Origin of the sequence: Kitasatospora sp. NPDC001547, assembly GCF_042894165.1 — a bacterium.
Lineage (GTDB): Bacteria > Actinomycetota > Actinomycetes > Streptomycetales > Streptomycetaceae > Kitasatospora.
Genome location: NZ_JBIAVL010000024.1, coordinates 1 through 101,736, shown reverse-complemented (window position 1 = coordinate 101,736; position 101,736 = coordinate 1). Strand labels below are relative to the sequence as shown.

Annotated in this window: 81 protein-coding genes; 23 read left to right on the top strand and 58 right to left on the bottom strand. The window is 73.8% G+C overall.

Going from position 1 to position 101,736, the window contains the following annotated elements; all coding sequences use genetic code 11:
• Positions 1–295 precede the first annotated feature (295 nt).
• The 3 genes from ACFY0X_RS31105 to ACFY0X_RS31095 all read right to left on the bottom strand — a co-directional run bounded on the left by ACFY0X_RS31105 (position 296) and on the right by ACFY0X_RS31095 (position 4,549).
• Positions 296–1,489, bottom strand: coding sequence for an RtcB family protein (locus ACFY0X_RS31105; RefSeq protein WP_387759561.1), 1,194 nt, complete (start codon positions 1,487–1,489; stop codon positions 296–298).
• A 316-nt stretch (positions 1,490–1,805) separates the two neighbouring features.
• Complete coding sequence (locus tag ACFY0X_RS31100) at positions 1,806–3,170, bottom strand: M16 family metallopeptidase (RefSeq protein ID WP_387759575.1); 1,365 nt, start codon at positions 3,168–3,170, stop codon at positions 1,806–1,808.
• A 20-nt stretch (positions 3,171–3,190) separates the two neighbouring features.
• Positions 3,191–4,549: a M16 family metallopeptidase gene (locus tag ACFY0X_RS31095; RefSeq protein WP_387759560.1), complete on the bottom strand. Its 1,359-nt coding sequence runs from the start codon at positions 4,547–4,549 to the stop codon at positions 3,191–3,193.
• A gap of 307 nt (positions 4,550–4,856) precedes the next feature.
• Here ACFY0X_RS31095 and ACFY0X_RS31090 point away from each other — a divergent pair, with 307 nt between their 5' ends.
• From ACFY0X_RS31090 to ACFY0X_RS31065, 6 genes are all read left to right on the top strand, one after another.
• Positions 4,857–7,307 (top strand): DNA topoisomerase (ATP-hydrolyzing) subunit A, encoded by a 2,451-nt coding sequence (locus ACFY0X_RS31090; RefSeq protein WP_387759558.1) that lies wholly within the window; start codon positions 4,857–4,859, stop codon positions 7,305–7,307.
• A gap of 187 nt (positions 7,308–7,494) precedes the next feature.
• The gene (locus ACFY0X_RS31085) at positions 7,495–7,788 is read left to right on the top strand and encodes a hypothetical protein (protein ID WP_387759556.1); all 294 of its coding nucleotides are present in this window, start codon (positions 7,495–7,497) and stop codon (positions 7,786–7,788) included.
• Positions 7,789–7,821: 33 nt separating this feature from the next.
• On the top strand, positions 7,822–9,090 hold the full coding sequence (locus ACFY0X_RS31080; RefSeq protein WP_387759554.1) for a hypothetical protein: 1,269 nt from the start codon (positions 7,822–7,824) through the stop codon (positions 9,088–9,090).
• A 13-nt stretch (positions 9,091–9,103) separates the two neighbouring features.
• Complete coding sequence (locus ACFY0X_RS31075) at positions 9,104–10,144, top strand: hypothetical protein (protein WP_387759553.1); 1,041 nt, start codon at positions 9,104–9,106, stop codon at positions 10,142–10,144.
• A gap of 17 nt (positions 10,145–10,161) precedes the next feature.
• The gene (locus tag ACFY0X_RS31070) at positions 10,162–10,884 is read left to right on the top strand and encodes a hypothetical protein (protein WP_387759551.1); all 723 of its coding nucleotides are present in this window, start codon (positions 10,162–10,164) and stop codon (positions 10,882–10,884) included.
• Between the two features lie 38 nt (positions 10,885–10,922).
• Positions 10,923–11,825: a sucrase ferredoxin gene (locus tag ACFY0X_RS31065; RefSeq protein WP_387759549.1), complete on the top strand. Its 903-nt coding sequence runs from the start codon at positions 10,923–10,925 to the stop codon at positions 11,823–11,825.
• Between the two features lie 65 nt (positions 11,826–11,890).
• Here the strand turns inward: ACFY0X_RS31065 and ACFY0X_RS31060 are convergent, their stop codons facing one another.
• The 3 genes from ACFY0X_RS31060 to ACFY0X_RS31050 form a co-directional block, all read right to left on the bottom strand.
• Positions 11,891–12,967, bottom strand: a complete 1,077-nt coding sequence (locus ACFY0X_RS31060) for an ABC transporter substrate-binding protein (RefSeq protein WP_387759548.1) — start codon at positions 12,965–12,967, stop codon at positions 11,891–11,893.
• A gap of 121 nt (positions 12,968–13,088) precedes the next feature.
• On the bottom strand, positions 13,089–13,994 hold the full coding sequence (locus tag ACFY0X_RS31055; protein ID WP_387759546.1) for an ABC transporter permease: 906 nt from the start codon (positions 13,992–13,994) through the stop codon (positions 13,089–13,091).
• Complete coding sequence (locus tag ACFY0X_RS31050) at positions 13,984–14,793, bottom strand: ABC transporter ATP-binding protein (protein WP_387759544.1); 810 nt, start codon at positions 14,791–14,793, stop codon at positions 13,984–13,986. Before ACFY0X_RS31050 ends, ACFY0X_RS31055 begins: the two co-directional genes overlap by 11 nt.
• A gap of 337 nt (positions 14,794–15,130) precedes the next feature.
• Here ACFY0X_RS31050 and ACFY0X_RS31045 point away from each other — a divergent pair, with 337 nt between their 5' ends.
• On the top strand, positions 15,131–16,726 hold the full coding sequence (locus ACFY0X_RS31045; protein WP_387759543.1) for an ATP-binding protein: 1,596 nt from the start codon (positions 15,131–15,133) through the stop codon (positions 16,724–16,726).
• Entirely contained in the window at positions 16,726–17,412 is a 687-nt protein-coding gene (locus ACFY0X_RS31040; protein WP_359912604.1) for a response regulator, read from the top strand. Before ACFY0X_RS31045 ends, ACFY0X_RS31040 begins: the two co-directional genes overlap by 1 nt.
• Before the next feature lie 100 nt (positions 17,413–17,512).
• Here the strand turns inward: ACFY0X_RS31040 and ACFY0X_RS31035 are convergent, their stop codons facing one another.
• The 6 genes from ACFY0X_RS31035 to ACFY0X_RS31010 form a co-directional block, all read right to left on the bottom strand.
• Positions 17,513–19,294, bottom strand: a complete 1,782-nt coding sequence (locus ACFY0X_RS31035; protein WP_387759542.1) for a cation acetate symporter — start codon at positions 19,292–19,294, stop codon at positions 17,513–17,515.
• A complete protein-coding gene (locus tag ACFY0X_RS31030) occupies positions 19,291–19,917 on the bottom strand; it encodes a DUF485 domain-containing protein (RefSeq protein ID WP_387759541.1) in 627 nt (208 codons plus the stop codon). The genes ACFY0X_RS31035 and ACFY0X_RS31030 overlap by 4 nt, the downstream gene beginning before the upstream one ends.
• 125 nt (positions 19,918–20,042) lie before the next feature.
• Positions 20,043–20,669, bottom strand: coding sequence for a response regulator (locus ACFY0X_RS31025; RefSeq protein ID WP_387759573.1), 627 nt, complete (start codon positions 20,667–20,669; stop codon positions 20,043–20,045).
• 142 nt (positions 20,670–20,811) lie between these two features.
• A complete protein-coding gene (locus tag ACFY0X_RS31020) occupies positions 20,812–21,945 on the bottom strand; it encodes a sensor histidine kinase (protein ID WP_387759571.1) in 1,134 nt (377 codons plus the stop codon).
• A gap of 180 nt (positions 21,946–22,125) precedes the next feature.
• Positions 22,126–22,611: a DUF1453 domain-containing protein gene (locus tag ACFY0X_RS31015; RefSeq protein ID WP_387759539.1), complete on the bottom strand. Its 486-nt coding sequence runs from the start codon at positions 22,609–22,611 to the stop codon at positions 22,126–22,128.
• Between the two features lie 156 nt (positions 22,612–22,767).
• The gene (locus tag ACFY0X_RS31010; protein ID WP_387759537.1) at positions 22,768–24,879 is read right to left on the bottom strand and encodes a type IIA DNA topoisomerase subunit B; all 2,112 of its coding nucleotides are present in this window, start codon (positions 24,877–24,879) and stop codon (positions 22,768–22,770) included.
• Between the two features lie 538 nt (positions 24,880–25,417).
• On the opposite strand from ACFY0X_RS31010, the gene ACFY0X_RS31005 reads away from it, so the two are divergent.
• The gene (locus ACFY0X_RS31005; protein ID WP_387759535.1) at positions 25,418–25,651 is read left to right on the top strand and encodes a hypothetical protein; all 234 of its coding nucleotides are present in this window, start codon (positions 25,418–25,420) and stop codon (positions 25,649–25,651) included.
• A 249-nt stretch (positions 25,652–25,900) separates the two neighbouring features.
• Here the strand turns inward: ACFY0X_RS31005 and ACFY0X_RS31000 are convergent, their stop codons facing one another.
• The 8 genes from ACFY0X_RS31000 to ACFY0X_RS30965 all read right to left on the bottom strand — a co-directional run bounded on the left by ACFY0X_RS31000 (position 25,901) and on the right by ACFY0X_RS30965 (position 37,068).
• On the bottom strand, positions 25,901–26,701 hold the full coding sequence (locus ACFY0X_RS31000; RefSeq protein WP_387759569.1) for a S1 family peptidase: 801 nt from the start codon (positions 26,699–26,701) through the stop codon (positions 25,901–25,903).
• A 355-nt stretch (positions 26,702–27,056) separates the two neighbouring features.
• Positions 27,057–28,703 (bottom strand): RNA polymerase sigma factor, encoded by a 1,647-nt coding sequence (locus ACFY0X_RS30995; protein ID WP_387759533.1) that lies wholly within the window; start codon positions 28,701–28,703, stop codon positions 27,057–27,059.
• Positions 28,704–29,332: 629 nt separating this feature from the next.
• Entirely contained in the window at positions 29,333–30,265 is a 933-nt protein-coding gene (locus ACFY0X_RS30990; RefSeq protein WP_387759532.1) for a FadR/GntR family transcriptional regulator, read from the bottom strand.
• 186 nt (positions 30,266–30,451) lie between these two features.
• Entirely contained in the window at positions 30,452–31,360 is a 909-nt protein-coding gene (locus tag ACFY0X_RS30985) for a hypothetical protein (protein WP_387759530.1), read from the bottom strand.
• 3 nt (positions 31,361–31,363) lie between these two features.
• A complete protein-coding gene (locus ACFY0X_RS30980; protein ID WP_387759528.1) occupies positions 31,364–33,103 on the bottom strand; it encodes an ATP-binding cassette domain-containing protein in 1,740 nt (579 codons plus the stop codon).
• A gap of 396 nt (positions 33,104–33,499) precedes the next feature.
• On the bottom strand, positions 33,500–33,778 hold the full coding sequence (locus tag ACFY0X_RS30975) for a hypothetical protein (protein WP_387759526.1): 279 nt from the start codon (positions 33,776–33,778) through the stop codon (positions 33,500–33,502).
• A gap of 171 nt (positions 33,779–33,949) precedes the next feature.
• Positions 33,950–34,708, bottom strand: coding sequence for an NUDIX domain-containing protein (locus tag ACFY0X_RS30970; protein WP_387759525.1), 759 nt, complete (start codon positions 34,706–34,708; stop codon positions 33,950–33,952).
• Between the two features lie 233 nt (positions 34,709–34,941).
• The gene (locus ACFY0X_RS30965; protein WP_387759568.1) at positions 34,942–37,068 is read right to left on the bottom strand and encodes a glycogen debranching N-terminal domain-containing protein; all 2,127 of its coding nucleotides are present in this window, start codon (positions 37,066–37,068) and stop codon (positions 34,942–34,944) included.
• A 760-nt stretch (positions 37,069–37,828) separates the two neighbouring features.
• On the opposite strand from ACFY0X_RS30965, the gene ACFY0X_RS30960 reads away from it, so the two are divergent.
• Positions 37,829–39,142, top strand: a complete 1,314-nt coding sequence (locus ACFY0X_RS30960) for an alpha/beta fold hydrolase (protein WP_387759523.1) — start codon at positions 37,829–37,831, stop codon at positions 39,140–39,142.
• Positions 39,143–39,176: 34 nt separating this feature from the next.
• Here the strand turns inward: ACFY0X_RS30960 and ACFY0X_RS30955 are convergent, their stop codons facing one another.
• The gene (locus ACFY0X_RS30955) at positions 39,177–40,742 is read right to left on the bottom strand and encodes a DUF4192 domain-containing protein (protein WP_387759522.1); all 1,566 of its coding nucleotides are present in this window, start codon (positions 40,740–40,742) and stop codon (positions 39,177–39,179) included.
• A gap of 229 nt (positions 40,743–40,971) precedes the next feature.
• Between ACFY0X_RS30955 and ACFY0X_RS30950 the strand changes: the two genes are divergently transcribed.
• Together ACFY0X_RS30950 and ACFY0X_RS30945 are read left to right on the top strand one after the other, a co-directional pair.
• Positions 40,972–43,170: a RecQ family ATP-dependent DNA helicase gene (locus ACFY0X_RS30950; RefSeq protein WP_387759521.1), complete on the top strand. Its 2,199-nt coding sequence runs from the start codon at positions 40,972–40,974 to the stop codon at positions 43,168–43,170.
• Positions 43,171–43,595: 425 nt separating this feature from the next.
• Positions 43,596–44,252: a hypothetical protein gene (locus ACFY0X_RS30945; RefSeq protein ID WP_387759566.1), complete on the top strand. Its 657-nt coding sequence runs from the start codon at positions 43,596–43,598 to the stop codon at positions 44,250–44,252.
• A 203-nt stretch (positions 44,253–44,455) separates the two neighbouring features.
• Here the strand turns inward: ACFY0X_RS30945 and ACFY0X_RS30940 are convergent, their stop codons facing one another.
• The 3 genes from ACFY0X_RS30940 to ACFY0X_RS30930 form a co-directional block, all read right to left on the bottom strand.
• Complete coding sequence (locus ACFY0X_RS30940) at positions 44,456–45,109, bottom strand: hypothetical protein (protein ID WP_387759519.1); 654 nt, start codon at positions 45,107–45,109, stop codon at positions 44,456–44,458.
• A gap of 101 nt (positions 45,110–45,210) precedes the next feature.
• Complete coding sequence (locus tag ACFY0X_RS30935) at positions 45,211–45,909, bottom strand: ribonuclease HII (RefSeq protein WP_387759518.1); 699 nt, start codon at positions 45,907–45,909, stop codon at positions 45,211–45,213.
• Between the two features lie 203 nt (positions 45,910–46,112).
• Positions 46,113–46,664 (bottom strand): TetR/AcrR family transcriptional regulator, encoded by a 552-nt coding sequence (locus ACFY0X_RS30930; protein ID WP_387759516.1) that lies wholly within the window; start codon positions 46,662–46,664, stop codon positions 46,113–46,115.
• A 417-nt stretch (positions 46,665–47,081) separates the two neighbouring features.
• Between ACFY0X_RS30930 and ACFY0X_RS30925 the strand changes: the two genes are divergently transcribed.
• Complete coding sequence (locus ACFY0X_RS30925; protein WP_387759514.1) at positions 47,082–48,629, top strand: MFS transporter; 1,548 nt, start codon at positions 47,082–47,084, stop codon at positions 48,627–48,629.
• Between the two features lie 180 nt (positions 48,630–48,809).
• Here the strand turns inward: ACFY0X_RS30925 and ACFY0X_RS30920 are convergent, their stop codons facing one another.
• The 15 genes from ACFY0X_RS30920 to nrdR form a co-directional block, all read right to left on the bottom strand.
• Positions 48,810–50,552 (bottom strand): DUF4153 domain-containing protein, encoded by a 1,743-nt coding sequence (locus ACFY0X_RS30920; protein WP_387759512.1) that lies wholly within the window; start codon positions 50,550–50,552, stop codon positions 48,810–48,812.
• Positions 50,553–50,810: 258 nt separating this feature from the next.
• Positions 50,811–51,713, bottom strand: a complete 903-nt coding sequence (locus ACFY0X_RS30915) for a carbohydrate ABC transporter permease (RefSeq protein ID WP_387759510.1) — start codon at positions 51,711–51,713, stop codon at positions 50,811–50,813.
• A 104-nt stretch (positions 51,714–51,817) separates the two neighbouring features.
• Entirely contained in the window at positions 51,818–52,915 is a 1,098-nt protein-coding gene (locus ACFY0X_RS30910) for a carbohydrate ABC transporter permease (RefSeq protein ID WP_387759508.1), read from the bottom strand.
• Positions 52,916–53,153: 238 nt separating this feature from the next.
• A complete protein-coding gene (locus tag ACFY0X_RS30905; RefSeq protein WP_387759507.1) occupies positions 53,154–54,539 on the bottom strand; it encodes an ABC transporter substrate-binding protein in 1,386 nt (461 codons plus the stop codon).
• Positions 54,540–54,825: 286 nt separating this feature from the next.
• Positions 54,826–56,040 carry a cytochrome P450 gene (locus ACFY0X_RS30900; protein WP_387759505.1) on the bottom strand — a complete coding sequence of 405 codons (1,215 nt, stop codon included), beginning with the start codon at positions 56,038–56,040 and terminating at the stop codon, positions 54,826–54,828.
• A gap of 75 nt (positions 56,041–56,115) precedes the next feature.
• Positions 56,116–57,360 (bottom strand): cytochrome P450, encoded by a 1,245-nt coding sequence (locus tag ACFY0X_RS30895; protein ID WP_387759503.1) that lies wholly within the window; start codon positions 57,358–57,360, stop codon positions 56,116–56,118.
• On the bottom strand, positions 57,357–58,094 hold the full coding sequence (locus ACFY0X_RS30890) for an ATP/GTP-binding protein (protein WP_387759501.1): 738 nt from the start codon (positions 58,092–58,094) through the stop codon (positions 57,357–57,359). Before ACFY0X_RS30890 ends, ACFY0X_RS30895 begins: the two co-directional genes overlap by 4 nt.
• Complete coding sequence (locus tag ACFY0X_RS30885; protein WP_387759499.1) at positions 58,075–58,443, bottom strand: DUF742 domain-containing protein; 369 nt, start codon at positions 58,441–58,443, stop codon at positions 58,075–58,077. Before ACFY0X_RS30885 ends, ACFY0X_RS30890 begins: the two co-directional genes overlap by 20 nt.
• Entirely contained in the window at positions 58,440–58,874 is a 435-nt protein-coding gene (locus ACFY0X_RS30880) for a roadblock/LC7 domain-containing protein (protein ID WP_387759497.1), read from the bottom strand. Before ACFY0X_RS30880 ends, ACFY0X_RS30885 begins: the two co-directional genes overlap by 4 nt.
• The gene (locus ACFY0X_RS30875) at positions 58,874–60,703 is read right to left on the bottom strand and encodes an ATP-binding protein (RefSeq protein WP_387759495.1); all 1,830 of its coding nucleotides are present in this window, start codon (positions 60,701–60,703) and stop codon (positions 58,874–58,876) included. The genes ACFY0X_RS30880 and ACFY0X_RS30875 overlap by 1 nt, the downstream gene beginning before the upstream one ends.
• Before the next feature lie 274 nt (positions 60,704–60,977).
• Positions 60,978–61,544, bottom strand: a complete 567-nt coding sequence (locus ACFY0X_RS30870) for a Clp protease N-terminal domain-containing protein (protein ID WP_387759492.1) — start codon at positions 61,542–61,544, stop codon at positions 60,978–60,980.
• A 2-nt stretch (positions 61,545–61,546) separates the two neighbouring features.
• On the bottom strand, positions 61,547–61,783 hold the full coding sequence (locus ACFY0X_RS30865) for an RNA polymerase subunit sigma-70 (RefSeq protein ID WP_387759491.1): 237 nt from the start codon (positions 61,781–61,783) through the stop codon (positions 61,547–61,549).
• A gap of 58 nt (positions 61,784–61,841) precedes the next feature.
• Positions 61,842–62,600, bottom strand: coding sequence for an SDR family oxidoreductase (locus ACFY0X_RS30860; RefSeq protein ID WP_387759565.1), 759 nt, complete (start codon positions 62,598–62,600; stop codon positions 61,842–61,844).
• A gap of 170 nt (positions 62,601–62,770) precedes the next feature.
• Entirely contained in the window at positions 62,771–65,662 is a 2,892-nt protein-coding gene (locus ACFY0X_RS30855) for a vitamin B12-dependent ribonucleotide reductase (protein ID WP_387759489.1), read from the bottom strand.
• Positions 65,663–65,868: 206 nt separating this feature from the next.
• Positions 65,869–66,369 (bottom strand): transcriptional regulator NrdR, encoded by a 501-nt coding sequence (nrdR, locus tag ACFY0X_RS30850; protein ID WP_387759488.1) that lies wholly within the window; start codon positions 66,367–66,369, stop codon positions 65,869–65,871.
• 343 nt (positions 66,370–66,712) lie between these two features.
• Here nrdR and lexA point away from each other — a divergent pair, with 343 nt between their 5' ends.
• A complete protein-coding gene (lexA, locus tag ACFY0X_RS30845; protein WP_387759486.1) occupies positions 66,713–67,594 on the top strand; it encodes a transcriptional repressor LexA in 882 nt (293 codons plus the stop codon).
• An 85-nt stretch (positions 67,595–67,679) separates the two neighbouring features.
• Here lexA and ACFY0X_RS30840 read toward each other — a convergent pair whose 3' ends face one another.
• Genes ACFY0X_RS30840 through ACFY0X_RS30820 form a run of 5 tightly spaced genes read right to left on the bottom strand, consistent with a single transcriptional unit; the run spans position 67,680 to position 75,596 of the window.
• Complete coding sequence (locus ACFY0X_RS30840; RefSeq protein WP_387759485.1) at positions 67,680–69,803, bottom strand: ATP-dependent DNA helicase; 2,124 nt, start codon at positions 69,801–69,803, stop codon at positions 67,680–67,682.
• 12 nt (positions 69,804–69,815) lie between these two features.
• On the bottom strand, positions 69,816–71,639 hold the full coding sequence (locus ACFY0X_RS30835) for an IucA/IucC family protein (RefSeq protein WP_387759483.1): 1,824 nt from the start codon (positions 71,637–71,639) through the stop codon (positions 69,816–69,818).
• The gene (locus tag ACFY0X_RS30830) at positions 71,617–73,050 is read right to left on the bottom strand and encodes a lysine N(6)-hydroxylase/L-ornithine N(5)-oxygenase family protein (RefSeq protein WP_387759481.1); all 1,434 of its coding nucleotides are present in this window, start codon (positions 73,048–73,050) and stop codon (positions 71,617–71,619) included. The genes ACFY0X_RS30835 and ACFY0X_RS30830 overlap by 23 nt, the downstream gene beginning before the upstream one ends.
• A gap of 9 nt (positions 73,051–73,059) precedes the next feature.
• Positions 73,060–73,647 (bottom strand): GNAT family N-acetyltransferase, encoded by a 588-nt coding sequence (locus ACFY0X_RS30825; RefSeq protein WP_387759563.1) that lies wholly within the window; start codon positions 73,645–73,647, stop codon positions 73,060–73,062.
• A 35-nt stretch (positions 73,648–73,682) separates the two neighbouring features.
• Complete coding sequence (locus ACFY0X_RS30820; protein ID WP_387759479.1) at positions 73,683–75,596, bottom strand: IucA/IucC family protein; 1,914 nt, start codon at positions 75,594–75,596, stop codon at positions 73,683–73,685.
• A 371-nt stretch (positions 75,597–75,967) separates the two neighbouring features.
• Here ACFY0X_RS30820 and ACFY0X_RS30815 point away from each other — a divergent pair, with 371 nt between their 5' ends.
• Both ACFY0X_RS30815 and ACFY0X_RS30810 read left to right on the top strand, forming a co-directional pair.
• Positions 75,968–77,182 carry a trypsin-like serine peptidase gene (locus ACFY0X_RS30815; protein WP_387759477.1) on the top strand — a complete coding sequence of 405 codons (1,215 nt, stop codon included), beginning with the start codon at positions 75,968–75,970 and terminating at the stop codon, positions 77,180–77,182.
• A 94-nt stretch (positions 77,183–77,276) separates the two neighbouring features.
• Positions 77,277–78,395 (top strand): trypsin-like serine peptidase, encoded by a 1,119-nt coding sequence (locus ACFY0X_RS30810; RefSeq protein WP_387759476.1) that lies wholly within the window; start codon positions 77,277–77,279, stop codon positions 78,393–78,395.
• A gap of 70 nt (positions 78,396–78,465) precedes the next feature.
• Here the strand turns inward: ACFY0X_RS30810 and hflX are convergent, their stop codons facing one another.
• The 5 genes from hflX to miaA all read right to left on the bottom strand — a co-directional run bounded on the left by hflX (position 78,466) and on the right by miaA (position 85,305).
• On the bottom strand, positions 78,466–79,968 hold the full coding sequence (gene hflX / locus ACFY0X_RS30805) for a GTPase HflX (RefSeq protein WP_387759474.1): 1,503 nt from the start codon (positions 79,966–79,968) through the stop codon (positions 78,466–78,468).
• Positions 79,969–80,177: 209 nt separating this feature from the next.
• On the bottom strand, positions 80,178–82,409 hold the full coding sequence (locus tag ACFY0X_RS30800; protein WP_387759472.1) for a RelA/SpoT family protein: 2,232 nt from the start codon (positions 82,407–82,409) through the stop codon (positions 80,178–80,180).
• A 211-nt stretch (positions 82,410–82,620) separates the two neighbouring features.
• A complete protein-coding gene (dapF, locus tag ACFY0X_RS30795) occupies positions 82,621–83,526 on the bottom strand; it encodes a diaminopimelate epimerase (RefSeq protein ID WP_387759470.1) in 906 nt (301 codons plus the stop codon).
• 78 nt (positions 83,527–83,604) lie between these two features.
• Entirely contained in the window at positions 83,605–84,117 is a 513-nt protein-coding gene (locus ACFY0X_RS30790; RefSeq protein WP_387759469.1) for a hypothetical protein, read from the bottom strand.
• A 228-nt stretch (positions 84,118–84,345) separates the two neighbouring features.
• Positions 84,346–85,305, bottom strand: coding sequence for a tRNA (adenosine(37)-N6)-dimethylallyltransferase MiaA (miaA, locus tag ACFY0X_RS30785; protein WP_387759467.1), 960 nt, complete (start codon positions 85,303–85,305; stop codon positions 84,346–84,348).
• Between the two features lie 178 nt (positions 85,306–85,483).
• Between miaA and ACFY0X_RS30780 the strand changes: the two genes are divergently transcribed.
• Positions 85,484–85,747: an antitoxin gene (locus ACFY0X_RS30780; RefSeq protein WP_387759465.1), complete on the top strand. Its 264-nt coding sequence runs from the start codon at positions 85,484–85,486 to the stop codon at positions 85,745–85,747.
• Between the two features lie 4 nt (positions 85,748–85,751).
• On the opposite strand, the gene ACFY0X_RS30775 is transcribed toward ACFY0X_RS30780, so the two are convergent.
• Complete coding sequence (locus tag ACFY0X_RS30775; RefSeq protein WP_387759463.1) at positions 85,752–86,450, bottom strand: class III extradiol dioxygenase subunit B-like domain-containing protein; 699 nt, start codon at positions 86,448–86,450, stop codon at positions 85,752–85,754.
• 108 nt (positions 86,451–86,558) lie between these two features.
• Positions 86,559–88,061: a tRNA (N6-isopentenyl adenosine(37)-C2)-methylthiotransferase MiaB gene (gene miaB, locus ACFY0X_RS30770; RefSeq protein ID WP_387759462.1), complete on the bottom strand. Its 1,503-nt coding sequence runs from the start codon at positions 88,059–88,061 to the stop codon at positions 86,559–86,561.
• A 96-nt stretch (positions 88,062–88,157) separates the two neighbouring features.
• On the opposite strand from miaB, the gene ACFY0X_RS30765 reads away from it, so the two are divergent.
• Positions 88,158–89,177 (top strand): TAXI family TRAP transporter solute-binding subunit, encoded by a 1,020-nt coding sequence (locus ACFY0X_RS30765; RefSeq protein ID WP_387759460.1) that lies wholly within the window; start codon positions 88,158–88,160, stop codon positions 89,175–89,177.
• An 82-nt stretch (positions 89,178–89,259) separates the two neighbouring features.
• Here the strand turns inward: ACFY0X_RS30765 and ACFY0X_RS30760 are convergent, their stop codons facing one another.
• Complete coding sequence (locus ACFY0X_RS30760) at positions 89,260–90,684, bottom strand: sensor histidine kinase (RefSeq protein ID WP_387759458.1); 1,425 nt, start codon at positions 90,682–90,684, stop codon at positions 89,260–89,262.
• Positions 90,685–90,690: 6 nt separating this feature from the next.
• On the bottom strand, positions 90,691–91,449 hold the full coding sequence (locus ACFY0X_RS30755; RefSeq protein ID WP_387759456.1) for a response regulator transcription factor: 759 nt from the start codon (positions 91,447–91,449) through the stop codon (positions 90,691–90,693).
• A gap of 392 nt (positions 91,450–91,841) precedes the next feature.
• Here ACFY0X_RS30755 and ACFY0X_RS30750 point away from each other — a divergent pair, with 392 nt between their 5' ends.
• The 5 genes from ACFY0X_RS30750 (at position 91,842) to ACFY0X_RS30730 (ending at position 97,035) form a co-directional block, all read left to right on the top strand.
• Positions 91,842–92,615, top strand: a complete 774-nt coding sequence (locus ACFY0X_RS30750) for an amino acid ABC transporter ATP-binding protein (RefSeq protein ID WP_387759454.1) — start codon at positions 91,842–91,844, stop codon at positions 92,613–92,615.
• A 115-nt stretch (positions 92,616–92,730) separates the two neighbouring features.
• Positions 92,731–93,636 (top strand): glutamate ABC transporter substrate-binding protein, encoded by a 906-nt coding sequence (locus tag ACFY0X_RS30745; RefSeq protein ID WP_387759452.1) that lies wholly within the window; start codon positions 92,731–92,733, stop codon positions 93,634–93,636.
• A 53-nt stretch (positions 93,637–93,689) separates the two neighbouring features.
• Positions 93,690–94,340: an amino acid ABC transporter permease gene (locus tag ACFY0X_RS30740; RefSeq protein ID WP_387759450.1), complete on the top strand. Its 651-nt coding sequence runs from the start codon at positions 93,690–93,692 to the stop codon at positions 94,338–94,340.
• Entirely contained in the window at positions 94,337–95,185 is an 849-nt protein-coding gene (locus ACFY0X_RS30735; RefSeq protein WP_387759448.1) for an amino acid ABC transporter permease, read from the top strand. Before ACFY0X_RS30740 ends, ACFY0X_RS30735 begins: the two co-directional genes overlap by 4 nt.
• Before the next feature lie 122 nt (positions 95,186–95,307).
• Positions 95,308–97,035, top strand: coding sequence for an FAD-dependent monooxygenase (locus ACFY0X_RS30730; RefSeq protein WP_387759446.1), 1,728 nt, complete (start codon positions 95,308–95,310; stop codon positions 97,033–97,035).
• Between the two features lie 57 nt (positions 97,036–97,092).
• Here the strand turns inward: ACFY0X_RS30730 and ACFY0X_RS30725 are convergent, their stop codons facing one another.
• The 5 genes from ACFY0X_RS30725 to ACFY0X_RS30705 all read right to left on the bottom strand — a co-directional run bounded on the left by ACFY0X_RS30725 (position 97,093) and on the right by ACFY0X_RS30705 (position 101,469).
• A complete protein-coding gene (locus tag ACFY0X_RS30725; RefSeq protein ID WP_387759445.1) occupies positions 97,093–98,103 on the bottom strand; it encodes a regulatory protein RecX in 1,011 nt (336 codons plus the stop codon).
• Between the two features lie 4 nt (positions 98,104–98,107).
• Positions 98,108–99,232, bottom strand: a complete 1,125-nt coding sequence (gene recA / locus ACFY0X_RS30720) for a recombinase RecA (RefSeq protein WP_387759444.1) — start codon at positions 99,230–99,232, stop codon at positions 98,108–98,110.
• Positions 99,233–99,427: 195 nt separating this feature from the next.
• Positions 99,428–100,657 (bottom strand): AI-2E family transporter, encoded by a 1,230-nt coding sequence (locus ACFY0X_RS30715; protein WP_387759442.1) that lies wholly within the window; start codon positions 100,655–100,657, stop codon positions 99,428–99,430.
• A 36-nt stretch (positions 100,658–100,693) separates the two neighbouring features.
• Positions 100,694–100,888: a DUF3046 domain-containing protein gene (locus ACFY0X_RS30710; protein WP_387759440.1), complete on the bottom strand. Its 195-nt coding sequence runs from the start codon at positions 100,886–100,888 to the stop codon at positions 100,694–100,696.
• Positions 100,885–101,469 (bottom strand): GNAT family N-acetyltransferase, encoded by a 585-nt coding sequence (locus ACFY0X_RS30705; protein ID WP_387759438.1) that lies wholly within the window; start codon positions 101,467–101,469, stop codon positions 100,885–100,887. The genes ACFY0X_RS30710 and ACFY0X_RS30705 overlap by 4 nt, the downstream gene beginning before the upstream one ends.
• Positions 101,470–101,736: the final 267 nt, after the last annotated feature.

Genomic DNA, 101,736 nt, shown 5'->3' with positions numbered 1-101,736 from the left:
CCGGCGCCGCCCGCCGCCAAGCCCCCCCCCCCCCCCCCCCCCCCCCCCCCCCCCCCGGCCCCCCCCCCCCCCCGCCCCCCCCCCCCCCCCGGCCCCCCCCCCCCCCCCCCCCCGGGGCAAACCCCCCCCCCCCCCCCCCCCCAACCCCCGCCCCCCCCCCCCCCCCCCCGCCCCCCCGCGCCCCCCCCCCCCCCCCCCGGGGGGGGCGCCCCCCCCCCCCCCCCGGCCGGGGGGGCCGCCGCCCCCCCCCCCCCACCCCGATCGGCCTTTCCGACCGCTTCCGCGGCCGGCCTGGTCAGCCCTTGACGCAGACGACCTGCTTGAGGTGCGCGACCACCTCGACCAGGTCCTTCTGCTGGGCGATGACCTTCTCGATGTTCTTGTAGGCGCCCGGGATCTCGTCCACCACGCCGCCGTCCTTGCGGCACTCCACGCCCTCGGTCTGCTCGACCAGGTCCTGGGCGGTGAATCGCTTCTTCGCGGCGTTGCGGCTCATCTTGCGGCCGGCGCCGTGCGAGGCGGAGTTGAACGACGCCGCGTTGCCCAGACCGCGGACGATGTAGGAGCCCGTCCCCATCGAACCGGGGATGATCCCGAGGTCGCCGGAGCCCGCCCGGATCGCCCCCTTGCGGGTCACCAGCAGGTCGACGCCGTGGTACCGCTCCTCCGCCACGTAGTTGTGATGGCAGCTGATGACCTCGTCGAAGGTGACCTCCGCCTTGGTGAACTCGCGGCGGACAACCTCCTGGAAGAGCGCCATCATGACCGCGCGGTTGTGCTTCGCATACTCCTGTGCCCAGAAGAGGTCCTGGCGGTAGGCCGCCATCTCCGGGGTCTTCGCGAGGAAGACGGCCAAGTCCCGGTCGATCAGGCCCTGGTTGTGCGGCAGCGAGCGGGCGACGCCCATGTGGTGTTCGGCCAGTTCCTTGCCGATGTTCCGGGAGCCGGAGTGCAGCATCAGCCAGACAGAACCGGAGGTATCGACACAAACCTCGCAGAAGTGGTTGCCGGCTCCGAGCGTCCCCATCTGCTGCATCGCCCGCTCACGGCGCCACTTCACGTCCTCCGCGATGCCGTCGAAGCGCTGCCAGAAGTCGTCCCAGCCCGCCGTGCGGAAGCCGTGCAGCTTGGCCGGGTCGACCGGCTCGGAGTGCAGGCCGCGGCCGACCGGGATGGCCCGCTCGATCTCGCGGCGCAGGCCGGCGAGGTCGTCCGGGAGGTCCTTCGCGGTGAGCGAGGTCTTCACCGCGCTCATCCCGCAGCCGATGTCCACGCCTACCGCCGCCGGGCAGACCGCGCCGTCCATGGCGATGACGGAGCCGACGGTGGCGCCCTTGCCCAGGTGGACGTCGGGCATCACGGCGAGGCCGTGCAGCCACGGCAGGGAGCTGATGTTGCGCAGCTGCTGCATCGCCTGGCCCTCGACGGTGGCCGGGTCGGTCCACATCCGGATCGGGACCCGGACGCCGGGGACTTCGGTGTACGACATGGGTGAACGACCTCCAGGGGTCGGGTGGTTCGGGAAGAGGATTGCCGCGCGACAGCGATCCCGGCGCGGCTCGGGGAAGTTCAGGGGGGCTCAGACGCCCGGGGCGACGGGACAGGGGGAATACGGCCTCGGGGAGCGTCGTATCGCTTGCTCGACCCGCATGGTGACCGCCTCCCTTCCTTCGTCGCGTTCGCACGTGCTGTGCGCCGGGGAACATCTATCCACGGAACGGACCTGGCCCGCAACGGATTTACAAACGCGTCCGGCCCGGCGGAGCGGGTGCTCCACCGGGCCGGACGGTGATCCGACGATCGGGTCAGCTGATGACGGTGACCTCGCCGATGCCGAGCGCCCGCACGTCGTCGGCGATCACCGAGGCGTCGCCGACCAGGACGGTCACCAGGCGGTCCGGCGGGAAGGCCGCGACGACCGCCTCGGTGGCGGCGGCGGTGGGCAGTTCGGCGAGCTGCCGGTAGACCTCGGCCTGGTAGTCGTCCGGCAGGTACTGCTCGACCTGGTCGGCCAGGGTGCCGGCGACCGAGCCCGCGGTCTCGTACTTCAGCGGGGCGACGCCGACCAGGAACTGCACGGCCTCGTCGCGCTCGGCGTCGGTGAGGCCCTCGGCGGCGAGGGTGCGCAGGATCGTCCAGGTGTCGGCCAGCGCGGGGGCGGTGGAGGCGGTGTCCACCGAGCCGCTGATGGCGAGCATCGCGCGTCCGCTGCCGTCGGCGGCCGAGCGCAGCGGCTGGGCGAAGGCCCGCACGCCGTAGGTGTAGCCCTTCTCCTCGCGCAGGACGCGGTCGAGGCGGGAGGTGAGGGTGCCGCCGAGGCAGTAGGTGCCGAGGGTCTGGGCGGCCCAGACCGGGTCGTGGCGGTCGGGCCCGATCCGGCCGATGAGCAGCTGGGTCTGGACGGAACCCGGGCGGTCCACGATGACGACGCGACCGCGGTCGTCGCCGGTGACCGGGGCGTGGGTGGACGGCTCGGCGGGCGTGCCGGTCCAGGTGCCGAGGGTGTTCTCCAGCAGCGCGGGCAGCTCGACGCCGGTGAGGTCGCCGACCACCACGACGGTGCTGGTCGCGGGGCGGACGTGGGCGTCGTAGAAGGCCTTGACGGCCGCGCGGTCGATCGACTTGACGGTGTCGGCGGTGCCGGCGCGGGGCCGGGAGAGCCGGTCGGCGCCGTCGAACAGCTCGGCGTACAGGGCCTTGGCGGCGCGCCGGGCCGGGTTGGCCTGCTCGTGGACGATCTCGTCCAGCCGGTTGGCGACCAGTCGCTCGATCTCCTCCTCGGGCAGCGCGGGGGCGCGCAGCGCGTCGGCGAGCAGGGACAGGCCGCGCTGGAGCCGGGAGGCGGGGACCTCCAGGGAGATCCGGATGCACGGGTGGTCGGCGTGCGCGTCGAGGGTGGCGCCGGCGCGCTCCAGCTCGGCGGCGAACTCCTCGGCGCTGAGGGTGTCGGTGCCCTCACTGAAGGCGCGCGCGAGGATGCCGGCGATGCCGTCGAGGCCCTCGGGCTCGGCGGCGAGCGGGGCGTCGAGCAGGACCTCGACGGCGACCAGCTGCTGGCCGGGCCGGTGGCAGTGCAGCACGGTGATGCCGTTGCCGAGGGCGGCCCGCTCGGGGGCGGGGAAGTCCCAGGGGCTGGGCGTGCCCGGCTGGGGCTGCGGGTGGAAGGTCATGGCGGGGACGTAGTCGGTGCTCATACGGCGGCACCCTCCTCTTCGGAAGCGGCGTCGGAGTCGGCGTCGGTCTCGGCGGCGGTCTCGGCGGCGGTCGGCTCGTAGGCGAGGACGGCCCGGTTGTCGGGGTGGAGCCGGGCCTTGGCGATGGCCTGGACCTCCTCGGCGGTGACGTCGAGGACCTTGGGGAGGGCGTCGTTGAGCAGCTTGGGGTCGCCGAACAGGACGGCGTAGCGGCACAGTTCGTCGGCGCGGCCGGCGACGGTGGTGAGCCGGTCGAGCCACTCGCGCTCGATCTGGGCCTGGGCGCGCTCCAGTTCCTCGGCCGTGGGGCCCTCGGCGGCGAAGCGGGCGAGCTCCTCGTCGACGGCGGTGCCGATCTGCTCGATGGTGGCGTCGCCGGAGGTCTTGACGTCGAGCCAGCCGAGGCTGGGGGCGCCGGCCAGCCGCAGCAGGCCGAAGCCGGCGGCGACGGCGGTGCGGTCGCGGCGGACCAGCCGGTTGTAGAGGCGGCTGGACTCGCCGCTGCCGAGGATGGTGAGGGCGAGGTCGGCGGCGTCGGCCTCGCGGGTGCCGTCGTGCGGGAGGCGGTAGGCGGCCATCAGCGCGCGGGAGGGGACGTCCTCGTGGATCTCCTCGCGGATCTCCCGGCCGATGGTCTCGGGGAGTTCGCCGGAGCGCGGGGGCTGCTTGCCGTCGTGCGCCGGGATGGAGCCGAAGTACTTCTCGACCCAGGCGACGGTCTGCTCGGGGTCGATGTCGCCGACGATGGACAGGACGGCGTTGTTGGGCGCGTAGTACGTCCGGAAGAACGTGCGGGCGTCCTCCAGGGTGGCCGCGTCGAGGTCGGCCATGGAGCCGATCGGGGTGTGGTGGTACGGGTGGCCGTCGGGGAAGGAGAGCGCGGTGAGCTTCTCGAAGGCGGTGCCGTACGGGACGTTGTCGTAGCGCTGGCGGCGCTCGTTCTTGACGACGTCGCGCTGGTTCTCCATGGACGTCTCGTCGAGCGCGGCGAGCAGCGAGCCCATCCGGTCGGCCTCCAGCCAGAGGGCGAGCTCCAGCTGGTGGGCGGGCATGGTCTCGAAGTAGTTGGTGCGCTCGAAGCTGGTGGTGCCGTTGAGCGAGCCGCCGGCTCCCTGGACGAGCTCGAAGTGCCCGTTGTTGGAGACGTTGGCCGAGCCCTGGAACATCAGGTGCTCGAAGAGGTGGGCGAGGCCGGTGCGGCCCTCGACCTCGTGGCGGGAGCCCACGTCGTACCAGAGGCAGACGGCGGCGACCGGGGTGAGGTGGTCCTCGGAGAGGACGACGCGCAGGCCGTTGGCCAGGCGGTGCTCGGTGATGGCGATGCCTCGGCTGGAGGCGGGGGCCGGGTTGGCCATGCGCTCGGGTCCTTCCCGTCGTCGATGTCGGGGTTCGTGTGGCGTCCCCCATTGTGGTGCAACGCGCGGGAGCCGCGTTCGTGTCCGCGCGGACGGGGGCGTTCGCCAGGGGCGGAAGAGGGCCGCTGACCGGGAGTGTCGGCGGGAGGGTCCACAATGGGGGCGCCGCGCCCTGTCGACGGCGCCCGGTTGACGGGTCCGACGGCAGGACGGTGCCGGAGACGGCCGACGACCGCCCCCGGCGTTCGGCGGCCGACCGAAGAACCACCGAGACACAGCCAGCGACACGTAAGGGAGCCCCGCCGCGATGGCCCGCCGCAGTTCGCAGACCCCGCCGCCCGGAGACTTCGAGGAGCGGATCCTCGACGTCGACGTCGTGGACGAGATGCAGGGCTCCTTCCTGGAGTACGCCTACTCGGTGATCTACTCGCGTGCGCTGCCCGACGCGCGGGACGGTCTGAAGCCGGTGCACCGCCGGATCCTGTACCAGGCCAACGAGATGGGCCTGCGCCCGGAGCGCGCGCACGTGAAGTGCGCCCGCGTGGTGGGCGAGGTGATGGGCCGGCTGCACCCGCACGGCGACGCGTCGATCTACGACTCCGTGGTCCGCATGGCGCAGCCGTTCTCGATGCGGCTGCCGCTCATCGACGGGCACGGCAACTTCGGTTCGCTGGGCAACGACGACCCGCCGGCAGCGATGCGCTACACCGAGTCGCGGCTGACGGCCGCCTCGATGGCGATGGTGGAGTCGATCCACGAGGACACCGTCGACTTCGGCCCGAACTACGACGGCAGCGAGCAGGAGCCGCTGGCGCTGCCGGCCGCGTTCCCGAACCTGCTGGTGAACGGCGCGACGGGCATCGCGGTCGGCATGGCGACGAACATGCCGCCGCACAACCTGTCCGAGGTGGTGGCCGCGGCCCGGCACCTGATCAAGCACCCGAACGCGGACCTGGACACGCTGATGCGGTTCGTGCCCGGTCCGGACCTGCCGACCGGCGGGCGGATCGTCGGCCTGTCGGGCATCCGGGACGCGTACGAGTCGGGCCGCGGCACGTTCAAGATCCGGGCGACGACGACGGTGGAGGCGGTGACGGCCCGCCGCAAGGGCATCGTGGTCACCGAACTGCCGTACAACGTCGGCCCGGAGAAGGTCATCTCGAAGATCAAGGACCTGGTCAACGCGAAGAAGCTCCAGGGCATCGCGGACGTCAAGGACCTGACCGACCGCGAGCACGGGCTGCGGCTGGTCATCGAGGTGAAGAACGGCTTCGTGCCGGAGGCGCTGCTGGAGCAGCTGTACAAGCTGACGCCGATGGAGGAGACCTTCGGCATCAACAACGTGGCGCTGGTGGACGGGCAGCCGCTGACGCTGGGCCTGAAGGAGCTGCTGGAGGTCTACGTCGACCACCGCTTCACCGTGGTGCGCCGGCGCAGCGACTTCCGCCGCCGCAAGCGCGAGGAGCGGCTGCACCTGGTCGAGGGCCTGTTGGTGGCGCTGCTCGACATCGACGAGGTCATCGCGATCATCCGGTCGAGCGACAACGCCCAGCAGGCCAAGGAGCGCCTGATGGAGCGCTTCTCGCTGTCGGAGACGCAGACGGCGTACATCCTGGACACCCCGCTGCGGCGGCTGACCCGCTTCGACCGGGTGGAGCTGGAGCAGGAGAAGGCGAAGCTGACCTCGGAGATCGCGGACCTGACCGAGATCCTGGAGTCGGACACCAAGCTGCGCAGCGTGGTGTCGTCCGAACTGGGCGCGGTGGCGAAGCAGTTCGGCACCGAGCGGCGCACCGTGCTGCTGGAGGCGGGGGCGGTGCCGTCGGCGGCGCTGGCGGTGCCGCTGGAGGTCGCGGACGACCCGTGCCGGGTGCTGCTGTCGTCGACGGGCCTGCTGGCGCGGACGGCGGACGGCGAGCCGTTCGAGGTGTCGGAGAAGCGGGCGAAGCACGACGTGATCGTGTCCGCGGTACACGCGACGGCGCGGGCGGACGTGGGCGTGGTGACGTCCGCGGGCCGGGTGCTGCGGCTGCCGGTGATCGACCTGCCAGCGCTGCCGCCGACGCCCTCGCCGACGCTGGCGGGCGGGGCCGCGGTGGGCGAGTTCCTGCGGCTGGAGGCCGGGGAGCGGGTGCTGGCGCTGACCACGCTGGACGAGTCCTCGCCGGGCCTGGCGCTGGGCACGGCGCAGGGCGTGGTGAAGCGGGTGGTGCCGGAGTGGCCGGCGAACAAGGACGAGTTCGAGGTGATCGCCCTCAAGGAGGGTGACGAGCTGGTGGGCGCGGTCGAACTGCGCACCGGCGAGGAGGACCTGGTCTTCATCACCTCGGACGCCCAGCTGCTGCGCTACCCGGCGGGCCAGGTGCGTCCGCAGGGCCGCCCGGCGGGCGGCATGGCGGGCATCAAGCTGTCGGACGGCGCGCGGGTGCTGTCCTTCACGGCGGTGGACCCGGCGGCGGACGCGGTGGTGGTCTCGGTGGCCACGGCCACGGGCACGCTGGCCGGCGGCGAGCAGACGAGCTGGAAGGTCACCCCGTTCGAGCAGTACCCGCGCAAGGGCCGCGCCACCGGCGGCGTGCGCTGCCAGCGCTTCCTGCGCGGCGAGGACGCCCTGGCCTTCGCCTGGGCCGGTGCCGCCCCGGCCCGCGCCGCCACCGCCAAGGGCGCCCCGGTCGACCTGCCGGAGCGCGACCCGCGCCGCGACGGCTCCGGCACCCCGGTCACCACCCCGATCGCGGTGGTCGCCGGCCCGGCGTAACGGCCTCGCACGAGCGGAAGGGCACCGGAACCGTCCGGTGCCCTTCCGCTTTTTCGTGCCCGTCCGACCGGGAATCCGGAACGGCGGTCCCCAATTCCCGTCCATGGCCGGATCTTTGCCCATCCATGGGTTAGGTTCACCGAACAGGTGCTCCATTGAGCGTCACAAAACTTGGGGGGACGGGGAGTTGGCCGAGGAATTCAAGATCGACATGGGCACGATGAGAACGGTGTCCAAACAACTCGGCGAATGCGGCAACCGCATGGGGGCGGTCGCCAAGAGCCTGGAGAACCTCGGGAAGGGCAAGCAGTTGGGCACCGAGCGGCTCGACTCGGCCTGCAGGGGGTTCGAGGACCACTGGCACGGCGGCATCGGCCGGATGGCCAAGCTCGCCCAGGGCCTGCGCGAGGGCCTGGACGCCTCGCTCAAGAACTACGGGGACAACGAACAGGGCACCGCCAAGGGCCTCGGCGCGACCTGAGCCAACCAGCCAGTAGGGGACTGACTTTCCACCATGAGCGACAAGAACTGGCCGGGCCTCGGATTCTGCCCGGCCCCGGGGGACCTACCGGCCATCGCCAAGATGTACACGGACGTCGACGCGGTAGCCCGCGAACTGGAGGAACTGCGGCACGCGCTCGCGGACCTCGGCTCCGACGGCAGCGCCTGGCAGGGCGAGGCGGCCCGCAACTTCGCCGGCAGGCTCGGCGAACTGCCCAAGTACCTCACCCAGGGCCACGAGTCGATGGCCGCCTGCTCGCGGGCCCTCAAGACCTGGCACACCCAGCTCACCGCCCTGCTCGCCTCCGGGAAGACCCTGGAGGGCCAGGCCGTCGAACTGCGGTCCAGGGTGGGCGACATGAACGTCCAGTGCAGTGCTGCGGGGAAGGCCCTGGATGCCTCCACGCAGTCCACCGACGCGGCGGCCCAGGCGAGGGCCAAGGCCGACTTCGAGGCCAAGCTCCAGGCCCAGCAGCAGCTCGTGCACCAGCTCGACGAGCTGATCGCGAGCGGCCACAAGCAGCTGGCGGACCACAAGCTCAAGGCTGAGGCGGCCGCCAGGGCGATCATGGAGGCGTCCCGGCACCATCCGCCGGACCCGAACCTGCTCAAGCGGATGCTGGACAAGGTGGAGCACGCCTGGCAGAAGTCGCTGGACTTCCTGGCCGACCACGCGGACCTCCTTTCCCAGATTTCCGCCGGGCTGGCGATCGCGGCGCTGGCGATCCCCGTCGCGGGCCCGATCCTGGGTGCCGCGGCCGTGCTGACCAGCGCGGCCGCGATGGCCGGGCACGGCATCGCCAAGTCCCGTGGCCAGGACGTTTCCTGGTTGAAGATCGGGCTGGACGGGCTCGGGGTGATCCCCGGCTTCGGCGCTGTCAAGGGCTTCGCCACCGCCGGAAAGACGGCCAAGGCGGCAAAGGTCCCGGGCGTCGTCAACAAGGTCAAGGCCCAGATCGGCGGCCTCAGGGAGTCGATGCAGCTCGCGAAGGGATCCGGCGTCGCCGCGCGGACCCGTGGCGCCGGCGCATCCCTGTACGAGATGACTCGCAACCCGCTGTCGACCAAGGCCATCGTCGGCGGGCTCAAGAAGGCGGGTGTCGAGGCGGATCCCCGCATGATCACGATCTCGAACAAGGCGACTGGGCTCTCCCACAGCTTCTACCAGAACTACGAGAAGGACCAGGAACGGAAGGAGAGGGAGTCGCACGTCGTCGCCCCCGGAGCACCGAAGCCCGCCTATCGCCTGCCGTCCGCACCGTTCCTGAACGCCGTCGGCTGAGAGGAGAGACCCCATGGCCGAGTACCTCCATGCGACGCTCCCCGTCGAAGGCGGGCGGATCGCCGCGGTACCCGAGGTGGTCGAGGCCGCGCGACGGGCCGAAACCCTCTACGGGATCAACCTGTTGCATGACCACGAGGCACGCGCGGTGGTCACCAAGCACCTGAGACTGCGGAACCGGGTGGGCTCCTACGCCGAGGCGGCGTGGCTGCTCATCATCATGGCGGTCGTGGCCACCTCGGTCACTGGCAACTGGGCAGCAGTGATCCTGGGAGTTCCGGCGGGAATCGCGCTCTGGGCGTGGGGTGCGCACCGCGCGTCGGAGAAGGACACCGCCTCGGTGCACTTCACCGCGTACATCGGTCTGCTGAACCAGGCCAGGCGCGCGGGGATGATGTTCCAACTTCCCTCCGAGTGGGGAGCCGATGCCGATCGGGCCTCGTGGGAGGAAAGCCCTGCGGCCGATCCACTGCCCCAGCCGCAGGCGTCTCCGGCTGCCAACCCCGCCGCCGCCGCCCTGCCCGCCGCCGCCGCCCTGCCCGCTGTCGCCGCACAGCCCGGCTCCTGGTGGCCGACTGAAGCCGTGATCGACCCGAAGTTCCCGGTGCTGCCGGTCGCCGCGGTCGCACAGCACTCGGCGCTGGCCGGCCGGGCCCGTGAGATCGGCGCTCCGCACGGCCTCGACTTCCTGGACGAACAGGCCGTCCGGGGACTGCTCACCGCTGTGAAGCGATCCCGCCGGTGGATCAGCACATGGGGAAGGATCTTCATCCTCACGGTGGTCGCCGGCATGATCATCGCCCCCCTGGGCATGGACCCCGCCGGTGCCGAGCACCGCCGACAGCTCACGTCCCTCGGCATGGGGCTGATCGCCATCGGCGTGATCACCGCTGTCCCCGCTCTGAAGGAACTCTGGACGTGGCGCCGCTCCGGGCTGCGCGACCACAGCGACGCCTACCTCGACCTGCTCGTCGAGGCCCGCGCGTACGGCGTCCCGGTCCCCGTCCCACCGGCCTGGCTGGACGTCCGCAACCGGATCCGCAAGCCCTCATGACCTCCGTGGAAGGCCCGATGCCCAGCACCCCGATGGACCACGCAGCCGCCCGGCTCCAGATCCGCTTCGTCGTCCCGCCCGCCTTCCACGAGATCCCGGTGTTGGGCACCGACGACCAGGTGGCCGAGGAGCTCTGGGAGCTGGTCTGCGAGGTGCTGGCCTCCCATCCCGACGAGCTGCGGGTGCGCTGGGCCGTGGCGCTGGCCGAGCTGATCCCGTCGATGGCCGAGGCCGGGGTGATCCACGCCGGGATGTGCCTGGTGGACGTGGACGGCCGTCCGAGCACGGCCACCATCACGGCCTCGGTGTGCCCCCTGGTCGGCACCGACTACCCGAACGCCGTGGACTTCCTGCTGACCCGCCTCGCCCGGGCCCGTCCGGAGGCGGAGGTGACGGCGATAGAGCTGCCGGCCGGGCGCGCGGCGGCGGTGATCGACGCCGTGGCGACCCGGGTCGACGCCGGGGCGGCGGCGCTGGACGCCCTGGCGGTCCCGCTGGTCGACGGGGTGCTGACCACCTCGGTGGTCCAGGTGCACCTGCCGCTGCCGAACGAGTCCCAGCTGCTCTCCCTGGAACTGAGCACCCCGTGCCCCGAGGACTGGGAGCTCTACTCGGAGCTGTTCGCGGACGTCGTCCGCAGCATCCACCTGGAGTTCGCCGACCTGCCGACCGTCTCCGAGCCGCTGTACGACACGGTGGACGAGGAGGTGGCGGAGCGGGTGAAGGCCGCGTTCGGGTGACCGCGTGAGGATGATCAGGTGAGGGTAGCCTTGCCGACGTGAGCACCTGTGCGACCGTGTCGCGTGAACTTTCGGAGCCGCTGGCCGCGACCGCGGCGGTGGCGACCACCTGGCTGCTGGTGGAGCAGGCCGGGCCGTGGGGCGCGAAGGCGCTGGGCGAGAGCCATCTGGACGCGGCGGTCGGGCGGGCGCTGGAGGCGGCCGCGGCCGGGACGGGCGTGCGGGTGGCGCTGATCCGGCGGCCCGGTCGGCACGCCGACTGCCTGCCGACCGCACGCCACGAGGTGTTCGTCGCGCACACGGTGCCGGGCCGCGGCTGGGTTCGCCGGGCGCAGGTGGCGGATCCGGCGGAGCTGCTGGGGCTGGACTTCGCGGCGCTGGGCGCCGGCGACCACACCGGTTTCGGGGCGGACCACGTCGGCGGCCCGGTGGCGCTGGTGTGCACCAACGGGCGGCGGGACCGCTGCTGCGCGCTGCTGGGCCGTCCGCTCGCGGCGGAGCTGGCGGCGGCCGGGCACAGCGAGGTGTGGGAGGTCACCCATCTGGGCGGGCACCGCTTCTCCCCCACCATGCTGGTGCTGCCGTACGGCTACGCGTACGGGCGGCTGACGCCGGAGAGCGCCAAGGAGGTGCTGGCGGCGACGGCGGCCGGGCACATGGTGCCGGAGTGGTCGCGCGGCTGCTCGGGCTGGGAGCGTCCGGGCCAGGCGGCCGAGCACGCGGTGCGGCTGGCCACCGGCGAGACCCGGGCGGACGTGCTGACGCTCACCCAGCGGCCGGACGGCGAGAGCCGCTGGCTGGTGACGGTGCTGCACCGGGACGGCCGGTCCTGGGAGGTGGACGTGGTCGAGGCGGTCAGCGAGCCGGCGCGTCCGGAGAGCTGCGGCAAGGCGGCGGGAACGCCCTCGCGGATGGACGTGCTGTCGGTCCGGGGCGCGTGAGAGCGGCCCCGCGCCCGTGGGGGTGAGCGCGGGACCGCCACCTGTGGGGCCGCTGCCGTCCGGGCTCAGCCGCCGGCCTTGGCGACGAACTCCGTGGTGTACGTCCTCGCCAGGTCGATCGACCCCTCCTTGCCCTTGACGTCCGGGTGGAACGCGGCGAGCACCGAGAGCACCGTCTTCGGCCCGTCGGCCGGCATCACGCCGTCCGTGGTGAACATCGGCAGCGTCGCCTTGATCGCCGCCGCGTACTGCTCGGCGCCGCCCTGCGCGTAGTCGGCGGGCATCTTCGCGGCGATCTCCTCGGGGCTGTGGGTGGACATCCACTTGAGGGTCTTCACGAAGGCGTTGGCGAGCTTCTGGGTGGTGTCCTTGTTCTTCTCCACCCAGTCGGTGTTCATGTACAGCGACGAGGACGGGTACAGCCCGCCGAGCGCCTCGCGCGAGCCCTCGGGGGTGCGCATGTCGTACAGCACCTTGCCGAGGCCCTTGTCCAGGATGTTGGCGACGGTCGGGTCGGTGGTCATTCCGGCGTCGATGCTGCCCTGCTGGAGCGCGGCGATGAAGGTCTGGCCGGCGCCGACCGCGATCGGGCTGAACTCGCTGACGGCGGTGCCGTTCTTGACCGCGAGGTACTTGGTGAGGAAGTCGGTGGAGGAGCCGATGCTGGTGACTCCCAGCTTCCTCCCCTTGAAGTCGGCGCCGGACCTGATGGCGTCGGCCTGCCGGGTGGAGACCACCTCGACCTCGCCGGGCGCCTGGGCGAACTGCACCACGGACTCGACCTTCTTGCCCTTGGCCTGGAGGTCGATGGTGTGGTCGTAGAAGCCGACGGCGCCCTGGACGTCCCCGGCGAGCAGCGCGGTGGTGGCGTTGACGCCGGCCGGCTCGGTCATCAGCTCGACGTTGACGCCGGCCTCGGCGAAGTGGCCGAGCCGCTGGGTGAGCATCGCGGGCAGGTAGATGACCTTGTCCAGGCCGCCGACCATGATCTTGACCTTGGGTCCGTCGACCTGCTGGCCGGCGGGGGCGGCGACCGCGCCGTGGCCGGCGGTCGCGGCGTCGTTGGCGCAGGCGGAGAGCGGGAGGAGCAGGGCGGCGGCGAGGGCGGCGGCAGCCGCTCTGCCGGTCGGAACGGGGCGCATGGGTGGGGCCTCTCTCGGGGGGACTGGCAGGGGAGTCAGCGGCTCCGGCCGCAGCGGGGGTTCAGCGGCCGTCGCCCGTGGCGGCGGGGGTTCGGCGCCCGTCACCCGCGTCGGCGCGAGTTCAGCGCCCGTCGCCCGCGTCGGCGGGCTTCCAGCGGAACAGCTTCTTCTCGGCGAAGGTCAGCAGCCCCTCGGTGAGCAGCGCGACGACGGCGAGGATGGTCATGGCCGCGTACACGCCGGCCGCGTTGAAGGTGCCCTGGGCGGCCGCGACGAGCAGGCCGAGGCCCTTGGTGGCGCCGATGTACTCGCCGACGATGGCGCCGATCAGCGCGAAGCCGAAGCTGACGTGCAGGCTGGTGAAGATCCAGGTGGTGGCCGCGGGGATGACCACCTGGAGGGTGACCCTGCGGTTGTCGGCGCCCAGGATGCGGGCGTTGGCGACGAGGTTGCGGTCCACCTCGCGGGCGCCCTGGAAGGCGTTGAAGAACACCGGGAAGAACACCAGCACCACCGCGGAGGCGACCTTGGAGGCCGGGCCAAGGCCGAACCAGATCAGGAAGATCGGCGCGAGCACGATCCTCGGGATGGCGTTCAGCACCTTGATGTACGGCCCGAACACGTCGGCCAGGAAGCGGATCCGGCCGAGCGCGATGCCCAGCAGCACGCCGCCGATGACGCCGATCACCCAGCCGGTGAGCGCCTCGTAGAGGGTGTAGCCGATCTGCTCGCCGAGCGATCCCTGCGCGGTTCCGTGGGTGGTCCACTGCCAGATCTGGTCCCAGATCCTCGACGGCTGGGAGAAGTTGAACGGGTCGATGACGTCGGTGCGGGCGCACACCTCCCACAGCCCGAGGAAGGCCAGCAGCACCGCGACCCGGGCCGCGTAGACGCCCAGCCTCCGGTTGCGGGCGGCCCGTTCGCGGGCCTCGGTCCTCGTCGTGGCGGCCGGGGGCTTCCCGCCGGCGGCCGGCCCGGACGCGGGCGCGGACTCGGGTACGGACTCGGACGCGGTCTCAAGCGGCACGACCCGCTCCTCTCTCCCGGGTGATGCGCACCTCTTCGCCGAGCGAGGCCCAGATCTCGCGGTACAGCTCGACAAACCTCGGCTCCAGCCGGACGGCCTCCACGGTGCGCGGGCGCGGCAGGTCGACGGTGAAGACCTCCTTGACGGTGGCCGGTCCGGCCGTCATGACGACGACCCGGTCGGCGAGCGCGATGGCCTCGTCCAGGTCGTGGGTGACGAAGACGACCGAGGAGCCCGTACCGGCCCACAGCTCCAGCAGCTGGTCCGACATCAGCGCCCTGGTCTGCACGTCCAGCGCCGAGAACGGCTCGTCCATCAGCAGGATCGCCGGGTCGTTGACGAAGGTCTGGGCGAGCGCGACGCGCTTGCGCATGCCACCGGACAGCTGGTGCGGGTAGCGGTCCTCGAAGGCGGCCAGGCCGACCCGGCCGAGCCAGTCCCGGGCCCGGTCCCGGGCCTCGGCGGCGGGCACGCCGCGGAAGCGCGGGCCGGCCATCACGTTGGACAGGACGGTGCGCCAGGGGAAGACGGCGTCCTGCTGGAAGACGAACCCGACCTTGGGGTCGATCCCGCGCACGGGCTCGCCGTACACCAGAACCTCGCCCTCGGTGGGCTCCTCCAGGCCGCTGACCAGGGTCAGCGTGGTGGACTTGCCGCAGCCGGTGGGGCCGACGACGGCGACGAACTCGCCCTGCGCGACGGTCAGATCGAGGTCGCGGACGGCGGTGTGCAGCGCCCCGGAGGGGGTGCGGAACCGTTTGGTCGCGCCGGTCAGCTCGATCGCCGGGGTTGTGCTCATTCGATCCTCCCGGGTCTGTGCTTGCCCCGGAAAGGTAGGAGCGGGGCCGGCCCCGGCGGGAGCCTTCTCCGCGTAGTGCGACTTCTCCGCATAGAGGGGTGTTCTGCTCGTTTTGCTTGCGCTACAACTGCGGGGACGCGGCTGACAGAAACACGCCCGAAACGTAGGGTGTCCCGACCCCGTCCCGCCGGTCCCCCACCCACCGGCCCGTCCCCCGCCGGCCGCCGGCCCTCCCCCGACCGGCCCCGTCCCGTTCCGCCCCGTCCCGCTGAGTCCCGCCCCGTCCCCGCCCGCCCACCTGCGCAGAACCGCCCGAAGCCGCCGAGAGGAGGCCCGGATGAAGCTCCCCCGCGGACCCCGTCGGGTCTTCGCCCAGCTGCTGCTGAGCCAGACCGTCGTCACCGTCGGTGTCACCGCCGTGACCGCCGGACTGTTCCTGGCCCCGGTCAGCAGCGAGCTGGACCACGACGCGATGCAGCGGGCGCTGTCGATCGCCCAGGCCACCGCCACCGACGAGAGCATCGCGCGGGCCGCCGCCGGCCGCGACGTGGTGGCCGCGCAGCGCAACGCCGAGCAGATCCGGCTGGCCACCGGCGCCAGCTTCGTGGTGGTCACCGACCTGGACGGCATCCGGCTCTCGCACACCGACCCGGGCCGGATCGGCCAGCGGGTCAGCACCGACCCGGAGCCCGCCCTCAGCGGCCGCAGTGTCACCGCCATCCAGCAGGGCACCCTGGGCCGCACCGCCCGCGGCAAGGTGCCGCTGCGGACGGCGGACGGCCGGATCGTCGGCGAGGTCTCGGTCGGCATCAGCGACGACTCGATCCGCCGCCGGCTGCTGAAGATGCTCACCGGCATCCTGCTGTGCGCGGGCGCCGGCCTGGCCGCCGGGACGCTCGCCACCCTCCTGCTGGCCCGCCGCCTCAAGCGCCGCACCCACAACATCGCGGTGGCCGACATCTCCGCCCTGCTGGTGGAGCGGGAGGCGATGCTGCACGGGATCCGCGAGGGCATGGTGGCACTGGACGAGCGCGGCCGGATCCGGCTGGCCAACGACGAGGCCGTCCGGCTGCTCGGCCTGCCGGAGGACTGCACCGGCCGCCCGATCGGCGCGGTGCTGCCACCGGGCCGGCTGGCGGACGTCCTCGCCGGGCGGATCGCCGGCGCCGACCTGCCGGCCGTACGGGACGACCGGGTACTGGTGGTGAACCGGACGGCCACGCCCGAGGGCGGCGCCGTGGTGACCCTGCGCGACCGCACCGAGCTGGAGTCGCTGGTCCGCGAGCTGGACACCACCCGCAGCCTGACCGAGGCGCTGCGGGCCCAGGACCACGAGCACGCCAACCGGATGCACACCCTGCTGGGCCTGCTGGAGCTGGGCCGTCACGAGCAGGCGGTGGCGTTCATCTCGGAGCAGTCCGGCTCGCACGCCGTGGTCGCCGCGCGGATCGCCGAGCAGGTGCGGGACCCGCACGTGGCGGCGCTGCTGGCGGGCAAGACCTCGGTGGCGGCCGAGCGCGGGGTGCGGCTGACGCTGGCCCCGGCGGCGCACCTGCCGGACACCGTGGTGGACGCCCGGGCGCTGGTGACGGTGCTCGGCAACCTGGTCGACAACGCGGTGGACGCGCTGGCCGCGGGCGGCGGGGGCCGGGTGGAGGTGAGCCTGGCCGCGGCCGGCCCGACCCTGCTGCTGCAGGTCGCGGACAGCGGCCCGGGGGTGCCGGAGGCGCTGCGCGAGCAGGTCTTCGAGGAGGGGTGGACCAGCAAGGACGCGCCCGCGCACCGTCCGCGCGGGCTGGGGCTGGCGATGGTGCGGCGGCTGGTCGAGCGGACCGGCGGCCGGATCGTGCTCGACACCGGGCCGCTCGGCGGCGCCCGGTTCACCGTCGAGCTGCCCGAGGCCCTGCTCACCACTCAGCTCGCGGAGGCGTGATGATCGACGTACTCGTGGTGGACGACGACTTCCGGGTCGCGGACGTGCACGCCGCCTACGTGGCCAAGGTCCCGGGCTTCCGGGTCACCGGCACCGCGCACTCGGCCGGGGAGGCGCTGGCCGCCCTGGAACGCCGCCCGGTGGACCTGCTGCTGCTCGACCACCACCTGCCCGACGAGACCGGCCTGGCCCTGGTGCGCCGGCTGCGGGAACGCCAGGTGGCCTGCGACGTGATGATGGTGACGGCCGCCCGGGACGTGTCGACGGTGCACGCCGCGATGCAGCACGGTGCGCTCCAGTACCTGGTCAAGCCGTTCACCTTCGCCGGGCTACGGGAGAAGCTGGTGGCGTACGCGCAGCTGCGGCACGCGCTCGCCGCCCCGGCCCGGGAGGCCGGCCAGGACGAGGTGGACCGGCTGTTCGCGACCCTGCGCAGCGCCGCCGCCCCGGCCGGGACGCTCCCCAAGGGCCACTCGGCGCCCACCACCGACCTGGTAATGGGCGTACTGCGCCGGGCCGGCCGGCCGCTGTCCGCCCAGGAGGTCGCCGACGCCACCGGGCTGAGCCGCTCCACCGCGCAGCGCTACCTCAAGCAGCTGGAGCGGGACAGCCGGCTGCGGCTGACCCTGCGGTACGGCGACACCGGCCGCCCGGAGCACCGCTACGGGCTGGCGGCCCGGGCCTGAGCCCCACCGCCCCAGCCCCGGCCGCGCCGCCGGCCCGGGGGCGGACAGGGAGGAACCCCGGCGGCCCCAGGCCCGCCGGGGTTCCCCGGGGCGCGACGGCTCAGGCCGCGCCCGCACCGGTGAGGGCACGGACCTCCAGCTCGGCGAACCGGTCCGGGTCGGCGGGCTCGGACGAGGTGACCGTCCCGATCCAGCCGGCCAGGAAGCCGAGCGGGATGGAGACGATGCCCGGGTTCTCCAGCGGGAACCAGTGGAAGTCGAGACCGGGGAAGAGCGCCTCGGCGGAACCGGACACCACCGGCGAGAAGCACACCAGCACGATCGCCGGGACCAGCCCGCCGTACACCGCCCAGACCGCGCCCCGGGCGGTGAACCGCGACCAGAACAGGCTGAACAGCAGCACCGGCAGGTTGGAGGAGGCGGCGACGGCGAAGGCCAGGCCGACCAGGAAGGCGACGTTCAGGTGCTGGGCGAACAGGCTGATCACGATCGCCGTCGCCCCGATCCCGGCGGCGGCGATCCGGGCGACCACCACCTCCTGCTGCTCGCTGACCTGGGAGGTCGACTCCTTCCCCGACCGGGAGGCCGGGACGCTCTCGCCCCGACGGCGCCGACCGCGGCTGCCCTTCACCTGCTCGCGCGCCGGCCGGGCGCGCCAGGCGCCGGCCCAGATGTCGTGGGCGAAGGCCGCCGAGGAGGCCAGGGTCAGCCCGGCGACCACGGCGAGGATGGTGGCGAAGGCGATCGCCGAGATCAGGGCGAACAGCACCACCCCGCCGGTGCTCCCGTTGCCGCCGCCGAGCGACAGGGCGAGCAGCGGGACGGCGGTGTTGCCGGCCGAGTTGGCGTGCCGCACCTCGGCCGAGCCGATCAGCGCGGTGGCGCCGAGGCCGAGCACGATGGCCATCAGGTAGAAGCTGCCGACCAGGCCGATCGCCCACATCGTGGAGCGGCGGGCGGCCCGTGCGGTGGGCACGGTGTAGAAGCGGGACAGGATGTGCGGGAGGCCGGCGGTGCCGAGCACCAGGCCCAGGCCGAGGCTGACGAAGTCCAGTCGGCTGGTGATGCTGCCGCCGTACTTGAGCCCGGGCTCCAGGTAGTGGTGCCCGGCGCCGCTGTGCTGGGCGGCCTGGCGCATCAGCTCGCCGAGGTCCCCGTGGAAGCGGACCACCAGCAGCACGGTGAGCAGCACCGAACCGCCGGTCAGCAGGAAGGCCTTGATGATCTGGATCCAGGTGGTGGCCCGCATCCCGCCGATGGTGACGTAGACGATCATCAGGGCGCCGACCGCGATGATGGTCCAGGTGCGGGCGTGCGGGCTGCCGGTGCCGAGCAGCAGGGCCACCAGTGAGCCGGCGCCGACCATCTGGGCCACCAGGTAGAGCAGGGTGACCACGACGCTGGCGCCGCCGGCCGCGGCGCGCACCTTGCGGCGGCGCAGCCGCAGCGCGAGCACGTCGGCGAGGGTGTACCGGCCGGCGTTGCGGACGAGTTCGGCGACCAGCATCAGCACGACCAGCCAGGCGACCAGGAAGCCGACGCTGTAGAGCACGCCGTCGTAGCCGTACAGCGCGATCAGCCCGGCGACGCCCAGGAAGGAGGCGGCGGAGAGGTAGTCCCCGGAGAGCGCGAAGCCGTTCTGCAGCGGCGTGAAGTCGCGGCCGCCGGCGAAGAAGTCCTCGGCGGCGTTGCCCTGGCGGCCGACCCAGAGGGTGACGCCCAGGGTGACCAGGACGACCACGGCGAACAGCGCGATGGCGAGCGAGTGGTGGTCGCCGGTGGGGGCGACAGGCGGCGGGGTGGCGGTCGACACGGTCTGGACCGCGGTCTGTACGGCGGCCTTGGCCGCGTCGGTGGGCACGGTGAGCATTCCGGTCGTCATCGCAGTTGGTCCTGGGTGTCCCAGCGCAGGCCCAGGGCGGCGCGGTCGCGCTTGGTCCGGGAGTTGCGGGCGTAGAGCCAGGTGAGCAGGAAGGTCGTGGCGAACTGCAGCAGCCCCAGCAGCCAGGCCACGTTGAGCGGGCCGGCCACCGTCCTGCGCATCAGGTCGGGGGCGCCGGCCTGGGCGGCGACGAACAGCAGGTACCAGGCGAGGAAGGCACCGGTGATCGGGAAGACGAACGTCCGGTAGCTGCGGCGGATCTCCCGGAAGGCGGTGCTGGCCTGGACCGCCCGGTAGACCTCGGTGCGGTCGGCGACCGGCTCCTCGGCGAGCGGCTCGCCCGGGCGGGCCGGGTCCTCGGGATCGGCGGGAGTGGTCTGGGCGAACGGCTCGACGGCGGCCCCGTGGACGGGCGCGCCCACGGCCGCCGGCCCGGCGACGGCCTCTGCCGACTGGGCCGTGCGGGCGTGGTCCGTACGGGCGGGGCCGGACTGCGCCGGTACCGCCGTTCGGAGGTGCGCAGCCGATGGCTCGGCGGACTCAACGGGGATGCCGGCGGCCGGAGCGGCCCACCAGTCGAATTGCTGTCCCGGGCCGGGACTGCTCGTCTGCTGCTGTGGCACTGCTGCTCCTGGACGGCCGGATGTTCTGACCCGAACCATGATGGCGGCCCTTGGAGAGCGCCCCTGACCATCGCAGATACGTTCACTCGATGAGGTGATCGATCATCCGACAGACGCTCATCCGACTACTGCTGCGTCCTGGTGATTCCGTGTCGGAACGCGTACGCGACCGCCTGCGCCCGGTCCCGTACCGCGGTCTTGGCGAACAGATTGTTGATGTGGGTCTTCACGGTGGCCTGGCTGACGAACAGCCGTTGGGCGATCTCGGCGTTGGACAGCCCCTCGGCGATCAGCGCCAGCACCTCGGCCTCCCGGGCGGTCAGCCCGTCGGGCAGCTCCTCCGGCCGGGCGCCGGGCCGCTCGGCGCCCGGTCCGGCGCCGCCGCGCTGCTCCGAAAGCCTTTCCAGCAGCCGGAGTTGGACCTGCGGGGAGAGCCCCGCCGCGCCCGAGCGGACGTCCGCGACGGCCCGGGCGATCTCCTCGGCGCCGGCGTCCTTGGTGAGGTAGCCGCGCGCCCCGGCCTGGAGCGCCGGGAACAGCGAGTCGTCGTCGGCGTAGGTGGTCAGCACCACGACCTCGGTCCCCGGGTGCGCCGCGCGGATCCGCCGGGTCGCCTCGACGCCGTCGCAGCGCGGCATCCGCAGATCCATCAGCACCACGTCCGGGTGATGACGCTCCACCAGGGCGACGGCCTCCTCCCCGTCCCCCGCGGCCCCGACCACCTCGATGCCGGGCAGCAGCCCCAGCAGCATCACGATTCCCTCGCGCACCACCGTCTGGTCGTCCGCGACCAGCACCCTGGTCACCTCCGGCTCGCTCACGCGCCCACCCCGCCGCGCCCGGCGGTCGCTCCGCGGAACGCGCGCCCTCCGACGACGGCCTCGCCGCTCCCACTCACTCCGGCACCCGCAGCAGCACGCGCCACCCTCCGTCCTCCGGGCCGGCCACCAGCGAGCCGCCGAGCAGTTCCGCGCGTTCGCGCATTCCGAGCAGACCGTACCCGCTGCCGCTGGCGGCCAGCTCCGCCGGCTCCCCCTCGCCGTCGGACCGGCCGCGCGGCGGCCGGGTGTTGCGCACCTCCAGCTCCACCGCGCCGTCCAGGTAGCGCAGTTCGACGGAGCAGCGGGCGCCGGCCGCGTGCTTGCGGACGTTGGTCACCGCCTCCTGCGCGGTGCGCCGCACGGCGAGGGAGGCCTCGGCGGCGAGCGGCCGGGGCGTGCCGGACACGACGAGGGCGGCCCGCTCCCGTCCGGTCAGCTCGACCAGGAACTCCCCGACCGGGGTGAGTTCCCCGCGCAGCGCGGACAGCGCCTGCCGGGTCTCGACCAGCCCGTCCTGCGCCATCCGCCGGGCGGCGACGACCCGTTCGCGGATCTGTTCGCGGTCCGTCCCGGCGTCCAGCATCAGCCGGGCCGCCTCCAGGTGGACGAGCTGCGCGGAGAGGCTGTGGGCGAGCACGTCGTGGATCTCCCGGGCGATCCTGGCCCGTTCGGCGAGCGCCGCGCTCTCCGCCTCGGCGGCCCGGGCGGCCCGCTCCTGGGCGAGCAGCCGGCGGGAGGTGCCGCGGGCCTCGACGTCCAGCCGCAGCAGGTAGCCGAGCAGGGTGATCCCGCCGACGGTGGCCGCGACGCTGAGCCAGCTCGCCGTGGTGACCGCCGCGTACGAGGCCAGCGAGGCCGCCGACGTGACCAGGCCCGGCACGGGCGGCATCCGGACCAGGGACATCACCGCCAGGCCGTACCAGAGCACGTCGGCGAGCAGGGTCGCCCGGCCGCTGTCGGCCAGCCAGGCGGCGCCGAGCACCGCGCCGGCCAGCAGGTACGCGGGCAGCGGGCGCTGTTCCCGGGTGGCCCGCAGGAAGGCCGCGCAGAGCCCGACGGCGGCGGCCAGTCCGGCCGCCGCGGCCACCGCCGCCCAGCCGGCGAACCCGCCGTCGGCGAAGGTCCCCCAGACGACGGTGACCAGCAGCACGCCCCGGCCGAGCACGGTGAGCACCCGCCGCGGCCGGCTCTCGGCCTCGCGGTCCATCCCCTCGCGGGAGGGCCAGCGGGTCCAGTACCACCCGGCCACGGGTGCCTCCTCGGTGTTCACGGCGGTGGGTCGGGTCAGCGGGCGGGGGGTGCGGATCGGGGCCGCGGGCCAGGGTTCGGGTCAGCGGCTCGGGTCAGCGGCTCGGGTCGGGTCCGTACGGCCGCGGAGCCACCCGGTTCAGTGCACGGCGGCGACGGGCGGCGCGGGCTCCAGCGCCCGGGCCCTCCAGTTGACCACGAACGAGCGGACCAGCAGCAGGACCGCCATGCCGAGCATCAGGGAGCTGCCGGACTGGTGGACGTGCAACGCGGCGCCGATCCCGTACAGGCCGATCCGGACCACGACCATCCCGATCCAGGCGGCCACCGTGGCCCTGGTGCCCTTGGCCATGACCGAGCCGTCCTCGGTCCTCCAGAGCCGAACCGTCCAGCCCCAGGCCGTTCCCGTCCCGAGCACCGCGACCAGCCCGGCGGCCAGCAGGACCGCCGACAGCGCGGCGTGCCGGTGGTCGACGATCTGCGGGTCCCGCAGCGCGAGCGCGCCCAGGACGAGCGGCAGCACCCAGAAGCGGCGCTCGGTGTCCAGGCGCTGGGCGCGCATCTGGCGCCGGACCACCAGGACCGCCACGACGGCGATCACGAGCAGGTTGGCGAGGGTGGTCATCGGACTTCTCCGTCCGGGAGAGGGCTGGTCACTGACCTCTCCGACGCTACGGACGCGCCGGTTCCCGCTGATCGGAGCCGGGGTGGACCCCGGGTGGAACGCGTCCGCGCGGGGCCTCCACCCGTGGGTGGAGGCCCCGCGCGGACGGAGTGCGCGTCAGGCGTCGATGCGCGAGCGGTCCAGGGTGGCCGCGGAGTCCACGATGAACTCCTTGCGCGGGGCGACGTCGTTGCCCATCAGCAGGTCGAAGATCTTCTCCGCCTGCTCCAGGTCGCCCAGGTTGATCCGGCGCAGCGTGCGGTGGCGCGGGTCCATGGTGGTCTCGGCCAGCTGGTCGGCGTCCATCTCGCCCAGACCCTTGTAGCGCTGCACCGGTTCCTTCCAGCGCAGGTTCTTGCGCTGGAACTCCAGCAGAGTGGAGCGCAGTTCGGCGTCGGAGTAGGTGTAGTGGTACTTCTCCTGGCCGCGCTTGGGGTTGGTGAGCTCGATCCGGTGCAGCGGCGGCACGGCGGCGAAGACCCGGCCCTGCTCGACCATCGGCCGCATGTAGCGGTGGAAGAGGGTCAGCAGCAGGGTGCGGATGTGCGAGCCGTCGACGTCGGCGTCGGCCATGAAGATGACCCGGCCGTAGCGGGCCTGGTCGATGTCGAAGGTGCGGCCGGAGCCGGCCCCTATCACCTGGATGATCGCGGCGCACTCGGCGTTCTTGAGCATGTCGCTCACCGAGGCCTTCTGCACGTTCAGGATCTTGCCGCGGATCGGCAGCAGCGCCTGGAACTCGGAGTTGCGGGCGAGCTTGGCGGTGCCGAGCGCGGAGTCCCCCTCGACGATGAACAGTTCGCTGCGGTCGACGTCGTCGCTGCGGCAGTCGGCCAGCTTGGCCGGCAGCGAGCTGGTCTCCAGCGCCGTCTTCCGGCGCTGGGCCTCCTTGTGCTGCCGGGCGGCGACCCGGGTGCGGGCGGCCGCGACCACCTTCTCCAGCACGGCCCGGGCCTGGAGCTTCTCGTCCTTCTTGGCCGAGGTGAGGAAGGCCTTGAGCTCCTTGGCGACGACGGCGGCGACGATCCGGTTGGCCGCCGACGTGCCGAGCACCTCCTTGGTCTGGCCCTCGAACTGCGGCTCGGCGAGCCGGACGGTGACCACCGCGGTCAGGCCCTCGGTGGCGTCGTCCTTGGTGATGTCGTCCTCGGCGACGCGCAGCAGCTTGGCCGCGCGCAGCGCCTCGTTGACCGTCTTGGCCAGCGAGCGCTCGAAGCCGGTCACGTGGGTGCCGCCCTTGGGGGTGGCGATGATGTTGACGAAGGAGCGCAGCGTGGTGTCGTAGCCGGCGCCCCAGCGCAGCGCGATGTCCACCCCGAGGTGGCGGGTGACCTCGGTGGGGGTCATGTGGCCGAGGTCGTCCAGGACCGGCACGGTCTCCTTGAAGGTGCCCTCGCCGCGCAGCCGCAGCACGTCGCAGACCGGCTTGTCGGGGGCCAGGAACTCGCAGAACTCGGCGATGCCGCCGTCGTAGCGGAAGACCGACTCCTCGATCTGCTCGCTCTCGGTGAGCCGCTCGTCACGCACCACGATGGTCAGGCCGGGGACCAGGAAGGCGGTCTGCCGGGCGCGGCTGTGCAGCGTCTCCAGGGAGAGCCGGGCGTCCTTGAGGAAGATCTGCCGGTCGGCCCAGTAGCGGATCCGGGTGCCGGTGCGGGTCTTCGGCACCTTGCGGGCCTTGGTCAGGCCGTTGCCGGGCTCGAAGGGCGCGTCCGGGCTGGTCTCGGTGAAGATGCCGGGGGTGCCGCGGCGGAAGCTGATCGCGTGGGTGTGCCCGCCGCGGTCGACCTCGACGTCGAGGCGGGCGGAGAGCGCGTTGACCACCGAGGCGCCGACGCCGTGCAGACCGCCGGAGGCCGCGTAGGAGCCGCCGCCGAACTTGCCGCCGGCGTGCAGCTTGGTCATCACGACCTCGACGCCGGACAGCCCGGTCTTGGGCTCGACGTCGACCGGGATGCCGCGCCCGTTGTCCCGGACCTCGACCGAGGAGTCGGGGTGCAGCACCACGTCGATGCGGTCGCAGTAGCCGCCCAGCGCCTCGTCGACGGAGTTGTCGATGATCTCCCAGAGGCAGTGCATCAGACCGCGGCTGTCGGTCGAGCCGATGTACATGCCGGGGCGCTTGCGGACCGCCTCCAGCCCCTCCAGGACGAGCAGGTGCCGCGCGGTGTAGTTGGAACCGTCGTCGCCGGCCAGCAGCGCGGACGGCACGGTCGTTTCGGCACTCACGCGGCACTCTCCTCGGTGAAGTTCTGTCTCATCGGTCACATCCGGACGGATCCGGACCAAACGCCAGTGCAGCACGCGACACCGACATCCGTCGCCCTGCGTGCCCGACCCCCTGCTCCGGGTGCGCAGCACGACGGGTCGGCCCCGCGCAGCTTGTACGCGCTGCGCGAACAAGCACCGCACCCGGGTGCGGACCCCGGGGGCGCCATCTCCTCCCGGTACCACCGGTCCTGGCGGATCGTGGGGCCCGGCGCAGGCTCCGGAACTGCCGTTATGCAGGCTACCGGGGCCCGGGACGGGGCTTATGCTCCAACCCGGCAGAGGATTATGCTACGCGGACCTCGTACCCGATCCCGATCGGGCGTTCGAGCGAGGGGCGGATCCCGGGATTCGGCACGCATGAACCACCGGCGCCCGGGGCACGTCCTCATCAACACAGCAGAATCCTCAGAGAAGAAAAGCCACGAGCGGGAACGTTTTCGGCCTGGTTGGATGTTGACCCTGGTACGACAGCTCGTCGAGCTAGAGAAGAGGCGACGTGACTACTGTTCTGACCCCTGCGAGCCCGCTCACCGCGGCTGACCGCTGCGACCGCTGCGGCGCCCAGGCCTACCTGCGCGTCGTACTCGCCAGCGGCGGAGAGCTGCTCTTCTGCGCCCACCACGGCCGGAAGTTCGAGCCCGAGCTCAAGAAGATCGCCGTGGAGATACAGGACGAGAGCGGCCGTCTCACCACGACGGACGCGGCCACGGCCGCGGACGAAGAGCGCTGATACCGGGCGCCAAAACCAGCAGCCGGCGTCGAGCTGTGTCCGGTCGCGCACCGCGCGCGACCGGTGGGCCGGGCGGCTGACCCCTTCGGGGGCCGGCCGCCCGGCTCTGCTGTACCCGGCACGCGCTCCCGGCCCCCGAGGGCCCGGGCCCTTGCGGCCGACGCTCCGTCAGAACCCGGCATCAGCACGTGACCGACCGCTCACCCACCGCGATCCGGGCGGCACCGGGCACAGCGCGTGGGCAGGCGTTCACAGGACCGAGCGCACCGCGTCCGCGACCGACGAGACCCTGGTGTAGACACCCGGGTGGCCCGCCTCGGCGCAGCCCGTCCCCCAGGACACCAGGCCGACCAGCCGGCCGTCGACGACCATCGGGCCGCCGCTGTCACCCTGGCAGGCGTCCTTGCCGCCCCGCTCCTCGCCCGCGCAGACCATGCCCCGGGCGTCGAACTTCCCGTCCTGCCCGCCCGGGTACGCCTGCGCGCAGGCGTGGTCCGGCACGATCGGCACGGCCACCCCGCGCAGGGTGGGCGAGTAGTCGCCCCGCCCGGTGGTGTCCCCCCAGCCGTACACCTGCGCCGTCGTCCCGGCCGCGTACGGCGCGGTCTCGCCCTGGCCGACCACCTCGACCACCGGCCGGGCGCCCTGTGACTCGGCGAGGGTGAGCACCGCGACGTCGTTCATGTTGGCGGCGAAGGAGTAGTCGGGGTGGACCCACACCGACCGCACCGCCACCTCCCGCCCGGCCGTCCCGCGCATGTCGTCCCGGCCGACGATCACCTTGAGGCCCGGCCGATCCACCCGGCCCTTGGACTCGTCGTAGAAGCAGTGCGCGGCCGTGACCACCTTGGTCGGAGTGACCAGCGCGCCCCCGCAGAACTGGCCGGACCGGCCGCTGCCGAACTGCTGGCGGCTGGACAGCGCCACGATCCACGGGTGGTCCGCGGTGCTCGCCGCGGTGCCGCCGACCACCCGGCGCTGCGCCTCGGCCGGCGCCGCGGTGCCGAGGGCGACCAGCGGAACGGGCACGGCGGCGAGCAGCGCCAGCACGGCGGCCCTGCGGCGCCGGCCCGCCCGGACCTCGGCCGGATCGGCCGGGTCGGCGGGGCCCGCCGGGAACGGGGTGGACGTCGGCAGGTCAGTGCGGTCCGGCTCGGTCGGCACCGTGACTCCAGGGGCTCGGTAGCAGGCAACCGGCACAGCGTAGGTGACCGGCTACACGGTGCGACCGCTTACCGCCGCGCCGCCACCCGGACGAGGGACAACCACCACCCGGACGCTGACGGGCCGGACGCCAGCGCGTCCGGGCCCGGGCAGGCCGGGAGAACGACGGGCCGGGCCCGGACAGCCGCGAAGGCCCGGAGCCGTGCGGCCCCGGGCCTTCGCGTGGAACGACTGCCGTCGATCAGTCCAGGTAGTCGCGCAGCACCTGGGAGCGCGACGGGTGGCGCAGCTTCGACATGGTCTTCGACTCGATCTGGCGGATGCGCTCACGGGTGACCCCGTAGACCTTGCCGATCTCGTCCAGCGTCTTCGGCTGGCCGTCGGTCAGGCCGAAGCGCATCGAGACCACGCCCGCCTCGCGCTCGGACAGGGTGTCCAGCACCGAGTGCAGCTGCTCCTGGAGCAGGGTGAAGGAGACCGCGTCGGCCGGGACGACCGCCTCGGAGTCCTCGATCAGGTCACCGAACTCGCTGTCGCCGTCCTCGCCCAGCGGGGTGTGCAGCGAGATCGGCTCACGGCCGTACTTCTGGACCTCGATGACCTTCTCGGGGGTCATGTCGAGTTCCTTGGCCAGCTCCTCCGGGGTGGGCTCGCGGCCCAGGTCCTGGAGCATCTGGCGCTGGACGCGGGCCAGCTTGTTGATGACCTCGACCATGTGCACCGGGATGCGGATGGTGCGGGCCTGGTCGGCCATGGCGCGGGTGATCGCCTGGCGGATCCACCAGGTGGCGTAGGTCGAGAACTTGTAGCCCTTGGTGTAGTCGAACTTCTCGACCGCACGGATCAGACCGAGGTTGCCCTCCTGGATCAGGTCCAGGAACAGCATGCCGCGACCGGTGTAGCGCTTGGCCAGCGAGACCACCAGGCGGAGGTTGGCCTCCAGCAGGTGGTTCTTGGCCCGGCGGCCGTCCTCGGCGATGATCTCCAGCTCGCGCTTGAGCTTCGGGGCGAGCTTGTCGGCGGCCGAGAGCTTGTCCTCGGCGAACAGACCGGCCTCGATGCGCTTGGCGAGCTCGACCTCCTGCTCGGCGTTGAGCAGCGGGACCTTGCCGATCTGCTTCAGGTAGTCCTTGACCGGGTCGGCGGTGGCGCCGGCGACGGCGACCTGCTGGGCCGGCGCGTCGTCCTCGTCGTCGTCGGAGAGGACGAAGCCCTCCGACTCCTCCTCCGGACCGGTGCCCTCGGCCTCGGCCTTGTCACCGGGCAGCGCGACGTCCTCGAGCAGCTCCTCCTCGCCGAGCAGCTCCTCGTCGCCCTTGGCGGCCTTGCCGGCGGCGGTCTTCTTGGCGGCGGCCTTCTTGGCCGGCGCGGCGGTCTTCTTGGCCGCGGCCTTCTTGGCCGGGGCGGCCTTCTTCGCGGGAGCCGCCTTCACCTCGGTGACGAGGCCGGTCGCCTCCTCGACGGTGATGTCGGCGGAGACGGTGGGAGCCGGGGCCGCGGCGGCGGCGACGGCCGGAGCCGCGACGGGAGCGCCGGGGGCGATCCGCACGGGCGGCTTGGTCGGGGCCGACGGGGCGGCCGGGGTCCGGGTGGTGACAGCCTTGGTGGCGGTGCGCTTGGTGGGGCTCTTGGCAGCAACGCTCTTGCGCTTGGCGCCGGCCGGTTCGGCCGCGCTGACCATGAGGTCCACCCCCTCCTCAATCAGCACCTGGTTGAGGCTGCGCATGACGTTCTTCCACTTGGTGACCGGGATCTGGTCCGCCTCGAACGCCTGGCGCACGTCGTCACCGGCGATCTGCCCCTGGGCCTTGCCCCGCTCGATGAGCGCCAGCAGAGCTGCGGACTCCGCGATCTCGGGGGGAAGCGAACGGGATGTGCTGGCCGACACGAACAACCTCTCGGACGATGAGTGGACTCGAACCCGTACCGGCCGCCCGAGCGGGCGGGGAAGGAGATCGCGCGCCGGGCGCGCGGTGTCGATTCCGACCGACTCGGGCTTGAGGACTGGGTTTGCAGGACGGCAGCAGCGCCGCGGACCAACACAGCATTCTGACATGTTGGAGTATTCCGGAGCTGCTTCCGCTCAGGACACATCGCTGCTACTCGTCAAGTGTTACGCATGGCCTTCGTGTCGCGGGTCACACCACCCGGCGTCCGCAACCGGGGCCGCTTCCATCATCGCGCACTCGCGCGGCAAACCATTGTCATGAACAAGCCCTCGAATGGGGCCCGGCTTTCCGCGGCCCGATTTCCGGGCCGGTGTTTCACCGGCTCGCCCCCCGGGCCCGCGGCCTCCGCCAGCCCGCGGCTCCCGGCCTTCGGTCTCCCCCGGCTCGCGGTCTCCCCACGGCCCGGCCGCCCGCAGCTCGAGACCTTCCCGGGGTCGGCCCCGCGCCGACGGCATGCGAAGGCCCTCCGGCTGCGCCGCGCGGTGCGGCCGGAGGGCCCGGCGGAGCGGACCGCCGCCGTCCGGCGCCTCCGCTCGTGGACAGCCCGTTCAGTGCTCCCTGGGCCCGTTCAGTGCTCCCTGGGCGCGGGAACGGACGGCTCGATCTCGGGGTGGACGGTGAGCAGCGCCCGCATCGCGGCCTCGCCCGCGGTGCCGTCGCCGGCGCCCAGCGCGTCCACCAGCCGGGCGTGCAGGCCGACCGAGGACTCGGAGGGCCGCTCACAGGAGATCGCCGGGCCGCCCGACACCTGCAGCGCGCAGGCGACGATCCCGGACAGGTGCTCCAGCATCCGGTTGCCGGCCATCTGCAGGATCAGGCCGTGCAGCTCGGCGTCGGCCCGGGTGTAGGTGGACAGGTCGGCCTGGGAGGCGGCGTGGCCCATGATCTCGACCAGCTCGACCAGGCGCTGCTGGACGTCCTCCCGGCCGTGGCCGGCGGCGAGCCGGGCGGCCAGCGGCTCGATCGCCCAGCGGAGCTCGAACAGCTCCCGGCGCTGCTCGTCGCGCTGCGGGCCGAAGGCGCGCCACTCGATGATGTCCGGGTCCAGCAGGTTCCAGTCGCTCACCGGGCGGACCCGGGTGCCGACGTTCGGCCGGGCGCTGACCAGGCCCTTGGCCTCCAGGACGCGCAGCGACTCGCGGACGACGGTGCGGGAGACCTCGAACCGCTGGCCGATCTCCTCGGGCACCAGCGGGCGGTCGGCACCGAGGTCGCCGGAGACGATCATCTGGCCGAGCTGCTGGACCAGCTGGCCGTGCAGGCCGCGGCCGCGGCTGCTGGTGGTCTTGCGGCCGACCCTGGCGATGTCGGACTCGGCGCCCTCCCAGCGGGGCGCCGGCGGGGTCGGCCGGTCGGCGTACGAGAAGCGGTCCAGGTCGCCGGGACCGTGGATGGACCCATCGGCGGAACGGGCGGGGGTCATGGTGGGGTGCGCAAGGGTACTCACGCCTCCTTTGTCGGCGATCCGCAGGCGTGGCTTGAGAATTCTCGTGAAAAGCACACGAAAGGGTGATCGGCCGTGACTGGATAATTGACTTCTTATCAGGACGAAACGCGCAATACGGTCACTGCTGGTCGATCTTGGAATTCCCGGACAGGACCGCACCGGAGGGGCAGCGCTCGGGATGGCGGAACGCGGCCCGGCCGGGGCGCGGCTTCCGCGTGGGCAGGTCCCGCGCGGGGCGGCCTACAGGGCGCGGCGGCGGGCCTGGACCAGCAGGGCGGCGAGCAGCAGGAGCGCCGCGGGGGCGGCGACCGCGGCGAACAGGGCCGGATCGCTCAATACCGCGCCGTCGACCGTCTCCTCGTACGAACCACCGCCGTACACCCTGCCGTAGGCCCACTCGATCCCTGACTGGAACGGCAACAGGTCGGTCAGCCGGGTCGGCCACGGCCTGCCGGTCTGGCGCAGCAGCAGAGCGGCGCCAGACTCCAGCAGCGGCGGCAGCGCGCACAGCAGCAGCACCCCGGCGGCGGCGCCGCGGGTCAGCGAGGCGGTCAGCACCCCGGTCCAGCCCGCCGCCACGGTGAGCAGGACGAAGGCCAGCAGCGCGGCGGGCACTCCGTGGCCGGCCGCCAGCCCCAGCGGGGCGAACGCACCCGGCAGGTCGGACAGCCCGGACACCCCGACACCGGTCAGCACCCCGGACACCCCGTCCGACAGCGCGTCCGGATCCGTCCAGGCCTCGACGGTGACGCCGTCCGGCAGCGCGAGGTGCACGGCCACCGCGTCGAGCAGCAGGGTCGCCAGCGCCAGCGCGGCCGCCAGCGGGCCGATCACCAGCAGCTTGGCCAGCAGCAGCCGCACCCGGCGCGGGTACGACACCTGCGAGGCCGGCAGCCCCGGGTAGCGCACCTCGTGCCCGTACGACAGCGCGCCCAGCACCGCGGCGCCGAGCGCCGCGAAGGGCAGCGGGACCAGTGGGACGGCGGCGGTCAGCAGCCGCACCCCGACGGGGGCCACCAGCGGGCCGTCCGTGGTCTGGCTCGCCAGGACGGCGGCCACGGCGGCGTCGCCGAGCAGCACGGCGGCGAGCAGCAGCCAGGTGGAACGCAGGCCGCGCAGGCGGCGCAGTTCGTAGGCCAGGACACGCACGGTTCACTCGCTCCGGTGGTCGTCGGGGGTGGCGGGAGCTGCGGGGATCGCGGGGGTGGTGGGGCTGGTGATGTCGGGGGCGCTGGGCGTGGGAGTCCGAGTGGCGGAGGCCCGGACGGCGGTCGCGCCCGAGGCCGGGAGGCGGAGGCGGACGGTGTCGTCGGTGAGCAGGTCGTCGGCGCCCATCCGACGGCCGAGGCGCCGGAACCAGGCGGGTGTCAGGGCCGATGCCGAGGTCGCGCTCGGGGTCGGGGCAGGCGCGGGGGCGGGGGCGGGCACCGGGGCCGGGTCGTCACGGAAGAGCTGCTCGACGACGACGGTCGGGGCGGGTTCGGCGGCGGCGTCGGGGGTGCCGTACGGGTGGGTGGTGTCGTTCCCGGTCTCTGCGGTCGGCTGGGGGCGGCGGCCGGCCGAGCCGAGGACGGGGAGCGCGGCGGCGGGGAGGGCGGCGGCCACGGACACGGCGGGGAGGGCGCGGGCGGGCAGGGAGCCGTCCTGCCGCGGGCGGCGGAGGAGGCCGCGCTTGGGGGCGGCGGCGGCCTCGGTGGCGGCTTCGGCGACGGAGCCGGCTTCAGTGGCGGAGGCGGTGATGGCGATGGCCGGTCCGGGCAGGGCCCGGGCCGTCGCGGGCTCGGCCGGGGGTGCCACGGCTTCGACCGGGGCGGACTCGGCGGCCGGTTCAACGGCCGGTTCAGCGGCCGGTTCAGCGGCCGGTTCAGCGGCCGGTTCAGCGGCCGGCTCGGGGACCTGATGGAGGGCCGGCGTCGGACTCGGCTTCCGGGCCGGCTCCGGGCGCGGGTCGCTCCCGGCTTCCGGATGGAGGCGGAGGTGGCCGGAGCGGCCCGAGCCGACCGGCAGGACGACCCTGGGCGCCGGTTGCTCGACCACCCGGTCGGCCAGCTCGTGCAGCAGGATCCCGTGGCGGTAGGCGAGTTCACCGATCTCGGTGCGGTCGATGCCGGCCACCGCGAGGCCCACGCTGCTCTCCCGCCGCACGTCCGCGCCCTGACTGGTCAGCAGGTCCGCCAGCCGCGCCATCTGCGGCCCCCGGACGGCCACTTCGGGGCTGAGCCTGGTCCGCCGGAACTCCTCGACCGGCTGGTCGGCCACCAACTGGCCGCGATCCAGGGTGACCACCCGGTCCGCGAGCTGCGAGGCCTCCTGCAGGCTGCGGGTGGTCACCAGGACCGTTCCACCGGCGGCGCCGAAGGAGCGCAGGAAGGAGTGGAACCACTCGACGTTGCGCGGCGACAGGCCGTCGGCGGGCCCGTCCAGCAGCAGCGCGCCGGGGTCGCCGAGCAGGGCGGCGGCCAGCGCCAGCCGACGGTGCATGCCGGGCGAGAAGGTCCGCAGCCGCTGACCGGCGACAGCGGCCAGCCGGGTCTGCTCCAGCAGTTCGTCGGCCCGCCGGGCGGGAACGCCGACGGCCGCGGCGAGCATCCGCAGATGACCGCGCGCCCTGCGGCCCGGGTGCCCGGCCACCGCGGCCTCCCCGGTGCCGGGCAGCAGCACCCCGACCTCGCGCTCGGGGTGGCGCAACCGGCGGTAGGGACGGCCCCCGAAGAGCGTGACGCCCTGGCCGCGTTCGAGTTCGAGCATCAGCCGCAGCGCGGTGGACTTGCCCGCACCCTCGGCTCCGAGCAGCGCGGTCACCGTGCCGGGCTTGGCGTCGAAGGTCAGATCGAGCACCGCGGGTGGAGCGCCCCTGCGATAGACCTTGGTCAGTCCGGTGATCTGGATCATCGCTGGCTGCTCCCATGCCCTCGGCCGACCTGCTCGACACGGAGCACCCGTGACGGGCGGGCATGCACCCGCGCGGCTCCGCGCCAGCACATTAGGGGGCGGCGACGGCCATTCCGGGCATTACGGGAACGGCGCGGGCCAGCCGACTGCCCACCTCACCCGATCAGGGGACAATCCGATCCTGCGATTCACGGGCGGTCGGTCCGTTCCGGGGCGTCGGCGCCTTCGGTGGCATCGGTGTCGTCGGCGGCTTCGGCCACTTCTGCGGGCGCTGCGCGCTCGGCGGGATCGGAGGATTCGGGGGCTCTGCGCGATCGGAGGATTCGGGGGCTCTGCGCGATCGGGGGCTTCGGCCGGGCGGAGCACGGTGCCCGGCGCAGGGTGCGGGCGCGGCTGCTACCGGGAGGACCAGGGCGGCGGCGGGAGCTGCTCACCGGCGCACACCGCGTGGAACCCGTCGACCGCGGCGCGGCCCTCGACCGTGATCTCGCCCAGCCGCTCCCGCTCGGCGGCCAGCCGTTCCTGCACGGCGGCGATCGACTCGGGCGCCGCGTGCTCCGCCTGCAACGCGGCCAGCTCCCGCTCCGTGGCGGTGGTGGTCGCGTCCAGGCTCCGGTAGTCCGCCGCCAGCCCCTCGATGAGGGTTCGCCGGTTGGCGCAGTCGTTGGTGGCCATCGCGGGGCTCCCTGTGCCGGAAGGCCTCCGGCCCGGCGGCCGGAGCGTCCATCGACACTCTGCGCCGCCGCCCCCGGAACCGCAGCCAGGCCAGGCCATTCGGTCGTTCGGGGCCGCGTCGTGGCGGGACGGCACCCGGCCCGGGCGGGCCGGGCATGGGCGCGGCGGGGCTCAGGACTCCGGGCGGAGCATGGGCGGGTTGAGGACGGTCGCGCCGCCGGCGGTGAACAGCTGGGCGGGGCGGCCGCCCTGACGGGTCGTGGTGCCGCCCGAGGGCAGCAGGAAGCCGGGGGTGCCGGTGACCTTGCGGTGGAAGTTCCGAGGGTCCAGCACCACGCCCCAGACCGCCTCGTAGACCCGGCGGAGCTCGCCGACGGTGAACTCGGTCGGACAGAAGGCGGTGGCGAGGGAGGAGTACTCGATCTTGGAGCGGGCTCGTTCCACGCCGTCGGCGAGGATCAGACCGTGGTCGAAGGCGAGCGGGACACCGTCGGCCGGGTTACCGCCGAGGAGTTCGCCGACCGGGGCCCAGCGGGCGCCGCTGGCGTCGCCGCCGGCCCGGGGCGTGGGCAGGTCGGGGGCGAGCACCAGGTAGGCGACGCTGACCACGCGCATCCGGGGGTCGCGCTGCGGGTGGCCGTAGGTGGCGAGCTGCTCCAGGTGGGCGCCGGCCGCGCCGGGGCCGACCGCGTCGTGGCCGGGGGCGGTGTGGGCGCGCAGGCCGGTCTCCTCGGCCAGCTCGCGGGAGGCGGCCTCGGCCAGGCCCTCGTCCGGGCGGACGAAGCCGCCGGGCAGCGCCCAGTACCCCTGGAACGGCGGCTCGCCCCGTCTGACCAGTAGGGCGCAGAGCGAGTGGTCGCGCACCGTCAGCACCACCAGGTCAACCGTGACAGCGAACGGGGGGAAGGCCGACGGATCGTAACGCGACATGGGCACGATCATAGTCGTCTCTCTGACGATAAGCACAGGCCGTGCGTGGACTGCGCAGGGCCCGTGCCGCCCGCCGGGCCCCGGTCTGCCCCGCGCACGGCCCGGGGGGCCGCAGCGGGCAGGCGCGGTGTCGGTGACCCGGAGTCACCGACACCGGGTCACCGGTGCCGGACGGACGTCGGAGCACGGACGCCCGCTCACGGACGCCGGAGCCCCGACGCGCGGCGCCGGGCTCAGTGGGCGACGAGTTGCAGGTCCGTGGACGCCTCCTCCACCATCGCCACGCCGATCCGGCTCACCCGGACGGAGAAGGGCTCGCCCGCCACCCGCAGGCCGGTCAGCTCCAGCTCGCCGAGGGGTGCGGTGCTGGCCGGGCGGACCAGCACCCGGCCGCCCGGGACGTCGGGCCGGACCCCGGCGAGGGCGAACACCGCGTGCGCGGCGCCGGCCGCGGAGACCGCCGCCGGGCGGCAGGCCGCCGGGTGCGGCACCGGCGGGCAGCCGGGGATGCGCTGCTCCCCCGCGTACATCTCCGGAAGCCGCCCCTCGAAGTGGGCGCTCGCGGCGAGCAGGCCCTCCAGCAGGGTGCCCGCCTCGTTCTCGTGACCGGCCTCGGCCAGGCCGGCGATCGCCAGCGCCGTCTCGTGGACCCGCACCGCGCCGCCCCGGTGGCCCAGCGGGTTGAAGCGGGGGGACTTGGCGCTCAGGGTGCGCAGGCCCCAGCCGCTGTCCAGCTCGGGCGCGACCAGGCGCTGGGCGAGCAGCCGGGTCTGCTCGCGGTCCAGCAGGCTCTCGTGCCGACCGCCGTCGACGGCGAGCCCGGTGTCCAGCAGGTGCACCAGGGAGGAGGTGACGGCGGGCAGCGGCTGGCCGCCCGGGGCCAGCCCGGCCGCGGGGCGGCCGCCGGACAGGTCGTCGATCCAGAACCGCTCGCGGAAGCGCCCGCGCAGCGCGGCGGCCCAGCCGCGCCAGTCCTCGGCGCCCGGTCGGCCGAAGGCCTCCAGCAGCTCGGCCCCGTGCAGGGCGGCGCGGTGGGCCTGCGCCTGGACCTCGGCGCGGGCGGCGACCGGGTGGGCGGAGCGCTCCTCGGCGGGGCGGCTCAGATCGGTGACGAAGCCGTCGGCCAGGCCCTCGCGCAGGGCGGCCAGGGCCCGCTCGGCGGCCGGGAGCAGCTCGGCGACCTCCGCCGGGGGCAGGCCCCAGCGCCAGGCCTCCGCCAGCACGGTGACGAACAGCAGGGTGGCCTCGGTGGCGGTGCAGGTGGGCGGCAGCTCGGGACCGCCGTGGCGCAGGGCGCCCGGCAGCAGGCCCTCGGTGCGGCCCGGGGCGGGGACGAGCTGCTGACGGCGGGCCAGCGCCCGGAGGGTGCCGGCCGCCAGCCGGGTGCCGAGCGGAAGGGTCAGCCGGGCGGCCCAGAGCGCGTCGGCCGGCGCGAGGCCGAAGCGCCAGGGCGCTCCGGAGGCCGGGTAGAGGTCGGTCGGGCGGTCCGGGTCGGCGAACAGCAGCCCGCCGAGGGCGTCCAGCGAGCGGGAGACCAGCGGGGCGGCCCGGGTGTCGTCGCTGCGGACCTCCGGCTCGGACCAGGGCAGCGGGACGCCGGTGCCGCGGCCGCCCGGCGGGCGCGGGCCGCCGGCGGCGCTCTCCAGCTCGGTGTGCAGCTCGACGGACCAACGGGCGCCGGGCTGGACCTCCAGGTCCCAGCGGAGCACGCCGGCGCCGGCCAGGACGGCGTGCGGGGAGGGCTGGGCGCTGACCACGGCGTTGTGCACCGGGCCCGTCCAGCGCAGCCCGGCGGACTGCACCTGGCCCGGCAGGTCGGGCTGGCGGTGCCCGGCGGCGATCTCGGCGACCGGGCCGAGGTCGGTGCCGAGGGCTATCTCCAGCGGCAGCCGGGCGGGCCGCGGACCGGTGTTGCGCACGACCACGGTCTCCACGCCGTCCGCGTGGCGCAGCCGCTCGACGGTGAGCGCCGGGTCCGGGTCGAGGTCGCCGGGGAGGCGGACGACACCGAGGAAGCGGGCCTGGGCGATGCTGGTCAGGTTGCCCTGGAGCGGCAGCGGCTCCATCCCGCCGAGCCGCAGCTCCATCCGGGCGAGCACCCGGACGCCGTTGCGGTAGAAGCCGTGCAGGCCGTGGCCGCGCAGCTGGCCGTCGGGGCCGGAGGCGGCCATCGCCGGGGCGTTGACGCAGATCACCGCGTGGTGGACGGCGGGCGGCTGCGGTCGCGGTGGGGCTGCGGGGCGGCCCGGGCCGACCGGTACGCCCGCGGGCCCGGCCCCGGGGGCCTGGTCGGGGCGGCCCACCGGCCTGGGCGGGGCGCCGACCACGCTCTCGGCCGGCATGGCCTGTGGTGGCCTCATGGCGGTCACCGGACTCTCCTCCCCTCGGCGGTCCGGTGGCCGGTCAGGCCGGTGGGCCGCGAGCATGCTCGATCGCGTGCTGATGGTGCCGGGCCGGCGGGGCCGTCCCGTCGGCGGTGTGCCGTGTCTGGCCGTACCCGGTGGCGGGTCGTGCCATGCGGTGCTCGGTACCGGGCCGGTACCGGCGCTCCGCGCCTTCGTTCCGGGGCCCTTCACCGCGCCCGGCACGGCGTCAGGTCCGGCGCCCCGACCTGTCGGTGACGCCCTTCCCCCCGCGGCCCGCGCCCGCCCGGCCGTGCGACCCCGCGGTGGCGGCCGGTCGCGGTGCCGCACGCGGCCGCGACCGCTGCCGGCACCCGGGCGGCCGGGTCCGCACCGCGCGGCGATCGGCCCGTCCGAATCGGGCGCAGGCCCCCGGAGTCAACGCCGCGCACCGCCGCCAGGTCACGCACCTCCGCTGCGCCGCTGGTCGGGCGGCCCCGCTCGGTGGTCGTACCGCGCCCACCGGAACGTCATCGGGGGCCTCGCCGCCGGCGCCTCGCCGTCCGCGGTCCTGGGGCGGCGCTCCGCTTCTCGGGCCGCCGTCGGACCCGCTCGGACCGGGCGGCGGCCGGGGTCGGCCGTCCGGTCGGGCGGACGGGGGCGGTCGAACCGGTGCTCGACCGCCGCCAGGATACGGTGCGGGGGTCGCGGCCCCCGCACCCGGTGACCCCGTGAACCGCGACGCCACCGCTGTGACCAGCAGAGACCGAGGAGTTGCATGTCCACCATCAGCCGGCTGCCCGGGATTGTCACGACCGACCACGTGTTCCAGCTGCCGCTCGACCACGCCGCCCCGCAGGGCGAGCAGATCGAGGTGTACGCCCGCGAGGTGGTGGCCGCACGCCGCGAGCGGGACGACCTGCCCTGGCTGGTCTTCCTCCAGGGCGGGCCCGGCGGCAAGGCCGCCCGCCCGCTCGGCCGGGACTCCTGGCTGGACCGCGCCCTGGACGACTACCGGGTGCTCCTGCTCGACCAGCGCGGCACCGGGCGGTCCACCCCCGCGACCCGGCAGACCCTCGCCCGGCGCGGCGGACCGCAGGAGCAGGCGGACTACCTGGCCCACTTCCGCGCGGACTCGATCGTCCGGGACGCCGAGCTGATCCGTGCGCGGCTGCTCGGCGCCGACCGGCGCTGGAGCGTGCTCGGCCAGAGCTTCGGCGGCTTCTGCACCCTCACCTACCTCTCCATCGCCCCCGAGGGCTTGACCGAGGCCTTCATCACCGGTGGTCTCGCCGGCCTCGGCAGCTCGGCCGACGACGTCTACCGCGCCGCCTACCCGCGGGTGGTCCGCAAGAACGAGGACCACTACGCCCGGTTCCCCCAGGACGTCCAGGCGGTGCGCCGGATCGCGGCCCACCTCGCCGACTCCCCCGCGACCCTGCCGGACGGCGGGCGGCTCACCGTCGAGGCGTTCCAGATGCTCGGCCTGCTGCTCGGCGGCGGCAACGGCTCCGGCACGCTCCACTACCTGCTGGAGGAGGCCTGGGTGGAGGGCCCGGCCGGGCCCGAGCTCTCCGACACCTTCCTGGCCGGCGCCCAGGCCCAGCTCTCCTTCGCGGGCGGCCCGCTGTACGCGGTGCTGCACGAGTCGATCTACGGCCAGCGGTCCGTGGACCAGGGCGGCACCGCCTGGGCGGCCGAGCGGGTCCGCAAGGAGTTCCCGCAGTTCGACGCCCGGGCCGCGCTGGAGTCCGACGCCCCGGTGCTGTTCACCGGGGAGATGATCTACCCCTGGCTGTTCGACACCGATCCGGCGCTGCGCCCGCTGAAGGAGACCGCGGACCTGCTCGCCGCGCGGACCGACTGGCCCGACCTGTACGACCGGGCGCGGCTGGCCGCCAACACCGTGCCGGTCGTGGCGGCGGTGTACCACGACGACATGTACGTGGACACCGCCGACTCGCTCGAGACCGCCCGCGCGGTGCGTGGCCTGCGGACCTGGGTCACCGACGAGTGGGAGCACGACGGCCTCCGGCTGAGCGGTGGCAAGGTGCTGGACCGCCTGATCAAGATGGCCCGCGGCGAGGCGTAGCGGCCAGCGGCCCGGCCCGCCCGCGCGGACCGGCTCAGCGCGCACGGTGACCTCCTCTCGTCGCTCGCCGCACGCCGCGGCAGCGGTGGAGGCCGGTGCGGGCCGCGGCAGACGTGCACGCCGCGGCCCGGCCGAACCGCAGGCCCCGGACGGACCGCTCCCCGGCCGCCCGGGTGTGCCCCGGTGTCGCGGCCCGTCCGGGAGCCGCCAGCAGGGCGACCGCCCCGGCGCCGCCGCCGTCCGGCTCCGGGCGGCCTTCGCAGCCGTCCACGGCTCCCGGAGCCGGATCGGCCGGTGCCGGCGCCGGGGACGCGCCCTTCCGGCGGCCGCCCCTCCGGTGCCGCCGGGCGCCGCCGGACCGCCCGGGCCGCTCGCCGGCGGCCCCGCCCGCACCCGGCACGGCGGGGCCGGGACCCGCGTCGCCACGGGGCGGCGCGCCGTCGGCAGGCGCCTCGGCGTTCGGCGCTCCGCCCGTCGGGTGCCGCGGTCCACCGGCCGGGGCCACCTCGGCCTCCGGCCCCGCCCGCCGCCGCCGCTGGGCCTCGACGGCGGCCAGCAGGCCCTGGGGCGTCATGCCGTCGTTGAGCGACTCGTAGAGCAGCTCGGCCAGCAGGTAGCCCGGGGCGAGCCTCAGCACGTGGCCGAGCACGACCCGGGCCGTCGCCGTGTCCCCCGCGACCCAGGACGTCCAGGCCAGCAACGTCAGCGGGGCCACCGCGCAGCCCTCGTACGGCGGTACGGCCCGCCGGGCGAGGAAGCGCCAGAGCCGCTCGGCCGGGGCCAGCTCGGCCGCCCGGGCGTACTCGACGCCGCGGTCCCGCACCAGGCGGTCCCGCAGGGCGAGCAGCAGCTGCGCCGTCCGGTCCGCGTCGAGCTCCCTGGCGCCGGCCTGGAACTCGGCGACGGCCTGGTCGAGCAGGGCGATCCGCTGCTCCCGGGCGAGGGCGTCCACGGCCTCGGCCCGGGCGAGCGCGTCGCGCTGGACGGCGGCCTCCGGCGGGCCGACCGGATCCAGCCCGCCGATGATCGCCTTCCGGCTGCCGCGCGGCGCCAGGCCGGCGACCGTCGCGGCGGCGGCCGCCGGGCCGGGGTCGGGGCTGCGCCGCACCGGATTGCCCGCCGCGTCGCAGCACCCGTCACCGCGGCAGAGGAAGGACCACCAGCGGCCGTCCGAGACGCACAGCGACTCCTTGACGGCCACGCCCCGGCGCCCGAAGGCCGCCCGGAGGGCCTCCGCCAGCGGCCGCAGCCCGTCGACCACCGGCGGGGCGTGGGCCGCGCCGGGATCCTGGCAGAGGTAGAGGAGCACCTGGAGCGGCCGGGCGCCGTGCCGCTCGGAGAGGGCGACCAGCAGGGCGGCCGTCTCCTCCGCGGCGGCCGGCCACTGCGCGGGCGACCGCGGCAGGTCCGCCCGGATCACCCCGCCCTGGTGCAGGCCGGGGCCGTGGAGCCCGACCGCGACGATGCTGTCGTCGGGGTAGAAGCCCAGGAAGTACGGAAGCAGCTCGGCCATGTCGGCCGGACCGCGCATGACGACCGGCCGGAGCTCGGAGGCCGGGCCGAGGGACAGAATGACGTGTTCGTTGTTCATCGCGTTCATGGCCGCAAGAGTGGACGCGATCCGCGGATGATGCCGGAACCGACTTCTTTCCTGTGGATAACTCCGCCCCCGAATTTCCCTTCACTCATTCGGAGCAGGCGACACTCCCTCCGGCGAGTGGATTTCGACCGCCGTTCAGCGGACCAGCGGATGAAATACACCCCGTCTTCCCCCGCTTCCCCTTCCCCGCATTCGTCGCTTGTCGGCGGTACGGGGTTACATGGACGCCATGCAGCAGCCCGACACCCACACCACCGCCACCGCCGCCGACCGCGCCGAGGTCCGGGCGCGGGCCGAGGCCGTCCTGCGCGAGCTCGCCGGCCCCGCGGCCACCCTGCGCGAGGACCAGTGGACGGCCATCGAGGCCCTCGTGGTCGACCGCCGCCGCGCCCTGGTCGTCCAGCGCACCGGCTGGGGGAAGTCCGCGGTCTACTTCATCGCCACCGCCCTGCTCCGGGCCCGCGGCGCCGGGCCGACGGTGATCGTCTCGCCGCTGCTCGCCCTGATGCGCAACCAGGTCGAGTCGGCCGGCCGGGCCGGCATCCACGCCCGCACCATCAACTCGGCCAACACCGACGAGTGGGCCGCGATCCAGGAGGAGGTCGCCGCCGGGAAGGTCGATATCCTGCTGGTCAGCCCCGAGCGGCTGAACAACCCGGACTTCCGCGACCAGGTGCTGCCCGAACTCGCCGCCTCCACCGGCCTGCTGGTGGTCGACGAGGCCCACTGCATCTCGGACTGGGGGCACGACTTCCGCCCCGACTACCGCCGGCTGCGCACCATGCTCGCGGACCTGCCTCCCGGCGTCCCGGTGCTGGCCACCACGGCGACGGCCAACGCCCGGGTCACCGCGGACGTCGCCGAGCAGCTCGGCACCGGCGCCACCGACGAGCACGCCCTGGTGCTGCGCGGGCCGCTCGACCGGGAGAGCCTCACCCTGGGCGTGCTCTCCCTGCCCGACCCGGCGCACCGCCTGGCCTGGCTGGCCGACCACCTCGACCGGCTCCCCGGCTCGGGCATCGTCTACACCCTGACGGTGGCCACCGCCGAGGAGGTGACGGCCTTCCTGCGCGAGCGCGGCTTCCCGGTGGCCTCCTACTCCGGCCGCACCGAGGACGCCGAGCGCCGCACCGCCGAGGCCGACCTGCTGGCCAACCGGGTCAAGGCGCTGGTCGCCACCTCCGCGCTCGGCATGGGCTTCGACAAGCCCGACCTCGGCTTCGTGGTGCACCTCGGCTCGCCCAGCTCCCCGATCGCCTACTACCAGCAGGTCGGCCGGGCCGGGCGCGGGGTGGACCGGGCCGAGGTACTGCTGCTGCCCGGGCGCGAGGACGAGGCGATCTGGCGCTACTTCGCCTCGCTGGCCTTCCCGCCGGAGGAGCAGGTGCGTCGTACCATCGACGCACTGGCCGAGGCCGGTCGGCCGCTCTCCACCGCCGCCCTGGAGCCCCGGGTGGACCTGCGCCGGGCCCGGCTGGAGACCATGCTCAAGGTTCTCGACGTGGACGGCGCCGTCCGCCGGGTCAAGGGCGGCTGGACGGCCACCGGCCAGAGCTGGGCGTACGACACCGCCCGCTACGCCAAGGTCGCCGCCTCCCGGGAGGCGGAGCAGCGGGCGATGCGCGACTATGCGGCCGGCACCGGCTGCCGGATGGAGTTCCTGCGCCGCCAGCTGGACGACGAGCAGGCCGCCCCGTGCGGGCGGTGCGACAACTGCGCCGGGCCGCTGCACACCCCGGACGTCTCCGCCGAGACGCTGGCGGCCGCCCGGGCCGCGCTCGGCCGCCCGGGCGTGACCTTCGAGCCGCGCCGGCTCTGGCCGACCGGGATGGACGCGCTCGGGGTGCCGCTCAAGGGCCGGATCCCGGCGGGCGAGCAGGCGGAGACCGGCCGGGCGCTGGGCCGGCTGTCCGACATCGGCTGGGGCAACCGGCTGCGCGCTCTGCTCGCCGAGCAGGCGCCGGACGTGCCGGTGCCCGGTGAGGCGGTGGACGCCCTGGTGGCGGTGCTCGCCGACTGGGCCCGCGGTCCGGGCGGCTGGGCCGGGCCCGCGACGACGGAGGGCGCCCGGCTGGAGCGGCCGGTCGGCGTGGTGACGATGGCCTCCTCGACCAGGCCCCAACTGGTCGGCAGCCTGGGCGCGCGGATCGCCGAGATCGGGCGGCTGCCGCTGCTCGGCCGGATCGAGTACGCCGGCGGTCTGGCCCCGCGCGGCGCGCGCAGCAACAGCGCCCAACGGCTGCACTCGCTGGCCGGCGCGCTGGTCCTGCCGCCGGAGGTGGAGCAGGCGGTGGCGGCCGCCGGCGGGCCGGTGCTGCTGGTGGACGACCTCGTCGACTCGGGGTGGACGGTCACCGTGGCCGCCCGGCTGCTGCGTCGGGCGGGGGCGGGAGCGGTGCTGCCGCTGGTGCTGGCCGTGCAGGGGTGACGGGACGGCGGAAAGCCTCCGGAGACGTCCTCCCGCTCACCCGAATGGCCTAACAGAAAGGATCAGGCGAGGCGATTTCGATCACACCGGTCGAGCGACCCGGGAAAGGAGTGGCCACCGTGTCGATGGCGGTTCACCCTGCCCTGCGGGCTTTGTGATCAAGGCCTGGAGGCGCGCCCGCGGCGCTCGGTCCACGGTGGAACATATCCGGCAGACCACGGGCTATCGGATGGCGTTCATCATTCCATCATTGCCGCTCCGCCCCCGATGCCCCGAGAATTGGGAGGTACCCGGAACCCGGTCCGCTGGACCCGTCCTTCGGCGCACCCAGGCATCCGCCTGCCCACGGGTCAGGAAGGAGGATCGTGATCAACGGTATCGACCGAGGTCGGAATCTCTTCTCCGGGAGTCCGGACCCCAGACGGGTGCTGGACCTGGAGACCTGGACCGCCTCGGGGATCCCGTTGCTGCGCGACCCCCGCGAGTTCGTGCTGGAACTGCACCAGCGCCACCTGCCCCAGCCGGGCACCGTCGTGGTCGCCGTCCTGGACGCGCTCCACCGCCTCGTCGCCTCGGCCTCGTTCACCCCCTGGCCGCACGACACCGACGGCTGGCAGCACCGCAACGCGCTGCTGACGCACCTGCGCCGGATCATCCCGCACGACCTGCGCCTGCCCGAGCCGGTCCGGACGGCCGTGCTGCTGCGCTGCCGCGACGGCGCGCCCGGCTGGACGGAACAGGACGGCGCCTGGATGTGGGCGCTGAGGGACGCGTCCGCGCTCCACGGACTGCGCTGCGGCTCGTACATCGGGCTCACCCTGGCGGGCTGGCAGGTCCTCGGGGACGGGCGGAGCGGACGCAAACCGCACGCGGGCTCGTGGGCCGACGGACCGGTGCACACCGTGACGGAACTGCCGCCGCGCTCGGCGCTGGACGCCCCGCGCGGCCAGCGCTCCCGCCAACTGACGGCCGACCAGACCACGCACGGCGACGGCGCGGCACGCGCCCGGCAGTCCGAGCCCCCGTGGGCCCAGGCCCGGGTCACGGCGGCCGAACCGAACCGCCGCACCGGCACGCGCTGAACCAGCGGCGGCCGTCGGCCCACCGGCCATCGAGTGCCGCTCGTCGACGACCGCGCGACAGCCCTCGGGCCGGACCGCAGGCGAACCGACCTCGGGACAGGCCTCTGGGCCAGGCCTCTGGGCCAGGCCTCGGGCCGAACGTCGGGACGGACCTCGGGCCCGGCGCCGTACGGCGGCACCGGGCCCGAACCGGACGGCTGTGGTCAGGCCTTGACCGGGCGGCCCGGCGCGGCGCCGGCCGCGCCCGCGCCGGCGGCACCGGCGTCGCCGCAGACCACCAGCAGCGCGGTCGCGTGGTCGAGCGCCTTGGTGTACGCCTCGGCGGCCTTGGCGGACGGTCCGCCGTTGACCACCAGGACGACCGCCTCCCGGCGGACCGGACGGGTCAGCGCGGCGTCCGCGTAGAACACGTCCCCGCCCTCGGCGAGCTGCGCCCAGTAGTGCTCCTCGCCGAAGGAGAGTTCGTGCTGCTGCCAGGGGTGCGCCTCGCCGACCGTCAGCACCAGGATGTCGCCCGGGTTGCGGCCGGACTCCAGCAGTCGGTCGACCGCGCCGTCGGCGAGCTCCACCGCCTGCGCCGGGGTGGCGGCGATCCGCCGGACCTCCACCTGCGGTGCGGCGGGGGCCGGGCGGCGCGGTGCCGGCCCCGGCTTGGGGATCAGTCGCGGCGGGCCCGGACGGGCGGCGCGCGGCGGGGCCGGACGCGGGGGCGCCGGGCGGGGGCCGGGCACCGGCGCCGGGGCGGCGACGGTGGTGGGTGCGGTGGCGGGGGCTTGTGCGTCCGACTCGCGGAGGAAGGGAACGCCGGGGCCCGGGATGCTCTCGTGAATCTCCGGCTCCTCGGGGAAGACAGGCATACCCGGATATCTATCAAATGCCGGTCGGACGCGCACGGGCGCCCCACCCATTGGGCACAGGCCTCCCGCCGCCCCCTCCCGGGGCAATTCCAGACGGACCGTCAGAAACCGAGCGTCAGCTGTTCGTCGGCGGCCCCCTGGCCGACCCCCGCGACCTCCCGGACCCGCTTGAGATGACGCCACTTCGGCAGTGCGTCCAAGTACGCCCAGGAGAGCCGGTGGTGCTCGGTGGGGCCGAGCTCCTCCAGCGCGGCACGGTGCACCGGGGACGGGTATCCGGCGTTGTCGGCGAATCCGTAATCCGGGAGCCCCTCGCCCAGTTCGGCCATCAGGCCGTCGCGGTGGACCTTGGCGAGAACCGAGGCGGCGGAGACGCAGACGCAGGACTGGTCGCCCTTGATCACCGTGCGTACCCGCCAGGGGCCGCCGAGGTAGTCGTGTTTGCCGTCCAGGATCACCGCGTCGGGTTCCACGGGCAGCGCCTCCAACGCGCGGACGGCGGCCAGTCGCAGCGCCGCCGTCATGCCGAGCTCGTCGCACTCCTGCGGGGAGGCCTGCCCGAGCGCGTACGCGGTGACCCAGTCGGCGAGGACGGGGGCGAGCGCACGGCGGCGCAGTTCGGTGAGCAGCTTGGAGTCGGTCAGCCCCTCCGGCGCCTTGCGCAGCCCGGTGACGGCCGCACCCACGGTGACCGGCCCGGCCCAGGCGCCGCGCCCGACCTCGTCGAGACCGACGACGATCTTGGCGCCGGCCCGGCGGAGCGAGCGTTCGACGGAGTGCGTCGGGGGGACGATGGGCATGGCGGTTTCCGTTCAGCGGGGGCAGCCTCCAGCCTAAGCCCGCCCCACGTCTGCCGGATCCGCCTCCCGGACGGGAGGAGACCTCCGGCAGTCCGGGCGCGGCGCGCAGGCGCGTGCCCGGGCCCGCTGCGGCGGATCCAGGCCCAGCACAGCCCCGACCCGGCGCTCCCGGGCCCGACACTCCCGGCCCGGCGACGGCCGGCTCAGGCCCGGATCATCGGCTCCAGCACCTCGTCCACCAGCCGGTCGGCGAAGCCCTGCCCCATGCTCTCCAGCCCGCGGATCTTGACGTGGTACAGCAGCACCGCCGGGATGACGTCCGCCACCAATGGGGTGGCCGCGCCGGGCCGGACGTCGCCGCGCTCGGCGCCGCGGCGCAGGATCTCCAGGATGGTCCGCGCGGTCGGTTCGATGACCCGGTCGGTGATGAACGCCTTGAAGACCTCGGCCCGCTCGTGGTCGATCTCGCCCATCAGCGCGTTGAGCGCGGAGCCCACCCGGGAGGCCATCGCCTGCGTGAAACCCTCGATGAGCTGGCGGAGTTCATCACAGGCGGACCCGAGGTCGGGGGTGTCGTAAGGCCGTGGGAGAGTGGCGTCCAGGGCGTCGATGACGAGTTCGTCCTTGGACGTCCAGCGCCGGTAGAGCGCGGCCTTCCCGGTCCGCGCCGCACTGGCGACCCCTTCCATGGTCAGCCGCGCGTATCCGCCGGAGGTGAGCTGGTCGAGCGCGGCCTCGAAGATCGCGTTCTCCAATTCCTTCCCCCGGCGTCGCGCCGGCCGCGTCAGGGCCTGGTGGGCGGCCCGCACCGGACAGAAGCCCTGTTCGGCGGCACGCTCCGCGCCTGTCCCGGCATCCGGCTCCGCACCCGCGCCGGCGCTCGACCCCGCGGCCACCGTCCCGGCGCCCGGCCCCACGGACCGGACAGCCCCGGACCGGACAGCCCCGGGCCGCTCGGCCCCGGACCGGTCCGCCACCAGGCGCCGCACCAACCGCTCCATCGCCACCATCCTTAAGGAACGCTTGCGTTCACAATCGCGACCAGGATATCGTCCCGATTAGTGAACGATCCCGTTCCTTCCCGGCCTGCGCAAGGGCGCAGCGCCATGCCCGGCCCGGCGACTCCGCCGGACCCCGCACCACCGAGCACATAGCCAGCAGGGGGCACATTCGTGGCTATCTCCGACACGCTCAGCAAGACCTCACCACCACGCACGAGCCAGGGGCGGGGCAAGGGCATCACCCTGACCGTCATCGCGGCCACGCAGCTCATGGTGGTCCTCGACGCGACCATCGTGAACATCGCGCTGCCGCACATCAAGGACGCCCTGAGCTTCTCCACCACCGACCTGTCGTGGGTCATCAACGCCTACACCCTGACCTTCGGCGGGCTGCTGCTGCTCGGCGGTCGCGCGGGTGACATCCTCGGCCGCCGGCGGGTGTTCATCTTCGGCACCCTGCTGTTCGGCCTGGCCTCCCTGCTCGGCGGTTTCGCGCAGGACAGCACCCTGCTGCTGGCCGCCCGCGCGCTCCAGGGCATAGGTGGCGCGATCTGTTCCCCGACCGCCTTCGCGCTGATCGCCACCAACTTCGACGAGGGGCCGGAACGCAACCGGGCGTTCGGCGTGTTCTCCGCGGTGGCCGGTTCGGGCGCCGCGATCGGCCTGCTGGCCGGCGGTCTGCTCACCGAGTACCTCAACTGGCGCTGGGTGTTCTTCGTCAACGTGCCGATCGCGATCCTGATCGCGATCGCCGCGCCGCGCTACATCGCCGAGTCCCAGCGCCACCCGGGCCGTTTCGACCTGCCCGGCGCGCTCACCTCGACGCTCGGCCTGGTCGGCCTGGTCTACGGGTTCATCCGGGCCGCCTCGGACGGCTGGTCGGACAGCATCACGCTCGGTTCCTTCGCGGCCGGCGCGATCCTGCTCGCCGCCTTCCTCGTGGTGGAGAGCCGCACCGACCAGCCGATCACCCCGATGCACCTGTTCGCCGACCGCAACCGCACCGGCGGCCTGGTGATGATGCTCTGCCTGGCCGCGGCCATGTTCGGCATCTTCTTCTACGTCGTGCTGTTCGTGCAGGGCCCGCTCGGCTACAGCCCGTTGAAGGCCGGCGTCTCCTTCCTCCCGATCAGCGTCGCGATCATCATCGCCGCGCAGATCGCGTCCACCCTCCAGGCCAAGTACGGCCCGAAGCCCTTCATGGCGGGCGGCGCACTGCTGGTCACGGTCGGCCTCACCTGGCTGACCCAGATGAGCAAGGACAGCGGTTACCTGGACGGGGTACTCGGCCCCACGGTGGTGTTCGGCTTCGGCATGGGTCTGATCTTCGTCCCGGTGATGCTGATCTCCGTCGCGGGTGTCCCGGGCGAGGAGACCGGCGCCGCCTCCGGCCTGCTCAACTCGATGCAGCAGATCGGCGGTTCGCTCGGCCTGTCGATCCTGACCACGGTCTTCGCGCACTACGCCACGGCCGAGTCGGCCGTCCAGCTGCCGAAGTTCATGGCGAGCGCGACTCCGGAGCAGCTGGCCTACCTCCAGCAGCACCACGAGTTCCCGCAGGGCACGGACGCCGCCAACACCGTGCTCACCCAGGGCATTTCGCACGGCTTCATCGTGGGCGCCGCGCTCGCGGCGGTCGCCCTGCTGGTCGCGGTCTTCGCGGTCAAGGCCAAGGCCAGCGACCTGCCGAGTGACGCCTCCGCCGTCGCGATGCACTGACGCCGTCAGGGCGGGCCGACAGCGGCAGGGCCGGTCGGGAGCAGCACGCTCCCGACCGGCCCTGCCGCTGTCCGCAGGTCCGTCCGTCCTCAGGCTCGGCGGTTCCGCGGGCCCGGTGAGTCCGCGGGCCCGGGGGCTCCGCGGACTCGCCAGGAGCGGCGTCGACCAAGGACGGGCGGCCTACCGGGCGTCGTACGGCAGCCGGGCCCAGTCGCAGGCCGTGCGGTCGGACCCCTTCGAGTCCACCAGCGGCCGTTCCGCCAGGATCTCCCGGGCCCGGGCGGCCGCGCGGTTGGTCGCGTACCAGGGCTTCGACTCCTCGGCCAGGCCCCGCCCGATCAGCTGCAGCGCGCAGCTCCGCTGCGGCTCGGGGAGCCGGTCCAGGGCGGGCACCGCGTCCGCCGAGAGCCGGCGGACGTTGCGCAGGTCGATGTCCGCGGTGGGCGGGTCGGTCCGCAGGGCCCGCTCGTACCGGCTGACGTTCTGCTCGGCGACGATCGCGTCCGGGCCCATCAGCCCGTAGACCCCGAGGGTGAGCACCCCGCTGAGGACGACGACGCGCGGCAGCCAGCCGGTGCGGCGGGTCAGTCCGGCGGCGATCAGCAGCAGGAAGACGGCGCCCAGCCAGACCTCGACCACCAGCACCCAGAGCCGCAGCCGGGTGAGCCCGGAGGCGTCCACGTAGAACCACATCCGGCCGAGCGCCGAGGCGACCACGGCCAGTGCCAGCACGCAGAGAAGGCCGAGCAGGATCCGCGCCACCCGGTGGTCGGCGGGGGTGGTGCGCGGGGCCCAGCGCTTGGCGAAGGTCACCACGACGAGGGTCAGCACGGTGATCACGCTCAGCTGCCAGAAGCCCTGCCGGGCGTACTCGGAGCGGCTCATTCCGGTGTTGCGCAGCACGGCGTCCGCGCCGCCGAGCACCACCACGGCCTGGACCACCGCGAAGGCGCCGAACATCAGGTTGAGCGCGACCAGCGGCAGCGCCCACTCCAGCCGGCGCCGCTCCCGGCCCGGCCGGATCACCGCACGGTCCCAGCGGCGCGGGCCGGCGGCCATGTGCGCGAAGCCCAGCGCGACCACCGTCCCGATCGCGAACAGCGCGCCGCGCCCCGGGAGCTGGTCGAGGTCGACGTCCGGGCTGAGGTTGCCCAGCAGGTCCGCCATGGCGGCGTCGGCGCTGGCGAACAGCAGGCCGAAGACGGTCAGCAGGACGGCGGCGACCACGAGCGCCTTGAGCACCGGGACGATCCGGCCGCGGCCGGGCAGCCGCCGGCCGTCCGTGCTCTCCCAGGCCCAGACCGTCGAGGGCACCAGCTGCCAGAGGATGCCGGGCAGCGGGAACAGCACGCCCGGCCACCGGCGGCCGCCGTGCAGGGCCAGCGAGGCCAGTGCGAGCGCGCCGACGGCGGCCAGCGCCGCGGGCCAGCCGGCGTCCCACCAGGCCGGGACCACCAGGAGCGCCAGGGCGAGCAGGCTCCACACCGCCGTCCACGGGCGGATCCGGCGGTCGGCCGCCCGGGCGGCGATCCCGGCCCCGACGGCGGTGGTGCCACCGAGCAGCAGCAGGTTGGGCCCCAGGCCGTCGTAGAGCAGCCAGGCCGTCAGCACGCCGGTGAGCAGGGCCGCCAGGAGGATCCGGGGCGTGGCCGCCGCCCGGCGCCCGGGGTCGCTGCGGCGCAGCCACGCGGCGGCCGGGGGCACGGCCGCGCCAGGTGCGCCGGGCGCCCGGCCCGGGCCCCGACCGCCGCCCTGCGGGCCGGGGCCCGCGGGACGGCGGTCGGGGTCGTACGGGTCGTACGGATCGCGCGGCGCGGCCGGGCCGGGCGTTCCGGTCCCCTCAGCCGACTCGTTCGACTTCGGCGACTCGTTCCGCACGGTCGACTCCGGCGACTCGTGCGACTCCGGCAACGGGTTCGACACGGTCGACTTCGGCGACTCCGGCGACTCCTTCGCCTCCGGCGACGCGTTCGAATCCGGCGAATCGGACGAGGCAGGCATGGACGGGCCTGACATGAGTCCCCCTCAGTGGTCGGCAGGCATGCGGAAGCCACCCATCGGGCGATCCGCCGGCGGGCGCGCTCGGCGCCGCGGCCGCTGCCGACTGTAGACCATTCTGAACAGGTTCAAAAGTTGACTCTGAACGCGTTCAGAACACCCTCACCGCCCTGGGCTCCCCGGCTACCCCTTCACCGACCCGGCCAGCAGCCCCCGGACGAAGTACCGCTGGAGGCTGAAGAAGACGACCAACGGCACGATCGTGGACAGGAACGCCCCGGCCGTGAGCAGCTCCCAGCGCCCGCCCAGCGAGCCGGACAGCTGCGCCAGCCGAACCGTCATCGGCGCCACTTCCGGTGTGCCGCCCGCGAAGGTCAGCGCCACCAGCAGGTCGTTCCAGACCCACAGGAACTGGAAGATCGCGAACGAGGCCAGGGCGGGCGTGCACAGCGGCAGCACGATCGACCGGAAGATCTTGAAGTGCGAGGCGCCGTCCACCACCGCGGCCTCCATCAGGTCGCGCGGCAGCTGGGCGATGAAGTTGTGCAGCAGGAACACCGCCAGCGGCAGCGCGAACATGGTGTGCGCCAGCCAGACCGGCGCGTAGCTGCCCTTCAGGTCCACCGCCGGGATCAGCGTCAGCGGGCCCAGGTGCGCGCCGCCGGCGAACAGTCGCAGCAGCGGGATCAGCGCCATCTGGAGCGGCACCACCTGGAGCGCGAACACCGTGAAGAAGACCGCGTCGCTGCCCCGGAACCGCACCCAGGCCAGCGCGTACGCCGCCATCGCCGCCAGTGCCAGCGGGAAGACCGTCGCCGGGATGCTGATCGCCAGCGAGTTGACCAGGAAGGGCATCAGGCCGGTGGAGACGCCGGACCCGCCCTCGAACAGCACCGAGTGGTAGTTGCCGAGGCCGAGGTCCGGGTGGAGGAACGCGTTCCACCAGCCGCTGGCGCTCACGTCCCGTTTGGGCCGCAGCGAGGTCACCAGCAGGCCCAGCGTCGGGATCGTCCAGAGCACCGTCATCGCGACCACGAAAACCGAGGCCAGCGGGCTGCTGAAGGCCTTCCGCACCGGCTGCCGCACCGACTGCACCTGCCGAGCCGACCGCACGCGCCGCACCCGCGCCGGCCCCGCCGGCTTCACCGGCTCCCCCGGCTCCACCGGCCGCTCCCGGCCCCCCGTCCCGGTCACCGGACCTCACGCTCCTTCCGCAGCTGGACGATGTTGTAGGCCACCAGCGGCAGCACCGCGAGGAAGAGCAGCACCGCGAGGGCACTGCCCCGGCCGGAGTTGAACTGCACGAAGGACTGCGAGTACATCTCGTTGGCCAGCACCTGGGTGCCGAAGTTGCCGCCGGTCATGGTGCGGACGATGTCGAAGGCCTTCAGGGTGATGATCATGACGGTGGTCAGCACGACCATCACCGTGGCGCGGATCATCGGCACGGTGACGTACCAGAACAGCCGCACCCCGCTCGCGCCGTCCAGCCGGGCCGCCTCTACGACCTCGTCCGGGATCGCCTTGATCGCCGCCGACAGCACCACCATCGCGAAGCCGGTCTGCACCCAGACCATCACCGCCATCAGCAGGAAGGTGTTCAGCGGCTGCGAGAGCAGCCAGTTCGGCGGATCGTCCCAGCCCACCGCGACGGCGAGCTGGCTGAGCAGGCCGATCTGCGGCTGGCCGGGCCCGCGCGACTCGTAGACGAACTTGAAGATGATCGACGCGCCGACCAGCGAGATCGCCATCGGCATGAAGATCAGCGACTTGAACACCGACTGGCCGCGCATCCGGTCCACCAGCAGCGCCAGCACCAGCCCCAGTCCGGTCGCCACCAGCGGCGCGACCACCAGCCAGAGCAGCGTGTTGACCAGGACCTTCTGCACCGAGTCGGAGGTGAAGGCCCAGCCGAAGTTCTCCCCGCCGACGAACCGGGTGCCGTCGTCGTTCTGGAGGCTGAGGTAGACCGTGCGGATCAGCGGTACGACCAGGCCGACGGCCAGCAGCAGCACCGCCGGGCCGAGGAAGACCGCGACCGCCAGCGGGCGGGCCAGCCGGCCCCGGGCCCGGCCGGCGACCAGGAGGACCACCAACAGGATGCCCAGGAAGCCCGCGACGGCCCCGAAGGTGTTGCCGAACTTGACCGCCGCGTCGGTCCAGGCGCCGGCCGCGAGCCGCTCGGTGGCCAGCCCGTCGGCGGCCGACTCGACGACGGGGGCGGGAAGGGCGGGCGAGGGCAGGGCGAGCGGAGGGAGGACGGGTGAAGGGAATCCGGGTACGGACACGGCTGCGCGTCCCTTCGGTCGTGGTGGGAAGGGGGTGGGCGGTGCGGGTGGGTGGCCCCGCACCGCCCTCGACAGGTGGTCCTGTGACGCGCCGGAAGCGGCCCGGCGGGTCGGAAGCGGCTCGACGCCTCGGCTGGTCCGGCCCGGGGTCTCGACCGGTTCGGCCCGACGCCTCGGAAGCGGTCCGACGCCTCGGAAGCGGCCCGGCGCCTCGACCGGTCCGCGCCCGGCGCGTCGGCTACTGCGGCCAGGCGGCGTCGATGTCGGCGGCGGTCTTCTGGATCGACTGCCCCTCCGCGAACCAGGCGGTCAGCGACTTCCACTCCTGCCCGGCGCCCACGGCGGCGGGCATCAGGTCGGAGCCGTCGAAGCGGAAGGTCGCCGCCGGGTCGGTCAGGGCCTCGGCCGACAGCTTGTCGATCGGGTCGGTGTAGAGGCTCTTGTCCACGCCCTGGTTGGCCGAGACCCAGCCGCTCGCGGTCCTCACCCGGCTGCTCGCCCAGTCCGAGCTGGACAGGTAGTTCTGCACCGCCTGCACCTCGGGCCGGCTGGAGAAGGCCGCCAGGAACTCGCCGCCACCCTCGACCGGGTTGGCGATCGACGGGTTGACGGCGGGCAGGCGGAAGGCGAAGACGTCCCCGTCCGGGCCGACCTTGGTGCCCTTGGGCCACTGCGCCTCGTAGAACGAGGCCTGCTGGAGCAGCTGGCACTTGCCGCTCAGGATCGGTGTGCCCGCCTCCTGGAAGGTGGTGGTGGCGATGGACTTCACGTCGCCGAAGCCCGCGTTGACCCAGGCCGGGTTCTGCATCCAGTCGGCGACCGTCTTCATCGCGGTGGTGATCCGCTGGTCGGAGAACTTCACCTGGTGGCCGACCCACTGGTCGTACACCTCGCCGCCGTACGAGCCCAGCACCACCTCCTCCAGCCAGTCGGTGGCCGGCCAGCCGGTGGCCGTCCCGGAGGCGATGCCGCCGCACCACGGCTTGGCGCCGCCCGCCTTGGCGATCCTGTCGCTGAGCGCCATCAGGTCCGCCCAGGTCTTGGGCACCTCGTAGCCGGCCGCCTTGAAGGCCTTCGGCGAGTACCAGACCAGGGACTTCATGTTGGCGCTCATCGGGGCCGCGTAGAAGGTGCCGTTGACCGAGCCGTAGGTCTTCCAGATCGGGCTCCACCGGTCCTGGTTGGCGACGGTCTGGGCGGGCGGTTTCACCACCTTGCCGCTCTTCACCATCTGCGCCAGCAGGCCCGGCTGCGGGATGATCGCGAAGTCCGGGGCGTTGCCGCCGGAGACCCGGACCGGCAGCTGCGACTCGAAGTCGTTCGACCCCTCGTAGCTGATCCTGATCCCGGTGCACTTGCTGAACTCGGCCCAGGACTTCTCCAGGTTGTCCGACTCCGGGTTCAGGATCGAGGCGAACATCGTCACGGTGGTACCGGAATGCCCGGCGTACGGCTGGAACCCGGCGCATTCACCGGACAGCGACGCGGCCGATCCGCCTCCGCCGCCCGATCCGCCGGAGCTGTTGGAGCAGGCCGCGGTCAGGGCCAGCGCCGCCAGCAGGGCGGGCACGGCGGCCAGACGGCGGCGGGACCTCTGGTGCGGCGCGGTCGGGTTGAGGGTCAATGCGGTTCTCCTCGCCAAGGCGTGCTGCCGACGTTGGGCTGAACGACATTGCGCTGTACCGGAGATGGGCCTGCAGGGGGAATCGCGGACGGGATCACGAACGAACGGCGGCCGGACTGATCGAAGACGTTAACGCAGCCGCCGCCCCTCGCCAAGGTCCATGTTCGACCTTCACAAGCCGGTGTCCTGACCGTGACCCGCGACCAGGCACTTCCCGGAACGCCACCGCCAGAAGTCGAAGGCCCCGACCGGAAAACCGGCCGGGGCCCCACACCGTGACGGCATGTCAGAACAGTCGGACCGGCAGCTCCAGCAGACTGTTCACCACCAGCGAGGGGCTCGGCCGCAGCTCGCCTTCCGGCACCGCGAGCGACAGCCCCGGGAAGCGCTCGAACAGCGCGGGCAGCGCGATCCCCGCCTCCAGCCGGGCCAGCGGGGAGCCCGGGCAGACGTGCGGGCCGTGGCCGAAGGACAGGTGGCGGGTCGGGTCCCGGGTGATGTCGAAGACCTCGGCCGTCACCCCGTGCTGGAGCGGGTCGCGGCCGATCGCGTTGTACGACACCAGCACCGCCTCGCCGGCCGGGATCACCACCTCGCCGACCGGAACCGGCTCGGCGGTGAAGCGGAACAGGAAGTTGCTGGTCGGCGGCGTCCAGCGGAGCGACTCCTCCACCACCGCGTCCCAGGACACCTGGCCCGAGCGCACCAGCTCCAGCTGGTCCGGGTGGGCCAGCAGGGCCCGCACCGCGTTGCCGATCAGGTTCACCGTGGTCTCGTGGCCGGCCGCGATGATCACCCGCAGGGTGGCCGCCGCCTCCGCGTCGGTCAGCGCCCCGCCCTCGGTGTCGGCCGCCAGCAGCACGCTCGCCAGGTCCTCGCCCGGCGCCGAACGGCGCTGCGCCACCAGGCCGTTCACGAAGGCGTTCAGTCCGGCGACGGTCGCCTGGATGCCCTCCGGGTTCGGCTTGGTCCCGAAGAACCGCTCGTACAGGTCGCGCAGCAGGCCGTGGTCCGACTCCGGCACGCCCAGCAGCGAGCAGATCACCGTCATCGGCAGCGGGAAGGCGAAGGCGGTCTTGAGGTCGACCACCGGCTCGCCCGCCGCCAGGCCGTCCAGCAGCGCGTGGGTGATCTCCTCGACGCGCGGGCGCATCAGCTCCACCCGGCGCGGCGTGAAGGCCTGCGCGACCAGCGCCCGCAGCCGGCGGTGCTCGGCGCCGTCGGTGGTCACCATGCTCGGGCCGGGCACCGCCAGGCCGATCAGCGGCCAGGTCCTCGACACCTCGCCGCGCTGGTAGGCCGCCCAGTGCGCGGCGTCCTTCACCAGCCGGGCGTCCGTCAACAGGTCGCGCGCGGCGGCGTGCCGGGTCACCGCCCAGGCGGCGACCCCGCCGGGCAGCTCGACCGGCACCACCGGACCGGCGGCCCGCAGCAGCGCGCCCTCGGCCGCGTTGTCGCGGGCCAGCGGGTCGAGGACGATTCGGGCCGGGGCAGCGGTCATCGACAGCTCTCTTTCGAACGACGGGCGTTGGTGGGTCGGGCCGGGCGTCGGCCGGTCGAGCCGAGTACCGAGGGATCAGGCCGGGTGGCCCGGGGTGAACGAGACCGGCAGCGCCACCAGCCCGCGCACCCAGGCCGACGGCCGCCACACCAGCGCGTGCTCGGCCACCGCCAGCCGCAGGTCCGGCAGCCGGTCGAGCAGCACCTCGATCGCGGTGGTGGCGATCACCTCGGCCGCCTCCTGGGCCGGGAACGGGCAGCCGTGCTCGCCGTACGAGTAGCTCATGTGCGCTCGGTTCCCCTCCGCCGGCCGGCCGTCCGCCTGCCGGACCGCCGGGTCGGCGTTGGCCCCGGCGAAGCCGAGCAGCACCATGTCGCCCTCGCCGATCCGCTGGCCGCCCAGCTGGGTGTCGCGGACCGCCCAGCGGCCGGCGAAGATCTGGGTCGGGGTGTCCTCCCAGAGCGCCTCGTTCAGCGCCTGGCTGATGCTGCGCCGGCCGCCGGCCAGCGAGGCGGCGAACCGCTCGTCGGTGAGCATCAGCCGCAGCGCGTTGGAGATCCAGTACGAGCTCGGCTGGTGGCCGGCGATCAGCAGCACCCGCAGGTCGCGCATCACCTCGTCGTGGGTCAGCCCGGCCGGGTGCGCCAGCATCCGCGAGGCGACGTCGGCGCCCGGGTACTCGGCCTTCTCCTCGACCAGCGCGAGCATCAGCTCCAGCAGCCGCTGGGCGCCGGCCGGCGCGTCCGGACCGCCGTCCAGCATCGCCAGCAGCGCCGCGATCAGCTGCGGCGCCTGTTCCTCGTCCAGGCCGAGCACCCGGCACAGCACCAGCAGCGGCATCCGGTGCGCGTACTCGGCGACCAGGTCGGCCTCGCCGCGCCCGGCGAACTCGTCGATCAACCGATCGGCGATCTCCTCGGCGTGCTTGCGCAGCTCGTACGGGTCGATCCCGGCCAGCGCGTCGGTGACCGCGCGCGAGCGCCGGACGTGCTCCTCGCCCTCGGCGTAGAGGATCGAGGGGACGGGCGCCATCATCGGCTTCAGCGGCCAGTCCGCGGGCAGCGTCGCCCAGGCGTGCCAGCGGCTGGAGTCGCGGCCGAACAGCTGCGGCTGGCCGGTCACCTGCTGGAGCTCGCGGTAGCCGATGACCAGCCACGCGGGCACGCCGCCGGCCAGCTCGACCGGGGCGACCGGGCCGTGCGCGGCGCGCAGCTCGCGGTAGAGCTGGGACGGGTCGGTCTGGAAGCGCGGCCCGTACAGCGGCGTGGCGCCGGCGTGCGCCGGGCAGCCCGGGGGCGGGGTGGCGGCGGGCTCGGTCACGGGGTGCTCTCCTCGTAGGTCGCGGTGCGGGCCGGGGCGGGCTCCTCGACCGGGGCGGCCGCTCCGGCCAGGACACCGCCGTCGGCCGGGACGAGCCCGTCGGTCGGAACGAGCCCGTCGCTCAGGGCGGCCTCGTCGGCCCCGGCCAGGGCGGCCAGGTGGTGGACCAGGGTGATCAGCACCCGCTTGCCGGACTCCCGGTCACGCGCGTCGCAGTCCACCAGCGGCACCTCGGCCGGCAGGTCCAGCGCCTCGCGGACCTGCTCCAGGGTGTGGCTGGGCTCGCCGAAGTTGTTGCGGGCCACGATGAACGGCGTGCCGTGGTGCTCCAGCCGGTCGATCGCGTACCAGGACTCCTCCAGCCGCCGGGTGTCGACCAGGACGACCGCGCCCAGGGCGCCGCTGAACAGCCGGTCCCAGAGGAACCAGAAGCGCTCCTGCCCGGGCGCGCCGAACAGGTACAGCACCTGGCGCGCGGAGAGGGTGATCCGGCCGAAGTCGAAGGCGACCGTGGTGGAGCGCTTGCCCCAGGTGCCGGCCGGGTCGATGCCCTCGCCCGCCCTGGTCATCACCTCTTCGGTGTTCAGCGGGCGGATCTCGCTGACCGAGCCGACCAGGGTGGTCTTGCCCACACCGAAGCCGCCGACCACGACGATCTTCAGCGCGTTGTCGGCGGTCGCCCGCAGCGGGGTGCGCGCGCCGACGGGCCGGAGGTCAGAGCTGTTGGAGGCCATGCAGCACCTGCTTCAGCATGTCGAGGTCGGGCAGCCTGGCCTTGTTCGGCGCGAACCGGGGGTGGCGGGCGGTGACCGCCCCGGACTCCAGCAGGTCGCCGAGCAGGATCTTCACCACCGAGACGGGCAGCGCCAGCTCCGCCGCCACCTCCACGACGGCGGTCGGGGCCTCGCACATCCGCAGGATCCGGGCGTGCTCCGACTGCATGCCGGGCGCCGGCTCCCGCTCGGCGACGATCAGGGTGACCAGGTCGAAGGCGTTCTCCGGAGCACGGCTGCGGCCCCGGGTGATGGTGTAGAGGCGGTCCGGGTCGTCGTCACGGCCCGGCAGCGGCGGCGTCCCGCTCATATGGTCGCGCTCTCTTGAGCGGCCTCGCCTTCCGCGCCCCGGGCGGGCGCGCTGAGGTGGACCCCGATCTGCTCGATCAGGCCGTGCATGTTGTGGCCGACCACGCCGACGTCCGCCTCGTCGTCCGTGACGACCGCCAGGTGCGCGCCCTCGCCGGCCGCCACGATGCACAGGATGCCGCCGTGGAACTCGGTCATCGACTGCCGCACGCCGCCGCTGCCGTCGCCGAACTCGATCGAGGCGCCGTGCGCCAGGCTCTGGAGGCCGGAGGCGATGGCGGCCAGCTGGTCGGCCTGGTCGGTGCTCAGTCCGGCGGTGTGGCAGAGCTTGAGGCCGTCGGCGGAGAGGACCAGGGCGTGCCGGGTGCCGGGGGTCGCCGCCAGCAGGTTCTCCAACAGCCAGTCGAGGTCACGGTCGGTGGCACTGCTCATCAGGTGTCCTTCTCGGTGACGGGGGAGGCATCGGGCATGGTGTCGGGATCCGCGGCCGGCGCCCCGGCGGGGTCCGTGGTCGGCGCCCCGGCGGGGGACTGCGCGGCCGCCGCGGGCAGGGCGGCGGCCCGGCGGAACGCGCCGAACCGGGCGGCCGCGCTCGCCGCGTCGCCACGGACGGGCTTCGCGGTCCGGTCCGTCGCGGGCGCGTTGGCGGTCAGCGTCTGCCCCCGGCGGCGCTGCGGCAGGCCGCTGTCGGTCATCCGGGCGGGCGCGGACGGCAGCGCGGGCGCGGACGGCGTCCCGGTGACGGTCGACGTACCGGTGACGGACGGCGTCCCCGCAGCGGTCCGCTGCCCCTCGGAGGTCCGCTGCCCGACGGGGGTCCGCGGCGCGGCGAGCGCCGGAGGCAGCGAGGCGGGCGCGGGACGCGCCGAGGTGAGCGCGGGGCGCGTGGCCTCCGGCGGCGGCGCCTGCGCCGGGACGGACGCCTGGACGGGCGCCGAGGTGGCGGCCGGTGCGTGCGTGACCAGCTGCTGCGGGATCAGCATCACCACCCCGGTGCCGCCGCGCGCCGACGGCCGGAAGGAGATCTGCAGCCCGTGCTTGCGCGCCAGCACGCCGACCACCGCCAGTCCCAGCCGGGTACCGGCGGAGAGCGTGGTGAGGTCCAGCGGCTCGGCGGAGACGGCCCGCTCGGCCCGGCGCAGCCAGCTCTCGCCCAGGCCCAGCCCGCTGTCCTCGACGGTGACCGCCAGGCCGGCCGGCACCTCCTCGACGTAGACGTGCACCTCGGCCGGCGGGGCGGAGAAGTTGGTGGCGTTGTCCAGCAGTTCGGCCAGCGCGTGCATCACGCCCTCGGCCGCGTACCCGGCGACCGCGGCGGTGCTGGCGTTGTGCAGCCGCACCCGCTGGTAGGCGCCGATCCGGCCGAGCGCTCCGCGCAGCACCGACTCCACCGCGATCGGCTTGGCCCAGCGGCGGCCCGAGCGGGCACCGGTGAGCACCGCGATGCTGTCGGCCATCCGGCCCGCCTGGGCGGTCGAGTGGTCCAGGCTCAGCAGGTCGCCGAGGACCTCCTCGTCGTGCCGGTGCTGCATCTCGCGCAGTTCGGCGTGCATGCTCGTGGCCAGCGCCTGGACCCGGCCGGCGGCGGTCGCGCAGACCGCGAGCGCGGCGGCCCGCAGCCGCTCGCCGCGGCCGATCTCCTCGCCGACGGCCCGCAGCAGCGCGTACTGGGGGTGCTTGCGGTGGGCGGCCAGCGCGCTGTCCACGGCCGCGCCGGCCCGCAGCTTCGCCACCACCTCGGGCAGCACGCCCTCGGCGATCCCGGCCAGCTCGGCGCGCTCGGCCTCGGCCCGGGTCCGCTCGGTCTCCGCCCCGGCCCGCTCGGCGTCGAGTTCGGCCCGCAGCCGGGCCAGTTCGGCGTGCGCGGCGGTGACGTCCGCCTCGGCGCGGGCCCGCTCGGCCCGGGCGGCGTCCCGCTCGGCGAGCGCGGCGCCGGCGCGGTCGGCGGCGGCCGTCTCGGCCTGCCGGGCCGTGCCCGCGGCGACCAGCGCGGCCCGGGTCTCCTCGTGCTGCGCGGCCAGGTCCTCGGTCAGCGCGCGGGTGCGCTCGACGCCGGTCGCCGCGAGGCCGACGGCGATCAGCCAGAGCACCGTGACGGCGGCCACCGCGAGGGCGGTGAGCGGCTGGTGCGCGCCGAACGCCCGGACGATGCCGACCGGCGCGGCGACCAGCGCCAGCAGCACGGCCGCCGCGGTCAGGGCGACGGTGCGCGGCGCGGGCCGTCGGCGCGATCGGCCGTCGGGGCTGGTGGCTTCTCTCATCGGTGCGGTCCTCGGCAACGTCGGCGGGCGGCGGCGCGGGCGGCGGGTCGGCGACGGTTGCGGCCGCCGACAGCTGGTCGGGCGCATACCAGACCGCCCGGAGACGTGACGAAACGTCTCCGGGCGTCTGATCGGTTCACGCTTTCGGCCGATCATATCGATTCAGACATAGGCCTCAAGCGGCCAGTTGACGGCCAATCTCCTGCTTTCACTCCGTCCGCACCGCTCGGCGCCGGCGACGACGCCCCACCGCGGGCCCGACGGGCGCCGGGGCTCAGGCCAGTTCCGCCTCCACCGCCCGCCGTACGGCCTGGAAGTCCAGCCCGTGGTCGGCGACCACCCGGGCCCCGAGGCCCTCCCCCTCGCGGAGCACCCCGAGCAGCAGGTGGCCCACCGCGATCTGCCCCGACTTCAGCCGCAGCGACTCGCGCAGGGACAGCTCCAGCACCTTCTTCGCCCGGGCCGTGAACGGGACACGCCCGCCCTTGCCGCCGCCGGAGCGGAACCAGCCCCGGCGCTTCGACTCCTCCTCCGGCGGGGCGTCCAGCGCGCCCTCGCCGAAGACCGACTCGACCGCCTCCCGCACCGCGTCCAGGTCGACCCCGATCGAGGCCAGCGCCTGGCTCTGGTCCCCGTCCCCGGACAGGCGGCGCACCGCCTGCCGCGCCGTCTCCCGGTCGAGCCCGGCCCCGGTCAGCACGGCGGCGGCCGGGTCGTCCGTCCGGGCCAGGATGGCGAGCAGCAGGTGCTCCGTCCCGACGTGGCCGTGCCGCAGCTCCCTCGCCTCCTGCTGCGCCGCGACCACCACCTGCCGTGCCGCGTGGGTGAAACGCTCGAACATCCTCAGCCTCCGTCCTGGTCGCCGCGGGTACCGCGCTTCGCGTACTTCTTGTGGACCGCCTGCCTGGTCACCCCGAGGCAGACCGCGATGTCCTGCCAGGACCAGCCCTGCGACCGGGCGTTGCCCACCTGCAGGGACTCCAGGCGATCGGCCAGATCGCGCAGGGCGCGGACCGCCCGGAGCCCCACGGCGGGGTCACGACTGCTCGCGGCGGCCGCGAGTTCTCCGCTCTCACTCATGCCGTCAACTTTGGTTGACACGCGCGCGAATGTCAACCTTGGTTGACAGTCGCGGGGCTCAGCCGAACCGCCGCTCCAGCGCCTCCTCGAAGGTCCCGGTGCCGACCGCCCGCTCCGGCGTCAGGTTCCCGCCCGCCCGCAGCCCCCGGCCGACCGCCCCCGGCAGCCGCAGCGGCAGCAGCACCCGCCGCCTGCCCGCCGCCCGCAGGTACGCCTCGGCCAGCTCCCGGTACGTCCACACCCGCGGGCCGCCCACCTCCGGCGCGAACCCGGCCGGCTCCTCCCCCACCAGGTCCGCGACCGCCGCCGCCACCTCCCGCACGTCCACCGGCTGGAACCGCACCCCGCCGAACACCAGGAAGACCGGCAGCTTCACCGAGGCGTCGAAGACCTTCAGCACCAGGTCGTGGAACTGCGTCGCCCGCAGCACCGTCCAGCCCAGCCCCGGCTCCCGCACCACCCGCTCGCAGGCGAGCTTCGTCCGGTAGTACGCGAGCGGCACCCGGTCGATCCCGACGATCGACACGTACACCAGGTGCCGGACCCCCGCCTCCCGCGCCCGCGCCACGAGCGTCCGCACCCCCGCCAGGTCCGCCTTCCGCTGCGTGGTCGCGCAGTCCAGCACCACGTCGACCCCGGCCACCGCCTCCGCGATCCCGGCCCCGCTCACCAAGTCCCCGACCACCCACTCGACCCCGTCGCCCCCGTCCCGCGCCCGCCGGCTCAGCCCCCGCACCGCCACCCCGCGCGCCGCCAGCAGCCGCACCACCTCCCGCCCGAGCGTCCCCGTCGCCCCGGTCACCAGCACCGTCCCCATCACGCACCACTCCTTCTCGGCAGAACCCGTCACCCCCTACGGACCGGACACCACCCCCGGACGTGACATCGGCACCCCCGGGAACACGAAGAAGCGGGGCGAGGACCGGGAAGGTCCTCGCCCCGCTTCAGGGGGTCACCTCAGGAGGCGACCACCGGGGTAGGGCGTGGTCAGCTGCAGCCGCTGGTGGAGCCGCAGCCCTCGCAGAGGTAGCAGCTGCCGGCGCGGCGCATCTTGGTGCCGCAGGAGAAGCAGAGCGGGGCGTCGGCGTTGAGGCCGAGCTGGATCTCCATCAGCTCCGTGGAGTTGTGGGCCTGCTTCGCGGCCGGCTTGGGCGCCTCGACGGCCGGGGCCGGCTGGACGGGCTTGGCCGCGACGGGGGCGGACTGGGCGAGCGACTCGGTGTCCAGCTCCTCCTCGGCCTCCAGCGGCTCGTACGAGCCCGTCTCCAGGTGGCGCTGGCGCTCCTCGACGGAGTGGATGCCGAGCGCCGAGCGGGTCTCGAACGGCAGGAAGTCGAGCGCCAGGCGGCGGAAGATGTAGTCGACGATCGACTGCGCCATCCGCACGTCCGGGTCGTCGGTCAGACCGGCCGGCTCGAAGCGCATGTTGGTGAACTTCGAGACGTACGTCTCCAGGGGCACGCCGTACTGGAGGCCGACGGAGACGGCGATGGAGAAGGCGTCCATCATGCCCGCGAGGGTCGAGCCCTGCTTGGACATCTTCAGGAAGACCTCGCCCAGACCGTCGTCCGGGTAGGAGTTGGCGGTCATGTAGCCCTCGGCGCCACCGACCGTGAAGGAGGTGGTGATGCCCGGACGGCCCTTGGGCAGGCGCTTGCGGACCGGGCGGTACTCGACGACCTTCTCGACCACGGCGGCCGGGGCCTCCTCGGCCTTGGCCCCGGCGGTCTCGGAGTCCTTCTTCTTGGCCGAGAGCGGCTGGCCCACCTTGCAGTTGTCGCGGTAGATGGCGAGCGCCTTGACGCCCATCTTCCACGCCTCGAAGTAGATCTCCTCGATCTCCTCCACAGTGGCGGACTCGGGCATGTTCACGGTCTTGGAGATGGCGCCGGAGATCCAGGGCTGGATCGCGGCCATCATCCGAACGTGGCCCATGGCCGAGATGACGCGCTCGCCCATCGCGCAGTCGAACACCTCGTAGTGCTCGGGCTTCAGGCCCGGGGCGTCCACCACGTTGCCGTGCTCGGCGATGTGGGCGACGACCGCCTCGATCTGCTCGTCCTGGTAGCCCAGGCGCTTGAGGGCGCGCGGGACGGTGCCGTTGACGATCTGCATCGAGCCGCCGCCGACCAGCTTCTTGAACTTGACCAGGGCCAGGTCGGGCTCGACGCCGGTGGTGTCGCAGTCCATCATCAGGCCGATGGTGCCGGTCGGGGCGAGCACCGAGGCCTGGGCGTTGCGGAATCCGTTCTCGGCGCCGATGCGCAGCACGTCCTGCCAGGTCCTGTTGGCGGCCAGCCAGACCGGGGAGTCCAGGTCGTCGACCGAGACGGCGTCCAGCGAGGCGTCCGCGTGCTGCTTCATGACCTGCCGGTGGGCGGTCGCGTTGCGGGCGTAGCCGTCGTACGGGCCGACCACACCGGCGAGTTCGGCGCCGCGGCGGTAGGCGGTGCCGGTCATCAGCGAGGTGATGGCGCCGGCCAGGGCGCGGCCGCCCTCGCTGTCGTAGGCGTGGCCGGTGGCCATCAGCAGGGCGCCGAGGTTGGCGTAGCCGATGCCGAGCTGGCGGTAGGCGCGGGTGGTCTCGCCGATCTTCTCGGTGGGGAAGTCCGCGAAGCAGATGGAGATGTCCATCGCGGTGATGACCAGCTCGACGACCTTGGCGAAGGTGGCGGCGTCGAACGAGTCGTCGTCGCGCAGGAACTTCATCAGGTTCAGCGAGGCGAGGTTGCAGCTGGAGTTGTCCAGGTGCATGTACTCGGAGCAGGGGTTGGACGCGTTGATGCGGCCGGACTCCGGGCAGGTGTGCCAGTGGTTGATCGTGGTGTCGTACTGGATACCGGGGTCGGCGCAGGCCCAGGCGGCCTCGGCCATCTTGCGGAACAGCTTCTTGGCGTCGACGGTCTCGATGACCTCGCCGGTCATCCGGGCGCGCAGGCCGAATTCGGTGCCGTTCTCGACGGCGGTCATGAATTCGTCGTTGACGCGGACCGAGTTGTTGGCGTTCTGGTACTGGACGGAGGCGATGTCGTCGCCGCCGAGGTCCATGTCGAAGCCCGCGTCGCGCAGGGCGCGGATCTTCTCCTCCTCCTTCACCTTGGTCTCGATGAAGGCCTCGACGTCCGGGTGGTCCACGTCGAGCACGACCATCTTGGCCGCGCGGCGGGTGGCGCCACCGGACTTGATGGTGCCGGCCGAGGCGTCGGCGCCGCGCATGAAGGAGACCGGGCCGGAGGCGTTGCCGCCGGAGGAGAGCAGCTCCTTGGAGGAGCGGATCCGGGAGAGGTTGAGGCCGGCGCCGGAGCCGCCCTTGAAGATCATGCCCTCTTCCTTGTACCAGTCGAGGATCGACTCCATGGAGTCGTCGACGGACAGGATGAAGCAGGCGCTGACCTGCTGGGGCTGCTTGGTGCCGACGTTGAACCAGACCGGCGAGTTGAAGCTGAACACCTGGTGGAGGAGGGCGTGGGTCAGCTCGTGCTCGAAGATCTCGGCGTCGTCCTTGGTGGCGAAGTAGCCGTGCTTCTCGCCGGCCGCGCGGTAGGTGAGCACCACGCGGTCGATGATCTGCTTGAGGCTCCACTCGCGCTGCGGGGTGCCGACGGCGCCGCGGAAGTACTTGGACGTGACGATGTTGACGGCGTTGACCGACCAGAAGTCGGGGAACTCGACGCCGCGCTGCTCGAAGTTGATCGAGCCGTCGCGCCAGTTGGTCATCACGACGTCACGCCGCTCCCAGCGGACCTCGTCGTACGGGTGCACGCCAGGAGTGGTGTAGATGCGCTCCATCCGGAGACCGCCCTTCGGGGCCTTGGCGCCCTTGGCCGCGGCCTTCTCGGACTTCGACCCGCGTGCGGAACCGCTCGTGGTGTCTGTCACTTCTCGCTCCTCCTCCTGGGCAAACGCCCGAAGTGCCCCGAAAAGTCCGGGCACTGCTGGTTCGTTCTTCCGGTGTGCGGGCAGGCGGAGACCTCGCCTGCTTACGCACGGTTTGTAGTGTTCTGTGCCCATATTTCGGGCACGCGTGGGCCCCGTGGGGCCGTGGTGGTGCGGAGGGGCCCGTCGGGGCCCGGCGCCGGTGCCTCCTAGGGCGCGGCGGTGGAGACGGACACGCGGGTGTCGTCCGCCTCGGGGGTGTGGGGCCGCTCGGCGCGGAGTTCCGCGATGGCGGCCTCGAAGTCTTCCAGTCCGTCGTACGCCTGGTACACGGAGGCGAAGCGCAGGTACGCGACCACGTCGAGCTCCTTGAGCGGACCGAGTATGGCCAGCCCCACGTCGTGGGTGGTCAGCTCGGCGTTGCCGCTGGCGCGCACGCACTCCTCGACCCGCTGGCCGAGCTGGGCCAGCGCGTCCTCGGTGACCGGGCGGCCCTGGCAGGCCTTGCGGACGCCGGTGATGACCTTCTGCCGGGAGAACGGCTCGGTGACGCCGCTGCGCTTGATGACCATCAGCGCGGCCGTCTCCACCGTGGTGAAGCGGCGGCCGCAGTCCGGGCACTGCCGACGACGGCGGATGCAGCTGCCGTCCTCGGTGGTCCGGCTGTCGACAACACGGCTGTCGGAGTGCCGGCAGAAGGGGCAGTGCACCTCGGGATCCCTCCCTGGCAGAACGTTCGGACCGGTTGAGTCTATGCGATGCGCCCCCGGCCTCGGCAAGCTGATCATGCGGGGCGACCACTAGTACTGGGCACGGAGAGGACTGTAGCCACTACATGTAGGCCTCGGGGGGAGGTGAGCACCTTGGCGTGTCGGTGCCGATTAGACTGCCGTGGTCGAGTTCTGCTCGAACATTTACTCGATGTACAACAAAGCCTTGATCGAGTCAGTCAACTCCCGAATAATTCACTCGAACGTGTGTTTGGCGCAACCTTTCGATAGGAGGCGCGTTGGGCTGGAAAAGGGGAGAGGACAGCCGTCGAGAGGGGCCGCCGTGAACACGATCGAAAGCAACACCATCCCGGTGCAGGAACACTCCCAGTTCAAGGTGGGGCAGCGCACCACGAATCAGCAGGGTCTGGACATCAGCATGGACCGTAGCGAAGACCACCGTCTCCCCGGCGCGGCCCTTTCCGGCGCGCCCCGCGTTCCCGACCAGCCGATCGAACACTCCGCCGCCGTGGACGACGCCCACCCCTCCCCCGCCCGCGCCATGCCCGGCCGCCCCCCCGGCATCCGCACCGACGAGGCGGGTCTCACCGAGCGCCAGCGCCGGGTGATCGAGGTCATCCGGGATTCCGTCCAGCGGCGCGGCTACCCGCCGTCCATGCGCGAGATCGGCCAGGCCGTCGGCCTGTCCAGCACCTCCTCGGTCGCCCACCAGCTGATGGCCCTTGAGCGCAAGGGCTTCCTGCGCCGGGACCCGCACCGCCCGCGCGCGTACGAGGTCCGCGGCGTCGAGGTGGCCCGTCCGAACACCGCCGAGACGGCCGGCCGCCCGTCCACCTCCTACGTCCCGCTGGTCGGCCGGATCGCCGCCGGCGGGCCGATCCTGGCCGAGCAGACGGTCGAGGACGTCTTCCCGCTGCCCCGCCAGCTGGTCGGCGAGGGCGAGCTGTTCGCGCTCACCGTGCGCGGCGACTCGATGATCGAGGCGGCCATCTGCGACGGCGACTGGGTCACCGTGCGCCGCCAGCCGGTCGCCGAGAACGGCGACATCGTGGCCGCGATGATCGACGGCGAGGCCACCGTCAAGCGGCTCAAGCGCGAGGACGGCCGGATCTGGCTGCTGCCGCACAACCCGGCGTACGAGCCGATCAACGGCGACAACGCGACCATCCTGGGCAAGGTCGTCGCGGTCCTGCGCCGGCTCTGAGCGCCCCGGCGGCCGGCCGCCGCACACACCGGGGAGGGGCTCATCGCGATCCGCGAGGAGCCCCTCCGGCGTTTCCGGGGGCCGCTCAGCCCCGCTTCACCACCGGTCGCACCGGCGCCGCCGAGGCGTCGATCGCCGCCAGCGAGCGGCGCACCTGGTTGCGGTCCGTGGTGTACCAGAACTCCGGCATCGAGGACCTGAAGAAGCCCCCGTACCGCTTGGTCTCCACCCGAGGGTCCAGCACCGCGACCACGCCCCGGTCGTCGGCCGCGCGCACCAGCCGGCCCGCGCCCTGGGCCATCAGCAGCGCCGCGTGCGTCGCCGCGACGGCCATGAAGCCGTTCCCGCCGCGCTGTTCGACGTCCTTCTGGCGGGCGCTCATCAGCGGGTCGTCCGGCCGGGGGAACGGGATCCGGTCCATCACGACCAGCTGGCAGGCCGAGCCGGGCACGTCCACGCCCTGCCAGAGCGAGAGCGTGCCGAACAGGCAGGTGGTCGCGTCCGAGGCGAACTCCCGGATCAGCTCGCCCAGGGTGTCCTCGCCCTGGAGCAGGACGCGGTGGTCCAGCCGCTCGCGCATCGCCTCGGCGGCCGTCTGGGCACCGCGCATCGAGGAGAACAGGCCCAGCGTCCGCCCGCCGGCCGCGCCGATCAGCTCGGCCAACTCGTCCAGCATGTCCGGCCGTTCCGGGTCCCGCCCGGGGTCGGCCAGGTGCTTGGCGACGTACAGGATGCCCTGCTTGGGGTACTTGAACGGCGAGCCGACGTCGATCCCGCGCCAGTGCGGGACGGCGTCCTCCCCGAAGCCCGGTTCGGAGTTGTCCCCGGCGGTGCGGACGTCCGGCAGCCGCGCCTCGGAGGGCAGGCCGACCGAGGCGGCGACGCCGTTGAAGTCCCCGCCGAGCTTGAGCGTGGCCGAGGTGAGGACGACCGAGCGCTCCTTGTACAGCCCCTCGCGCAGCAGCCCGGAGACGCTCAGCGGGGCGACCCGCAGCGAGGCGGCGCCCAGCCCGTAGCGGTCGCTGCGCTCGATCCAGACCACGTCGTACTCGGAGTCCTCCAGCAGCCGGTCGGCCGTCTCGTGCAGCGCCTCGGCCGAGGCCATCGCCTGCTTGCGGACGGCGTCCTCGTCGCTGAGCCCCTTGTCCCTGGTCTCGCCCAGCGAGGTGATCACCTGGCGGGAGGCGTCGCGGATCGCGGTGACCGCGTACGCCAGGTACTCGGGCAGCTCCTCGACCCGGCCGGGCTGGGCCGTCTCCATCAGGCCGTGGTAGTTCTCGGCGGCGGCCTGGAGTGCGTCCACCGCCTTCTCGTTGGCCAGCCGCGCGGCCCGCTTCACGGCCCGGTTGACCGCCCCGACGGTCAGCTCCGCGGTGGCCGCTCCGGTGACCCGGTTGACCAGCTCGTGCGCCTCGTCGACGATCAGCAGCCCGTGCTCGGGCAGCACCGGCGCGCCCTCGATCGCGTCGATCGCGAGCATCGCGTGGTTGGTGACCACGACGTCCGCCAGCTTGGCCCGCTCCCGGGCCTTCTCCGCGAAGCACTCCTGCCCGTAGGGGCAGCGGGTGGCGCCCAGGCACTCCTTGGAGGTGACCGAGAGCTGGGCCCAGGCCTTGTCGGAGACGCCGGGGCTGAGGTCGTCGCGGTCCCCGGTGTCGGTCTCGTCGGCCCACTCGCGCAGCCGCAGCACGTCCTGCCCGAGCTTCCCGGTGGGCCCGCCGAGCGCGTCCACCGGATCGAACAGGCCCTCGCCCTCGTCGCTCGGGGTGCCCTCGTTGGCCCGGTGCAGGCACAGGTAGTTGGAGCGGCCCTTGAGCATCGCGAACAGCGGGCGGCGGCGCAGCACCGGGTGCAGCGCCTCGACGGTGCGCGGCAAGTCCCGCTCCACCAGCTGCCGTTGCAGTGCCAGGGTGGCGGTGGCGACCACCACGCGGTCGCCGTGGGCCAGCGCGGGCACCAGGTAGGCCAGGGACTTGCCGGTGCCGGTGCCGGCCTGGACGAGCAGGTGCTCACCGTGGTCGACGGCGTCGGCGACGGCCTCGGCCATCCGGGCCTGGCCGGGGCGCTCCACGCCGCCGACGGCCGCCACCGCGGCGTGCAGCAGCTCGGGGATCCGCGAGCGCGGGACGGCGACGGCTTCCTCGGCCTCGTCGCCGAGGTCCGCCGCCCGCTGGGATTCGGAGTCGTGGGATTCGGAGTCGTTCGTCATGACGCTCCCAGCCTACGGGGCGGGGGTGACAATCCGGTCCCGTTCTCCGGGCTGTCGCACGTCCACGGCGACCAGCGCGTTCGGCACGGTCCCGTACCGGGCGGCGTGCGGGCGGTGCGGGCGGTCCTGGTAGCCGTCCAGCAGCAGCCGGTTGCGGTTGAGGCAGAGCCGGTCGATCCGGGGGCGGAACAGGTCGAACAGCTCGAAGCGCTCGCGCAGCTCGGGGAAGCGGTCCTGGTAACGGAGCACCTCGGCGCGCAGCAGGGCCCAGAACTCGGTCTCGGGCAGCCCGGTCTGCGCCTCCAGCAGCGGGGCGAGGTAGCGGAAGACGCCGATGAACAGCCCTGAGTGGATGAACTGGCAGAGCCCCTGCGGGCTCTCCCGCAGCAGCACCTCGGCCACCTCGGGGGGCAGGCCGTGCAGTTCGGGCAGGCTCTGCGCGCTGAGGTTGACGTCGTCCACGAAGTCCTTGACCGCGAGCCGGACCGGTACGTCGGACGGGTCGAAGACGACGATCGCGTTCTCGCCGTGCGGGGAGAAGACGAGGCCGTAGCGGTAGAGGAAGTGCAGCAGCGGCGGCATCATCGCGGCGAACAGCCGGGCGGTCCAGTCTCCGGGGCGCAGGCCTGAGCGCTCGATCAGCTCGGCGGCGAGCGCCCGCCCGTCGGAGCCGGTCTGCAGCAGCGCGGCCAGGGTGCGGGCCCGCTCGCCGCCCTCCAGGAAGGGGCCGAGCGGCTGGCGCCAGATCGCGCCGAGCAGCTCCTTGTACTGGTAGGGGGCCTCGGGCAGCTCGCGGTAGAGCGGGTGGTCGACGGTGACGGAGGCGATCTCGCCGAGCAGGACGACCCGGCACTCGTCGCGCAGGTACGGGTCGGCGTCGCGCAGCCCGAGCAGCCAGGCGGTGACGGTGGGCGCGGCCAGCGTGCGCTCGACCGGCAGGCCGCGCCAGACCAGGGTGTTGAGGATGGACAGCGGCAGCTTGACGGTGCAGCGCTCGGGGTGGGCGGTGTTGAAGAAGGAGCGGATGGACTGCTGGGGCAGCCGTGGGTCGCCGTCCGAGGGCAGCGGGACGATCTCGCCGGAGGCGATCCAGGGGGCGAACAGCGGCAGGACCGTCTCCTCCCACTGCCAGGGGTGGACGGGCAGCAGCAGGTAGTCCTCGGCGTCCGGGCCGAGCGCGGCGCGCAGCGCGTCCACGTCGTCCAGCTCGCGGGCGTAGAGCTGCTCGGGCCGTTCCAGGTCGGGCACCCCGCGGTACTCGGCGAGCCGGCGGTGCACCGCGATCCAGGGCAGCGGGCGCGGGCTGCGGGCCTCCGGGGCCCAGCGGGCGGCGTCGGCGGCGGAGAAGCCGATCCGGCCCTTGTTGGGGACGATCCAGGGGTGGCCGGTCTGCCGGCCCTCAAGGGCGGTGTGGTCGAGGTCGGCGAGTTCGGCGGCGGTCAGCGCGGTGGCGAGCTGGCGGGCGTCGGCGGTCAGGGTGGCGCACAGCTCGCGGATCAGGTGGCCGGTGGTCTCGCCGCGCATGCCGAGGGTCTGCCGGGCGTACGGGAGGAAGCGCAGCGGGTCCAGGCCGTCGGGGCGGTCGCAGCGGACGGAGTCCGGGTCGACCTGCCAGCTGTCGTAGGCGCCGCGCCGGGCGGTGAAGCGGTACTCGGCCTCGGGCAGCTCCAGCCGGTACTCGCCGGGAGCGTCGCCGGGGACTGGCCGGAGCAGCTCCTCGTAGGCGAACTCGCCCAGCATCTTGGCCAGCAGGGCGCGGCCGGCCCGCTGCCAGTGCCCGGCGGTGAGGTGCGGGGGCAGGTGGAGCGGCGGTTCAGCGGCCGACGGTTGCGGCACGGGTCAACTCCTGGGGGCGGGGGACGGCGGGGGTCCGGTCGGGGGTCGCGGGAGCGGGGACGGGAGCAGCGGCGGCGGCCGGGGCGGGCGCGGAGGCGGCGGGCGGCGCGAAGCCGGTCCAGGCGGTGCGGTCGGGCAGCCGGTGGACGGTGCGCCCGGTGACGGCGTTGAGGATCACGGCGGCCCGGTGGGCGCCGAGCCCGAGGTCGGGGGTGCCGACGCCGTGGGTGTGCAGCTCGGCGTTCTGGACGTACAGCCCGCCGGTGAGCTCGGGCCGGGTGGCAACCCGGTGGTGCAGGTCGACCCGGTAGCGCCCGGCCTCGTCCCAGTCGATCAGTCCGGCGAGCGGTTCGAGCGCGGCCGGGCGGGCCGCCCGGTAGCCGGTGGCGAGCACCACGGCGTCGGTGCGCAGCAGGTGCTCGGCGCCGGAGTCGGTGTGCCGGCAGTGCAGTTCGAGGCCGCCGCAGGGGCCGGGGCGGGCCGTGTCGACGGCGGTGCCGGGGGTGATCTCGACCGGGGCGGTGCCGATCGGGCGTCCGATGGTGCGCTCGTAGAGGTGGTCGTGGATCTCGGCGAGGGTCTCGGCGCTGGCGGCCTTGTGCAGCTGCCACTGGGCGGCGACCAGCGCGTCCCGGACGGGGGCGGGCAGGCCGTGGAAGTACCGGGTGTAGTCGGGGGTGAAGTGCTCCAGGCCGAGCTTGGAGTACTCCATGGGGGCGAGCGCCCTGGTCCGGGTGAGCCAGCGCAGCCGGACGCCGTCGCCCTCGTGGCACCGGAGCAGGTCGAGGAAGACCTCGGCGCCCGACTGTCCGCTGCCGACCACGGTGATGTCCCGGGCGCCGGCCAGGTCGGCGCGGCGGTCCAGGTACTCGGCGGAGTGGAAGGCCCGCGGGTGGCCCGCCAGCGGGGCGAAGGCCTCCGGCAGTACCGGCCGGGTGCCGACGCCGAGGGCGATGTTGCGGGCCCGGGCCTCGGAGCGCCGACCGGTCGCGGTGTCGGTCAGCTCGACGCGGTACCAGGGCGCCTCCCAGCGCAGGGCGGTGACCTCGGTGCCGAAGCGGCAGTTGGCCAGCCGTTCGGCGGCCCAGCGGCAGTAGTGGTCGTACTCGCGGCGGGGCAGCTGGAAGCGCTCGGCGAAGTAGAACGGGAACAGCCGGTCCTGCTCGCGCAGGTAGTTGAGGAAGGACCACGGGCTGGTCGGGTCGACCAGGGAGACCAGGTCGGCGAGGAACGGCACCTGCATCCGGGCTCCGTCCACGAGCATGCCGTGGTGCCAGCGGAACTCCGGGCGCTGGTCGCAGAAGAGCGTGCGCAGGCCGGGGACGGGCTCGGCGAGCGCGGCGAGCGAGAGGTTGAACGGGCCGATGCCGACGCCGAGCAGGTCGTACGCGGGGGGTGTCGAGGTGTCCACAGGGGTGTCCTAGGCGGGGAGTCGGGTCTGCGCGGCGGGCCCGTCGGCCCGGTCGCGGACCATCAGGGCGGCGCGTTTGCCGGGCAGGTCGAGTTCGGCGGCGACCCGGAATCCGGCCCGCTCGAAGGCCCGGACGGACCGCCGGTTGCGGACGTCAGGCTCGGCCACCACCCGTTCGCAGCGCGGGTTCCGGCGGAGAATCAATTCTGCGAGCGCGGCCAGGAGGACGGCGCCCAGCCCGCGGCCGCGGCTGGCGGCCGGGCCGAGCAGCAGGTGCACGCCGGTGTCGTACGGCCGGGCCGGGTAGTGCGCGGCGAGCGGGTCGAGGTCGGCGCGGTAGACCTCCCAGTAGCTCATCGGCTCGCCGTCGAGCAGGCCGAGGCACGGGCTGCTGCGGCCGTCGCCGTCCAGTTGGGCCCGGACGTGCCGCTCGGTGGTCTCCGGCGGCCCGGCCAGCTCCCAGAAGGCGTCGACCTCGGGATCGTTCATCCAGCCGGCGAGCAGGGCGAGGTCGGCGGGCAGCCGGACCGGGGCGAGCCGGAACCCGCCGGCCGGGGTGGGGACGGCGCCCCACCCGGGCAGGTCGGGCGGCGCCACGTCACCGCGTTCGTCCGGGCGCGCGTCCTTCCGGTTCACGCTCCCCCAGCCTCCGGCCGGGGGAACCCCCACCGCTCGCCCGGGCACCCGGCCAGTGGGTTGGGGATGTCCACGTACACGGACTGGCTGGCGACCGGGCCGACCAGCTCGTCCATGCCGTTGATCCGGGTGAGCAGGTTGGCCTTGCAGGGCAGCGTGGGCGCGTCCAGCAGCAGCGCGGGCAGCGCCGAGCCGGTGGCGGCGGCCCGCGGGCCGGTCAGGAACCGGCGCAGCGCGGCCAGCAGCACCGTCTCGTCGGCGAGCCGCTGGGAGCCGAAGGCGCCGATCAGGCCGAGCACGTGGTTGATGCCGAGGTAGTAGGCGAAGTGGTGGTCGATCACCTCGTCCGGCAGGAAGGTGTCGCTGTCGGCGCCGAGCCCGGGCAGCCGGGCGGCGAGCCTCGCGGTGGCGCTCTCCCGGTAGTAGTAGCCCTGGTTGTCGCGGTAGCGGCCGCCGCAGGGCCAGCCCTCGGCGTCCAGCAGCACGAGGCTGTTCTGCTGGTGCGCCTCCAGGGCGATGCCGCCCCGGCCGTCCAGCCAGAGGATGGGCAGCACGACCGCGTCCAGGTAGCGCAGGAACCATTCGGCGGCCACGGTCGGCAGCGGGCGGGCGCAGCGGGCGGCGAGCGTCCGCAGGATGTCGCCGAGCCGGGAGGGCACGGTGTCGCCGGTGCCCAGCGGCTGTTCGGCGACCAGCCCGGCGACGCACAGGGCGCGGTCGGTGGGCGCGAAGGGCTGGGCGCGCAGCACGGTGTCCAGGCCGCCCGGGTCGCCGAGGGCGGGGTGGTCGACGCCGATCCAGGCCGGGTCGCGGACGATGTCGAAGCCGGGGTGGGCGGCCCGCCACTCGGCGGCCAGCCCGCTCTCCAGCAGCCGGTGCATCTCCAGGCCCCGGTGCAGTTCCTTGCGCAGGTTCTCGCGGCGGGAGTTGGTGATCCGCAGGCCGAGCGAGAGCTTGAGCATCCACGGGGTGCCGGGCCGGTAGACGGTGCGCACCGAGGAGGTGGGGTACCAGGGTTCGCCGGCCGGGCCGAGGTCGTGCAGCAGCCCGTCGGCGAGCAGGGCGGCGACGGCCGGGCGGTGGGCGAGTTCGCGGGCCTGCCAGGGGTGCAGCGGGAGGGCGGCGGTGCCGGGCGGCAGCGCCGTGCCGCCGTCGAGCAGGCCGGCGGTGAGCTGCTCGGCGCTCTCGGCGACGGCGGAGCCGGCCGCGAGCAGTTCGCGGTCCACGGCGTACCAGTGCAGTTGGAAGGAGCCGTGAAGTTCGGGCGAGTAGGCGGCGCTCTGGGCCGGGCCGAGGCCGTCGCGGCTCTTCGGCGTGGGGTGCAGCGGGTGGCCGAGCAGCAGGGACTGCTCGGCGGCGAGGAAGTGCGAGTGCTCCGGCCCGCCGGGGACGGCGGCGGTGCGGCGGTGGGCGAGGATCTCGGCGGTGCGCACGACCGAGTCGGCGACCCGGCCGGCCAGGTCGGCGACCTGTCCGGGGTCGGGCCGTTCGGCGGCCGCGGCGGCGAGCAGAGCGGCGGCGGTGACGGCGTCCACCGGGGCCTCGGCGGCGCCTTCGCCGGCCGCGAGGGTGGCGGGCCCGAAGCGGTGCCAGCCGCCGGGCGACCAGTAGCGGACCGGGGCGGTGAGCCGGGCGGCCCCGCCCAGGACGGCGATCCGCAGCCGGCCGTCCGGGCCGGGCCGGGCTCCGGTCTCCCGCGTCCAGCATCGCAACAGGGCCTCCAGCCCGGCCTGTTCGGCGGCGACGGCCGGGTCGGGGTGCAGCAGCAGGTCGTGGCCGTGGGCCGGTTCCGCGGTGGGCGGCGGTACGGGCGGGGCTCCGGTGAGGGCGGCGGTGCTCAAGGCTGCTCCTTGGGGCGCGTGGGGGTGCGGACGCGCTCTGTGGTGGAGGGGATCGGCGGGCGCTCGCACCGTCGCGTCAGGTAAGGGTTACCTATCCATGACGGGTGATCACAAGGACGGCTCACTCGTCCGGGTGAGAATCGGCGATTGTCCACATCTGGGACCGAATGCCCTGCTGAGCCGGTGGACCGGCCGGGCCGGGATCACGGATCGGTGACCTCCGGCCCGCACCGCAACCCGGGGGGCGGGCACCGCCGTCCTCGTCCGCGATGGAAGACTCCAGGGCGGGGGAGCGCCGCGCCGCGCACCGGCCGGGCACGCGCCGCCCGGGCGCGGGGCCACCGGCCCCGGCGCCGCCCGGCCGCCCGCTCCACCCGGCGAGCCGGCACCGCCGAGCTCCGCCCAGCACCGACCGACCGAGCACAGGGGGAAGCGCACAGATGCCATCGATCCACCGGTCAGCCCTGGCCGCCCTGGCCGCGGGCGCCCTGCTCGCCGTGAGCGCCTGCGGGCCGGACGGCCCGGCGGGCGGCAGGACCAGCCCCGCGCCGCCGCCCTCCTCCGCGGCGGCCGCGGGCTCGGGCGGCGCGATCGGCGGGATCACCCTCCCGTCCGGGCTGCCGACCAGCCTGTTGGAGGGGCTGCCCAGGAGCTGGGACGACCTGAAGAAGTGGAAGTTCGAGGACTGGGACAAGTGGGCGTCCAAGCACGTCTTCGACAACCCGGTGGTGAAGGACTTCTGGGACCCGGACAAGATGGGCGACTCCAGGCCCGCCGACCCGGCGCCGCCCGCCGCCAAGCCCGCCCCCACCACCCCCGCCCCCAGCACCCCCGGGCCGTCCGCTCCCGGGCCGTCCGCCGACGACGGCGTGACCGACCCCGATCCCCCGGTGGTCAAGGCCACGGCGATGCCCCGCCCGTACACCGGGCAGCCCTCCGGCAAGGTGTTCTTCTCCGCCAAGGGCGGCCGCGGCAACTGCTCGGCGACGGTGATCGGCGACCCGCGGCACCCGGGCCGGAGCAACCTGGTCTGGACGGCCGGCCACTGCGTGCACGAGGGCAAGGGCGGCGGCTTCTTCAAGGACCTGGTCTTCGTGCCCGCCTACAACAACTCGGGCGCCTCCAGCGGCGGCAAGCGGGCCCCGCTGTCCGAGCTGGCCCCGCTCGGCACCTGGTGGGCCGACCAGGTCACCACCTCGCCGCAGTGGATGGTCGAGGGCGGCGGCAGCGGCGACGCCGCCAACCAGTACGACTTCGCGGTCATGCGCGTGCACAACCAGAACGACACCGGCAAGTCCCTGGAGGAGACGGTCGGTTCGGCCGTCCCGGTCTGGTTCGACGCGCCGCGCGACCGGCTCGACGTGTCGGCCGCCGGCTACCCGCTGGTCAAGCCGTTCGACGGCCAGGAGCTGTACCGGTGCGACGGCGGCAAGCCGACCCGGCTCTCCTTCGACGCCAAGCGTCCGACGATGCTGACCATCGGCTGCGACATGACCCAGGGCGCCAGCGGCGGCGGCTGGTTCGCCAAGATGCCCGACGGCAGGACCGCCCTGGTCAGCAACACCTCGATCGGCACCCCGGAGCACACCTCGCTGAGCGGCCCGTACCTGGAGGCGGTCGCCCGGCAGGCGCTGGACTGGATCTCCAAGAAGTAGCCGGACCTCCGCGGCCGGCAGCCGCTCCGAGGAAGCAGCCGCCACCGGGGGGCGGTGACGGAACCACCAGCACAGCACGGGGGGACGAGCCCGCATGCCGAGAACCACCAGCCGGGGTCGCCGGGCCGCGACGGCCGGCGCCGCGCTGCTCACCGCACTCGCGCTGGGGGCGGCCGGGTGCGGGCCGGACGGCCCCGCCCGGCCCGCCACCGCGCCCCTCGCCCTGCCCCGGTCCGCACCCACCAGCCTGGGCGACCTGTCCGGCTGGAAGGTCGAGGACTGGGCGCGCCACGTCGCCGGCAGCGCCTTCGCCAACGACGCGCCGCCCGGCTCCTGGCCGGCGGCCCGGATGGACGCCGCCCGGGGCCGGCCCACCCCGGAGTACTCCCTGACCGCCCCCGCGGCGGACGGCGTCGAACGGGACGCCCCGCCCGCCGCCGTGCCGGCCGTGCCGCAGCCGCACCCGTACGGCCCGGTCGGCTCGGTGGTCGGCCGGCTCTTCGCGGCCACGCCGCAGGGCGACGCGGCCTGCTCCGCCACCGTGGTCTCCGACCCGGTCAACCCAGGCCGCAGCGACCTCGTCCTCACCGCCGCCCACTGCCTGCACGAGGGCAAGGGCGGCGGCTGGCTGCGGAACCTGGTCTTCGTGCCCGGCTTCAACCGGGACGGCCAGATGGTCCACGGCAAGCCGAACCCCGACCAGCGCGCCGCCCCGTACGGCCGGTGGACGGTGGTGCGCGCGCTGGTCTCGCCGACCTGGCTCCAGGAGAGCGGCGTCGGTGCCCACCACCAGTACGACTACGGCATCCTGCGGGTGCGCGGGGAGGACGGCTCCGGGAGGTCCCTGGAGGAGACGGTCGGCGGCTCGGTGCCGATCTGGTTCAACGCCCCGCGCGACCTGATCACCGCGGTCGCCGCGTACGGCTACCCGGCCGAGCGGCCGTCCGACGGCCTGCGGCTCGCCCACTGCGACTCCCCGGTCGCGCCCGGGCGGCTCACCTTCGACCGGAACCGCCCGCCGCTGTACGTGATCGGCTGCACCATGACGGCCGGCTCCGGCGGCGGCGGCTGGTTCGTCACCAGGGACGGCAAGCCCAACCTGATCAGCGTCGGAGCCCTCGGCGACCGCGACCCGGCCGGCTACCAGGCCGGGCCCGCCCTGCAGGACCAGGCGAAGCAGGCCTTCGACTACTTCGCCAAGAACGTCAGGTAGCCGCCACCGGGAGGACGGCGAAGGGCCCCGGGACGACGGTTCGTCCCGGGGCCCTTCGCCGCGCTACCGCTCAGCCCTGCAGGGCCACCGCGAAGTACTCCAGCTCGGCGGCCAGTTCGGCCGGCACCTTGGCGTGCAGCAGGGTGCCCTCGCCGGTGTGCTCGGTGGAGAGCAGCTCGCCCTCGGCGTGCACGCGGGAGACCAGCGCGCCCTGGGTGTAGGGCACCAGGGCCCGCACCTCGACCGCCGGACGCGGCAGTTCGTCGTCGATGAGCTGCAGCAGTTCCTCGATGCCCGCGCCGCTGCGGGCCGACACCACGATGGCGTGCGGCTCGCGGCGCAGCAGGCGCTGGAGGACGTGCGGATCGGCGGCGTCCGCCTTGTTGATCACCACGATCTCCGGCACGTTCTGCGCGTCGACCGAGACGATGACCTCGCGGACGGCGGCCAGCTGCGTCTCCGGCTCGGGGTGCGAGCCGTCCACCACGTGCAGGATGAGGTCCGCGTCGGCGACCTCCTCCATGGTCGAGCGGAAGGCCTCGACCAGGTGGTGCGGCAGGTGCCGGACGAAGCCGACGGTGTCGGCCAGGGTGTAGAGCCGCCCGCTCGGGGTCTCGGCCCGGCGGACCGTCGGGTCCAGGGTGGCGAACAGGGCGTTCTCCACCAGCACGCCCGCGCCGGTGAGCCGGTTGAGCAGGGAGGACTTGCCGGCGTTGGTGTACCCGGCGATGGCCACGGACGGCACCTGGTGGCGCTTGCGCTCCTGGCGCTTGGTGTCGCGGCCCTTCTTCATGTCGGCGATCTCCTTGCGGAGCTTCGCCATCTTCTCGCGGATCCGGCGCCGGTCCGTCTCGATCTTGGTCTCACCGGGACCGCGGGTGGCCATGCCGCCGCCCGAGGAGCCGGAGCCACCGCCACCCATCTGCCGGGACAGCGACTGACCCCAGCCGCGCAGGCGCGGCAGCATGTACTGCATCTGCGCGAGCGAGACCTGCGCCTTGCCCTCCCGGGACTTGGCGTGCTGGGCGAAGATGTCCAGGATCAGGGCCGTCCGGTCGACGACCTTGACCTTGACCACGTCCTCCAGGTGGATCAGCTGGCCGGGGGTGAGCTCACCGTCGCAGACCACGGTGTCGGCACCGGTGGCGGCGACGATGTCGCGCAGCTCCTTGGCCTTGCCGGAGCCGATGTAGGTGGCCGCGTCGGGCTTGTCACGGCGCTGGATGACGCCGTCCAGCACCTGGGAACCGGCCGTCTCGGCGAGCGCGGCGAGCTCGGCCATCGAGTTCTCCGCCTCCTCCAGCGTGCCGTCGGTCCAGACGCCGACGAGGACCACGCGCTCCAGGCGGAGCTGGCGGTACTCGACCTCGGTGACGTCTTCGAGTTCGGTGGAGAGGCCGGCGACCCGGCGCAGGGCGGCGCGCTCGCTGCGGTCGTACTGGTCGCCGTCGTAGTGGTGGCCGAGGTCCTCGTCGATGGCCGCGAGGTCCTCGTCCATGAGGGCTTCCGCCCGCAGACCGTCGAGGCGGCGCGGAGCGTCGGCGTGGTCGCGGGTGTCGAACGTGGAGGTCATTCTGTCCTTTGGCTCGCTGGTACGGATTGGCTTCGGGGACCGCGGTGGCGGTCCCGTACGGAGTCTGCCCAGCTGCCGCCCCGGCTACCGTCCGGGCGGGGTGAGCTACCCCTCAGGCCCCCGGGTTCCGCCCCGGGCTCCTGTGCCCGGAGAACGCCGTGGACCGGCCGTGAATTCCCCATGATGGTCGCACGCCGTGCGCGGGGCGGTCATCCCCATTTCCCCCGGGCCACCGGGCCGAGCGGCCGCTCCCCCGGCTCCCGGCCCGCGTCCGGGGCGTGCGGGCGGCTCACGTCGTAGACCCCGGAGACCTTGAGCATCGCCCGCATCAGCCCCGGCAGTGCGGCCGGCTCGGGCAGTTCCACGGTGTAGGTGTGCCGGACCCGGGACTCCTGCGGCGGCTCGACCTCGGCCGAGACGATGCCGACGCCCGCGCCGGAGATCGCCGCGGTGAGGTCGGCGAGCAGCCGGGGCCGGTTCAACGCCTCGGCCCGCAGGGTGGCCCGGTGCCCGGCCGCCGGCGCGCCCTCCGCCTGCCAGCGGACCTCCAGCTCGGCCCGCCCGTCCGCGCGCATCCGCTCCCCCGCCGGACAGCCGGTGCGGTGCACCGCGACCGCGCCGCCGCGGATCGGGTAGCCGGTCACCTCGTCCGGCGGCACCGGGGTGCAGCAGCGCGCCAGCCGGACCGACGCCCCGGGCCGTCCGGCCACCGCGACCGGGGCCACCCGCCGCTCGGCGGCCGGGCGCCCAGGCGGGGCGGGCTGGCCGCCGGCCGGGCCGGTGCGGACCACCGGCTGGCGGGCCGGGTGGTCGGCCAGCCAGCGCTCGATGGCCAGCCGGGCGGCCGGGGTGCGGGCGTGCGCCAGCCACTCGGGGGCGGGGCCGGAGGGCTGCCCGCCGCCGGCCGGGAGGGTCTCGGTGAGCACCGCGATCTGGTCGCCGTCCTCCAGCACCGTGGACAGCGCGGTGAGCCGCCCGTTGACCCGCGCGCCGATGCAGCGGTGGCCGGTCTCCTCGCCGAGCAGGTAGGCCGCGTCCACGCAGGTGGCGCCGGCCCTCAGCTGAAGCGTTTCGCCGCCCTCCGTCACCACGGTGATCTCGCGGTCGCCGGCCAGGTCGGCGGTGAGCGCGGACCAGAAGGCGTCCGGGTCGGGCGTCTCCTGCTGCCACTCCAGCAGCCGGCTGAGCCAGCCCGGGCGGGCCGGGTCGGTGCGGTCCAGCTCGTCGGCGTCCTGCACGGCGCCGGCCGGGGACGGATCGCCGAGCGCGACCACCCCGGTCTCGGCCACCTCGTGCATCCGCCGGGTGCGGACCAGCACCTCGACCACCGCGCCGCCGCTGAGCGCCACGGCGGTGTGCAGCGACTGGTAGAGGTTGAACTTGGGCGCGGCCACGAAGTCCTTGAACTCCCCGGGCAGCGGCGTCCAGCAGGTGTGCAGCTCGCCGAGCACCGCGTAGCAGTCGGCGTTCTCCTCGACCACCACCAGCAGCCGCCCGAAGTCGGCCGGCCGCGGTCCCTGCGGCCGCCCGTCCGGCCCGGGCACGGCGGCCCGCCGGAGCAGCACCCGGTGCAGCGAGACGCAGTGCCGCGGCCGGACGGTCACCTCGGCGGGCACCCCGGCCTCGGCCAGCTGGCGGGCCAGCTGCCGGGCGAAGGGCTCCAGCAGGGCGTCCGGCTGGTCCTCGTGACCGGCCATCAGGGCGCGGGTGCGGGCGTGCTCCTCGGGGTGCAGGGTGGCGAAGACGATGTCCTCCAGCTCCGCCTTGAGCACCTGGATGCCGAGCCGTTCGGCCAGCGGGATCAGCACGTCCCGGGTGACCTTGGCGATCCGCACCTGGCTGGCCGGCTTCATGTGCCGGATGGTGCGCATGTTGTGCAGCCGGTCGGCCAGCTTGATCACCATCACCCGGACGTCGTCCCCGGTGGCGACCAGCATCTTGCGGAAGGTCTCGGCCTCGGCGGCGGCGCCGAAGTCGACCTTCTCCAGTTTCGTCACCCCGTCGACCAGGTAGGCGACTTCGGGCCCGAACCCGGCACCCACCTGGTCCAGCGTCAACTCGGTGTCCTCGACCGTGTCGTGGAGCAGCGAGGCGACCAGGGTGGTCGTCCCGGCGCCGAGTTGGGCCAGGATCATGGTGACGGCCAGCGGGTGGGTGATGTACGGCTCGCCGCTCTTGCGCTTCTGGCCGCGGTGGCTGGCCTCGGCGAGCCGGTACGCCCGGGCGAGCAGGCCGAGGTCGGCCTGCGGGTGGTGCCGGCGGTGGACCCGGACGAGCGGCTCCAGGGCGTCCGGCACGGCCGGCCGGCCGGTGGCGAGCAACGCGGCCCGCCCGGCCCGGCCGAGCGCGGCCCGGCCGAGCTCCCCGAGGGGCCTCCTGGCCCCGGCCTGCCGTACGGTCGTCGGCTGCCCCGTGAGGGACTGCCCGGCTTCGATGGTCATCGGCACCTCCGGCAACGGTCACCGGGCGCCGCCCCTCCTGAGGGGGTGATCTTGCTACCCCTCCCCAGGGGTGATCGACCCGGTGGTCCATGCTACCGAGCAGAGCACGTTCCGCGACGCCCTGATTCCCGTCCGCGACCGGTATCACCCGATCGGGGGGATTCGTCACCGCACGAATTGGGCAAACCGGGCCGCCCGTCCCCGCCGGGCCTCAGCGCACCGACTCCCACCAGCGCCCGTCCAGCCGTCCCTCGGCGACGATCACCGCCGGACCGGTCATCTCCACCCGGCCGTCCGGGTGCTCGGTGATGACCAGCCGGCCGCCCAGCACGTCCACGGTGTACGAGACCGCCTCGCCGGTGACCGCCGGATCGGCACCGTCCCGACGGATGGCCGCCACCGCCACCGCGCAGGCGCCGGTGCCGCAGGAGCGGGTCTCGCCCGAGCCGCGCTCGTGCACCCGCATCGCGACGTGCCGCGGCCCGCGGTCCACCACGAACTCGACGTTGACGCCCTCCGGGTAGGCGCTCGCGGGGCTGGTGAGCGGCGCGGCGTACAGATCGCCGGCGTGCTCCAGGCTCTCCACGAAGGCCACCGCGTGCGGGTTGCCCATGTTGACGTTCAGGGCCGGCCAGCGCCGCTCGCCGACCGCGACCTCGATGCCGTCCGGCCCGGGCAGCCGGGCCCGGCCCATGTCGATGGTGACGTCGCCGGGCGTGCCGTCCGCGGCGGCCTCGGCGACCTTCGCCGTGAGCACCCCGGAGCGGGTGGCGACGGCCAGTTCGCCGGGCTCGGCCAGACCGGCGTCGACCAGGAAGCGGGCGAAGACCCGCAGGCCGTTGCCGCACATCTCGGCGACGCTGCCGTCCGAGTTGCGGTAGTCCATGAACCACTCGGCCCGGTCGGCCATCCCCGCGGCGGCCGGGTCGGCGGCGGCGCGCACCACGCGCAGCAGCCCATCCCCGCCGACGCCGGCCCGCCGGTCGCACAGCGCGGCGACGGTCTCGGGACCGATCTCCAGCGCGCCGTCCGGGTCGGGGACGATGACGAAGTCGTTCTGGGTGCCGTGCCCCTTGAAGAAGGCGATGCCGCCCTGCCGGGGAGAGGATGCGCTCACCCCTCCGATGGTACTGAGCGGCGATCCGCCCGCTCGGCGCAGGGAGGCGTTCACCGCCGGGAGGCGTTCAGCGCACGCTCAGCGCAGGTAGGCGACCCGCCAGACCGCGAGCGCGCAGGCGGCCACCGCGATCAGGGTGTAGACCACGATCGCCTTCCAGCCGGCCCGCTTGCCGGAGCCCCGGCGCGGCAGCCCCGGCCACTTGTAGCCGGCGTGCCGGGCGGCCATCGCGCCCCAGCCGACCGAGGCGGCGGTGAACAGCAGCCCGAGCATCCCGACCATGGTGGCGCGCGCCCCGGCCGAGCCGAAGGCGAGCGGGAAGGCGAACATCAGCGAGCCGAGGGTGCCCAGCAGGGCGATCGGCAGCGTCTGCCACCAGCGCAGCCGGCGCAGCGGGCGGATCTCCCGCTCGTGCACCGCGGCGTCGGGCGGGGTGCGGGTGTCCAGGGCGGGCACCGCGACCGCGTAGGAGGTCGGCGCCTCCAGGCCGGTCAGCACGGGGAGGTCGCCCATCGTCGACTCGTCGAACTCCTCGGCCGGGGCGGTGACGCTTCCGCTCTGGCCGGATTCGGGGCCGGTACCCGTCGACACACGGCCTCCCCTGACAGTTCGACACGAGCGGACTCGCGGCCGGGCACGGTCGGCCCGTCCGGCCGACCCCTACGGCATCGATGATGGCATGTCCAGGGAGGCGTTCCGGGCCTGACCGGGGTCGACGGGTGATCCGTGGCCATCACGTGATCGGGCCGTGACCGTCGGTTCGTCCTGCACGGTCGCCTGCGCGCGCAGGTGCACCGCCGGATTGGCCGGAAACCCTTCCTACGCGGCCGGAACTCCCTGACGGCCGATCAGCTCGAGGGACCGTTCCAGCAGCTCGACGGGGTCGGTTCCGGCAGGCCGGGAGAGCCAGTTGATCCGGTCGTCGCGGCGGAACCAGGACTCCTGACGGCGGGCGAAGCGCTTGGTGGCCCGGACGGTCTCGGCCCGCGCCTCCTCCTCGGTGCACCCGCCGGCGAAGTGGTCGAGCAGTTGCTGGTAGCCGAGCGCCCGGGAGGCGGTCCGCCCCTCCCGCAGCCCGGCCTTCTCCAGTTCCCGCACCTCGTCCGGCAGTCCGGCCTCCCACATCCGGTCGACCCGCAGCGCGATCCGCTCGTCCAGTTCGGGCCGCGGCACGGCGACGCCGATCTGCACCGCCTCGTAGACGGCGGTGTTGCTCGGCAGGTTGGCGGTGAACGGCTGCCCGGTGATCTCGATGACCTCCAGGGCGCGGACGATCCGCCGGCCGTTGGTGGTGAGGATCGCCTCCGCGGCGGCCGGGTCCAGCTCGGCCAGCCGCCGGTGCAGCGCGTACGGGCCGGCCTGCTCCAGCTCGGCCTCCAGCCGGGCCCGCACCGCCGGGTCGGTGCCCGGGAACTCCATCTCGTCGATCGCCGCCCGGACGTACAGCCCGGAGCCGCCGACCAGGACGGGAGGGCGGCCGGCGGCGAGCAGCCGGTCGATCTCGGCCCGGGCCAGCCGCTGGTACTCGGCGACGCTGGCGGCCTCGGTGACGTCCCAGATGTCCAGCAGGTGGTGCGGCACTCCCCCGCGCTCGGCCATGGTGAGCTTGGCGGTGCCGATGTCCATGCCCCGGTACAGCTGCATCGAGTCGGTGTTGATCACCTCGCCGTCGAGGCTGCGGGCGATGGCGACGGCCAGGTCGGACTTGCCCGCGGCGGTCGCGCCGACGACGCAGATCACACGGGGAGGGGCGACACGCGGGGTACTGGAGCTGCTCACCGCTCCAGTCTCGCACCGGCCCGGTCCGGGAGGGCCCGGGCCGGTGCGGACCGGGCTGCCACCGGCCCGCTGCTGCGCGACGATATGACTGTTTCCTGGATGTTTTCCGGACATTTCTCCGATCGGGTCCGGTTTGCGAACGCTTCGCCGGGCACGGTCGTTGTCCGGGGGACAGCGGATGAAGGAGATCGCCATGGGTCTGATGGACAACCTCAAGGGCAAGGCCGAGGAGCTCAAGGGCAAGGCCGGCGAGTTCGCCGGCAAGCACAGCGACCAGATCGAGAAGGTCGTGGACAAGGCCGGCGGCGCGATCGACAAGGCGACCAAGGGCAAGTACAGCGACAAGATCGAGCACGGCGCCGGCAAGGCCAAGGACGCGGTCGACGACTTCGCCCACAAGCCGAAGCCGGGCGACGAGGGTCAGCCGCCCCCGCGCTCCTGAAGCCCTAGGACCAGGACGCCACGAAGTACCCGACCCCGTACGGCGCGTCCTGGTAGCCCAGCCGTCCGGTGAGGCCGGCGCCCTCCGCGGCGCCGGCCAGCACCTGCCAGGGCGCCCGGCCGTCGGCCTTGAGCTCGGCGGCCAGGCCCGGGTCCAGAGCGGCCAGGGCGGGCAGGTCGGCCGTGCCCAGGGCGGCGGCCAGGGCGGTGTCGTAGCCCTCGGCCCGCTCGTCCAGGTAGCCGGGCGACTTCACCGTGCGGCAGGCGCTGCCGTCGCCGAGCACCAGCAGCGCGACCCGGTCGGCCAGACCGGCCAGGCCCTGGCCGAGGCCGAGCATCCGGTCGGCGGGGGCGTCGGCGGGCACCGCGCAGGCGTGCGTCGGCAGCGTCACCCCGGCGCGCTCCAGCAGCCAGGCGCCGACGGTCAGCGAGGGGGCCAGCTCCGGCCCCTCGACCCGGCCGCCGGGCAGTTTGGCGACCAGCGGCACCCCGTAGCGGTGGAAGGAGCCGGCCCCGCCCTCGGTCCACACCTCGGCCGCCGGCCCGGTGCCGACCACCACGACCAGCTGCGGTCCGGCCGCGACCAGCGCCGCCAGGGCGTCGTCGCAGGCCGCGCGCAGGCCGTCCAGCTCGGGCGCGGCCCCGGCGGCGACCTCGGGGACGAGCAGGGGCGGACAGGGGCACACGGCGGCGGCTACCAGCATGTGGATCACTCTAGCCAACGACGGCGGCCCGGCCCGCTGTTCGCCCGCCCGCCCCCGAACCGAAGCGGCGCGGCCCGGACCGCCCGGGCCGCCGTCACGGGCGGTGGGTCAGTCGCCGCAGCAGGCCCCGCCCGCCGGCACGGCCTGCGGCAGCTCCGCCGGGGCGCCGATCTTCGGCAGGCCGAGCATCACGCCGGCCGGCTTGGCGGCGGCCGCGGCCTGGCGCTTCTCCCAGGCGTCGCCGGCCCGGGTGCGGCGCACCGCGAGCGCCGGGCCCTCGGCGAGCAGGTGGTGCGGGGCGGCGTAGGTGATCTCGACGGTCACCATGTCGCCCGGCCGCACCGGCTCCTCGGGCTTGCTGAAGTGCACCAGCCGGTTGTCGGGCGCCCGGCCCGAGAGGCGCTGGGTCCGGTCGTCCTTCTTGCCCTCGCCCTCGGCGACCAGGATCTCCAGGGTCCGGCCGACCTGCTTCTTGTTCTCCTCCCAGGAGATCTCCTCCTGGAGGGCGATCAGCCGGTCGTAGCGGGCCTGCACGACCGCCTTCGGCACCTGGTCCGCCATCTCCGCGGCGGGGGTGCCGGGGCGCTTGGAGTACTGGAAGGTGAAGGCGTTGGTGAAGCGGGCCTCGCGGACGACGTGCATCGTCTCCTCGAAGTCCTCCTCGGTCTCGCCGGGGAAGCCGACGATGATGTCGGTGGAGATGGCCGCGTCCGGCATCGCCTCGCGGACCTTGCGGATGATCCCGAGGAAACGCTCCTGCCGGTAGGAGCGGCGCATCGCCTTGAGCACCCGGTCCGAGCCGGACTGCAGCGGCATGTGCAGCTGGTGCATCACGCTCGGGGTCTCGGCCATCGCGGCGATCACGTCGTCGGTGAAGTCGCGCGGGTGCGGCGAGGTGAAGCGGATCCGCTCCAGGCCCTCGACCTGGCCGGCCGCGCGCAGCAGCTTGGAGAAGGCCTCGCGGTCGCCCAGGTCGGAGCCGTAGGCGTTGACGTTCTGGCCGAGCAGGGTCACCTCGATGACGCCCTCGTCCACCAGCGCCTCGATCTCGGCGAGGACGTCGCCGGGGCGGCGGTCCTCCTCCTTGCCGCGCAGCGCGGGGACGATGCAGAAGGTGCAGGTGTTGTTGCAGCCGACCGAGATGGCGACCCAGGCGGCGTAGGCGGACTCGCGGCGGGTCGGCAGGGTGGAGGGGAAGGTCTCCAGCGACTCCAGGATCTCGACCTGGGCCTCGCGCTCGACCGCGGCCCGCTCCAGCAGCGCCGGCAGGTGGCCGATGTTGTGGGTGCCGAAGACCACGTCCACCCAGGGGGCGCGCTTGACGATCGTCTCCCGGTCCTTCTGGGCCAGGCAGCCGCCGACGGCGATCTGCATGCCCTTGTGGCGGGTCTTGACCGGCGCGAGCTGGCCGAGGTTGCCGTACAGCTTGTTGTCGGCGTTCTCGCGCACCGCGCAGGTGTTGAACACCACCAGGTCCGGGTCGCCCTCGGGCCCGGCCTTGACGTACCCCGCGTCCTCCAGCAGGCCGGACAGCCGCTCGGAGTCGTGGACGTTCATCTGGCAGCCGTGCGTGACGACCTTGTAGCTCTTCAATCCGCTCTCACCGCTCACCAGACCAGGGTACGGGCAGTGGCGAAGCGCTTTTCCCGGAGCTTCCACCCCCCGTTCCACTCCCGTTCCGCCGGAGCGCCTGGCAGTATCCCTGCCATGGCCCCCACCACCCCGTCCCGTCTCGGCGCCGCCGTCCGCACCGCGGCCCGCAGCCCGTTGTGGCGGACGGTGCTGGTGGTGGTGCTGCTGGTGGCCGGTTTCGGCGGCTGGTGGCTGTCGGCGGGCCGCTCGCCCGGGTACCCGCGCGGCGAGGTCCGCTTCGCCACCGGGGTGCAGCGCGGCGTCTACGACCGGTACGGGCAGCTGCTCCAGGGCCACGTCTCCCGGGCGATGCCGGGCGTGCGGCTGGCCCTGGACAACTCCGAGGGCTCGATCGACAACCTCGCCCGGGTGATCGACGGCCGGGACACCTTCGCGATAGCGACCGCCGACGCGGTGGCCGACTACCACGGCGCCGGCAAGGAGAAGCTGCGGGCGATCGCCCGGCTGTACGACGACTACCTGCAGCTGGTCGTCCCGGCCGCCTCTCCGGTGCGCCGCACCGCCGACCTCAAGGGCCTGAAGGTCGGTGTCGGGCTGCCGCAGTCCGGGGTGAACCTGGTGACCAAGCGGCTGCTGTCCGCCGCCGGGCTGGACCCCGACCACGACATCGTCCCGGTGCCGAAGGGGATCGGCGAGGCCGCCGACGACCTGCGCGCGGGCAGGCTGGACGCGTTCTTCTGGTCCGGCGGCCTGCCCACCAGCGCACTCACCGACCTCTCCGAGCACGTCCGGATCCGGATCGTTCCGCTGAGCGACCTCTCCGAGGCCCTGCACCTGGCCGAGGGCGGCGGCACCGACGCCTACCGGGCGGCCACCATGCCCAAGGGCACCTATCCCAACGCCGAGCCGAAGGACGCCGTCGCCACGGTGGCCGTGCCCAACCTGCTGATCACCCGGGACGACGCGGACCCGCGCCTGGTCGAGGGGATGACCCGCGCGGTGATCGACAGCCGGGACCAGATCGGCGCCCAGGTGCACGCCGCCCAGCTGGTCGACCTGCGCACCGCCGTCTACACCGACCCGCTGCCGCTGCACACCGGCGCGGCGCGCTACTACCGCTCCGTGAAGCCGTAGCGGCCGGTCCTCGGAACCCCGACCGCGGGCCGGCGCCGGCGCGCGCCTCCGCGGGCGGACGCCGGTGCACGCGCCCCGGCGGCTACTTCTCCGGCCGCGGCACCGCCAGCGTCACCGCGAGCCCGGTCGGCTTGACCGGCGCGAAGCCGAGCGAGCCGCCGCCGGCCGCCAGCAGGGTGCGGGCGATGGACAGCCCCAACCCCGACCCGTCCACGTTCTGGTGCCGCGGGCTGCGCCAGAACCGGTCCCCGGCCCGGGACAGCTCGTCCTCGGTGAGGCCGGGCCCGGCGTCGGTGACGGTCACCGCGACCTCGTCCCGGCGCACCGCGACCCGCAGCCGCACCTCGCTGCCGGACGGGCCGAACTTGAGCGCGTTGTCCAGCACGGCGTCCAGGGCCGAGCCGAAGCCGATCGGGTCGGCCATCCCGATCGCCAGCGCCGGGCCCTCCCAGCGCAGCGCGATGCCGCGCTGCTCGGCCACCGGCCGCCAGGCGTCCACCCGGGCCAGGGTGAGCTCGGCGAGGTCGGTGCGCTCGGGTTCGGGGCGGGCGTGCTCGGCGGTGGCCAGCCCAAGCAGGTCGTCCAGCACCCGGGCCAGCCGGACGCCCTCCTCCCGGACGCCGCTGAGCTCCTCCTCGTGGCCCTCGGGCAGTTCCAGGCCGAGCACCTCGACCCGCAGCAGCAGCGCCGACAGCGGGTTGCGCAGCTGGTGCGAGGCGTCCGCGACGAACGCCTTCTGCTGGTCCATGGCGAGCACCACGTGGTCCGCCATCTCGTTGAACGAGCGGGCCAGCCGCTGGAGTTCGGGCGGCCCGCCGCCGGGGGCGACCCGGGCGGCCATCCGGCCGGTGGCGATGTCGTGGGTGGCCCGGTCCAGGGTGCGCACCGGGCGCAGCACCCACTCGGTGAGCCGGACGGCGAGCAGCACGGCGACGATCATCGCGGCGGCCTCGCCCGCGCCGATCACCAGCCACTTGCGCAGCATCCGGGCGCGCAGCGCCTCGGTCGGGGACTCGCTCAGCACCACCGCGACCACGTCGCCGTCGCGCACCACCGGGGCGGCGACGGTGATCGTCCGGTCCGGCGTCCACGGCCAGACCTGCGGCGGGTTGTGGCTGCGCCGCCCGTCCAGCGCCTCCTGGAAGGCCTGGGCGCCCCAGCCGCCGGAGGGCACCCGCCAGTCGGCCGGGGCGGCGGCGATCGCCTGGCCGTCGCGCTGGAAGATGCCCAGGCGCACGCCGTACAGGTCGTGGTAGCGGCGGACCTCGGCGTTGATCGCGCGCTGCCGGCTGAGGTCGCCCGGGGCGGGTTCCGGGTCGCCCTTGCGGGCCGAGTCGGCGGCGCCGGAGGTGGGCAGGTCCTGGGCGAGGCGGGCGGCGTCGTCGAGCCGGTCGACGACCACCTTGGTCTGCTCGGCCGCCGCGACCGCCGCCGCGAGCGGCAGCCCCAGGGCGGCCAGGACGCAGAGCATGAGGGCGATCAGGATGCCGAGCAGGCGGGTGCGCACGTGCGGTCAGTGCTCCGCGGGGGCGGGCGGGGCCGGTTCGGTCGCGGCGGGGGCCGGACGGTCGGGGATCAGCCGGTAGCCGACCCCGCGCACGGCCTCGACCAGGCCGGGCAGCGCCAGCTTGTTGCGCAGCGAGCCGATGTGCACCTCCAGGGTGCGCCCGTTGCCCTCCCAGCCGCTGCGCCAGACCTCGCTGAAGATCTGCTCGCGCCGGTAGACCACGCCCGGGCTCTGGGCGAGCAGCGCGAGCAGGTCGAACTCCTTGCGGGTGAGCGGCACGTCGCGGCCGTCCACGCTGACCCGGCGGCGCTCCCGGTCGATCCGGATGCCGCGGGACTCCAGCGGGCCGCGCTGCTGCGGGACGGTGTCGGGCGCGGGCACCGCCACCGCGGAGGGGGCGGCGCCGCGGCGGGCCACGGCGTGGATGCGGGCGAGCAGCTCGCCCATGTCGTACGGCTTGGTGACGTAGTCGTCGGCGCCCAGGTTGAGGCCGTGGATCCGGGAGCGGACGTCGGCGCGGGCGGTGACCATGATCACCGGAACGCCGCTGCCGGCCCTGATCCGGCTGCACACCTCGAAGCCGTCGCGGTCGGGCAGCCCGAGGTCGAGCAGCACCACGCGGTAGGGCTCGTTGCCGTCCGGCACCAGGGCGTCCAGCGCCTCGTGCCCGCTGCGGGCGTGCCGGACCTGGAAGCCGTGCCGGCCCAGCACCGCGACCAGCGCGGCGGCCACGCGTTCGTCGTCCTCGACGAGTAGCAGTCGCATCCTGTTCTCCTCCTTCCCCCACCTGATCACCGGTGATCACCGGGCCGATCGGTCAGGTCCCGGTCCTGCGCAGTATGGGCCAGGGAACGGCCCGGCGCCAGGCTCGACCGCGCTCCGGGCTCCTGGGGGACGGGGAGCACCGGCGCGGATTCCCGCTGTGACATGCCCCTCCGGCGCCCTCGCGAACAGCACGTAGGCACCGTGTGGCCGTTTCGTGATCCTCAAGTTCCGCTCAGATCGGCTGACGGCGCGCGGTCGCGGCTCCTAAGGTCGGCCCACCGGGGGCTGCGGCTCCGCCGGCCGCGGCTCCCGGATTCGTACCACCATTGCCTCCCAAGGGAGTTGAGACTTCTCGGGCAGGCTTGATTCGACGACAGCAGGGAGCAGGCGCGATGACCGAGAGCCCGGTCGAGGACTCCACCCCCGCAGCCGCCCCACTGGTCGTGCTGAGCAACGTCAACAAGCACTACGGCGCGCTGCACGTGCTGCAGGACATCGACCTCGAGATCGCCCAGGGCGAGGTGGTCGTGCTGATCGGCCCGTCCGGGTCGGGCAAGTCGACGCTCTGCCGGACGATCAACCGGCTGGAGGCGATCGACTCCGGCACGATCACCATCGACGGCCGGCCGCTGCCCGACGAGGGCAAGGAGCTGGCCCGGCTGCGCGCCGAGGTCGGCATGGTGTTCCAGAGCTTCAACCTGTTCGCGCACAAGACCGTGCTGGAGAACGTGGTCATCGGCCAGGTGAAGGTGCGCAAGGTGCCCCGCCCGCAGGCTGAGAAGACCGCCCGGGAGCTGCTGGAGCGGGTCGGCGTCGGCGCGCAGGCGGACAAGTTCCCGGCCCAGCTCTCCGGCGGTCAGCAGCAGCGCGTGGCGATCGCCCGGGCGCTGGCGATGAAGCCCAAGGTGATGCTCTTCGACGAGCCCACCTCGGCGCTGGACCCCGAGATGGTCAACGAGGTACTGGAGGTCATGCGCCAGCTGGCCGCGGACGGCATGACGATGGTCGTGGTCACCCACGAGATGGGCTTCGCCCGCTCCGCCGCCAACCGGGTGCTGTTCATGGCCGACGGGAAGATCGTCGAGCAGAACACCCCGGACGCCTTCTTCACCGCGCCGCGCTCCGACCGCGCCAAGGACTTCCTCTCGAAGATCCTCCACCACTGACGCTTCGAGACCAGCGGGGCCGCCGCCGGCAACGGCGCCGGCCGGCCCCGTCCGTGCACGCCTTCCAGACTCCAGAGCCCGGTTGACACCGCGGCCCACCCCCAGGAGAACCCTCATGAGGACGTCCCGCACCCTCGCCGTCGCGCTCTGTGCCGTCGCGCTCACCGCCACCGCCGCCTGCGGCAAGGACGGCACCCCCGGCTCCACCGCCGCCAGCAGCGGCGCCAACGCCCCCGCGCTGCCGACCTACGCGGTCAAGACCGACGTCAAGGTCGACTCCCCGGTCCTCGCCGAGGCCAAGAAGCGCGGCCAGCTGATCATCGGCGCCAAGGCCGACCAGCCGAACCTGGGCTGGGAGGACGTCGCCAGCGGCGACCGCAGCGGCTTCGACATCGAGATCGCCAAGATGATCGCCGCCGACCTCGGCTTCACCCCGCAGCAGATCAAGTGGCAGACCCTGGTCTCCTCGCAGCGCGAGCCGGCCATCGCCAAGGGCCAGATCGACTTCTACGTCGGCACCTACAGCATCAACGACGAGCGCAAGAAGTCCGTCTCGTTCGCCGGCCCGTACTACATCGCCGGCCAGGACCTGCTGGTGAAGGCCGACAACAGCTCGATCACCGGCGCGGAGAGCACCAGCGGCAAGAACGTCTGCACCGCCACCGGCTCGACCTCGATCAAGAACATCCAGCAGTACAACCCGAAGGTCACGCAGTTCGACACCTACTCGGCCTGCGTCGAGAAGCTGATGTCCGGCGAGGTCGACGCCGTCACCACCGACGACGCCATCCTCAAGGGCTACGCCTCCAAGTACGCCCCCAAGCTCAAGGTGGTCGGCAAGCCGTTCACCAAGGAGAACTACGGCGTCGGCCTCAACAAGGACGACAAGGCGCTGCGCGACGCGATCAGCGACGCCCTCAAGGCCCACGAGGACAACGGCGACTGGAAGAAGGCCTACGACGCGACCCTGGGCGCCTCCGGCTCCCCCGCGCCGGACGTCCCGGCCCTCGAGCGCTACTGATCCACCCGCCGTACGTCGGTTTCCCGACCATGAACTGAGAGGAGGGCCGCCGGATGGGGTTCCTGTTCGAGGAGGACAACTTCGGGTTGTTCCGCGACGGCTTCCTACAGACGATCGAGGTGAGCGCGCTCAGCGCTCTGCTCGCCCTGCTGCTGGGCACCCTGCTGGCGGCCTTCCGGGTCTCCCCGGTGCCGGTCCTGCGCGCCTTCGGCACCACCTGGGTGACGCTCTTCCGCAACACCCCGCTGACCCTGCTGTTCTTCGCCGTCACCTTCGGCCTGCCGCCGCTGGGCGTGCACTTCAGCCACCTGGTGTTCGCGGTGCTGGCACTCGGCGGGTACACCGCCTCGTTCGTCTGCGAGGTGATCCGCTCCGGCATCAACACCGTGCCGCTCGGCCAGGCGGAGGCCGCCCGCAGCCTCGGCATGACGTTCGGCCAGACCCTCACCCTGGTCGTCCTGCCGCAGGCCGCCCGGACCGTCCTGGGCCCGATGAGCAGCGTGTTCATCGCCCTGCCCAGGAACTCCGCGATCGCCGGCGCGTTCAGCGTCTCCGAGCTGTACAGCGCCCAGCAGACCTTCTCCGAGCGCGGCTACTCGATCTTCGCCATCTTCTTCTGGGTGGCCTGCGCCTACCTGCTGATCAGCACGACGGTCGCCACGTTCTTCCGCTTCCTGGAATCCCGACTGGCGGTGGCCCGATGAGCATCTTCCAGCGCCAGGCATCGGCCAGCGTCCTCTACGACACCCCCGGCCCGCGGGCCCGCACCCGGTACCGCGCCTTCGGCGTCCTCTCGGTGCTCGCCATCGGCGGCCTCCTCTGGTACGTCTTCAGCGCACTGAACGACAACGGCCAGTTCGACGCCGGCCTCTGGGACGCCTTCCAGTACACCTTCGTCCAGCAGCAGATCGTGGACGGCCTGGTCTCCACCCTGGAGGCCTTCGGCCTGGCCGCGCTGTTCTCGCTGGCCCTGGGCTCGCTGCTGGCGGCCGGTCAGCTCTCCGACCACCGGCCGGTCCGCTGGGCCTGCACGGCCTTCACCCAGTTCTTCCGGGCGATGCCGCTGCTGATCCTGATCGTCGGGCTCTACTACGCGTTCTTCGCGCAGCAGCCGATGTGGGCGCTGGTGCTCGGCCTCACCCTCTACAACGGGGCGGTCCAGGCCGAGATCATCCGCAGCGGCGTCAACGCCGTCCCGCGCGGCCAGGGCGAGGCGGCCTACGGGCTCGGCATGCGCAAGACCCAGGTGATGACGTCGATCCTGGTGCCGCAGGCCGTCCGCTCGATGCTGCCCTCGATGATCGGCCAGCTGGTCGTCACCCTCAAGGACACCTCGCTCGGCTTCGTCATCACCTACCACGAGCTGCTGTTCGTCGGGAAGAAGCTCGCCAGCCAGCCGCTCAACGCCGCGGGCTTCCCCTACATCCCCGTGGTACTGGTGATCGGCCCGATCTACATCGCGATGTGCCTGTTGCTGACCGCGCTCGCACGCTGGATCGAAGCACGCGGCCGTCGCGGCGCGAACCGGCGCACTTCGGCTTCTGCTTGACGGACACGCAGGCGAACTGTTGCATTGCTCTTCGTGACACCTCCCGGGAGCATCCACGCGGCATATGCGGCAGCGGTAACTGACGCCGGCCGATCGGCCGGTTCGTGCCCGGAGGTTCCCTCATGGACCCGGTGATCGTGGTCGGGGCCGGACCGGTCGGTCTGGCCCTGGCCCTCACCCTCGCCCGGCACGAGGTGCCCACCATCGTCCTGGACGAGGGCTCCGGGCTCTGCCCCGAGGGCCCGCGCAGCCTGGTGCTCGGCGCCGACACCGCCGCCTTCCTGACCCGGATCGGCTACCCGCGGGCCGTATCGGACTCCGCGCTGTGGGACTCCTTCGCCATCTGGCGCCGCCGCCAGGAGGTGCTGCGGATCGACCTCACCGACTCGCCCACCTTCCACCTGCCCCAGCACCGCCTCCAGCGCGGGCTGCGGGACGCCCTGACCGGGACCCCGCTGATCAGACTCGTCCCGCTCAGCCGGGTCGTCGAGCTCGAACAGGACCGGGACGGCGTCAGCGTCCGCACCACGGGCACCCAGGACGGCTCCACCACCTGGTGGCGCGGCAGCCACCTGGTCGGCTGCGACGGCGCCAGATCCATGGTGCGCAGGCTCCTGAAGATCCGTTTCCCCGGCCGCCCGGCGGTCGACCGCAACGCCATCGCCACCGTCCGGGTCGACCTGCCCTTCGACGGCGCCCGGCTGCACCGCGAGCCCCCGTGGCGGGGCGACCGCGAGGCCTCCGCCCGACCGCTGCCGGACGGCGTCTGGCGGCTCGACTGGCGGCTGCCCCCCGGCCGGCCCGCCGCCACCGAGACTGTCGACCCGCACGCCACCTGGCCCGGCATCGTCACCGGCGACACCCTGCTCACCCGGGTCACCTCCACCCTCACCGGCTGGTGCGGCGAGCTGCCCCGCTTCGAACTGCTGGCCGCCGCCGACCACACCGCGCAGCAGCGGCTCGCCGCCCGCTTCCGGGTCGGCCGCTGCTTCCTGGCCGGCGACGCCGCCCACCTGCACGGCGCGCTCGGCATGCAGAACCTCACGGACGGGCTGCGCGACGCCGACAACCTCGCCTGGCGGCTGGCCCTCGCCTGGCACCTCCACTCCGGCGGACCGCAGCCCGGCGGTTCGCTGCTGGACGGCTACGAGGCCGAACGGCGCGGGGCGGTCGGCGCCCGGCTGCGCGCGGTCGACCAGTCCATGCCGCTGCTGCGCCCGCTGCGCGGCTGGCAGCAGACCCGGCGCTCCCTGCTGGCCGGCGGCTTCCGCAAGCACGCCCCGCTGCTCGCCGACGGCCAGCTCGGCACCGGCCGGTTCGGCGGCGCCCCCGCCTACCCGGCGGCGCCCTCGGGCGTGCCCGGCCGGGTCCCGGTGCAGCGCGGCGCGCGCGGCACCACCTCGCTCAGCGAACTGCTGCCCGCCACCGCCCCCGGCGTGCTCGTCCCGGACCTCCCGGTGCTCGCCGACGACGGCACCCCCGACCACCTGCACGCCCGGCTCGGCACCGCCTTCCTGCTGCTGCTGGTCGCCCCCGGCACCGCCGTCTGGTCCTCCGAGCACTGGCTCGGCGCCGGGCTGATGCCCCGCCTCGCCGAGGTCGCCGCCGCACTGCCCGTCCCGGCCGAGGTGCTGGTCACCGAGGAGTACCCGGGCGCCGGGCCGCACACCGTCCTGCTGATCCGCCCGGACGGCCACCTGGTCGGCGTCACCCAGGGCGCCGTCGCCGAGGACCTGCTCGCCCTCGCCGACCGCGCCCGCGGCGGCCCGGCCACGCTCACCCCGGCCCCCGACCCGGCCGAGCAGCCCGCTCCCCAGCAGGTGGACACCCCCAGCCAGGGCGTCTCCTGAAGCTTGTTCCAGAAGGTCTGGTGCGGGGCTCAGCCCAGGACGCCTACAGAACGGCCACTACTCCCGACCCGACGGTTCGCTCCGCTCCTCCTCCAGCGCGCTGCGCACCACCCGGAACGCCAGCCCCTCGGAGTAGCCGCGCCGGGCCAGCATCCCGACCAACCGCCGGGTGCGCACCTGGGTGTCCAGCCCCCGGGTGGACCGCAGCTTGCGCTCGACCAGTGCGCGGGCCGCGTCCGTCTCGTCGTCGTGGTCGAGTCGGGCGACGGCCTGCTCGACCAGGTCGGCGGCGACGCCCTTGGTGCGCAGCTCCTGGGCCAGCGCCCGCCGGGACAGGCCCCGGACGGCGTGCCGGGACTCCACCCAGGCCGCGGCGAAGGCCGCGTCGTCGATCAGCCCGACCTCTTCGAGCCGGGTGAGCACCTCGTCGGCGACCTCGTCCGGGATCTCCCGCTTGCACAGGGCGTCGGCGAGCTGCTTGCGGGACTTGGCGGCACCGGTCAGCAGCCGCAGGCAGATGTCCCGGGCACGGGTCTCCGGATCGACCGACTCCTCGGCCTGCCTCCGGGAGGTACGGGCGGAGCCCTCCTCCCCGGACGGCCCGGCGGATCGGCCCCGACGCGTGCCCCGACGGGGGCCCGAGGCGGGCGCACCCCCGTGACCGGCCGCGCCGCCCCCGGCTCGGCCGCTCTCGGCCTCCGCCGCGGTCGGAGCGGGCCGGGCGGCCTCGAAGCCCTCGGCCGCCACGGCCGAGCGGCGCCGGCGACGGCCGGTGGGCAGTTCGGAGGCGGAGACCAGACCGAGCTCCTCGATCGAGGCCTCCGCCGGCCCCGGCCCGGGCGCCGCGCCGCGCACCGCCCGGGCCGGAGCCAGGTCGAACTCCGGCTCGGGGCCGGATGCCCACTGCGTGGTGGACCGGCGGCCGCGCCGGGAGCGCGTTCCCCGGGACCGCTCGGCCACCGGTTCGGGTTCGGGCTCATCCGCGACCGCGGCGAACCAGTCCGGCGGCCCGTAGTCGTCGTCCTCCGGGCCCGCCGGGCCGCCGCCCACCGTGTCGTGCTGCGTCAACGGCTCAGGCCTTGGCCGCCGCCGTCTTCTTCGCCGCGGCCGTCTTGGTGGCGGTCGCGGTGATCGGCTTGGCGGCGGCACCGTCGGTAGCGGCGACCGCGGCCTCGGCGCCGCCCTCGGCCGGCTCCTCCACCTTCGGGCCGATGCCCAGCTTGCCCTTGATCTTCCGCTCGATCTCGTCGGCGAGCTGTGGGTTGTCCCGCAGGAAGTTGCGGGCGTTCTCCTTGCCCTGGCCCAGCTGGTCGCCCTCGTAGGTGTACCAGGCACCCGACTTGCGGATGAAGCCGTGCTCCACGCCCATGTCGATCAGGCCGCCCTCGCGGCTGATGCCCACGCCGTAGAGGATGTCGAACTCGGCCTGCTTGAACGGCGCGGCGACCTTGTTCTTGACCACCTTGACGCGGGTGCGGTTGCCGACCGCCTCGGTGCCGTCCTTCAGGGTCTCGATCCGGCGGATGTCGAGCCGGACCGAGGCGTAGAACTTCAGCGCCCGGCCACCGGTCGTGGTCTCCGGCGAACCGAACATCACGCCGATCTTCTCGCGCAGCTGGTTGATGAAGATCGCGGTGGTGTTCGACTGGTTCAGCGCACCGGCGATCTTGCGCAGCGCCTGGCTCATCAGTCGGGCCTGCAGACCGACGTGCGAGTCACCCATCTCGCCCTCGATCTCGGCGCGCGGGACGAGCGCCGCGACCGAGTCGATGATCACCAGGTCGATCGCGCCGGAGCGGATCAGCATGTCGGTGATCTCCAGGGCCTGCTCACCGGTGTCCGGCTGGCTGACCAGCAGGGCGTCGGTGTCCACGCCGAGCTTCTTGGCGTACTCCGGGTCGAGCGCGTGCTCCGCGTCGACGAACGCGACCGTGCCGCCGGCCTTCTGGGCGTTGGCGGCCAGGTGCAGGGTCAGGGTCGTCTTGCCGGAGGACTCGGGGCCGTAGATCTCGATCACCCGGCCGCGCGGGATGCCGCCGACCCCGAGGGCGACGTCCAGGGCGGTGGACCCGGTGGAGATCACCTCGACCGGCTCGTTGGCCTTCTCGCCGAGGCGCATCACCGAGCCCTTGCCGAACTGCCGCTCGATCTGGGCGAGAGCGGTCTCTAGTGCCTTCTCGCGGTCCGTACCTGCCATGGCTTTTTCCCTCGGGTTCTGTGCTGTGCGCTTCATCGTCCTCGACGCTAGCGCGTCCCACTGACAAACGAGCCCGACCGGGCTCAGCCTGTGGAAAACTCTTGGCCGGAGAGTACAAAGAACATCTGTTCGATTCAAGCGTCGCACGTCCGCACGGTGCCGCCCCCGAGGAATCCCCGGGGGCGGCGGCCCGGGTCACTCCCCGCGCCTTCCCCCGTCCCCGCCGACCATCCGGCGCAGCCGCCGGGCCGCCTCCCGGCGCAGCTCCCTACGGGCCCGCCGCTGCTCGCCCCGGTCGATCCGCGGGTCGGTGGCCACCTCGTACCGCCGCACGTACGTCCCCACGAAGCCCTGGAGCGTCGCCGCCGCCGGGATCGCGATCACCGCGCCCACCGCGCCGAGCAGCGCCGCGCCCGCGATCACCGAGCCGAAGGCCAGCGCCGGGTGCACGTCCACCGTCCGCGCGGTGATCCGCGGCTGCAGCAGGTAGTTCTCGATCTGCTGGTACACCACCACGAAGCCCAGCACCCACAGCGCGTCCACCGGCCGCACCGTCAGCGCCACCAGCACCGGCAGCGCCCCGGCCAGGTAGGTGCCGATGGTCGGCACGAACTGCGACATGACGCCCACCCAGACCGCCAGCGCCGCCGCGTACGGCAGGCCCAGCAGCTGGAACATCACCCAGTGCCCGACGGACGACACCACCGCGAGCAGCGCCCGCGAGTAGAGGTACCCGCCGGTCTTGGCGATCGCGATCTCCCAGGCCCGCAGCACCTCGCCCTGCTTGGCCGGCGGCAGCATCGAACAGACCGTCCGGCGCACCCGGGGGCCCTCGGCGGTGAAGTAGAAGGTGAACAGCCCGACCGTGAAGGCCTGGAAGAGCCCGCCGATCAGGGTGGAGGAGACGCCCCAGACGTTGTCGGCGGCCTGCTGGACGTAGTTCTCGATGGTGCCGGAATCCTTGAGCAACCGATTCTGCAACTCGCCCAGCGAGAGGTCCTGGTGGAAGGTCCGGTTGATCCAGCCGATCAGGTTGTCGACCAGGTGGGGCAGGTCGCCGGCGATCTTCGCCACCTGGTCGACCAGCAGCGTGCCCAGCGCGGCGAGGAAGCCCACCAGCGCGACCAGGACCGCCACGAACACCAGGAAGGTCCCGACCCCCCGGCGCACCCCCCTCGCCGCCATCCGGTCCACGGCCGGCTCCAGCGCCAACGACAGGAAGAACGACACCAGCAGCATCACGAACAGGTCGATCAGCTGCCGGAACGCCCAGTCGGCGAGTTGGAACGCCCCCACCAGCACCAGGAACAGCACCATCGCCCGCGGCAGCCAGCGCGGCATCCCGCCGCCCCACAGCCCCCCGCCCGCCGAAGCGCCGCCGGCACCCCGCTCGTCCGAATCCTTCTGTTCCGCGCTACTTGTCACCCGAACAGTCTGTCCCATGCCCCCGCGAGCCGGCACTCAGCGCAGCACGCCGGAGATCCCCTGGGTGTCACAGACCACGCGCCAGACGTCCTTGGCCTCCCAGCCCGACTCGAGCGCCTGCCGCACCGTCCGCCCGCCCAGCTCGCTCATCACGTGGTCGGTCGCGAACGACTCCGCGTACGCCTCGCCGAAGTGCGCGTACATCCGTCGCCAGAACTCCGTCAGCCTCATGCCCCAAGTATCCCGGACCGGGCCCGCCACTCCCCCGCCGTCACCGCGTACTCGACCTCCCCGTGCTCGCTCCCGGCGATCATCTCCGGGTAGTCCTCGTGGAACGTCCGGACGTACGACAACCCGCTCTTCTCCATCACCCGCCGCGAGCCCGCGTTCACCGCCATCGTGTACGCCACCACCCGCTCCACCCCCGACTCGACGAACCCCCGCCGCACCAGCGCCCGCGCCCCCTCCGTCGCGTACCCGCGCCCCCACCCGGCCCGCCGCAACCGGTACCCGAGCTCGACCTCCCCACGCTCCCCCTCCCGCGTGGGCCGGAACTCGAACCACCCCAGGAACGCCCCGCCCACCCGCTCCTCCGCCGCCCACCAGCCCAGGTCCCCGTACCGCCGGTAGTGCTCCAGGTACTGCGGCAACAGCTCCCCCTCGACCCACTCCCGCGCACTCGGCCTCCCCCCGGTCAGGAACCGCATCACCTCCGGATCCCCGTCCAACTCCACGAGCCGCTCCACGTCCCCCATCGTGAAACGCCGCAACACCAACCGCCCGGTCACCAGGAACACGCCCCCATCACTCATCCCCCGATCCTCACCCCGCCCCCACCACCCCGTCACCCCCATTTCCCACCCCCCACCACCCCCAGCGGGCCCACAGCGCAGAGCCCGCGCGCCCACAACACACCCACCCCCAGCACCCACGCACCCGCCCACCCACGCACCCCCGCACCCCTCCCTCCCTCCCTCCCTCCCTCCCTCCCTCCCCCAGCGAGAGGGACGCGCTGCGGAAGGGGGCGGCGCAGGGGGTGGGTGCGGAGAGGGGCGTGACGGGTGATTTTCAGACTGCCA

Excerpts from the sequence above, each read along its gene's own strand:
- ACFY0X_RS30735 (WP_387759448.1), top strand. The coding sequence starts at position 94,337 with ATGAGCATCTTCCAGCGCCAGGCATCGGCCAGCGTCCTCTACGACACC.
- ACFY0X_RS30840 (WP_387759485.1), bottom strand. The coding sequence starts at position 69,803 with ATGACGAACGACTCCGAATCCCACGACTCCGAATCCCAGCGGGCGGCG.
- ACFY0X_RS30755 (WP_387759456.1), bottom strand. The coding sequence starts at position 91,449 with ATGCGACTGCTACTCGTCGAGGACGACGAACGCGTGGCCGCCGCGCTG.
- ACFY0X_RS30815 (WP_387759477.1), top strand. The coding sequence starts at position 75,968 with ATGCCATCGATCCACCGGTCAGCCCTGGCCGCCCTGGCCGCGGGCGCC.
- ACFY0X_RS30740 (WP_387759450.1), top strand. The coding sequence starts at position 93,690 with ATGGGGTTCCTGTTCGAGGAGGACAACTTCGGGTTGTTCCGCGACGGC.
- ACFY0X_RS30705 (WP_387759438.1), bottom strand. The coding sequence starts at position 101,469 with ATGAGTGATGGGGGCGTGTTCCTGGTGACCGGGCGGTTGGTGTTGCGG.
- ACFY0X_RS31070 (WP_387759551.1), top strand. The coding sequence starts at position 10,162 with ATGCCCAGCACCCCGATGGACCACGCAGCCGCCCGGCTCCAGATCCGC.
- ACFY0X_RS30870 (WP_387759492.1), bottom strand. The coding sequence starts at position 61,544 with ATGTTCGAGCGTTTCACCCACGCGGCACGGCAGGTGGTGGTCGCGGCG.
- ACFY0X_RS30935 (WP_387759518.1), bottom strand. The coding sequence starts at position 45,909 with ATGCCCATCGTCCCCCCGACGCACTCCGTCGAACGCTCGCTCCGCCGG.
- ACFY0X_RS31045 (WP_387759543.1), top strand. The coding sequence starts at position 15,131 with ATGAAGCTCCCCCGCGGACCCCGTCGGGTCTTCGCCCAGCTGCTGCTG.
- ACFY0X_RS31050 (WP_387759544.1), bottom strand. The coding sequence starts at position 14,793 with ATGAGCACAACCCCGGCGATCGAGCTGACCGGCGCGACCAAACGGTTC.
- ACFY0X_RS31060 (WP_387759548.1), bottom strand. The coding sequence starts at position 12,967 with ATGCGCCCCGTTCCGACCGGCAGAGCGGCTGCCGCCGCCCTCGCCGCC.
- ACFY0X_RS30810 (WP_387759476.1), top strand. The coding sequence starts at position 77,277 with ATGCCGAGAACCACCAGCCGGGGTCGCCGGGCCGCGACGGCCGGCGCC.
- ACFY0X_RS30710 (WP_387759440.1), bottom strand. The coding sequence starts at position 100,888 with ATGAGGCTGACGGAGTTCTGGCGACGGATGTACGCGCACTTCGGCGAG.
- ACFY0X_RS30950 (WP_387759521.1), top strand. The coding sequence starts at position 40,972 with ATGCAGCAGCCCGACACCCACACCACCGCCACCGCCGCCGACCGCGCC.
- ACFY0X_RS30960 (WP_387759523.1), top strand. The coding sequence starts at position 37,829 with ATGTCCACCATCAGCCGGCTGCCCGGGATTGTCACGACCGACCACGTG.
- ACFY0X_RS31095 (WP_387759560.1), bottom strand. The coding sequence starts at position 4,549 with ATGGCCAACCCGGCCCCCGCCTCCAGCCGAGGCATCGCCATCACCGAG.
- ACFY0X_RS30865 (WP_387759491.1), bottom strand. The coding sequence starts at position 61,783 with ATGAGTGAGAGCGGAGAACTCGCGGCCGCCGCGAGCAGTCGTGACCCC.
- ACFY0X_RS31020 (WP_387759571.1), bottom strand. The coding sequence starts at position 21,945 with ATGGACCGCGAGGCCGAGAGCCGGCCGCGGCGGGTGCTCACCGTGCTC.
- ACFY0X_RS31040 (WP_359912604.1), top strand. The coding sequence starts at position 16,726 with ATGATCGACGTACTCGTGGTGGACGACGACTTCCGGGTCGCGGACGTG.
- ACFY0X_RS30730 (WP_387759446.1), top strand. The coding sequence starts at position 95,308 with ATGGACCCGGTGATCGTGGTCGGGGCCGGACCGGTCGGTCTGGCCCTG.
- ACFY0X_RS30965 (WP_387759568.1), bottom strand. The coding sequence starts at position 37,068 with ATGAGGCCACCACAGGCCATGCCGGCCGAGAGCGTGGTCGGCGCCCCG.
- ACFY0X_RS31105 (WP_387759561.1), bottom strand. The coding sequence starts at position 1,489 with ATGTCGTACACCGAAGTCCCCGGCGTCCGGGTCCCGATCCGGATGTGG.
- ACFY0X_RS31090 (WP_387759558.1), top strand. The coding sequence starts at position 4,857 with ATGGCCCGCCGCAGTTCGCAGACCCCGCCGCCCGGAGACTTCGAGGAG.
- ACFY0X_RS30970 (WP_387759525.1), bottom strand. The coding sequence starts at position 34,708 with ATGTCGCGTTACGATCCGTCGGCCTTCCCCCCGTTCGCTGTCACGGTT.
- ACFY0X_RS30800 (WP_387759472.1), bottom strand. The coding sequence starts at position 82,409 with ATGACCATCGAAGCCGGGCAGTCCCTCACGGGGCAGCCGACGACCGTA.
- ACFY0X_RS30745 (WP_387759452.1), top strand. The coding sequence starts at position 92,731 with ATGAGGACGTCCCGCACCCTCGCCGTCGCGCTCTGTGCCGTCGCGCTC.
- ACFY0X_RS30765 (WP_387759460.1), top strand. The coding sequence starts at position 88,158 with ATGGCCCCCACCACCCCGTCCCGTCTCGGCGCCGCCGTCCGCACCGCG.
- ACFY0X_RS30775 (WP_387759463.1), bottom strand. The coding sequence starts at position 86,450 with ATGCTGGTAGCCGCCGCCGTGTGCCCCTGTCCGCCCCTGCTCGTCCCC.
- recA (WP_387759444.1), bottom strand. The coding sequence starts at position 99,232 with ATGGCAGGTACGGACCGCGAGAAGGCACTAGAGACCGCTCTCGCCCAG.
- ACFY0X_RS30750 (WP_387759454.1), top strand. The coding sequence starts at position 91,842 with ATGACCGAGAGCCCGGTCGAGGACTCCACCCCCGCAGCCGCCCCACTG.
- ACFY0X_RS31025 (WP_387759573.1), bottom strand. The coding sequence starts at position 20,669 with ATGCTGCTGGGGCTGCTGCCCGGCATCGAGGTGGTCGGGGCCGCGGGG.
- ACFY0X_RS31100 (WP_387759575.1), bottom strand. The coding sequence starts at position 3,170 with ATGACCTTCCACCCGCAGCCCCAGCCGGGCACGCCCAGCCCCTGGGAC.
- ACFY0X_RS30975 (WP_387759526.1), bottom strand. The coding sequence starts at position 33,778 with ATGGCCACCAACGACTGCGCCAACCGGCGAACCCTCATCGAGGGGCTG.
- ACFY0X_RS30780 (WP_387759465.1), top strand. The coding sequence starts at position 85,484 with ATGAAGGAGATCGCCATGGGTCTGATGGACAACCTCAAGGGCAAGGCC.
- ACFY0X_RS30890 (WP_387759501.1), bottom strand. The coding sequence starts at position 58,094 with ATGGCCTCCAACAGCTCTGACCTCCGGCCCGTCGGCGCGCGCACCCCG.
- ACFY0X_RS30885 (WP_387759499.1), bottom strand. The coding sequence starts at position 58,443 with ATGAGCGGGACGCCGCCGCTGCCGGGCCGTGACGACGACCCGGACCGC.
- ACFY0X_RS30980 (WP_387759528.1), bottom strand. The coding sequence starts at position 33,103 with ATGATCCAGATCACCGGACTGACCAAGGTCTATCGCAGGGGCGCTCCA.
- ACFY0X_RS30940 (WP_387759519.1), bottom strand. The coding sequence starts at position 45,109 with ATGCCTGTCTTCCCCGAGGAGCCGGAGATTCACGAGAGCATCCCGGGC.
- ACFY0X_RS31015 (WP_387759539.1), bottom strand. The coding sequence starts at position 22,611 with ATGACCACCCTCGCCAACCTGCTCGTGATCGCCGTCGTGGCGGTCCTG.
- ACFY0X_RS30955 (WP_387759522.1), bottom strand. The coding sequence starts at position 40,742 with ATGAACGCGATGAACAACGAACACGTCATTCTGTCCCTCGGCCCGGCC.
- ACFY0X_RS30875 (WP_387759495.1), bottom strand. The coding sequence starts at position 60,703 with ATGAGAGAAGCCACCAGCCCCGACGGCCGATCGCGCCGACGGCCCGCG.
- ACFY0X_RS31035 (WP_387759542.1), bottom strand. The coding sequence starts at position 19,294 with ATGACGACCGGAATGCTCACCGTGCCCACCGACGCGGCCAAGGCCGCC.
- ACFY0X_RS30860 (WP_387759565.1), bottom strand. The coding sequence starts at position 62,600 with ATGGGGACGGTGCTGGTGACCGGGGCGACGGGGACGCTCGGGCGGGAG.
- ACFY0X_RS30900 (WP_387759505.1), bottom strand. The coding sequence starts at position 56,040 with ATGACCGCTGCCCCGGCCCGAATCGTCCTCGACCCGCTGGCCCGCGAC.
- ACFY0X_RS31075 (WP_387759553.1), top strand. The coding sequence starts at position 9,104 with ATGGCCGAGTACCTCCATGCGACGCTCCCCGTCGAAGGCGGGCGGATC.
- ACFY0X_RS31080 (WP_387759554.1), top strand. The coding sequence starts at position 7,822 with ATGAGCGACAAGAACTGGCCGGGCCTCGGATTCTGCCCGGCCCCGGGG.
- hflX (WP_387759474.1), bottom strand. The coding sequence starts at position 79,968 with ATGACCTCCACGTTCGACACCCGCGACCACGCCGACGCTCCGCGCCGC.
- ACFY0X_RS30880 (WP_387759497.1), bottom strand. The coding sequence starts at position 58,874 with ATGAGCAGTGCCACCGACCGTGACCTCGACTGGCTGTTGGAGAACCTG.